The 115,343-nt window shown below is 48.3% G+C and carries 100 protein-coding genes, 2 tRNA genes, 4 pseudogenes and 1 other annotated feature (2 of these 107 cut by a window edge); of the genes and pseudogenes, 74 read left to right on the top strand and 32 right to left on the bottom strand.

Going from position 1 to position 115,343, the window contains the following annotated elements; translation table 11 throughout:
* From WN56_RS16945 to WN56_RS02545, 7 genes are all read left to right on the top strand, one after another.
* Window positions 1–1,072: the 3' portion of a hypothetical protein gene (locus WN56_RS16945; protein WP_046073471.1), read on the top strand. 104 nt of this gene lie to the left of the window's left edge; only the last 1,072 of its 1,176 coding nucleotides appear in the window; its start codon lies beyond the left edge, outside the window; the stop codon is at window positions 1,070–1,072.
* 384 nt (window positions 1,073–1,456) lie between these two features.
* Window positions 1,457–2,590, top strand: a complete 1,134-nt coding sequence (locus WN56_RS02570; protein ID WP_046073470.1) for a site-specific integrase — start codon at window positions 1,457–1,459, stop codon at window positions 2,588–2,590.
* A 7-nt stretch (window positions 2,591–2,597) separates the two neighbouring features.
* A complete protein-coding gene (locus WN56_RS02565; RefSeq protein WP_046073469.1) occupies window positions 2,598–4,250 on the top strand; it encodes a hypothetical protein in 1,653 nt (550 codons plus the stop codon).
* Window positions 4,247–6,055: a tyrosine-type recombinase/integrase gene (locus WN56_RS02560; protein ID WP_046073468.1), complete on the top strand. Its 1,809-nt coding sequence runs from the start codon at window positions 4,247–4,249 to the stop codon at window positions 6,053–6,055. The genes WN56_RS02565 and WN56_RS02560 overlap by 4 nt, the downstream gene beginning before the upstream one ends.
* Window positions 6,048–6,452 (top strand): hypothetical protein, encoded by a 405-nt coding sequence (locus tag WN56_RS02555; RefSeq protein ID WP_046073467.1) that lies wholly within the window; start codon window positions 6,048–6,050, stop codon window positions 6,450–6,452. The genes WN56_RS02560 and WN56_RS02555 overlap by 8 nt, the downstream gene beginning before the upstream one ends.
* A 139-nt stretch (window positions 6,453–6,591) precedes the next feature.
* Window positions 6,592–7,794 (top strand): enoyl-ACP reductase FabV, encoded by a 1,203-nt coding sequence (gene fabV / locus WN56_RS02550; protein ID WP_046073466.1) that lies wholly within the window; start codon window positions 6,592–6,594, stop codon window positions 7,792–7,794.
* Window positions 7,795–7,932: 138 nt separating this feature from the next.
* Window positions 7,933–8,023 (top strand) — tRNA-Ser (locus tag WN56_RS02545).
* A 195-nt stretch (window positions 8,024–8,218) separates the two neighbouring features.
* Here WN56_RS02545 and WN56_RS17150 read toward each other — a convergent pair.
* A pseudogene (locus tag WN56_RS17150) lies at window positions 8,219–8,717 on the bottom strand (phage integrase N-terminal SAM-like domain-containing protein).
* A 335-nt stretch (window positions 8,718–9,052) separates the two neighbouring features.
* On the opposite strand from WN56_RS17150, the gene WN56_RS02530 reads away from it, so the two are divergent.
* The 7 genes from WN56_RS02530 to WN56_RS02500 all read left to right on the top strand — a co-directional run bounded on the left by WN56_RS02530 (window position 9,053) and on the right by WN56_RS02500 (window position 13,843).
* Window positions 9,053–9,673: a LysE family translocator gene (locus tag WN56_RS02530; RefSeq protein WP_046073464.1), complete on the top strand. Its 621-nt coding sequence runs from the start codon at window positions 9,053–9,055 to the stop codon at window positions 9,671–9,673.
* Between the two features lie 81 nt (window positions 9,674–9,754).
* The gene (locus WN56_RS02525) at window positions 9,755–10,318 is read left to right on the top strand and encodes a hypothetical protein (RefSeq protein WP_046073463.1); all 564 of its coding nucleotides are present in this window, start codon (window positions 9,755–9,757) and stop codon (window positions 10,316–10,318) included.
* Entirely contained in the window at window positions 10,311–10,712 is a 402-nt protein-coding gene (locus tag WN56_RS02520; RefSeq protein WP_046073462.1) for a hypothetical protein, read from the top strand. Before WN56_RS02525 ends, WN56_RS02520 begins: the two co-directional genes overlap by 8 nt.
* A 73-nt stretch (window positions 10,713–10,785) precedes the next feature.
* Window positions 10,786–11,559 (top strand): hypothetical protein, encoded by a 774-nt coding sequence (locus WN56_RS02515; protein WP_046073461.1) that lies wholly within the window; start codon window positions 10,786–10,788, stop codon window positions 11,557–11,559.
* Between the two features lie 90 nt (window positions 11,560–11,649).
* A complete protein-coding gene (locus WN56_RS02510; protein ID WP_046073460.1) occupies window positions 11,650–12,024 on the top strand; it encodes a hypothetical protein in 375 nt (124 codons plus the stop codon).
* 146 nt (window positions 12,025–12,170) lie between these two features.
* Entirely contained in the window at window positions 12,171–13,100 is a 930-nt protein-coding gene (locus WN56_RS02505; RefSeq protein WP_156146652.1) for a DUF6602 domain-containing protein, read from the top strand.
* 134 nt (window positions 13,101–13,234) lie between these two features.
* A complete protein-coding gene (locus WN56_RS02500; RefSeq protein ID WP_046073458.1) occupies window positions 13,235–13,843 on the top strand; it encodes a hypothetical protein in 609 nt (202 codons plus the stop codon).
* A gap of 67 nt (window positions 13,844–13,910) precedes the next feature.
* On the opposite strand, the gene WN56_RS16850 is transcribed toward WN56_RS02500, so the two are convergent.
* On the bottom strand, window positions 13,911–14,051 hold the full coding sequence (locus WN56_RS16850) for a hypothetical protein (RefSeq protein WP_156146651.1): 141 nt from the start codon (window positions 14,049–14,051) through the stop codon (window positions 13,911–13,913).
* An 18-nt stretch (window positions 14,052–14,069) separates the two neighbouring features.
* Between WN56_RS16850 and WN56_RS16845 the strand changes: the two genes are divergently transcribed.
* The 16 genes from WN56_RS16845 (at window position 14,070) to WN56_RS02425 (ending at window position 23,718) form a co-directional block, all read left to right on the top strand.
* Entirely contained in the window at window positions 14,070–14,219 is a 150-nt protein-coding gene (locus tag WN56_RS16845; protein WP_156146650.1) for a hypothetical protein, read from the top strand.
* A gap of 147 nt (window positions 14,220–14,366) precedes the next feature.
* The gene (locus WN56_RS02495) at window positions 14,367–14,909 is read left to right on the top strand and encodes a super-infection exclusion protein B (RefSeq protein ID WP_046073457.1); all 543 of its coding nucleotides are present in this window, start codon (window positions 14,367–14,369) and stop codon (window positions 14,907–14,909) included.
* 242 nt (window positions 14,910–15,151) lie between these two features.
* The gene (locus WN56_RS02490; protein ID WP_197075726.1) at window positions 15,152–15,979 is read left to right on the top strand and encodes a hypothetical protein; all 828 of its coding nucleotides are present in this window, start codon (window positions 15,152–15,154) and stop codon (window positions 15,977–15,979) included.
* Between the two features lie 108 nt (window positions 15,980–16,087).
* Window positions 16,088–16,498 carry a hypothetical protein gene (locus WN56_RS02485; protein ID WP_046073456.1) on the top strand — a complete coding sequence of 137 codons (411 nt, stop codon included), beginning with the start codon at window positions 16,088–16,090 and terminating at the stop codon, window positions 16,496–16,498.
* A 99-nt stretch (window positions 16,499–16,597) separates the two neighbouring features.
* Window positions 16,598–18,043 (top strand): restriction endonuclease, encoded by a 1,446-nt coding sequence (locus tag WN56_RS02480; protein ID WP_046073455.1) that lies wholly within the window; start codon window positions 16,598–16,600, stop codon window positions 18,041–18,043.
* Between the two features lie 96 nt (window positions 18,044–18,139).
* The gene (locus WN56_RS02475) at window positions 18,140–18,709 is read left to right on the top strand and encodes a hypothetical protein (protein ID WP_046073454.1); all 570 of its coding nucleotides are present in this window, start codon (window positions 18,140–18,142) and stop codon (window positions 18,707–18,709) included.
* Window positions 18,710–18,780: 71 nt separating this feature from the next.
* Complete coding sequence (locus WN56_RS02470) at window positions 18,781–19,071, top strand: transposase (protein WP_046073453.1); 291 nt, start codon at window positions 18,781–18,783, stop codon at window positions 19,069–19,071.
* 134 nt (window positions 19,072–19,205) lie between these two features.
* Window positions 19,206–19,838 carry a type B chloramphenicol O-acetyltransferase gene (catB, locus tag WN56_RS02465; protein WP_046073452.1) on the top strand — a complete coding sequence of 211 codons (633 nt, stop codon included), beginning with the start codon at window positions 19,206–19,208 and terminating at the stop codon, window positions 19,836–19,838.
* Window positions 19,839–19,931: 93 nt separating this feature from the next.
* Window positions 19,932–20,279: a hypothetical protein gene (locus tag WN56_RS02460; RefSeq protein WP_046073451.1), complete on the top strand. Its 348-nt coding sequence runs from the start codon at window positions 19,932–19,934 to the stop codon at window positions 20,277–20,279.
* 369 nt (window positions 20,280–20,648) lie between these two features.
* Window positions 20,649–21,134 (top strand): hypothetical protein, encoded by a 486-nt coding sequence (locus WN56_RS02455; protein ID WP_046073450.1) that lies wholly within the window; start codon window positions 20,649–20,651, stop codon window positions 21,132–21,134.
* A gap of 115 nt (window positions 21,135–21,249) precedes the next feature.
* Window positions 21,250–21,588: a hypothetical protein gene (locus WN56_RS02450; RefSeq protein WP_197075725.1), complete on the top strand. Its 339-nt coding sequence runs from the start codon at window positions 21,250–21,252 to the stop codon at window positions 21,586–21,588.
* Between the two features lie 12 nt (window positions 21,589–21,600).
* On the top strand, window positions 21,601–22,098 hold the full coding sequence (locus tag WN56_RS02445) for an ASCH domain-containing protein (protein WP_046073449.1): 498 nt from the start codon (window positions 21,601–21,603) through the stop codon (window positions 22,096–22,098).
* Entirely contained in the window at window positions 22,095–22,490 is a 396-nt protein-coding gene (locus WN56_RS02440) for a GFA family protein (protein WP_046073448.1), read from the top strand. The genes WN56_RS02445 and WN56_RS02440 overlap by 4 nt, the downstream gene beginning before the upstream one ends.
* A 79-nt stretch (window positions 22,491–22,569) precedes the next feature.
* Window positions 22,570–23,052, top strand: a complete 483-nt coding sequence (locus WN56_RS02435) for a hypothetical protein (RefSeq protein ID WP_046073447.1) — start codon at window positions 22,570–22,572, stop codon at window positions 23,050–23,052.
* A gap of 149 nt (window positions 23,053–23,201) precedes the next feature.
* Window positions 23,202–23,462, top strand: coding sequence for a type II toxin-antitoxin system Phd/YefM family antitoxin (locus WN56_RS02430; RefSeq protein ID WP_046073446.1), 261 nt, complete (start codon window positions 23,202–23,204; stop codon window positions 23,460–23,462).
* Window positions 23,449–23,718 carry a Txe/YoeB family addiction module toxin gene (locus WN56_RS02425; protein ID WP_197075724.1) on the top strand — a complete coding sequence of 90 codons (270 nt, stop codon included), beginning with the start codon at window positions 23,449–23,451 and terminating at the stop codon, window positions 23,716–23,718. Before WN56_RS02430 ends, WN56_RS02425 begins: the two co-directional genes overlap by 14 nt.
* A gap of 71 nt (window positions 23,719–23,789) precedes the next feature.
* Here the strand turns inward: WN56_RS02425 and WN56_RS02420 are convergent, their stop codons facing one another.
* Together WN56_RS02420 and WN56_RS02415 are read right to left on the bottom strand one after the other, a co-directional pair.
* Window positions 23,790–24,554, bottom strand: a complete 765-nt coding sequence (locus tag WN56_RS02420) for a hypothetical protein (protein ID WP_046073445.1) — start codon at window positions 24,552–24,554, stop codon at window positions 23,790–23,792.
* Window positions 24,555–24,674: 120 nt separating this feature from the next.
* Window positions 24,675–26,150 (bottom strand): sensor domain-containing diguanylate cyclase, encoded by a 1,476-nt coding sequence (locus WN56_RS02415; RefSeq protein WP_052708002.1) that lies wholly within the window; start codon window positions 26,148–26,150, stop codon window positions 24,675–24,677.
* A gap of 504 nt (window positions 26,151–26,654) precedes the next feature.
* Between WN56_RS02415 and WN56_RS02410 the strand changes: the two genes are divergently transcribed.
* Entirely contained in the window at window positions 26,655–28,445 is a 1,791-nt protein-coding gene (locus tag WN56_RS02410; RefSeq protein WP_052708001.1) for a diguanylate cyclase, read from the top strand.
* 189 nt (window positions 28,446–28,634) lie between these two features.
* Here the strand turns inward: WN56_RS02410 and WN56_RS02405 are convergent, their stop codons facing one another.
* From WN56_RS02405 to WN56_RS02390, 4 genes are all read right to left on the bottom strand, one after another.
* The gene (locus WN56_RS02405; protein WP_052708000.1) at window positions 28,635–30,650 is read right to left on the bottom strand and encodes an FG-GAP repeat protein; all 2,016 of its coding nucleotides are present in this window, start codon (window positions 30,648–30,650) and stop codon (window positions 28,635–28,637) included.
* Between the two features lie 303 nt (window positions 30,651–30,953).
* Window positions 30,954–31,346 (bottom strand): acyl-CoA thioester hydrolase YciA, encoded by a 393-nt coding sequence (gene yciA, locus WN56_RS02400; protein WP_046073443.1) that lies wholly within the window; start codon window positions 31,344–31,346, stop codon window positions 30,954–30,956.
* A gap of 96 nt (window positions 31,347–31,442) precedes the next feature.
* A complete protein-coding gene (locus WN56_RS02395; protein ID WP_046073442.1) occupies window positions 31,443–31,985 on the bottom strand; it encodes a septation protein A in 543 nt (180 codons plus the stop codon).
* A gap of 144 nt (window positions 31,986–32,129) precedes the next feature.
* Window positions 32,130–33,473: a sodium-dependent transporter gene (locus tag WN56_RS02390; RefSeq protein WP_046073441.1), complete on the bottom strand. Its 1,344-nt coding sequence runs from the start codon at window positions 33,471–33,473 to the stop codon at window positions 32,130–32,132.
* A 517-nt stretch (window positions 33,474–33,990) separates the two neighbouring features.
* Here WN56_RS02390 and cls point away from each other — a divergent pair.
* From cls to WN56_RS02370, 4 genes are all read left to right on the top strand, one after another.
* Window positions 33,991–35,451 carry a cardiolipin synthase gene (gene cls / locus WN56_RS02385; RefSeq protein ID WP_046073440.1) on the top strand — a complete coding sequence of 487 codons (1,461 nt, stop codon included), beginning with the start codon at window positions 33,991–33,993 and terminating at the stop codon, window positions 35,449–35,451.
* A 194-nt stretch (window positions 35,452–35,645) separates the two neighbouring features.
* Complete coding sequence (locus WN56_RS02380; protein WP_046073439.1) at window positions 35,646–35,951, top strand: hypothetical protein; 306 nt, start codon at window positions 35,646–35,648, stop codon at window positions 35,949–35,951.
* A 321-nt stretch (window positions 35,952–36,272) separates the two neighbouring features.
* On the top strand, window positions 36,273–36,806 hold the full coding sequence (locus WN56_RS02375; RefSeq protein ID WP_052707999.1) for a molybdopterin-dependent oxidoreductase: 534 nt from the start codon (window positions 36,273–36,275) through the stop codon (window positions 36,804–36,806).
* Window positions 36,807–36,816: 10 nt separating this feature from the next.
* Entirely contained in the window at window positions 36,817–38,073 is a 1,257-nt protein-coding gene (locus WN56_RS02370) for a GGDEF domain-containing protein (protein ID WP_046073438.1), read from the top strand.
* Between the two features lie 76 nt (window positions 38,074–38,149).
* Here the strand turns inward: WN56_RS02370 and trpA are convergent, their stop codons facing one another.
* The 7 genes from trpA to aroF all read right to left on the bottom strand — a co-directional run bounded on the left by trpA (window position 38,150) and on the right by aroF (window position 45,963).
* Window positions 38,150–38,965: a tryptophan synthase subunit alpha gene (gene trpA, locus WN56_RS02365; protein WP_369795685.1), complete on the bottom strand. Its 816-nt coding sequence runs from the start codon at window positions 38,963–38,965 to the stop codon at window positions 38,150–38,152.
* Window positions 38,965–40,158 (bottom strand): tryptophan synthase subunit beta, encoded by a 1,194-nt coding sequence (gene trpB, locus WN56_RS02360; protein WP_046073436.1) that lies wholly within the window; start codon window positions 40,156–40,158, stop codon window positions 38,965–38,967. Before trpB ends, trpA begins: the two co-directional genes overlap by 1 nt.
* Before the next feature lie 109 nt (window positions 40,159–40,267).
* Window positions 40,268–41,656 carry a bifunctional indole-3-glycerol-phosphate synthase TrpC/phosphoribosylanthranilate isomerase TrpF gene (gene trpCF / locus WN56_RS02355; protein WP_046073435.1) on the bottom strand — a complete coding sequence of 463 codons (1,389 nt, stop codon included), beginning with the start codon at window positions 41,654–41,656 and terminating at the stop codon, window positions 40,268–40,270.
* Window positions 41,653–42,657 (bottom strand): anthranilate phosphoribosyltransferase, encoded by a 1,005-nt coding sequence (trpD, locus tag WN56_RS02350; RefSeq protein ID WP_046073434.1) that lies wholly within the window; start codon window positions 42,655–42,657, stop codon window positions 41,653–41,655. Before trpD ends, trpCF begins: the two co-directional genes overlap by 4 nt.
* 80 nt (window positions 42,658–42,737) lie before the next feature.
* Window positions 42,738–43,352, bottom strand: coding sequence for an aminodeoxychorismate/anthranilate synthase component II (locus tag WN56_RS02345; protein ID WP_046073433.1), 615 nt, complete (start codon window positions 43,350–43,352; stop codon window positions 42,738–42,740).
* Window positions 43,349–44,953, bottom strand: a complete 1,605-nt coding sequence (locus WN56_RS02340) for an anthranilate synthase component 1 (protein ID WP_046073432.1) — start codon at window positions 44,951–44,953, stop codon at window positions 43,349–43,351. The genes WN56_RS02345 and WN56_RS02340 overlap by 4 nt, the downstream gene beginning before the upstream one ends.
* Window positions 44,950–45,963, bottom strand: coding sequence for a 3-deoxy-7-phosphoheptulonate synthase (gene aroF / locus WN56_RS02335; protein ID WP_046073827.1), 1,014 nt, complete (start codon window positions 45,961–45,963; stop codon window positions 44,950–44,952). The genes WN56_RS02340 and aroF overlap by 4 nt, the downstream gene beginning before the upstream one ends.
* Window positions 45,964–46,046: 83 nt before the next feature.
* Window positions 46,047–46,141 (bottom strand) — a sequence feature (Trp leader region).
* Between the two features lie 416 nt (window positions 46,142–46,557).
* On the opposite strand from aroF, the gene WN56_RS02330 reads away from it, so the two are divergent.
* The 5 genes from WN56_RS02330 (at window position 46,558) to WN56_RS02310 (ending at window position 52,775) form a co-directional block, all read left to right on the top strand.
* Complete coding sequence (locus tag WN56_RS02330) at window positions 46,558–47,460, top strand: PHP domain-containing protein (protein ID WP_046073431.1); 903 nt, start codon at window positions 46,558–46,560, stop codon at window positions 47,458–47,460.
* A gap of 106 nt (window positions 47,461–47,566) precedes the next feature.
* The gene (locus tag WN56_RS02325; protein WP_046073430.1) at window positions 47,567–48,187 is read left to right on the top strand and encodes an L-threonylcarbamoyladenylate synthase; all 621 of its coding nucleotides are present in this window, start codon (window positions 47,567–47,569) and stop codon (window positions 48,185–48,187) included.
* Between the two features lie 307 nt (window positions 48,188–48,494).
* Complete coding sequence (gene rluB / locus WN56_RS02320) at window positions 48,495–49,472, top strand: 23S rRNA pseudouridine(2605) synthase RluB (protein WP_046073429.1); 978 nt, start codon at window positions 48,495–48,497, stop codon at window positions 49,470–49,472.
* Window positions 49,473–49,671: 199 nt separating this feature from the next.
* Window positions 49,672–50,571: an AraC family transcriptional regulator gene (locus WN56_RS02315; protein WP_046073428.1), complete on the top strand. Its 900-nt coding sequence runs from the start codon at window positions 49,672–49,674 to the stop codon at window positions 50,569–50,571.
* 77 nt (window positions 50,572–50,648) lie between these two features.
* Window positions 50,649–52,775 (top strand): TonB-dependent siderophore receptor, encoded by a 2,127-nt coding sequence (locus WN56_RS02310; RefSeq protein ID WP_231637388.1) that lies wholly within the window; start codon window positions 50,649–50,651, stop codon window positions 52,773–52,775.
* A gap of 45 nt (window positions 52,776–52,820) precedes the next feature.
* Here the strand turns inward: WN56_RS02310 and WN56_RS02305 are convergent, their stop codons facing one another.
* Complete coding sequence (locus tag WN56_RS02305; RefSeq protein ID WP_046073427.1) at window positions 52,821–53,564, bottom strand: YciK family oxidoreductase; 744 nt, start codon at window positions 53,562–53,564, stop codon at window positions 52,821–52,823.
* A 125-nt stretch (window positions 53,565–53,689) separates the two neighbouring features.
* On the opposite strand from WN56_RS02305, the gene sohB reads away from it, so the two are divergent.
* The 3 genes from sohB to WN56_RS02290 all read left to right on the top strand — a co-directional run bounded on the left by sohB (window position 53,690) and on the right by WN56_RS02290 (window position 58,827).
* The gene (sohB, locus tag WN56_RS02300; protein ID WP_046073426.1) at window positions 53,690–54,742 is read left to right on the top strand and encodes a protease SohB; all 1,053 of its coding nucleotides are present in this window, start codon (window positions 53,690–53,692) and stop codon (window positions 54,740–54,742) included.
* A 386-nt stretch (window positions 54,743–55,128) separates the two neighbouring features.
* Complete coding sequence (gene topA, locus WN56_RS02295; RefSeq protein WP_046073425.1) at window positions 55,129–57,759, top strand: type I DNA topoisomerase; 2,631 nt, start codon at window positions 55,129–55,131, stop codon at window positions 57,757–57,759.
* Between the two features lie 144 nt (window positions 57,760–57,903).
* A complete protein-coding gene (locus tag WN56_RS02290; protein ID WP_046073424.1) occupies window positions 57,904–58,827 on the top strand; it encodes a TIGR01212 family radical SAM protein in 924 nt (307 codons plus the stop codon).
* Here the strand turns inward: WN56_RS02290 and WN56_RS02285 are convergent.
* Window positions 58,814–61,942, bottom strand: a complete 3,129-nt coding sequence (locus WN56_RS02285) for an efflux RND transporter permease subunit (protein ID WP_046073423.1) — start codon at window positions 61,940–61,942, stop codon at window positions 58,814–58,816. The two genes, WN56_RS02290 and WN56_RS02285, sit on opposite strands and share 14 nt — an antisense overlap.
* A complete protein-coding gene (locus tag WN56_RS02280) occupies window positions 61,935–63,080 on the bottom strand; it encodes an efflux RND transporter periplasmic adaptor subunit (RefSeq protein ID WP_046073422.1) in 1,146 nt (381 codons plus the stop codon). The genes WN56_RS02285 and WN56_RS02280 overlap by 8 nt, the downstream gene beginning before the upstream one ends.
* Window positions 63,081–63,882: 802 nt before the next feature.
* Between WN56_RS02280 and WN56_RS02275 the strand changes: the two genes are divergently transcribed.
* Both WN56_RS02275 and WN56_RS02270 read left to right on the top strand, forming a co-directional pair.
* Window positions 63,883–64,896 (top strand): porin, encoded by a 1,014-nt coding sequence (locus tag WN56_RS02275; protein WP_046073421.1) that lies wholly within the window; start codon window positions 63,883–63,885, stop codon window positions 64,894–64,896.
* A gap of 76 nt (window positions 64,897–64,972) precedes the next feature.
* Window positions 64,973–65,791 (top strand): DUF2057 family protein, encoded by an 819-nt coding sequence (locus tag WN56_RS02270; RefSeq protein ID WP_046073420.1) that lies wholly within the window; start codon window positions 64,973–64,975, stop codon window positions 65,789–65,791.
* On the opposite strand, the gene WN56_RS02265 is transcribed toward WN56_RS02270, so the two are convergent.
* Window positions 65,788–67,212 carry a PLP-dependent aminotransferase family protein gene (locus WN56_RS02265; RefSeq protein WP_046073419.1) on the bottom strand — a complete coding sequence of 475 codons (1,425 nt, stop codon included), beginning with the start codon at window positions 67,210–67,212 and terminating at the stop codon, window positions 65,788–65,790. The genes WN56_RS02270 and WN56_RS02265 overlap by 4 nt on opposite strands.
* Before the next feature lie 150 nt (window positions 67,213–67,362).
* On the opposite strand from WN56_RS02265, the gene WN56_RS02260 reads away from it, so the two are divergent.
* The 12 genes and pseudogenes from WN56_RS02260 (at window position 67,363) to WN56_RS02210 (ending at window position 81,322) form a co-directional block, all read left to right on the top strand.
* The gene (locus WN56_RS02260) at window positions 67,363–68,727 is read left to right on the top strand and encodes a cytochrome ubiquinol oxidase subunit I (protein ID WP_046073418.1); all 1,365 of its coding nucleotides are present in this window, start codon (window positions 67,363–67,365) and stop codon (window positions 68,725–68,727) included.
* Between the two features lie 9 nt (window positions 68,728–68,736).
* Window positions 68,737–69,738, top strand: a complete 1,002-nt coding sequence (cydB, locus tag WN56_RS02255; RefSeq protein WP_046073417.1) for a cytochrome d ubiquinol oxidase subunit II — start codon at window positions 68,737–68,739, stop codon at window positions 69,736–69,738.
* Window positions 69,738–69,872, top strand: a complete 135-nt coding sequence (locus tag WN56_RS16700) for a DUF2474 domain-containing protein (RefSeq protein WP_077577943.1) — start codon at window positions 69,738–69,740, stop codon at window positions 69,870–69,872. Before cydB ends, WN56_RS16700 begins: the two co-directional genes overlap by 1 nt.
* 154 nt (window positions 69,873–70,026) lie before the next feature.
* Complete coding sequence (locus tag WN56_RS02250) at window positions 70,027–70,380, top strand: DUF805 domain-containing protein (RefSeq protein WP_046073416.1); 354 nt, start codon at window positions 70,027–70,029, stop codon at window positions 70,378–70,380.
* Window positions 70,381–70,502: 122 nt separating this feature from the next.
* Window positions 70,503–71,027: a GrpB family protein gene (locus tag WN56_RS02245; protein WP_046073415.1), complete on the top strand. Its 525-nt coding sequence runs from the start codon at window positions 70,503–70,505 to the stop codon at window positions 71,025–71,027.
* A gap of 172 nt (window positions 71,028–71,199) precedes the next feature.
* A pseudogene (locus WN56_RS02240) lies at window positions 71,200–72,404 on the top strand (EAL domain-containing protein).
* Window positions 72,401–77,185 (top strand): PAS domain S-box protein, encoded by a 4,785-nt coding sequence (locus tag WN56_RS02235; protein ID WP_046073414.1) that lies wholly within the window; start codon window positions 72,401–72,403, stop codon window positions 77,183–77,185. The pseudogene WN56_RS02240 and the gene WN56_RS02235 overlap by 4 nt, the downstream one beginning before the upstream one ends.
* A 16-nt stretch (window positions 77,186–77,201) precedes the next feature.
* Window positions 77,202–78,131 carry a GAF domain-containing protein gene (locus WN56_RS02230; protein ID WP_046073413.1) on the top strand — a complete coding sequence of 310 codons (930 nt, stop codon included), beginning with the start codon at window positions 77,202–77,204 and terminating at the stop codon, window positions 78,129–78,131.
* Window positions 78,132–78,284: 153 nt separating this feature from the next.
* Window positions 78,285–78,923, top strand: coding sequence for an HD domain-containing protein (locus WN56_RS02225; protein ID WP_197075723.1), 639 nt, complete (start codon window positions 78,285–78,287; stop codon window positions 78,921–78,923).
* 160 nt (window positions 78,924–79,083) lie between these two features.
* Window positions 79,084–79,170: transfer RNA gene (locus WN56_RS02220), tRNA-Leu, on the top strand.
* Window positions 79,171–79,379: 209 nt separating this feature from the next.
* Window positions 79,380–80,258: a LysR family transcriptional regulator gene (locus tag WN56_RS02215; protein WP_046073412.1), complete on the top strand. Its 879-nt coding sequence runs from the start codon at window positions 79,380–79,382 to the stop codon at window positions 80,256–80,258.
* 137 nt (window positions 80,259–80,395) lie between these two features.
* Window positions 80,396–81,322 (top strand): YeiH family protein, encoded by a 927-nt coding sequence (locus WN56_RS02210; RefSeq protein ID WP_046073411.1) that lies wholly within the window; start codon window positions 80,396–80,398, stop codon window positions 81,320–81,322.
* A 20-nt stretch (window positions 81,323–81,342) separates the two neighbouring features.
* Here WN56_RS02210 and WN56_RS16840 read toward each other — a convergent pair whose 3' ends face one another.
* Complete coding sequence (locus tag WN56_RS16840) at window positions 81,343–81,489, bottom strand: hypothetical protein (protein WP_156146649.1); 147 nt, start codon at window positions 81,487–81,489, stop codon at window positions 81,343–81,345.
* Window positions 81,490–81,758: 269 nt separating this feature from the next.
* On the opposite strand from WN56_RS16840, the pseudogene WN56_RS02205 reads away from it, so the two are divergent.
* The 4 genes and pseudogenes from WN56_RS02205 to WN56_RS02195 form a co-directional block, all read left to right on the top strand.
* Window positions 81,759–82,391, top strand: a pseudogene (locus WN56_RS02205) (cation transporter); the annotation flags it as partial.
* 324 nt (window positions 82,392–82,715) lie between these two features.
* Entirely contained in the window at window positions 82,716–83,162 is a 447-nt protein-coding gene (locus WN56_RS02200) for a GNAT family N-acetyltransferase (protein ID WP_046073410.1), read from the top strand.
* A 22-nt stretch (window positions 83,163–83,184) separates the two neighbouring features.
* Window positions 83,185–83,268 (top strand): annotated as a pseudogene (locus WN56_RS16835) (FAD-dependent oxidoreductase); the annotation flags it as partial.
* A 103-nt stretch (window positions 83,269–83,371) separates the two neighbouring features.
* Complete coding sequence (locus tag WN56_RS02195; protein WP_046073409.1) at window positions 83,372–84,391, top strand: S66 peptidase family protein; 1,020 nt, start codon at window positions 83,372–83,374, stop codon at window positions 84,389–84,391.
* A gap of 166 nt (window positions 84,392–84,557) precedes the next feature.
* Here the strand turns inward: WN56_RS02195 and WN56_RS02190 are convergent, their stop codons facing one another.
* Complete coding sequence (locus WN56_RS02190; protein ID WP_046073408.1) at window positions 84,558–86,171, bottom strand: ABC-F family ATP-binding cassette domain-containing protein; 1,614 nt, start codon at window positions 86,169–86,171, stop codon at window positions 84,558–84,560.
* A 248-nt stretch (window positions 86,172–86,419) separates the two neighbouring features.
* On the bottom strand, window positions 86,420–86,926 hold the full coding sequence (locus WN56_RS02185; RefSeq protein ID WP_052707996.1) for an SCP2 domain-containing protein: 507 nt from the start codon (window positions 86,924–86,926) through the stop codon (window positions 86,420–86,422).
* Between the two features lie 219 nt (window positions 86,927–87,145).
* On the opposite strand from WN56_RS02185, the gene WN56_RS02180 reads away from it, so the two are divergent.
* From WN56_RS02180 to WN56_RS02160, 5 genes are read left to right on the top strand one after another with little or no spacing between them, the layout of a single operon-like run.
* Window positions 87,146–88,141 (top strand): peptidase U32 family protein, encoded by a 996-nt coding sequence (locus tag WN56_RS02180; protein WP_046073407.1) that lies wholly within the window; start codon window positions 87,146–87,148, stop codon window positions 88,139–88,141.
* Between the two features lie 9 nt (window positions 88,142–88,150).
* Window positions 88,151–89,026, top strand: coding sequence for a U32 family peptidase (locus WN56_RS02175; protein ID WP_046073406.1), 876 nt, complete (start codon window positions 88,151–88,153; stop codon window positions 89,024–89,026).
* A 46-nt stretch (window positions 89,027–89,072) separates the two neighbouring features.
* Window positions 89,073–90,401, top strand: a complete 1,329-nt coding sequence (locus WN56_RS02170) for an anaerobic C4-dicarboxylate transporter (RefSeq protein WP_046073405.1) — start codon at window positions 89,073–89,075, stop codon at window positions 90,399–90,401.
* A 28-nt stretch (window positions 90,402–90,429) separates the two neighbouring features.
* Window positions 90,430–90,921, top strand: coding sequence for a GNAT family N-acetyltransferase (locus WN56_RS02165; protein WP_046073404.1), 492 nt, complete (start codon window positions 90,430–90,432; stop codon window positions 90,919–90,921).
* Window positions 90,918–91,316: a VOC family protein gene (locus WN56_RS02160; RefSeq protein WP_046073403.1), complete on the top strand. Its 399-nt coding sequence runs from the start codon at window positions 90,918–90,920 to the stop codon at window positions 91,314–91,316. Before WN56_RS02165 ends, WN56_RS02160 begins: the two co-directional genes overlap by 4 nt.
* Before the next feature lie 83 nt (window positions 91,317–91,399).
* On the opposite strand, the gene WN56_RS02155 is transcribed toward WN56_RS02160, so the two are convergent.
* Window positions 91,400–92,317: a hypothetical protein gene (locus WN56_RS02155; protein ID WP_046073402.1), complete on the bottom strand. Its 918-nt coding sequence runs from the start codon at window positions 92,315–92,317 to the stop codon at window positions 91,400–91,402.
* A 487-nt stretch (window positions 92,318–92,804) separates the two neighbouring features.
* Here WN56_RS02155 and katG point away from each other — a divergent pair, with 487 nt between their 5' ends.
* The 3 genes from katG (at window position 92,805) to yqfB (ending at window position 96,938) form a co-directional block, all read left to right on the top strand.
* The gene (gene katG, locus WN56_RS02150) at window positions 92,805–94,982 is read left to right on the top strand and encodes a catalase/peroxidase HPI (protein WP_046073401.1); all 2,178 of its coding nucleotides are present in this window, start codon (window positions 92,805–92,807) and stop codon (window positions 94,980–94,982) included.
* A 181-nt stretch (window positions 94,983–95,163) separates the two neighbouring features.
* The gene (dcuC, locus tag WN56_RS02145) at window positions 95,164–96,531 is read left to right on the top strand and encodes an anaerobic C4-dicarboxylate transporter DcuC (protein WP_046073400.1); all 1,368 of its coding nucleotides are present in this window, start codon (window positions 95,164–95,166) and stop codon (window positions 96,529–96,531) included.
* A 92-nt stretch (window positions 96,532–96,623) separates the two neighbouring features.
* Entirely contained in the window at window positions 96,624–96,938 is a 315-nt protein-coding gene (yqfB, locus tag WN56_RS02140; RefSeq protein WP_046073399.1) for a N(4)-acetylcytidine aminohydrolase, read from the top strand.
* Between the two features lie 89 nt (window positions 96,939–97,027).
* Here the strand turns inward: yqfB and WN56_RS02135 are convergent, their stop codons facing one another.
* The 3 genes from WN56_RS02135 to budA are packed head-to-tail and all read right to left on the bottom strand — an operon-like array spanning window position 97,028 to window position 100,312.
* Window positions 97,028–97,786, bottom strand: coding sequence for an SDR family NAD(P)-dependent oxidoreductase (locus tag WN56_RS02135; RefSeq protein WP_046073398.1), 759 nt, complete (start codon window positions 97,784–97,786; stop codon window positions 97,028–97,030).
* 25 nt (window positions 97,787–97,811) lie between these two features.
* Window positions 97,812–99,494, bottom strand: coding sequence for an acetolactate synthase AlsS (alsS, locus tag WN56_RS02130; protein ID WP_046073397.1), 1,683 nt, complete (start codon window positions 99,492–99,494; stop codon window positions 97,812–97,814).
* A 41-nt stretch (window positions 99,495–99,535) separates the two neighbouring features.
* A complete protein-coding gene (budA, locus tag WN56_RS02125; RefSeq protein ID WP_046073396.1) occupies window positions 99,536–100,312 on the bottom strand; it encodes an acetolactate decarboxylase in 777 nt (258 codons plus the stop codon).
* A gap of 194 nt (window positions 100,313–100,506) precedes the next feature.
* Here budA and WN56_RS02120 point away from each other — a divergent pair, with 194 nt between their 5' ends.
* Window positions 100,507–101,424 (top strand): LysR family transcriptional regulator, encoded by a 918-nt coding sequence (locus WN56_RS02120; protein WP_046073395.1) that lies wholly within the window; start codon window positions 100,507–100,509, stop codon window positions 101,422–101,424.
* Here WN56_RS02120 and WN56_RS02115 read toward each other — a convergent pair.
* Together WN56_RS02115 and WN56_RS02110 are read right to left on the bottom strand one after the other, a co-directional pair.
* A complete protein-coding gene (locus WN56_RS02115) occupies window positions 101,421–102,479 on the bottom strand; it encodes a hypothetical protein (RefSeq protein WP_046073394.1) in 1,059 nt (352 codons plus the stop codon). The two genes, WN56_RS02120 and WN56_RS02115, sit on opposite strands and share 4 nt — an antisense overlap.
* 124 nt (window positions 102,480–102,603) lie before the next feature.
* Window positions 102,604–103,653, bottom strand: coding sequence for a hypothetical protein (locus WN56_RS02110; protein ID WP_046073393.1), 1,050 nt, complete (start codon window positions 103,651–103,653; stop codon window positions 102,604–102,606).
* Window positions 103,654–103,984: 331 nt separating this feature from the next.
* Between WN56_RS02110 and WN56_RS02105 the strand changes: the two genes are divergently transcribed.
* From WN56_RS02105 to WN56_RS02095, 3 genes are all read left to right on the top strand, one after another.
* Window positions 103,985–104,764, top strand: a complete 780-nt coding sequence (locus tag WN56_RS02105) for a transcriptional regulator (RefSeq protein WP_046073392.1) — start codon at window positions 103,985–103,987, stop codon at window positions 104,762–104,764.
* A 309-nt stretch (window positions 104,765–105,073) separates the two neighbouring features.
* Window positions 105,074–106,561: an aerolysin family beta-barrel pore-forming toxin gene (locus tag WN56_RS02100; RefSeq protein ID WP_046073391.1), complete on the top strand. Its 1,488-nt coding sequence runs from the start codon at window positions 105,074–105,076 to the stop codon at window positions 106,559–106,561.
* Window positions 106,562–106,699: 138 nt separating this feature from the next.
* Window positions 106,700–107,671, top strand: a complete 972-nt coding sequence (locus WN56_RS02095) for an ABC transporter substrate-binding protein (protein ID WP_046073390.1) — start codon at window positions 106,700–106,702, stop codon at window positions 107,669–107,671.
* A 10-nt stretch (window positions 107,672–107,681) separates the two neighbouring features.
* Here the strand turns inward: WN56_RS02095 and WN56_RS02090 are convergent, their stop codons facing one another.
* The 4 genes from WN56_RS02090 to WN56_RS02075 all read right to left on the bottom strand — a co-directional run bounded on the left by WN56_RS02090 (window position 107,682) and on the right by WN56_RS02075 (window position 115,022).
* Window positions 107,682–108,236, bottom strand: coding sequence for a sugar O-acetyltransferase (locus tag WN56_RS02090; protein WP_046073389.1), 555 nt, complete (start codon window positions 108,234–108,236; stop codon window positions 107,682–107,684).
* A 203-nt stretch (window positions 108,237–108,439) separates the two neighbouring features.
* Entirely contained in the window at window positions 108,440–110,899 is a 2,460-nt protein-coding gene (locus WN56_RS02085) for a M9 family metallopeptidase (protein WP_046073388.1), read from the bottom strand.
* A 121-nt stretch (window positions 110,900–111,020) separates the two neighbouring features.
* A complete protein-coding gene (locus tag WN56_RS02080) occupies window positions 111,021–112,823 on the bottom strand; it encodes a Na/Pi cotransporter family protein (RefSeq protein ID WP_046073387.1) in 1,803 nt (600 codons plus the stop codon).
* A 192-nt stretch (window positions 112,824–113,015) separates the two neighbouring features.
* Window positions 113,016–115,022 (bottom strand): M4 family metallopeptidase, encoded by a 2,007-nt coding sequence (locus WN56_RS02075; RefSeq protein WP_046073386.1) that lies wholly within the window; start codon window positions 115,020–115,022, stop codon window positions 113,016–113,018.
* Between the two features lie 250 nt (window positions 115,023–115,272).
* On the opposite strand from WN56_RS02075, the gene WN56_RS02070 reads away from it, so the two are divergent.
* Window positions 115,273–115,343, top strand: partial view of a DUF2927 domain-containing protein gene (locus tag WN56_RS02070; RefSeq protein WP_158010008.1) — the 5' end (the start) only. It continues 724 nt past the right edge of the window; the window shows 71 of its 795 coding nt (coding positions 1–71); its start codon is at window positions 115,273–115,275; the stop codon falls past the right edge of the window.

The following is a 115,343-nucleotide window of genomic DNA, read 5'->3' as shown; positions in this document are numbered from 1 at the left end:
TAAGGCAGTCGAGTTTGAGGGACCTTTTACTAACGAGTATCCATTTGTCGATCTACACCTAGACTTTCCTGTTACTTTTGGTGAGTACAAAATGGGGCATACACCATTTTTAAAGGCTGTAGGTCGAATTGGTCATGAAAACTTTGGCATTCACAATGCCAGATTGAATGGCTTGAACATATTACATTCGAAAACTAAAGAATTAGAGCGTATTCTGCGTTTGTACTCAAAAAACGTGAATCTATTTGGACGGTTATGTGAAAAAGAGTTTGGAGAAACTCTCAGGTCTGAAAAGCCTCAAGATGTAAACTTAGCCCTATACCGCGTAATAGCGAAAGTGTTTGCTCCTTTTTCAATGCCATCCGAGAATGCAGAGTCTGTCGCTATTCATATGAAAGGTATTAAGGATGCATTATCTTCCGATGCTGAGGCATTTGATGCCTTTTTTGAAGAGGTTATAGGAACCGATTTTTTAAAGAATATACAGCATGATTGCTTAGAAATTTACCCGCAAATTTTGGCAGGCGAGTTAGCATTTAGACCTGCATTATTTCTGGACTTTGACACCGATTACGATAAAGAGTTGGTTGCTTTTAGGGTGTCTACAGATGACTTTCAAAAGTACAAAGATCTATACAAAGATATCTCTGAAATTCTGTCTCGTCAGCTCACTCTGGTCGCAGGAATTAACAACGTTATTTATCGTAAAGATCACAATAAGTTTAAAGATGTTGGCAAGGCAACGCCGAAGACGCTCAATCAATTTGCAGACCTACCGTATGGATTTAAAGTCACTCATTTAGACGAGTGTTGGTACAAAATTGGTGAAGGTGCAATTAATAACCAGCTCCGCAACTCAATTGCGCACGTCAAAGCGGAGTATGATGATACTTCTCAAGTTATTACTTACTACCCTAAGAAAGAAGGTATTAAGCAAGAGAAAGCGGAGTCAATTTACTTCATTGATTTTATGAGAAAAATACTCATCTCATACCGTGAAATGCATCGACTGCATCAGTTAATTAAGTGCATGTTTAACTATGAGTATTTGATGCGTAAAAAAGCTGCTTAACAAAAGCTCAAGGCTTTAACATACTTTTTCTAATCCAATAGAAACGTTCTAGAGCATCAGGGCTAAAACGTTTCTGTCCAGAAACGTGTTACGTCAGGGCAAGCGCGCGAGTAAATTATTTGTAAACGGAGATCACGCTCTTTGTTAACTCGCTAAGAGTTGAGCTGCATAAGTCCAGTTTATGCGGTCAAGGAACAAACAGGGGTAAAAGAACAGCAGCTTAAAACAACCATCCCGCGGTTAATGGGTTGTGAGAATTTACATTAATTCAACTCATGAGCTCGCCCTGCGTGTTACGTGCCCATGTGCGCATAAAAATCGTTTATTTTTGTAGCAAAGCATAATTTTATAATTATACTGTTTATATACAGCTACGGAGTGCTTATGCTTTGCATTAAATCCACATCTGATTTTGAGATAAAAAGCGTCAAATACCCTAACTTCCCTTTACTAACTTGGGAGACTGATAATTCAGATCTAGGGATTGAATCAGGAATGCTTTGCGTAGAGGCGATGCAGTTCTTGATATATGAATGCTTAAAACGAGGTCGAGTGAATAGTGAGAGTACTTGGTGGACGTATGGCAATCATTTAAGTCAATTCTTTACATTCTGTGAGCAGAACGGTTTGGATTGGCGAGACATTTCAGAAAGCAGTGAAGATGAAATGTTAGTCAGTGCCTATCGTGACCTTTGCGTTGGTGAGTTTGGTATGTCGGTAAATTCCACAAATCAACACTTACGAACGATAGTGCGCTTCTACTCTTACGGTGTAGGTAAGTGGTTTAGGTCATTACCTTACTCTCTAGAATCCGTTTCTGTGAATAAAGGCCAGCAGTTTCTAGCTCATACCGAAAGAAATGGTGGCAAGAAATACAGCTCTGATTTGATGATGAAAACTTTTGAGAAGAAAGCTCAGTTTTTGTCAGCTATTGAAGTGAGAGAGCTTTTATATGCGATTGAAAATCCAACCTTAAAACTAATGGTTCGCTTGTGTCTACAAACAGGCATTAGACGAAAAGAGCTGTTGTTGTTTCCCTTACACGTAATACGAAAACCCACTGGAAACAGAGCTTACTACGAGGTTAATATTTCACGAACCAAATGTGAGAAAGAGCGCAAGATACACATCCCAACACGACTGATGGAGGACTTGTGGCGTTATGTCAATGAGGCTCGTTTTCAGAAGCAGCAAGAGTCGGGAGTGGCATCAGATTGCTTGTTTTTAACGTCTGATGGTCAAGAGTGGACTTCTCAAGGATCTGCTTTTGGTAAGGCTCTCAAGTCGCTTAATTTACCCTTTCACGTATCACCACACATGCTAAGGCACACTTATGCAACGCACATGCTGAAAGGCATGTTAGAGCATAAAAGCAGTAAATTTGAACCTTTGATGTACTTACAAGCTCGACTTGGACATTCAAGCATCACAACCACGATGAAGTATTTGCACTTGGTTAATGATTTGGTCGATGACCTGTCGATTGAGTATCAGCAACAAATTGATGCGATTGCGTAGGTAAGGTATGGCTAGACAACGAAAAAATCTGACAGTTAACAAAAAAAAGCTCAAGAAAACGTCTGTAGTTGAACCAGCGATTGACGCGACTCAAAGCCAAAAGATTGTCCGACCAATCAACCCTGTTGTGAACTATCCAAATCTTGGCTCAAAAAGTGGTAATGGTCGCAACTTCGATTTCAGCCCTTACTACGGCAAGGGCTATGACGACATCACAAATCGAGCGTTCTACACCGCAAGAGCACTGTTGAAAAACACCGATGCTTTTACAGAGTCGACGCAACGAGATTATTTTAGGATAGGCTTTTCCTTTTTTGCTGGGTACCTAGCGTTATTTAGGCATTCAGCGAGTGAGGACTTAACACAAACGGATATTACGCCAGAGTTAATAGAGCAGTATTTACTACATCTTAAAGGATGTGGGTTAAAGTATGGTGCTCAAAAAGGATACTACACGCTTCTAAAATCATTGCTGACACGCATGAAAGAAAAGGGATATTGGTCGGTTGTTGGTAATATTAACTTAAACGCTAAGTTCTTTCCTAAGAACCCGTTTCCTAACTCAAACAAGCGTGCAAAGGGCGAGAAACCACTTACTTCCCATGAGAAAAGACAGGTAGTGGTTGCGTTAAAGCAAGCAATTAAGCCGTTTTATCAAAAGACCGAACCACTGACAGGTTATGAGTTAACACTGTGCTTATTGGCTGTGGCAATTCAGACAGGCATCAATACCTCACCACTTCTCAATATGACAACAGAGGCATTAAGTGACCATCCACTTAAAGATAATCGCAAGCTGTTGATCGTATTTAAGAAACGAGGCAATGCAACTCAATTGCACAATTTGCGTAAATCAGAAAAACTTCAGGTTGTGCAAGGGATAAAGCTCGATGTGGCTTATCTAATTGAGATCATTATTGAGCGCAATGCCCAATTCAGAGAGTTGACCAATACCGAATTAGTGTTTGTCTATGAAGCAACGAGGAGAGGCATTCGCATAAAGAAAGGCACTGCTACTTCTTTAGAAGAGGAGGTTTTGCGTAAGAACATCAATAAATTCATAATAGAATATGACTTAAAAGATGAAGATGGGCGCACCATGAATCTTAATTTAAGCCGCTTTCGCAAGACGTTCATCAATGGCATTTACGAGTTAAGTGGTGAGAGTTTGTTGGTTGCTGCACAGCAAGCTAAACACAGTGGAACAGGAACGCTTGACCACTATTTGCAAGCTCCTGAGCAATCAAAACGCAACTTAGGCTTAATGGGTGAGATACGAGTTAAAGAACTAACGTGCGCAGAGCCAAGCGTCCCAGTAGGGCATTGTAAAGACCCTAAGAATGGCGACAAAGCACCTAAGGATGGTACGTTCTGTAACGACTTTTTAGGCTGTTTTCGTTGCAAGAGCTTCGTTATCACAGGTGACGATTTGTATAAGCTCTATAGCTTTTATTGGGCGATTATTCGCAACCGTGATGAGTTCGGTCGCAAAGACTGGAAGCGTCATTTAAAAAGTGTTCTAAGAATTGTGGACGAAGAAGTTGCCCCTGAGTTTGCAAAGCTTGGTCAGTTGCAGCGTGTAGAGGCTGAAAAAAAACGAGCAAGAACCAACCCGCACCCATACTGGCAAAACCTCGATATGTTAAAGGTGACGCAATGAGTTCAGTGGAGTTAATACTAACGGAAACTGAGTTCTTAATTCAGCAATGCCCAGACCCAAGTGATAATACACTTGTTCAAGCCATTGACGGCTCTTTAACAGGCATCGTAACGTACATCAAACTCGACAATAGCGAGTATCAAACGCTTTCTCGGTACGAAAAAGATGTATGGAAACTTCCTGCTAATAAAGGCACTAAAGCAACTAGTGCGAGTCGCTTGAAGCTTAACTTTGCCACTATTTCCGATGCTCAAATGAAGCGCATGGCGAAATGGGTAATATGGAGCAAAATGAAAGAGGGCTTGGCGCTTGAAACTCTGCAAAGCATTTTGAGTAACTTGAAAAATTATTTTCAGTGGGTTTTAAGTACGGATACAACAGCGGCACACGGACTCAATGCTTTTACTTCTAATGCTTATGTGAAATTTGTAAATACTCTCACTTCAAAGCGAAGTGGTGAAATTAAGCCATTGGCAAAAGGGACTAAAATGGGAAGGTTTTCAGTATTAGAAGGCCTGTATCTTTATTGCGAGGCGTTTGATTTTGTAAAAGAGCATCCTTGGTCTGAATCAAGTGCTAGTGAACAGGCAGGATATCTTGGTGAAGCTCTAAAAGAATCAAGGGGTAAACCCAAAACGCCCGTCATTCCAGATGATGTGTTAATCCCACTGTGCCAGTTTACTAAATCATACCTAGACAGAGCTGATGAGATTCTGGCATCAGCAAAAACGAAAGAATCATTGCTGTTGCGAGATAGCTGTATCTTCTGGCTACTGCTTACCACTGGTATGCGTATCCATGAGGTGTTAGGAATTAAACGTGATGGGTATCGCTCTGAAACGAAAGATGACATCATTTATTACTACATCGAAACTGTATCTGAGAAAACACATACAGGGTTGGCTGAGTGGATTGCGCCAAAGCTTGCGACAAAAACGATTGATATTCTTGGTCGTTTGAGTGCGCCACTTCAAAAGAAACTTGAGAGTGATTTACTAGAAGCTCAAGCCAGCAATGACCATGTGGAAGCTAATCGACTTAAAGAAATGTCAGGTCATATTTGCCTATCGAACAGTAAAAAGAGAGATCAAATCAACCTGTTGTCAGGTAATACTATTACAGAACTGAGATTGCCAAACCTATGCAAACAGATAGGGAGTGATTGGAATCTATCAGCACACCAGTTTCGACGTACCTTTGCTAACTACGCAGTGCATTCAGAGTTAGGTGATTTGAGAGCATTGAAAGACCACTTTAAGCACTGGTCTATCACCATGACTGCTTTGTATGCCTTTAATGATGATTTGGATGCGGATCTATTTGAAGAACTGCTCCGAGAGAAGTATCTGATTGAGGAAGAAATCAAACAAGATTGGTTTGAGTTGGATACACCTATTACTGGTGGTGAGATGGCTCAAAAAATCATGCAAGTTCGTAAAGATGGTGAACTGATAAAGGCTTTTGGTTCTCATATTGCTATGGTAAAGGCATTCACTGCCTCGATACCGATTAGGTCTGTTGGGATTGGTTGGTGTACCAATGATGATGAATGTAAGTGTGGTAAGCCTGATAGTTGTGAAAGTGGCATTGTCGATAAGCGTCATGCGCCTTACTGGACAGGGATGCTCGTTCAACAAATGAAACTACTGCGATTGGGTATTAGTGATATTGGAGAGGCGGGTATAGAGAATGTCAGAAAAGGTGTGGAACGCTGTGAAAAGGTGCTAACTGCGTTAGGGTTCGATGTTGAAACTATGAAACAAGAGATTAACGAGAGAGAGCAAATCGAGGTGGAAAATGTCTAGTCAAAAAGAGAAAATAACCCACAAAGCGGTTCGACTTGCCATTGTTCGCATCGAAAAAGGTCGTCCAAATATTGTTTCTGATAAACGAAAAATGAGTGTCGCTGCCGTTGCCGAAGAAGCTGGCGTAAGTCGAGCGTTGATTCATCGTGATTGCTCTGACTTGTTAGAGCGCATCAAAGGCGGTGTAAATAAGGGCATCCGACAGCTGCGTGATGCTAAACAGACTGAACTAAATGAGTATAAAGAACGCAATCGAGAGTTGCGTTCTGAGTTGGCAGAGTTGAAAGCTATGTTAGCGAAAGTTCAATCACAAAATGCTACGTTAATACGTAAAAATATGGCTCTAAGTAATACCCATGCGGATAATAGCGATGTAACGCAACTTATTTATAGCTAATTATCTGAATTTAAAAGAAATAATTCCATATTAATATTGCTTTTGAAGTGGTCAAAAATCTTCAAAAGTGTAACTAAAAACAAAACCATGTAAAACAGTTGTTTATCTGTAGTTACATGCAACAAGGTATTCATAAGCTATGATCATCAAACCTAAAATTCGTGGATTTATCTGTACGACGACACATCCCGTTGGTTGTGAAGCTAACGTAAAAGAGCAAATTGACTACACCAAAGCGCAAGGCCCGATTGCCAATGCGCCTAAGCGTGTACTGGTTGTGGGTGCCTCCAGCGGCTATGGCTTGTCCTCACGCATTGCGGCAGCCTTTGGCGGCGGCGCCGCAACCATTGGCGTGTTCTTTGAAAAACCAGGCACCGAGAAAAAGCCTGGCACCGCAGGCTGGTACAACTCAGCCGCATTCGACAAGTTTGCCAAGCAAGAAGGCCTGTATTCAAAAAGCCTGAACGGCGATGCTTTCTCGCATGAAGCCAAGCAAAAAACCATTGATTTGATCAAACAAGATTTGGGGCAAATCGATATGGTTGTCTATTCACTGGCTTCGCCAGTGCGTAAGCTACCTGACAGTGGCGAGCTAGTGCGCTCGTCACTGAAACCTATCGGTGAGACCTACACCTCAACCGCCGTCGATACCAACAAAGACCAACTTATCGAAGCGAGCGTAGAGCCTGCCACCGAGCAAGAAATCCAAGATACCGTCACCGTGATGGGCGGCGAAGACTGGGAGCTTTGGATCAACGCCCTTAATGACGCCGGTGTCCTTGCTGAAGGCTGCAAAACTGTCGCTTACAGCTACATTGGTACAGAGCTTACCTGGCCAATCTACTGGGAAGGCGCGCTAGGTAAAGCGAAAATGGACTTAGACCGTGCTGCCAACGCGCTAAACCAAACACTTGCCGCCAAAGGTGGTAGCGCCAACGTGGCGGTACTCAAAAGCGTGGTCACCCAAGCCAGCTCAGCGATCCCGGTGATGCCGCTTTATATCGCCATGGTGTTCAAGAAAATGCGCGAAGAAGGCGTCCATGAGGGCTGCATGGAGCAAATCTATCGCATGTTTACTCAGCGCCTGTATCAAGCCGATGGCAGCGAGCCAGAGGTAGATAGCGAGCGTCGCTTGCGTTTAGACGACCTAGAGCTGCGCGAAGACATTCAGCAGCACTGTCGCGACCTGTGGCCACAGATCACCACAGAGAACCTCACTGAGCTGACCGACTACAACGAATACAAAGCCGAGTTCTTGAAGCTATTTGGCTTTGGCGTTGAAGGCGTCGACTACGACGCAGACGTGAGCCCGGTAGTGGAATTTGATGTCGAAAACATCTAAAACCGCCTAGCAAACACCCAAAAGAGGTCAGCCAAACGCTGGCCTCTTTTTTATTGGCTGAAAGCTAACCAAACGCACCCCAAATCATGGTTTTTGCTTTACAAGCCAACCCCAAACCAATAATATACGCCGCGTTCCGGAGAGATGGCTGAGTGGTTGAAAGCACCGGTCTTGAAAACCGGCAAGGGTTAATAGCCCTTCTAGGGTTCAAATCCCTATCTCTCCGCCACATACCGAAAAGCCGCTGCGTAGTCAGCGGCTTTTTTGCGTTTATACTCCCGCAAATATCTAAACTCTGACCCCGCCAACATTTTAGGCGATTCTGTCTAAACAGCTATTCTGCACTCTGGTACGCTAACCCTCGATATTTCTGCCTCTTACATGGCCTTTTGGACGCCGCTAACCAACGGCGGTAGCGTGGGTGTTAAAGCAAATCCATTGGGCTTGTCGTGCCCGCAAATTGTTGCCCGATCACATGGGTATAGATCTGCGTGGTAGAGAGATCGGTATGGCCCAATAAGGTTTGAATGGTGCGAATATCGTAACCCGCCAAAAGCATCTGTGTGGCAAAGCTATGGCGAAACGTATGACAGGTAACGTGCTTATGGGTGATGCCGGCCTTTTGCACCGCACGGTTTAAGGCTTTACGCAATCTTACCTAGCGGTTGGTTTAAAAACTGGTTGTATAGGAAGGCCAGTGCATTAAGGGCAACCTTTTGTGTGTTCGGTGAAATTTGTTGCCCATTGGCCAAATAAGACAGAAACGTTTTTACGTCCTCATCACTGAGGTCTGTCGGATGTTGCTTATGATGGAAAAGGATAAATCGGCGCACCCAGTATAGGTAACTCTTCTCAGTTTTGATCGCATAGCCTCGCCGCCTGATCTCGTGCTGAAGGCTTGCCATAAACGGGCTTTTGGTCATGATCCTTTCCCTCCATCTAAGACTGTTTATTCATACAGCTTATTGGTAGAGAAAGCCAAATAGTGTGCACGCTTTTTCGAGGCACATTCACATTATCGCCGAAAGAGAAAACTTTAGTTCAATATAATCAGACGGTTATAACTTCGCCTTTGAGGATAGTGTGAATGCATTGTCCGGGATAGGCGGCATGCACACTTTCGCAGACAAGGTGATTGCTTCAAGCGGTAAAAATGTGTTTAATTATAGGTAGTTAGTTAAAAAATGACGCGTATAACGGTTTTGACAAATCGAGCACGCGCACTAATACAATGTTAGTTCAAAAAGGAGAATCAATCGTGACCTTATCGACGATCCTTTTATTCATACCTGCGAGCTTTGCCCTGAACATGGCTCCTGGGCCAAATAATCTCCTTGCGATGGCGAACGCCAAACGATACGGCATCAAGGCAGCCTGTTGTGCTGGCATTGGTCGGCTTGTTGCTTTTGTCGGCATGATTACTCTTGCGGCTACAGGATTGGCAACAGTACTGTATACATCGGAGAAGTTATTTCTCGCCATAAAAATCCTTGGCGGTCTATATTTACTTTGGCTGGCTTTTCAGCTTTGGACAGCAGACCCTGGCGGTGCCGATGATGAGTCACCAGCGGGTAAAAACATGCTCCAATTGGCGAAACAAGAATTTCTTTTGGCAGCAGGTAACCCAAAGGCAATTTTGATTTTTACTGCCTTTCTTCCTCAATTCGTAGACCCTTCAGGTTCAATAGGGCTTCAGTTCTTGGTCTTGGGAGCTTTTTTTCTGATGCTTGAATGGATCGCGATAGGCTCCTACGCCTTCTTTGGTAAGGTTTTGCGTCATTGGTTTTCTCGTCCGGCAATGCGTCAATTGTTCAATAGGACCTGTTCAGGATTTCTTGGCAGTGCCGGGGTAGGGCTTCTTCTAGCTCGGCGTGAGTGAACTAACCAACCGCGTAAGGCGGACGTCCCTGACGGGCCGCCGCTTCGCTTAGCGTTAGCGGTAGGAAGTTAAGGAGAAAGCATGCAAATAAATACAACAATAGAGCTCAGCGATGAGGATCAGCAAGAACTGGCCCGAATTCTAGATTGCACGATAGATGATATTCCAGATGCCCTGTCATCGTATTCTTCGGCCGCGCTGAGGGAATACGTATCAATGTTTTTGGGGCAGAAGATATTTAGGCGTGGATCTGATATCAATGAATATCGACTATTTCTCCTCATAACAAATGTTTTTGAGAATAGGATTCCTGATGAGCAAGAAGTTTGTCGGCTTTTTCAGACTAGCGCTACAGAAAGTCGTGCTCTGATTCGAGCAGTGATGTCCAAGTTTCAATATCAATTGCGTGATGCCATAGATAATTCTATACGGAGAGCGCTCGAGTCTGCCCAACAAGAGGGTGATACTGGCCCATACGTAGTAACTATTAACAGCCAGAATGTTGTCGAAGAGCTCAACAGGGCACTCGCATCAATTGACGGAACACTTCAACAAATAAAGAAAAAACGAGGCAGTGTATCCACTTTTGAAATATCACCAGCAGCATACGCTCGGCTGACGGAACAGTTTATCAATAATGAATGAGCTTCTTACCGCAGCGAGTGTTTTACTTGCTATAACGGGTGTTCTGTATGCGCTTTGGCATGATGATATTGTCAGCGCAACATCTATGGTCATGCCGCCGCACAAAGAAAACCGTGGAGAGTTCAAAAAAACTCTTAAGTCAGTATTGTGGTCCCGTGCTATACCACTACTTCTGGCTACACTTTGCATAATGCTGGTCTATCTTCCGCCAAGCGTTGGTATTATTGCATCGTCTTTGCGGGGTTACTGCTCTCTTGGATTCGACAATTTCAAAAACTACGACCCGATTGCGACTTCGTTTGTCTTGGTAGAGGTTTTCACCTCAGTTTTGGCTGTTCAGAGTGTTGTATATGTTTGGAAACTGTTGTCCAAATTGCGAGCTAGCAAGCGCTAACAAGGTGCTGCTGCGGAAAATTTACTCGCTGGCGCTCCCAAATTTCCGCAGAGCGCGGCGTTAGAAGGCTATTATGGAAATACTCGAAATCATCAAAAGCGAATATCTTTCGATTGTTTTTGGCGGCTTAGCCGGCTTGGGTACAGCGTGGTTAACGCAGAGGGTTTTAAATAAGAGAGGTGTGTTTAGCTATTTCGTAAATCACAACAAGGTGGGAATGTCCGCAGCGGACGAGATCTTTGGGAATGTGTCGGTTACATGGAATGGTAACCCAGTTAACCACCTTTATTTATCAACCATCGAACTAAAAAATGAAAGTCTCAACGATTACGAAAACGTGGTTATTCGCACCTATACAGATGACACGACTCTCTTGACTGAGTCGACGCAAATCCTCGACACGCCGAATATCATCGAATGGACAGATCATTATAAAAACCAACTACACGTAACGGATGGCGAGGGTGCGACCGAACATCAGCGCAAAATACATGGAGGTCAGAGGGAGTACCTGATTCCGGTCTTCAACCGAGGGGAGGTGGTGAAGATCAGCTATCTAAATGCGGCAAATTCCGAGACGATGCCACATATTTGGTTGGCCGCTACCCTTAAAGGGGTCAAAGTAAAATTCCGGGTACCCAAGCCGCAAATATTTGGAGTTCCTCAGCCCCAAGCGTCAACAGTGGGAATTGGATTGGGACTTGTAGGGTTAGTGCCGCTGGTTCTGATAGTCGGAAATCCTTGGGTAGTTGGACTGATCGCAATCGTTTACGGAATTTGTGTGACGATTCCTGGGGCATATGGAGTAAAGATATACCGCGTTCTCAGAGAAACTATTGGGGGATAGCACTTCTAACAAATTACTGCACTCGGAAAAATTACACGCTACGCTCCTAATTTTCCGGTGAGCAAAGCGTTATGAAACAAGGAAGCTACATTGGCAGACGAGTACTATAGAAAGTCGGTAGAGGGCTTAGAAGTTGTTACTGAAGCAGGTAAAAAGCCGGAACCATTGATGGTGACAACGAACGGAGTGGATTATGAGCCACTAAAAGTCACGATCTTGGAAAAGTTCACTAGTGTTGTTGAGGCTACAAAAGAACTTGATAAGCGCGAAAAAACCGATATACAGGATTTTATTGAGTCTAACCAAGAACTAGTCAGCGACGGGATTGAACGCTGGTTGAATGAATCAGATTTAGTTGGAACCGCACATAGTTACTTGACTGAAATATTCCCCAATCTACCAGAGTTGGATCGGTTGTCAGAAGTCTTAGTTGAATTGCTAATTCAACTGTCAAAGTTGGTGTAACTGTTTCATAACAAAAAATTTAAGAGTGATTCAGCACGCTTGACATTTTTGGCTTTGGTCAAATTTAGTGATTAAGGTGGTCAATTTAAGCGCCGTGTTTGCGTGCTTCACACCTTAATTGGGCGTTATAACTACAGGATAGTTCAGTGGATAATAATATTTCGAGGTATTTTAGTACTCATAGCTATGAGCTTATGAGTAAAATGAAGCGGTTAGATTATTTAATTGGACGAGATCATTGGCTTTCTGTAGGTAATTATAAAGAAGAATTACTTAGAAATTTACTCAGAAATTTATTACCAAAAAAATATGAAGTTAGCACAGGTTTTATCTTATCGTTAGATCAAAACGGAAATGAGTTAAAATCTAAGCAGCAAGATATTATTATTTGGAATTCAAATGAGTTCTCAGCGATTTTTCGAGATGATGAGTTTGTCATTGTCCCGCCGGAAGCTTGTCAAGCAGTCATAGAAGTTAAAAGTACATTAACTAAAAACACTTTGAAAAAAGCAATGCTAGCTTCTGATGATTTATATAAATTCATGCAAACACCAAGTTTGTATCAATTTAAAATTGCAAAGTTTATTTTTTCCTTTGGTAGCGATTTGAAATTTCCTGATGGGTATTTTGATACTATTTGTGAATTTTATGACAACGATAAGGATGGGCAACTATCAGCTACCCAACGACAAGAATTTACAAAAGAGTTTTTTTCTCAAGAATCTAGCGGTAACTTTACTATCGATGGTATTTTTTCTCTCAATGATGGCTCAATATTGAGAGAGATTGCTCTAGGTTCAGATAAAAAGTTTATATTTATATTTAGATCATTTGATTTGATATCAAATGAGGTTAACCACGTATATACGTTTTTTGAGCATATCATTCATTCTGAAGTTAATTCTCCAAATAGTAAACATGGATTTTATTATTCAAAGCAACCAGGGCTATTTTCATTGATGAGTGAGCTGTCTTTAAAAACTCCAGAAGAAGGTGGTACTCTGGTATACCCTTATACTGATTCGATTCGATCAGTGAACATAAAAGATCTTTATAAAGGTAATCGCAGCGATTAGTAGTTATAACAAGACGCTCCAATGGAAGCATTACCTTCCGGCGTTTGCGGTATATAGTAATGAAATTGTTGAAAGTTCAGTGGGTGCTCCATTGAGCTTTGCGTTATATTTTCTGGTAAGCATATGGGAGTGAAATGTCTATAACATATACTCAGGCAGCTGTGGCTGCTTTTGCATTGGCTGGTGCAACCGCGACGGCTACATGGAATATACGGAATGACAGGCTAGAGGAACTTAACTCGATAGTGAACTCGTACGAGACAGCGGAATCTTGGAAAGTTCCTGAAACAATAAAAAAATTGGAAAAATCAGTTGACTACCTAAATAGCGAGCTAGGTCTCATAGCGGAAAACCAGAAGTATAAAAAAGAAATCGATGAATTAAAGGTCCAAGTTTCTGAGCTTTCTGAGCTCGTTTCTATGAAGAATAGCCAAATATCAGCGCTTGAAGGTGAGGCTGCTGAGCGGGAACATTTCATTAACGGATTGTTTTCATATACAGAAGAAGTTGTTTTAGAAAAGAACAATTCTGTTAAGTTATTTGGCGCTGAGATTGTTGTTGCCCTAAATGATGCTTCTAATATTTTAGGTAGCGCGGATGTTACGATTAACAATAGTAAACATCGGGTTGAAGTAGGGAGCATTATTCCGGTTTCTAGTGCCAATAAAAACTGTGATCTTATATTCAACGAATTTGAGGGATACAATAGTATTAAATTCAGCATTCTGTGCAAAAAAATATAACAATTGGCTGTTGTCGGATGTGCCTGCGCTAGCGCTCCAGCACACCGCAAAGCTGAAGCGTTAGGTTTTACGAATGTTCAGGTGCAGTCGTTGACTGGGCCTGGCGCATGTCCGCCAAGGTTGCTGCTTCCTCAAGACTGGCGGAAATAAAAAAAGCAGCAAAAGTCTGGACGATCCCGTCCTTGGCATTATGAAATACTGGGGTCATGTTAATAGAGGGGTGCCTATGGCAAAACCTGAATTAACGAGTTCAGCAAGCTTGCATCTGAAGTTAGGTGCATTCGGTGTTTTGTTTACAGCTCTAGCTGTTTCATTCACACCAATGGCTGCGTTCTCGCTTGCAATGGTGGCATCGGTTGTTCTAGCCAAGCTGTAAAGCTTAGGTGTGTATTCAGTTCGGCTGGCACACCGACCTTTATCAACATAACAAGGTGCTGTAGTCGATGCGCTGGGACCTCCGTTACGCTGCGCTTCACTACTGCCCCTAAGCACGGCGTTAGCTCTCCAAGGAGAAATACCGAGAATGGAAAAAATTACCAATCTAGCTGACTACTTCCGAAAGGTTCCAGCTGCTTTTTTAGTAGCTATAGTCACCGTTCTGGGGGTAATTCTATTTTTGCCGATGGATCTTGCTAAAAAACTAGCCATCAACGATTTTCGGGAAGAATTTAGGGTCTATATAGGCCCTGCTTTTCTTTTAACTACGTCTTTTTGTGTTGCACGAATTTATATGTTCTTTATGAATGGGTATAATCAAAGAAAGAGCATTAAAGCTAGAAAAGAGCAGCTGACTAAATTGACCCCAGAAGAGAAAGGGTATTTAGTGCCTTTTATTCGTGGGCAGAGTAATTCTGTTCATGTTGGTATGGATGATGGAGTCATGGCGGGGTTAAAAGCTAAAGGCATAACTTATTGCCCTACTAATATGGGTGATGTACTCACTGGCTTTGCGTTCAACCTACAGCCTTGGGCTCGCGAGTATCTCGAAGAAAATCCTCATTTACTAAATGGAGCTGCTGGTCAACCGCTTACACCTCAAGAAAAAATGGGGTTTGGTAGGTGGTAACAGCTAACAAGGCCATTAAATTCGTTCCGGCCACAAAAAGCGTGGCCTCCACCGGACTGCCTACGCGTTGCTTCGGCAGCCGTTTATAGCGGCGTTATATTCGAAGGAGTTGAGTTTTGTCGTTAGATGTAGCCTACAGCATTGAAGCGTAGGATTACCTAGACCCTGACAGGGCATATGATCTTTATTGGTCTGGAACTATTACCGACAAGAAGAAATTTATATGCCCCGGTAGTAGCTGCATGGCTCAGGTTACATGTGCGAACCTAGACGAAGACCTCCAAGACATGAAGGTCGTGCCCCACTACAGGATTTATGGAACGCACTCAAAAGACTGTGAGATTAACAACAACATTCCACTGAATCTCCACTATGAAGACGGTACCCCTGTAAAAGAGGAGCGTCTCAGTGTAGATCAGTCTATCGTTGACGTTTTTGAATTGGATCGTCCCGATTCCTATTATGATGAACCTAGAGAAAGCGACTCACCTAAGGCGTTGGGTGCCAATAAGCCAAAATATGTTAAGAAAACAAAGGATACGAAGCTTCGGGAAAATGGCAGTATTGGTACTGTATATTCGGTGCGCTCAGTAGTCAGCAGATATATGCGGTATAGGAAAGATGGATCTATAAAATTTAGACGATTAAATATTTCTGGCAAAGATGTTTACTATAGCAGTATATTTAAATGTATTTGGGAACAAGATTTGGATGATCTTCCCGGTTTTCCGGTAATTTATTACGGGTGGGCGTTCATCAACAGGTTGCCATCAGATCGCGGGTATCAAATCAAGTTTAAGAAGACATTAAAGCAAGGTGAGGATGAGTTGAAAACAACTGCGATGATCGCTGACGGCACGATAGAAAGGTATAAAATAAAGAAGCTAATGGCTACGAGACTTGAAAAAATACATCAAAAAGAAAAGCCTACAGCTTTAGTTTTTTTATATGCTCAGCCAGAAATTAATACCTCAAAGGCCGGGATAAAATATGCTAATTTCAACTTGAAAAATCTTGATATGATTGACATAAATTATGATTGCCCGCTTCCAACTGAATATAACAAATAGTTGCAGTTATTCCGGCCCTAGCGGGCCTCGGCCGGACAGTCTTGCCGCCGCTTCGCTCAGTCAAGGCTTCCGCTGAACCAAAGCTTTATATTCGAAGGAGTCGCTACCGTGGACGAAAATAGAATATCTTGGCTTTTATCTCGGCTCGAGTATTGTGCGCTGAACAACCAAAGGTGCGATATAACACTTTTTTCTTCCAAACCTAAGATTGACGTAAAGATAAGTCCGAGATTTTCGTATGCATTAATGTACGGAGGCGGAGCCAGGGCCTTGAAGCCACTGCTTGAGAAACTTGAACTTTCTGATGGTTCTCACATCAATGCGTTAGATATCTGGACAATAAACCCAATGCCGAGCGAAGGTCTGACCCAGGAGGATTTGAGCTCCGTTGACCTTGCTGAGGGAGATCAAGAGGTTCCCAATACCGGCAGAACAATGCGAGAAATTATTCGCGAGACATATAAGTGCAAGAACGAGGCGGAAACCGAGCACTACCTCCGCAGGTTCTTGGCATCTTAGGAAAAATATAACAATTCGCGTCACTCGGACGCACTAAAGTGCGCCGGTGCGCTCCGCGTTAGCTGCCCTAAGATTTTCGAAAATAAATAAGTAAGCGATATGTTAGATTTTAAAGAGCTGAGTCAATCAGGAAAAGAGTTTGAACTGTTAATTCGTGAACTCCTTTTCAACAAGAACTACCAAGTGTATTGGAGTGGTGTTGGGCCTGATGGTGGGCGTGATCTACTCTGTATCGAGGAAAAAGAAAGTTTTTTTGCTCCAGAGAAGAAAAAGTGGCTAATTCAGTGCAAACACAATGCACACAGTAACAAGTCAGTAGGAGTTTCAGATCTCGACGAAATAGTCGATTCTTGCGAGCAACATGAGGCAACTGGTTTTATCTTAGCATGTTCTACGCAACCATCATCTGGCGTTGTGAGTCGTTTAGAATCAATTACCAATAACCCTAGAAACAATATAACTGCGATTTACTGGGACTACGTATCGATTGAAAGGTTTCTAAATACTCCACAACTTTGGAGAATTGCACAAAAGTTTTTTCCGATCTCTTCCGAAAGTAAGACGTGGAGGGTATTCGCAACCGAAAAACCAAACCACTGGGTAGTCAACTATAAAGGGTATTATTTCAATTTGGCCAATCGAATTGGTTCATCGCATGAGTATTACTTTGAAAGTATCGAAGCTAGGATCGCAGATATTGAAGATATAGATTTACCCGAAGAACACTTTATAAGGCCAAGGGCTGTATATTATAACGACAAGAGCGGGTGTTATACGTGGTATATTGACTATATGTACCCAAACGGAAGCGACCCCGAACTAACTACAGCTGAACTAAAGCATATCTTAGGTGATGGCTATGCTTTAGAAGACGGAAAAATTTATACTTTTGATGTTAAGCGTAGGGCATATCTGTCTCATAGTGATCACTACGACCCAGATCACTATGACTATTATAATAATCATATGTATCAATACTTACATGGGTTTGAGAGAGAATCTGACTGGGAAGATTATCACGAAGCATTTTCTTCGAAAGATGCTTTGGATGAATTTTTCTCAGTTAAACGAGTAGAAGCATTTGATGAGTTATCAAATAAGATATCTAACATTGAGTTTATTCGTCTTGTAAGAAAAGAAAATGCATCAATGGAGTATCTGGACAAGTTTCATATGCAAAGAAACTGGTCTGAGCTAATCGAATCGTCGGAAATTGACTCTGATCGCTTTTTCTCTGTATGGTTTTTACTCAAAGTGTCAAATGAGGACGAGTTCCATAAACTAATGACTTATTTTCCGCAGGAGTTCAATTGTCATTTCAGAGTTACGAAGCCTTTCATATACATCCCATCAGACTCTGGTGATGGAAGTATGCTGTCTCGTGATAAAACTGTACTTTACGAAATCACGATCAGTCTAAATCCTATGATTATTAGCAATAAGTTTATTGCAAGGGCTGCTTTAAATCGATATTTGAACAAGCTTTCAAAATCAATCGACTTGTACACTCACTCCTCAAGGCAGCTAACAAAAACATCAAGGTGACGCATTACACTCGGCAGTTTTCGTAGGAAGCTCGGTGCACTTGGTCGATTAGTCGTGGCGCACCTTATGCCAGGCGTTAGCTAAAAAGGTAAAATTATGTCTCACATGTTTGATATCGCTGAACTTAGACAAAAAATATTCATTGTTCAAAATGTTATTCAAGCGAGTGAAGCTTTTGTAAAAGAGCACTGTATTGGCGTTAAAGAATATGAAGAATTATATGATCGTTCTTCATATTTGGTAATGGTCAAGTCTCTTGTTAGCAGCAGCCTCGTCGAAATCTCGATAAAACTAAGAAGTTTAGATGACTCAATGAATCGCAATCATCAAGGTTACTCTCTTGATCACTCTCCAAAAGATTTTGTTTTGGCAATCTGCGGTGATGAAGGCATTAGCTTTCGAGAATCTTGTAATAAAATAATTCACGCCGACGGTTTTTACCTAGATATTCAGTCGTCTTATCGTTGTCATGAAGATCTGCAATGGTGGGGTGGTGCTGTTCGTGTTCAAGGTGTGAAATATCCAAACCAAAAGAATGAAAATAAGTGGGAGTATCTAATCTCGTTATACTGTTGGTGTAATGAAGCGTTGCGTTTTATCAATAAGATAGAGCCAGAAGCAATTAAGATTCAAATACAGTCAGACGATGTGGCATATTTTAGCTAACAATGCATTCAAGCAGACCCTGGACTTGATCCGTTTTACTGGACACGCATCGACGACCTGAGGAGGTCAGTATGCCAGCCTATAAAACGGGTAAAAAGACAGCGCAATATTCACTAGACTTCAAACTGAAAGCGGTTGAATGGAGCTATGAAACGCATCGAACAGTGAAGTCGGTTGCAGAGGCGCTTGATATCCATCCATTCATGCTATCGAAATTGCGTAAAGCGTATCGAGATGGAGAGTTTGGTATGGTCAAGTCCCAAAAAAATAAAGTGAAGCCAGACAAGGTGAAGGATGAGTTATCGGCACTCAAGCGACGGATCACGGAGCTTGAAGAGAAAAATGGTGCTTGGCGAGATTAACGGCACAAAAGAATTGAGCCTACATGGTTACCTCCGTTATTAAAAGCCGCACCTAAGTGTGGCAGATTTTCAAGAGGGGAAATCTATGTCATTCGTTAGGCAATAATGTCATTCTGGATTGGATGTGTAATTAAATGAAAAATTATTTTGAGAGCCCGTTTAAGGGAAAACCTCTGATAGAACAAGTTAAGAACCCCAATATTAAGGTAGGCCGTTATAGCTATTATTCAGGCTATTATCATGGACACTCATTTGATGATTGCGCTCGCTTCCTCCTGCCTGATCGTGATGATGTTGATAAATTGATAATTGGAAGCTTTTGCTCTATCGGATCGGGAGCCTCCTTTATCATGGCTGGCAATCAAGGCCACCGATATGATTGGGTGACGTCATTCCCTTTTTTCTATATGAATGAGGAGCCGGCATTTTCGGAATCAGTTGATGCTTTCCAAAAGGCAGGTGATACCGTCATAGGGAGTGACGTGTGGATTGGGTCCGAGGCAATGATTATGCCCGGTGTAAAGGTTGGCCATGGAGCGGTAATTGGTAGTCGGGCTTTGGTTACCAAAGATGTAGAACCATACACAATTGTTGGTGGCAACCCCGCAAAAGCGATAAGGAAGCGCTTTTCAGAACAGGAAATTACAATGCTACTAGATATGAAGTGGTGGGATTGGCCGTTGGAGAAAATTAAAGAAGCAATGCCTCTTTTGTGCTCGTCCGACATTGAAGGCTTGTACCATTTTTCGCAACGCTCAGGTGCCTAACAAACGGCTGTTGCCATCCCTTCGGGGCTGGGACAGCCTTTCTACCGCTTCGCCGCCACAAATCAGCCCCAAATCTGGGAGTTATAAGTCTCTATGAAAATCGCGATATTTGTCTTAATCATTCTGCTGGTCGGAACCAATGCGTTTTGGTTTTACCAAGCGCTAGATTCTGGTATCACGGCAGCTTATCGGGATGACTCAATCGATAAGCTCCAGGAAACACAGGCGCAGCTTATGGCTGCCATACCCAAGCTGGCAGCTTCTCAGGAAAAGGCGGAAATTGTTGCTGCATTCGAGTCTGTCACAGACCAAGAGACTTATGAAAAAGAGGGCTGTACCTGGGTGGGCTGGGTAGGTCTGAAGTTTGGCGACGACGATAGACTATTGGCGGTTTCGCCATCTTGGTCATATCAGCAGGGAGTCCCTTGCTTTGATAACTAAACTGAGCCGTCTCTGTACTCAGCGTTAATTCCCCAGAGAAAGCAATTAATCCGTAGGGAATTTTTGTTTCTGGTGGAGCACACGCATCACTCGGCGATCAGGTGACTTAACAGGAATAAACCGGCTGTTTGGACGCTGAACAGCGTCACAAATGGCAGCGGCATCGTGTGTATCACTACAGGCTTCAATACCTATGCATATTGTAGGCATACTGGCTAACGCAGCCAATAATGTAGCGTATGAAAAAGAGTTATGGAGAATGACGTTTCCGTGGTCATCCACCGCGTGAAGAGAAAACAGTGTTTGGTGAGATGAACGCCAAATAAAAATTAAGCAGACTCAAAAAATATCATGACTCAAGGAGGAAACATGATAACACCAATCATTATTTTAGTGCTTTTATCTAGCCCGTTGGCCATTGCCTTCATTTATTCAAAATTGAATGGCACGTTTTTGAACGTGAACAAGTATGCATGTTGGGGGCTGGGAGTCGCTTTTATATTCTTTTTTATTGGACACCTTGTTAAAGCTGAGGGCATGGTAGAAATGCTGCCTACATGGGTGCCACTTCGTTTGGAGTTAGTTTATTTCACGGGGTTGATTGAGCTATTAATTGGCATCGCGCTTTTTGTTCCACGGTATCAGCCTCTCGCAGCAAAACTTGCTATTGTTGTGTTTATCGCTTTCTTTCCAGCGAATGTTTATGCCGCAGTCAATGGGATAGGCCTTGGTGGGCATCAATGGGGGCCGAGCTATCTTTTAATACGCGGCCCTCTACAGGTGATACTCATTGCTTGGGCCTATTTCTTGTGTATAAAAGATCACCATAAGCCTATTAGACACAGTCAGGCGTAAGGGTCACTCGGTTAACGCGGAGATGAGTGTGACATTAAAAGAAGAAGGCCGCTGAGATAATAGCGTCATCAGAAGTTTTGTTTATCTATACAAGTTGATATTGGAGTTAATCATCATGAATGACCGTTCACGCGCCTTACTTGCCATCTTTGCCTTGATGCTTTCTTGGTCATCGATGGCGCAGTCGCTGCCAGGAGGAGCGATCCAAGAAGGATCGCTGGCTAATCAAAAATTGATCCAAGATGCGATGGCAGGGGTGCTGGTTACGGTGGCATCTCAAGGCTGTGAGAAGCCAGAGGAATTTGTGCCTTATGTGCGGGAAATGCCGTCAGGCGAGGTAGGCACAAGGGTTTGGCGGGAGCTATGGATTGTCGAAGGCTGTGATGACACCTATCCAATAAAACTTCGCTTTCAGGAGGCGGGAGCTGGCGCTGCGAATTGGACGATTGAATAAACAAGGACGCTTATGAATACAGAACAGCAGGACTACTTAAACGCCTACCTTGCCACCTTAAGTGAAGCAGAACGTCAGGCGGTGCCTGAAACGATTGCCGAGTACTTTTGCGCGGATGAATACAATGCTAACGAATGCGCCCGTTTGATTGATCAAGGCATAAAACGCGCATCGTGTAGCTTAAAAGCATGCTACGAGATAGAAAACGAACCTTACCCGCAAGTGGGGCGTTTAACCGTGGTGCTTAACTGGGCGCAGCAGCCCGTTTGCATTATCAAGGTGACTGAAGTGAGCGAGTGCCCGTTTGATCAAGTAACCGCTGAGTTCGCCGCAGCGGAAGGAGAAGGCGATAAGAGTTATGCGTGGTGGCGACAGGCACATCTTGCGTTTTTTGAGCAAGAGGGGCAGGCACTCGGCGTACCGTTTACAACCCAATCCCCTTTGGTGTTAGAACGCTTTGAGAAAGTCTATCCGCTTGATCACCATGAAACTGAGCAGGTAAGCGCATGATAAAACAAGTCGGTCAAACGCCCATCCAACCTGAACACTTGGCCCGCTGTCACTGCGGAGCGGTTGTGTTAGCCCTCGCGTTACCCAATGGCATTGAAAACCCCAGACGCTGCGATTGCTCAATGTGTCGACGCCGCGGTGCGATTGTGGGCTCGGTCAAACTTGCACAATTGCGTGTCGTTTCTGGCAGTGAACAACTCAGTGTGTATTCCTTTAATACCCACACGGCTAAGCACTACTTCTGCTCACGCTGTGGCATTTACACTCATCACCAGCGTCGCTCCAATCCGAGTGAGTTTGGGTTCAATATTGCCTGCTTAGATGGCGTCAATCCGTTTGAGTTGGAGAATATTCCCGTGATGGATGGAGTTCATCATCCAGCGGATCGCTAGGATGTCGCGGATATCGTTTTGAGGAGTGGCCTCTCTTTAGTTTAGGTCATCAATATAGGATTAAGAGAATTACGTTAATATGAAAACGATAAATACGTGTGTTGTACTTTTTTTCTCTTCGTTGGTGTTATCTTCCAAGGCAGCATCTGAGCTGCCGATCAATAAGAGTAACGTAACGGGGCAGTGGATATGCTCATTTACTATGCAGGGAGATAAAGTTTATAAGGAAAAGTGGGCATTAAAAGATAACAAGGAATTCGTATTAAACGGGCGTGTTGAATATTTTCTTGGCGAGGAAAGTGCGCGCTTTTCATACAATGCTACGGGTGAGTGGGAGTTAATCAACGACACGATTAAGCTGGCTTACAATCCTTTTGAATTTCAGAGCAATGATAGCTTTAGCCAAGCCTATCTCTCAGAGATTGAAACCGTATACATTACTCCAGCATGGAATGGCACTCGGCGATTTCAGTACGACGTTGAGGCGTTATCCAAGTCGCGTATGCAAATCGGCGATGACTACGATAGTTGGCAATGTAAAAGAAACAAACGCGTGGGTTAAGCCAGTATTGTCCATCCAACCTGAACACTTGGCTCGCTGTCACTGTGGGACAGTTGTGCTCAGCGAATAGCTACTAGACATGTTCTTTAAGTTGTACATGTCTAGTTTGTTGCTCTATACTTCGGTGGTGTAAGAATAGGAGTGATCCGATGAAAATCATTTCGTTTACTGAAGCGAGAAATGGCCTCAAAACGGTATTAGATGGGGTGGTTGACGACGCTGATACCACTATCATCACCCGACGTGATGCAGAGGATGCGGTGGTGATGTCGCTTGATTACTACAACAGCCTTATGGAAACCGTCCATCTGTTGCGCTCGCCCGCAAATGCTGAGCACCTAAATCGCTCCATTACTCAGTACAAGATGGGGAAAGCGATGGAGCACGCGTTAGTCGATGACGATGAGTAGTCGCTTACTTTGCTGGACGGATGATGCGTGGCGTGACTACGTATGCTGGCAAAGTCAGGATAGAAAAACACTCAAGCGAATCAACAAGCTCATCATCGATGTAAAACGAACGCCATTCGAGGGGATAGGTAAGCCTGAGGCACTAAAAGAAAATCTGACAGGCTTCTGGTCGCGGCGTATTGATGACACCAATCGGCTGGTTTACGCCGTGGATGATACGTCTATTACGATCCTATCTTGCCGATATCACTATTAGTCACCTAGCGCCTGCGGTGCACAATGAAGGCGCGAGGCGTCATGCTCACCACCCTAAATAAAAATCACTCCTTATAACGCCTCTGGATAGTGCGTTTTCAGTAATTCTTCGACCACCGCCAGGTTCTGTCCAAGCTTTCTCAGTGCCAGCAAGCGTGTTTTGCTAAATTTAGCGTCTTTGGGCACCAAGCGCATGATGTAGGCAGCGCGTTTGCCTTGGTAGACATCCTCTGATTTATGGAAAAAAGCGTTACAGAATAGCAGCGCATCACCTGCATCCAACGCAGGCGTCACCTTACCTTTCTCCATGTAGTCATACTCTTGCTGAGTGATTTGAAACGGCGGGTGCTCGGGCACCGACGGGTCGGCAATGCGCACCAGTGAGTGCAATTGATTGGCTTCGCGGATCAGCGATAGGCGCACCGCCCCCTCTTCCATCACGATAGATAACTGCCCTGAGCCGGGTTCTTTCACTGGCGTCAGCGGGATCCATACCGTGAGCATATCTTCCGGCCGCTCCATAAAGCCAATCGAGTCAAAATCGGTATGGAAAGGAAAGCCTTGATCCTCGGGCGTTTTCTCCAAATATAAATCGGCCAAAATGCGATAGTCTGGTAGCAGTGCCTCAATGGTGTCGGCGATGTTGAGATCTGGGTCGCGGAATACCATGGGCCCATAAATCGCTTTTTTGTAAATGTCGGCATACCAAGTTTGCCCATTGGGCATGGCGTCGAGTTTGGCAGCGAGAGCCGTTTGTGTCTCTAGGCTCAGTACGCCAGGGACGACTTTGCCGTGATGAGGAGAGAGGTTGTCGAGAAAGTCCGGGCGAGCTGGCATAGAAGCTCCTTGAGGGGGATATAAAACCGAGTGTGTTAGCTGTAGTTTAGCAAATCACCGTCTTCACTGAATAACGGCGGTGGGCGAGATAAATGTACTGACCGAGAATGCCCTACAAGGTTAAGCGTAACTGACGACTCGGTTGCGTCCAGAGAGTTTGGCGTTGTATAAAGCGTCATCGGCATGCTGGTAGAGGTGCTTAGCATCGAGCTGGGCCGCGTCGAGCTCTGCACAGCCAATTGACACGGACACACGGATGGCCGGGGAGTAGTCGAGGATCGAATGTTGGTCATAAACGGCCTCGCAGAGCTGAGCGGCATAGTGTTGCGCCGCTTTTTGGTCGGTATTCGCCAACAGACAAGCGAACTCTTCCCCACCAATGCGATAAATGTTGCTGTGCAGAGGAAGATGCGTTTCGAGTAATGACGCGAAGGCTTCGAGGACGTGATCGCCAACGATATGGCCGTAGTTATCGTTGATGCGTTTAAAATGGTCGATATCAATAATAAGCAGGGATAGAGGCTGATGTCGGTACCGGGCTTGTTCGCCAAAGCGGGCAAGGTCACTGGCAAATTGACGGCGGTTGTATAGCTGTGTCAGCGGGTCAGTCGCAGCTTGACGCATTAATGCTTGTTCTTCCGCCTTACGCTGACTGATATCCCACATCACCCCAGCGACTACACCTTGAGGCTTATTTTTCGGATCATTATTGGTGGTGATTTCTACCCACGTATATTCACCATTATCACGTTTAACCTGTAAGTCCATTTTTAGCTCGTTGCCAGCGGGCGATAAAAAATGGCGCACCCGCGAGAAAAACGCTCGACGATACTGAGGATGAATGCGGCGTAGCCAGTGTCGGCTGGTGTAGGTACGGGAGTCACGAATACTGCTGGCAGCACTGTCACCGATGATCTCTGACGAGCACCAACAGATACCGCGTTGAACATCCACTTGCCAGGTGCTGCAGTGGGTATTGTCTTTAATGATTTCGATTTGCCGTTGTTTAGAAAACAGCTCGTTTTTAAGCACTGTACTGGCGATGAGATGTCCCGTGGCGCGCAGCAAGGTCACATCACTTTCTGACCAGCGTTGTTCACGCTCGCAATCATCAAACCCTAGTGTTCCCCACCATTTATTATCGACAATGATGGGGATGGTTAACATCGATAAAATGCGCTGTTGTGTTAAATAGCGTTTGAGCCAGGATGAGGGTAATTGATCAGTAATGACAGATTGATACTCGCCACGTTGTCGGCTTTCTATCAGCTCGCGGTACTCGGGGTGAGCGAGGCTAGAGCTAAAATGATTGAAGTGGGGGAGACGAATTTGCGCATACTTCTTCTCGTTGGCCCATTCAAAAACATAATCTTGCAAAATATCGCTGTCGCTGAGTGCTAATACTTGAAACACCCACACGCGACTCACTTGCGTGACAGCTCCAATTTCAGCGAGCAAGTGATTAATGTTGGCAAGCCTGTCGTCACCACTGACCAGCATGTCTGCGCCGCGTAGCACAGCCGACAGCAGGTCGACATTCAGCTCAGAGAGCTGGTGTCTATCAAGTTCAGGTTGGATCCCGGTTAGGATGGTCATGCGATAGTCCGTTATCTACAAAGTCACCACTTTGTTGAGCGTAGCAGGCGCGTGTATAAATAGTTAACACGGAACACATTAAATGTTCAGTGTTGTGGGTCACGTTTGCGTTTAGTCGCACTCGCTCTGTTAGTAAAAATAGACATAATCATCGCCGCAGTGGAATGAGTGCTGCGACAGTGTGAGTGGATAATGCTGTTTTGTGAGCACAGATACCTGCAGAAACTGTGCTAGTCTTGACAGCATCGACCCGTATAGTGTGAGAAAATGATAAATAGACCTTGGCCCAAAGGGTAGATTTGGTGATTGGGTTAGCCTATGATCATTCAATCCACGCAAGGGCGCGGTCAGGCATAGATATTGCGGGAAATTAAAAGTGGTTATTGTTGTGAGGCAAGTAATAACGTTTGCGACAAAACGATACTTAAATCACGGAATGAAAAATAACTAAATACTGTCGTATTATAATACAATACTTAATTTATTGGTAAAAAGATTGAACTGATGCTGGAAAATGTTTCAATTAACAAGAAATTACCTGCGGTGATGATTTTTTTTGCATTGATATCAATGATCGTGGCCGGCGTTGTTTCTTATATAAACATTAAAGTTAATGTTGAAGACATTATAAAAAACAATATGCTTTCTCTTTTGCAGTCGAGAAAATCTAGTTTGACTAATTATTTTTCCTCGCTAGAGGACGAAATGTTGTTTCATGGTCAGAGTCCTTTGGTGAGAGACGCGCTTGAAAAATTCTCACAATCTTTTGATGATATACCAAATAATCGAGAAAGATATCTAAAAAACATCTATATAAGGGATAACCCATTTTCATCAGGGCAGAGAGACCACTTCCTTTCACCAGACGATGGTAGTGTTTATAGCGAAAAACATCAGTATTACCATCCTATATTTTTAAACCTTGTTCGTTCAAACACCTACTATGACATGTTTTTGGTTGATACGGATGGTCACTTGGTGTACACGGTAAAAAAAGATGAAGACTATGCAACAAATCTAATCCATGGCCCATGGAAAGACTCTTCTCTTTCAAAACTTTTTAGTAAAATAAATAATGAAAGAAAGCCTGGTGAAGTATACTATTCAGATATTGATTTTTATGAGCCCAATAATAACATGCCCTCGAGTTTTATAGGGATCCCTGTTTTTGATAGAAATGTTAATTATATGGGCGCGTTAATCTTTCAGCTTCCTATTGAACCTATAAATAAAATCATGCAAGTGACGGCGGGAATGGGAGCCACTGGCGAATCCTATTTAGTCGGCTCTGATTTTTTAATGCGAAGTGACTCCAGGTTTTTAGAGCACAATAATATACTGAAGACTAGAGTGGACACTGTGCCATCAAGAGATGGTTTACAAGGTTCATCAGGAAAAGGGTTATTTACCGATTACCGAGGGCGACGTGTGTACTCCGCTTATGCACCTATCTCTTTCAAAGGCGTTGAGTGGGTGATGATTGCCGAAGTCGATCAAGATGAGGTGTTCCAGCCTGTATCGGAAATGAGTCAAATATTCCTGTTTACTAATCTTATCGTTTTTGTATTTGTTGTTTTTTCGGGGTATTTATTAGGTGTTAGTATTTCAAACCCGATTAGGACAATGACAAGTACAATGCTACGGCTAGCAAAAAATGACCTCTCGACTAACGTTTACATTAGTAAGCGTGAGGATGAGATTGGCCAAATGGCGAAAGCACTTGTTGTATTTAAAAATAATGCTGAGAAGCGAGAAGAGTTAAAGTCTCAGTTAGAACACTTGGCTAACCATGATAATTTGACAGGATTGGCCACTCGTGATTTCGCGATGAAAAAATTGGAGGTTATAACTCAAGCATCAAAAGAAAAAGGTAATTATGTTTCTGTAGTTTTTGTTGATCTAGATAATTTTAAAAAAGTAAATGATAGTTTTGGGCATCAAACAGGGGATCGACTTTTGTGCGACGTAGCTAAGACGTTAACGGAGTCAGTCCGACAAACTGATGTTGTGGCGAGGATTGGTGGAGATGAGTTTTTGCTTTTATTAGCCAACATGCCTGATTACAATGCTATTAAACTACTAGTCGATGAAGTGATGTCATCAGTAAGAGTGACGCTGTCTCACTCTGACAAGTTCAGCTTTGTCTCGTTAAGTGTTGGTGTTTCTATCTTTCCAAATGATGATAACAGTATAAACGGGCTGGTTGCGAAAGCTGACAAAGCGATGTATCGAGCCAAAAGCAATGGAAAGAATCATTACTGTTTTTGGAATGAGCAAGATGATATCGATGAATAGGACTAAAATATCGTCGATGCACATATTATGGTGGATACGCAGATCCCCCGTTTTTTAAATTCAAAGGCATTGTTCTTAACAAGATTGGTTGGCAATCACGTCATAGTGGAACGTAGCCTTAGGGTTACGTTCGCCGATATGAATATTCCATTGCCATCACGTCCACCCTCTACCCTAAGAGGGAAGTTATTAATATAAGTATACAGCGCCGCTGCTGCTCGCGCTGTTATTCTGTTGGTCACTATTGATTCCGGAAGACGCGCTGTCTTCTCTGCGAGAGCCAATCGCTAATACGTCTCCATTGGCGGATAGAGAAGCAACAAATCCGAATAAATCGCTTGCCTCAGTATTGGGTGGCTTGATGTAAGATTGTTGTACCCAGGTGATTCCATCTCGCTCAAACAGATAGACCGCGCCGCTATCTGCCGCCGACGTGTCGTTCTCATTACCGTTAATTCCAATCGTTGCACTTTTTTCACCAACGGCGGCTATCGCTAATACATCGCCATTTGAACTCATTGATTGGTACCAGCCAAAGACATTGTTTGCATCAGTATTAGATGCTTTTAAGTAAGCTTGTTGGCTCCATGTGGTACCACTTCTTACAAAAACGTAAGACGCTCCGCTAGAGGGTGCTGAGTTATCCATTTGCCCGTTGTTGATCACCGAGGAGCCACTACTCTCAAGTGGTGCGCCTATTGCCAAGGTGTTCCCATTTGCAGATAGTTCGACTGATGCCCCGAAAGAATCATTGGATTCGGTATTAGAAGCTTTGATATACGCTTCTTGGCTCCAGCTATTTCCATCGTGATTAAACACGTAAACCGCACCACTACCTGTGGCAGCATTATTACTTTCATCTCCGTTGATACCTGTTGCGTCACTGTCCTCATAACGGGCGCCAACTGCCAATGTATTGCCATTGTTGGAGAGTGCGATGCTGTAGCCAAATTGATCTGATGCGCCAGTATTCGACGCCTTTATATATGTGTCTTGTGACCATGTATTGCCACTATCGCGATTAAATATATAAACTGCACCGCTCCCACTGAAAGATGTGTCAGCTTGATTGCCATCGATACCTGTTGTATTGCTGCTTTCCTTGTAAGCACTGACAGCCAGTCGGTTTCCGTCAGCACTTAACGCAAGGCTCCAGCCAAATTCATCGTTTGAGTGGGTATTTGATGCTTTTAAATAGGCTTGTTGACTCCAAGTGTTATTATCGCGAGTGAATACATAGGCAGCACCACTGTTTGTACTCGATTCATCGTTTTGAGTACCGTTGACACCCGTTGCTGCACTATCTTCCCCTGGTGCGCCCACCACAAGAGTACTCCCATCTTCTGATAAACTGAGACTATGACCAAAAATATCATCAGTGTCAGTGTTTGAAGCTTTGATATACGCCTCTTGTTGCCAAGCGTGATTCACATACCTAAATATATACACAGCACCAGATGATTGTGTTGCGTTATTGGTTTGGTTGCCATTAATTCCTGTTGCATTACTACTTTCATTAATGGCACCAATTGCAAGCGTCTCTCCATCTTTTGATAGCTCAGCGAAATAACCAAACTCATCGCTAGCATCTGTGTTGGAGGCTTTAATATAACCAATAGCATCCTTTAGTTCGCTCTGGTTCACAGTATAGGTCGATGAGTCTGTGCAGCCTTTATCGTTGCACGCGGAGAGGATGTATTCAGCATTGGCGCTAGTGGGTAAAAACTTTTCAAGCTCGTAGGTTGTTACATTGTTAGAGATGGTCGCGATTTGGGTAAATCCTGAATTACCATCGGAATTTTCATAAAGCAGGTACTGGTTCTCATTCGAGAGATCATCCCAGTTGAAAGCAAATGTTTTGGTTTGTTGTGGCGTCATCGATAAGTGAGGCGCTTGAGGCACCGTAAGGCCAAACCTTGCAATCACGGAACAATCCGAATAAATAGGAGCTGTGATGTATATATCACCAGTTAGCTTTCCACCACACGTGCTGTCCACTTTATCCAGCTGATAGCCATCGAACGGTGTTAAGGTGAAACGCTGGCGCGTACCTTGACCAACGTCCAGAGAGGTTGAAGGCGCAATGGAACCACCACCGCTAGTGGAGGAAGTAATCGTAAAATTTGTGTCTCCAGTGTCATCATTGCAGCTCTTTAGTGCAAAGAGAGCAAGTACAACAACACCAAAGGTCCATCCTGGAGCCATACTTCGACTTCCCTGTATCTATCAGCCGGTGATCATCGTGACCACACGTCGTAACTCTACCTTACTCTTGTTTATAAAACATGTGCTATTGGGTTGCAATTGACTTAGGGCATTTATAAGTCGGCACGAACAGATAAGCTGCCGTTACTCACACATTTTCTTTCTAGCAGAAAAAAGCGAGAGAAGGCGAGTATTTTCTCCTTCTCACGCTTAGTTCAAAAATATCTAGCTTGGCTCAAAAATAGTGTGTTGGATTTGGTTTACTTCATTAACTGTAGTTTGGCGATTAAGTCTTGAGTGAGCCTAAACTTTACGAGGGCGGCCGTTTTCATCAATGGCGACATAATTAAAGGTCGCATGGCTCACTTTGCTGCGATCGCCTATCTCATCATGACTGACGGGCTTAACCCAGACCTCAAGCTCAATGGTAATCGAGGTATTACCGATACGTTGGCACGTGCCGTAGCAGCAAACCACATCGCCGACACTGACGGGCGATTTAAATGTAATGTCGTTGACAGAGACAGTGACAACGCGTCCACCAGAAATCTCTTTGGCGAGAATTGCGCCGGCTAAATCGAGCTGGGACATGATCCAACCACCAAAAATGTCCCCATTGGCGTTGGTATCGGCGGGCATGGCTAATGTACGAAGCAGCAGTTGGCCACGTGGGCAGTTGTTTTTATTGTCAGGCATGGTTCTCTTCACATCTTATCGCAAAGGGGGCATGCACCCCCTTTTTTATAGAACAGATAAGAATTGTGACCGCTAACACAGCATTTGGGCAAGTTTTTATTGGTCTGAGTTGCTCTCTTTGGGCATATGGCGATAGATATACACCCCAGTTGCAATCATAAACAGGAAGGTCAGGATTAAAGTGCCGAAAACCTTAAAGTTCACCCAGGTATCAAGCGGCATACTATAAGCAACATAAATGTTCACGCCGGCTAATAGGGAAAAGAACCCAGTCCAGGCCCAGTTAATGGTGCGCCACACGCGTTCTGGCAGTGTAATCTCTTTGCTGAGCATATTCTTAATCAAAGGCTTACCCATCGCCTCGGACACCGCCAAGCCAATGGCGAATAAGACATACACAATGGTGACTTTCCACTTGATGAAGTTGTCATCGTGAAAAAATAGCGTCATGCCGCCAAATATGGCGACCAGAACGGCGGTGATGATTTGCATCTTTTCAACGCGTTTATACAACGCCCAAACCAGCACAACTTGCACTAGGGTGGCGATGATCAGTGCACCGGTTGCCATATAAATATCGTAAAATTTGTATAAGGCAAAAAAGATAATTAAAGGGATAAAATCAATCAGTTGTTTCATAACGCCGCCGCGTAACTAGGTGTATTTAAGCTAAGTATGTACGCAGTGTACCCAAATGCGTAGAGAGGGGAAACGACAAGGCGGAGAGAGAAAAGATAACAAGGTAGGCGCCTTGGCAGGGGGGGGGCCAAGGCGCGTTGAAGATTAAATCCAATCCCAGCCGAACACCAGTAGCATCAGTATCGGGCAGATAACACGAACATAGCCTGGCCAGATTTTCCAAAACCAGGTTTCACCGAGCTCAGGGCTGCCTTGCACCAGTTCTTTCAAGATTTCATTGCGGTGCCATAGCCAGCCTGCAACCAAAGCAAACAGCAGGCCAAGGATAGGCTGTGCGTACTCGGTGGTGACGGTAACCACCAAGCCAAACAGATCGCCAAAGTTGTAAACAATCACCGCCGAGGCAATGGTGATAAGGCCGCCAATCCACCATACCGCTTTCTCTCGTGATTGACGGAATTCCTCAGTAGCACAGGCTACAGGTACTTCAAGCAATGAGATGGCTGAGGTGAGGGCGGCAATGACCATCAGCAAGAAGAAGGCAAAACCGACAAAGATGCCCGCTGTTCCCATGGTGTCGAACATGGCAGGGAGGACACTGAATACCAGTGTGTCACTGCTGAGAAGCGCGCCTGCATCGCTGTAGATAGCCACGCCATTGTGTTGGGCAACAAACATGGCAGGCATGATCAATAGCCCCGCAATAAAGGCGATGCCCGTATCCAGCAGTGCTACTTGTGCAGCGGTTTTAGGAATGTTGGCGGTTTTGGACAAATACGAGCCGTATACCATCATCACGCACACACCCAGAGAGAGTGAGAAAAACGCTTGCCCCATGGCACTCACGACCAGCCCCGGCGAGAGGTGCGACATATCTGGGATCAGGTACATCTTCAGCCCTTCCATCGCGCCAGGCTGAAATAAAATGTAAACCACCATGATCACGAACAGTAAAAAGAGGACGGGCATTAAACGTGAGGACCAGCGTTCGATCCCGTTAGCAATACCATTACGGACCACCAAAATCGTCGGCACCATAAAGCACAGCATTAATGCGAGGTTACGGGTCTCGCTAAATGACTCTAACCATGCTGCCGCATCGGTAAAGCCTATTAATGCAAGTAAGGGGGAGACCATATAGCCCACCAACCAACCGGCCACGATGGTGTAAAAGCTTAAAATGCCAGTCGCGCCGAGTAAGCCGACTAATCCAAGTAACCGACCAATCCATTTTTGTCCACCGGATACGGCTGACAGTGAGCGAACGGGGTTTGCATTGCCATAGCGTCCAATAGTGAGTTCTGCTATCAAAAGGGGATACGCTAGGACAAAGACCATCAGCAAATAAATAAACAGAAAAACGGCGCCGCCGTTTGAGGCTGTTTGCGTGGGGAAACCCCAAATGTTGCCGAGCCCAATCGCAGAGCCGGCTGCCGCCAAGATAAACCCTAATCGGGATGAAAATTGTGCGCGTTGTGTGTTTGCCATACCTACTCGATATCGTATTCGATAATTAATTGATTTTTATGGGCGCATACTCAGTTGCTCCCGTCAGGTGCTCGCTCATGGTGTAAACTAATAATTACACTATGAGACGAGTGGTTCCCTCTACAAAGACTCGTAAGTAAACCAGTTTATGCGTAGAATTTGAAGATCATGCCGTACGTAATGCCATCATATCGCCACATTTCCCCATATTCTCTCTCCGTGTGATTACTTAGTGTGCATCGATAAGGTGAATCCGCTGCCTATAGTGAGTATCACAGTGGCTTTCTCTATCGCAATTATTGATTTAACACATTATTAACATTGCTGCTTTGGGTCACGTTAAAATGCACCTTAAGGTGCACTTAACATTACTCTGGTGTGGCATTTATCACGATTTTTACGCCGCTTGTCTTTTTCTAAAGACAAATCATGGCTTGCACCGAGTGGCAAGCTAGGCAGAATAGAGAAAGCGAGAGAACACGCTTTCGTCAGTTATTATTAAGGTGTGCAATTAGGCATGGAAAAAGTCTACGAGATCGTAACCTTACTGTTGCTCCTGGTCTATTGGTTAACCATTGCTGGGGTGACAGTCCGAGTGGTATTCAAGCGCCGCGCGCTGGGTGTATCGATCGCTTGGTTAATGATCATTTATATCCTCCCGATCGTGGGGGTGATTGCCTACCTGCTATTTGGCGAGCTTAACCTTGGTAAGACGCGTGCAATGCGAGCAAAAGCGATGTTTGAGCCATATCGTCAATGGCTGCTCAGTTTGCAGGCGTGCCCTGCACATCGTCCTCAGCATATCAATGAACAATCTCACCATGTCAATCGACTCTGCCATGCCCGAATTGGTGTGCCGGAGCTCACCGGCAACCAGCTGGCGTTGCAAACAGAACCGGCCGATATTCTTAAGTCGATCGCGCTTGATATTCGCCAAGCGCAAAAAAGCGTCGATATGGTGTTTTATATTTGGCATCCCGGCGGCCATGCCGATGAAGTTGCGCAGGCGGCCTGCGATACCGCCAAACGTGGGATCCCCGTGCGTATTATGCTGGACTCTGCCGGCAGTAAAGTTTTTTTCCGCAGCAAATGGCCACATGCAATGCGTGAAGCCGGCGTTGAGCTGATTGAAGCTCTTGCCGTGAATCCATTTCGGATGTTCTTCCGTCGCCTTGATATTCGCCAGCACCGCAAGGTGGCGATCATTGATAACCATATTGCCTATACTGGCTCGATGAACATGGTGGATCCTCGCTTTTTCAAGCAGGACGCGGGGGTCGGGCAATGGGTGGATGTAATGGTGCGGGTCTCGGGCCCTACGGTACCCGTTCTAAGTAGCGTGTTTGCGTGGGATTGGGAGGTGGAAACTGGGCTACGCGACTTGCCGTCATCGCCAGAGTGTTTGCTGATTGAAGATCACCAACATGCCAATCACGCGGTGCAAGCTATCCCGTCTGGACCTGGCTTGCCAGAAGGGATGATTCAACAAGTGCTGACTCTGGCTATCCATCAAGCAGAGAAGAGCATTGTGATCACCACCCCGTACTTGGTGCCAAGTGAAGGTCTGATGGTGAGCTTACAAACGGCCGCGCAGCGTGGGGTGTCAGTCACTCTGATTATTCCCGAGAAAAATGACTCCTTGATGGTGGAGTGGGCGAGCCGCTCGTTTTTTGAGGATTTAATGTCAGCAGGGATAGAAATCTACCGCTTCGGTGGTGGGTTATTACATACCAAATCCGTGTTGGTCGATGAGCAGTACTGCCTCGTGGGTACGGTTAACCTTGATATGCGCAGTTTATGGCTGAATTTTGAACTCACGCTGACCGTCGACGATCCCGAGTTTTGTGCGAGTATTCATGCGCTACATCGACACTATTTGGCACAATCGACCCGCATTAGTGCGGACGCTTGGCAACAAAGACCGGTCTATCATAAGCCGATTGAGCAGTTCTTTTACATGTTTAGCCCGCTGTTGTAAGGGGGGCTGAGTCGCCGGGCGAATTCATTTACCGTATGCAGTATTATTGAATAAGTATTTGTTTTTGCATGGGGTGATGCAACAAGAATGTAACGATCTATGATCTTAAGCAATACAAAGCTGGATAGTCCTCCATCCCTTATGGCTAAGCACTATAATAGGGAGTGCCCCAAGTCGAGTGATAGGAGGCTAACATGTCTATCCATTCACGTAGTTATACCTTAAACACCACTCCCGCGCGTCAAGCGCATGTGCGGGTGATCCCCAATGGCAATGTGACGGTGCACATCGCCGACGAGGAAAGCCCTCATCTCGCTGAATTTGATGAAGTGACGTTTCAGCGCAAAGGAAAAATCACCCAGTTATTGGCTGAGCATATTGAGCCTGGCAAACACGATAATTGGGCGTTACCTTTGAACCATCGCGATGCCAACGAGCTCGCGACATTGATCGATCAAGCTCAAGAAGAGTTTGAGATATTAATGCGCGACCTGAGCTAACACCCTGACCCACCAGTGCGTTCACTGGTGGGTCTTTTTTATCTTCATGACGTGTGGTCTGATCGTATTGACTCCCCCTGTCTCAATTATGCGAATTATCAATAAACCCGCTTGTTAGCACTGTTCAATATGCATCCTTTTGAAGCACACTAGTCGCAAGTCCGCCACACACGTGGCGAGATGCTAACAGGTGGCTCATTCTGGGCACGCAATACGCTTGGTCAGGGTGTGTCTGGTACGCAACCTAAACCTGTTTTTGTTGAGTGGTAACGGTTGAGCGACAGCTGGTAAACACAACCGTAGAGACGTAAATGGTGAGCGATGAACATACAATCATGCCCAACCTATATAACGGTATTTTGCGCGTCGACGCGCGTACTCATTCCCTTCGTGGTGGTATTTGTCTCTGTGCTCGCATTAGACAGCGCACAAGCTTCACTTCGTCTTCCTGTATCTCTGACCCTCACGGTGGGCGATGCGGAGCGTATCACGTTTGATCGCCAACAATTAGATAGATTGCCCCACATCGATATCAGTACACACACGCCTTTTACCGCCGGGTTGCAAACCTTTCGAGGAGTCAAACTATCAACATTGCTTGAAGCCGCCAATGTCTCGCACTATCAAGCATTGACGCTTCATGCAATGAACCGCTATCAGGCACGTTTACCACGGGATGTGGTAACACGCTATCAGCCCATTATTGCGTTTGAGCGCAATGGTAAACCGATGACCATTCGAACATTAGGGCCACTTTGGTTGATTTACCCTTTGGATGATTACCCGCAACTGCAATCCGATCGCTACTACGAGACGATGGTTTGGCAGTTAACAGACATTGAGGTTGAGCCTTGAGGAGGCATGAATGATGAGAAGTAAGCAATTGAAGATCATGCCTGCTAAGCGCGTGATCTTGGTTGGCTGTATCGCCTTAATGGCAGTCGGCGTGGTGTTGACGACGCACAAGATAACCAGTTTATCGGATCGGTTAACCAGCAGCCAAAGCAAACTTGTATGGTACATGCTTAGCTTGTCCAAAGAGTACGATGCACTGATGACGTTGCTGGCACGCTATCAAGGCGGAAAGAGCAGTTTTGATAATGTGGCGGTGCAGCATGAGATCTTGTGGAGCCGCTTTCCTGTCGCGATCAATATGGCTCGCGAACACACCGCATCACAGCCCAATCCTAGGATGTTGCTTAACGCGATATATCGCGATCTTCAGGCGAGCGAAGCTAGCTTCTATGCCTTACGCTTTTCTACACACAATATTGGTGACGTGATGGCGCGCTATCGCCAACAGCGGCAACAGCTGGAAGACTACTTTGCGCAGACACTGTCGTTGCCAGGCAATGGTTATCGAGAACACACACGGCTTCTTAATCAACTTGGGCAGCTGACCACCATGATGACATTGGGGATGATGGCGGTTGGTGCGACGGTTCTGCTGCTTATCGCGCATGACGCGAAACGTTACTACAAACTCGCCCGAGAGGATCAACTGACTGGCCTGAATAATCGACATTGGCTGTTTGATGCCTTGAACCACCGCTTTGCGACCTCGACAGAAGGGGTGGCCATTTTAGTGATCGACTTAGACGGGTTTAAGGCGATAAACGATACGCATGGGCATGATGTGGGTGATGTGTTTTTGCGCACACTGGCAAAGCGCTTTGCTGATGAACTCCCTAGTCATGCCGTTATCGCGCGATTAGGTGGCGATGAATTTGCGGCGATAATTCCCTATCAAGAGGCAAATATGCCTGGTGAGATAGCGACGACCCTGGTCAATATTGCGCAGCGACAATCGGTATTGCTTGGCCACCGGTGCAAAGTGTCAGCCAGTATTGGCCTGGCATTCGGGCAAAATAACATCAGTGGTGAAAGGCTACTGAGGTATGCGGATACGGCGATGTATGCGGCAAAACACGGCGGTAAAAACCAATATCGTGTTTACCATGACGCGATGCAAGCATCTGACCACCGACTGCACAGTCGTGGCGCGCGTCGACCAGCGCTGGAGAGCGACGACAGCAATGAAACACAGACTGATCAGGGTGATGCATTTAAGGTTTCGCTCGCGACAATCCGCCAAATCAGTAAACCTAATGCGCGTGAATGACGCTATCGCGAGCGTTAATAGGTGGGTGACGTGAAATGGGCAGGCAATCCTGCCCATTGTGGTAACTGGCGCCGTTTTATTGTTGCGTCGCCGCTTTCATTTCATGGACAAACTGCGTGAGCGTATGGAGCATCGTAGGTACATCATGTTGATGGTGCTCGATGATCTTCACCACCGCCGAGCCAGAAATGGCGCCTGCCGCCCCGGCGCTAATTGCCGCTTTGACTTGCTCAGGGGTCGAGATGCCAAAGCCAAGCAGCGGGCGCGGTGCTTCATGATGATGCAAGGTGCCGAGTAAGTGTTCAACAGGCGTTCCCGCCTTGGCCTCTGCCCCCGTTACCCCCGCGCGCGACACCAGATAGGTATAGCCACGACCGAGCTCCGCCACCTTAGCTAAGGTTGCATCGTCTGCGTTGGGTGGCGCAATAAAAATCGGATCAATACCCTGTGCCAAGGCGTGATCACGAAATGGCGCAGATTCAGCAATTGGCACATCTGCCACGAGCACCGAATCGACACCCACTTCCGCGCAGCGAGTATAAAAAGCGTCAACACCACGGGCGTAGACGAGGTTAGCGTACATCAGCAGCCCAATCGGCACGTTAGGGTGTTTTTCGCGTATCGCTGCCAACATTTCAAAGCAGGTATCGGGGGTGGTGCCTGCCGATCTTGCTCTAATGGTTGCATCCTGAATGGTCGGGCCATCGGCCAATGGGTCAGAAAACGGCATGCCGAGCTCAAGCGCGTCGGCACCGCCCTCAACCAAGGCATCGACCACGGCGAGTGATTGTTCTGGATTTGGATCCCCCAAGGTGACAAAAGGAACAAAGGCACCTTGCTGTTTGGCATCCAGATTTGCGAACATCGCTTGATATCGAGTTGATGATGCCATCATGACAGCTCTCCTTTGCCTTCTAAAATGTCATATACAGTAAAGATATCTTTATCACCACGTCCGGACAGATTGACCACCAAAAGCTGCTCTTTTTCAGGATCAGCGGCAATCATTTTTTGGGCTTGAGCCAGTGCATGGGCAGATTCTAGCGCGGGAATAATACCTTCGTTGCGCGCAAGTGATTGAAACGCTTCTAAGGCTTCATCGTCGGTGACCGCCGGATATTCGGCGCGACCAATGGCGTTAAGGTGCGCATGCTGCGGCCCCACCGACGGGAAGTCCAATCCGGCTGAGACTGAATACGACTCTTCGACTTGGCCATATTCATCTTGCATCAATGGGGATTTCATACCGAAGAAAATACCGGGCTTGCCGTGCTTTAAAGGCGCGCCGTGTTGATCGGTATCGAGTCCTTTGCCCGCGGGCTCAACACCAATTAAACGCACGTCTTTGTCATCGATAAAGTCAGCAAACATGCCAATGGCGTTTGAGCCACCGCCCACACAGGCGATTACCGCATCCGGTAAGCGACCTTCTACCTGCTGAATTTGCGCACGGGTTTCCTCACCAATAATACGCTGAAATTCGCGCACAATGGTCGGGAAGGGGTGCGGGCCCGCTGCGGTACCGAGCAAATAGTGGGCGGTATCATAGTTGGCTGACCAGTCGCGCATCGCTTCGTTACATGCATCTTTTAACGTCGCAGAGCCCGCATGTACTGGGATCACAGTGGCACCCATCAGCTTCATTCGAAACACATTAGGACTTTGGCGCTCAACGTCTTTGGCGCCCATGTAGATGCGGCATTTCAGTCCCAGTAGCGCACACGCCAGCGCAGTCGCCACACCGTGTTGGCCGGCTCCGGTTTCGGCAATGATTTCTGATTTGCCCATACGCTGGGCAAGCATCGCTTGGCCCAGTACTTGGTTGGTTTTGTGCGCACCACCGTGCAGCAAGTCTTCACGCTTAAGATACAGCTTGGTGTTCGTCCCTTTGGTGAGGTTGCGGCAAAGCGTCAACGCGGTGGGTCGTCCGGCATACTCTTGCAGCAGGCGGATAAAATCGTCTTTAAAGTTCGGATCGTCTTGGGCATCAATAAACGCCTGTTCGAGCTGATCCAGCGCAGGCACCAGAATTTGGGGCACGTACTGACCACCAAATTCGCCAAAATACGGGTTAAGCTTGCTCATAATTATCCTTTTACGTCTTTAACTGGGGGCCGAGATACGTTGACTGTCTTGGCGACATCTATCCTCTCAGCCAAATCAATCATCTCGGCAAATCAACTATCTCGAAAAATCAATAGCGGCGAAGGGCGCGGAACGCCGCTTGTAACTTGTTGGCATCTTTCACCCCGGGCGCATGCTCGACGCCGGAGTTAAAATCCAGCCCAAGGCACCCTTGTTCAGCCGCTTTGGCCGCATTCTCGGGGGTGAGCCCGCCGGCAATCATGACTTTGTCTTTGGCGGTTTTAGGGATCAAGTGCCAATCAAAGGTTTTACCCGTGCCGCCAGATTGTTGGCCGACTCGGCTGTCGATAAGGTGGCGGTCAGCATTCACGCCATCTAAGGCCGGTGCGACATCAGAGACACCGTGCGCTTTCCAAATTTCACAGTGCTTAGGGAGCTTTTCGCGCAGTGCTTGTAGATACGCTGCGTCTTCATCACCATGCAGTTGCACCGCGTGAAGGCTAAGCTGTTGTGCGTACTCAGCCACGGTATCTAGCGCATGATTTTGGAACACGCCCACATAGCGCAGCGGCGCGCCTTGCTGTACGCGCTCGGCCACGGCGGATGTCACCGCGCGCGGGGAGTGCTCAACAAAAATAAGTCCGCCGTAGACAGCGCCAGCGTTATAGGCGGCGAGGGCATCATCAGCGGTGGTAAGCCCACAGACTTTATTTTCCCCCAAGATCACTTTACGTAGCGCAAGGGTCAGATCAGGTTCTGCCATTAATGCACTGCCAATTAAAAAGCCATCCGCGTGGTGGGCAAGATCGCGCACATGACGGTGGCTATGAATACCACTTTCTGAAATCACGATCGCTTTTTCGCCCACTTGTGGTGCTAAACGTTTGGTGCGATCGCGATCGATGCTTAAATCACGTAAATTCCGGTTGTTAATCCCAATCACCACCGCCCCTAAGGCATTGGCACGTGCGAGCTCGTCTTCGGTGCTCACTTCGGTAAGCACGCCCAGCTTTAGCGACTCGGCTAAATCGGCCAGCTCGCGGTATTCGGCGTCGTCGAGTACTGACAGCATCAATAAGATCGCATCGGCTTGATAATGACGCGCGAGGTAAACCTGATAAGGGTCGATAATAAAATCTTTGCAAAGCACAGGCGCATCGACTTGTGCGCGCACGATCGGCAAGAAGTCAAAACTGCCCTGAAAGTGGTCCTCGTCCGTCAGGACTGAAATGGCCGCGGCAAAGGGTCGGTAGGCACGGGCAATACTGGCCGGATCGAAGTCTTCTCGAATCAACCCTTTTGAAGGCGAGGCTTTTTTGCACTCCAAGATAAACTGTGACCCCGGCGCGGCAAGTGCAGCACGAAAATCGCGATCACTGGGCGTCAGTTGGTCGATAAAGCTATCCAGCGGCTGAGTGCGCTTGCGCGCGGCCACCCAGCGTTTTTTGTCATCGACAATGCGGCCTAAAATGGTGTCGTTGAGGGCTGAGGTGGTCATACTGCGCTCCTTTGTGCTAACGCTTGCATGATGGTGTAAGGCTTGCCCGACGCCATCACGTCCAAGGCCTGTTGTGTGTTTGCTTTCAAGTCTTCTTGTCCGAATAAGCGTAGCAAGAGTGCCACATTGACAGCCACCGCGGCTTGCTGGGCGTCTGTGCCTTTACCTTGCAAAATCGCGCTGATCATCGCGCGGTTCTGCTCCGGCGTGCCACCGGCAATGCTGTCCAGCGGGTATTCGGGTACACCAAAATCGCTGGGGGTTAGGGTGTAATGCTCAATTTGGGTCGGGGTGATTTCTGCCACCGTTGTGGGGCCGTGGATAGCTACTTCATCCAGACCGTCACCATGAACCACGGCCGCGCGCGTCATGTTGAGGTTTTGCATGGTTTGTGCAATTGGCGCAACTAAGGCTTGGTCGTACACGCCCATCAGCTCAATGCTAGGTTTCGCTGGGTTAATTAACGGCCCAAGCAGATTGAAGATGGTGCGCGTTTTCATCGCTTGGCGCACGGGCATCGCGTGTCGTACGCCGGTGTGGTATTGCGGGGCGAATAAAAAGCAAACGCCCAGATTATCCAAGGCCTCGCGGGCGTGGTCGGCAGGCATCGCCAGATCAATTCCAAAGGCGGCGAGTAAATCCGATGAGCCCGACTTGCTCGATACCCCGCGGTTGCCGTGTTTGGCGACTTTTACGCCACAGGCGGCGGCGACAAAGGCGGCCGTGGTTGAAATATTAATGGTGTTTGCACCATCGCCTCCCGTGCCGACGATGTCGGCAAACGGATAACTAGGGCGTGGGAAAGGCTCGGCGTTGTCGGTGAGTGCTTTTGCTGCGCCCGCGATTTCTTCAGGCGTTTCCCCTTTAATCTTCAATGCGGTTAACGCAGCCGCTAATCGTGCTGGCTCGAGTTCACCCTTAATGATCGCACTAAACAGCTGCTCGCTTTGCGCTTGGCTGAGTGACTGTTGTTGGTAGAGCGTCTCTAGTAGTTGATCCATCACTGTACTTAACCTCGGTATTTGTCTGTTCGAGCTCCGTGCTTATCTGGCACGTGTTGTTGTTAGCGCTGGTGTTATTGTTAGCACTGATAGTAGCCACTCGCCCAATCGATAGTGTGGGTGAGCAGAGCTGCGCCTTGTGCGGTCAAAATGGACTCTGGATGGAATTGATAACCGACCACGTAGTCGGTATTGCTCACCACCGCCATTACTTTTTGATCGTCGCCATCAAACACGGTGGCGATGACATCCAAGCTGGCAGGCACCTCAGTCGCCACCAGTGAGTGGTAACGGGCCACGGTGAGTGGGGATGCCAATGGGCCAAATACCGCATGCTGTTGGTGATGCATGGCCGAAGCCTTGCCGTGCATGATGGTGCCAGCACCGGCGACTGTGCCGCCGTAGGCTTCGACGATCGCTTGCTGACCTAGGCAAATCCCCAGCATTGGCACTTGGCCGCGCAGTTTTTCAATCAATGCGGGCATACAGCCAGCGTCAGCCGGCGCGCCAGGGCCGGGCGAGAGCACCAGCAGTGGTTGGGGCAGGGTTCGAATGTGGCGAGCAATCGCCTCAGCCTCTAAATGATTGCGGAACACCGTGACCGGGTAACCGAGTGCGCGAAATTGATCCACTAAGTTATAGGTAAAGGAGTCCATGTTATCGAGCAGGACGATGTCCATTGGCGGGGTACTCATGATTGGCCTCCTTGATGGGCGGTTTGAATCGCATGGATCACCGCTTGTGCTTTGCCGCGGGTTTCGTCCGCTTCGGCTTGAGGGTCAGAATCAAACACTACACCCGCGCCGGCTTGCACGGTGGCAACGCCGTTTTCAACGTAGGCAGAGCGGATCACAATACAGGTATCCATCTCACCCGAACCGGTAAAATAGCCCACGGCCCCGCCATAACTGCCGCGTCGGCACTGTTCGGTGTCACGGATGAGTTGCATCGCGCGAAGCTTGGGCGCACCGGTGAGCGTGCCCATATTCATACAGGCTTGGTATGCATGCAGCGCGTCTAGATCGGGTTTCAGCTGACCCACCACCCGAGAAACTAAATGCATCACGTGGCTGTAGCGGTCGACTTTGAGCAAGTCGGCGACATGGCGGCTGCCGGGCGTGCTAATTCGCGCCACATCGTTGCGGGCCAAATCGACCAGCATCATGTGCTCGGCGTTTTCTTTTTCATCATTGCGCAGCTCAAGCTCAATGCGGCTATCCAAGTCGTGATCAATGTCGCCTTGGGCGGTTTTCCCGCGTCGGCGCGTACCCGCGATGGGATAAATCTCAACCTGATTAGTCGCTTGAGTATATTTAAGGGCGCTTTCCGGTGAAGCGCCAAACAAGCTAAATTGACTATCGCGCAGATAAAACATATACGGGCTAGGGTTGCCACGCTTCAACGCTCGATAAGCATTGAGCGGCGAGGGACAGGCGAGGGTGAAGCGGCGCGATGGCACCACTTGAAACACATCTCCGGCAATGACGTGCTTTTTCAGTGCGTCAACTTGCTGACAAAAATCTGAATCGGAGACAGAAACCGCAACGCTGTGATCGGTGACCACGGGCGCTTCTGGAAGCGGCGCAGGCGATAAGCAGGCTTCTTTGATGCTTTGTAAACGACGCGATAAATCCACATAGTGGGCGCGGGCGTTATCACCCCCAAATAAGGTGCCTTGTAAGCGCGCTTGGCGGTGCTGGTGGTCAATTACCAGTAAGCTTTCCGCGACATAAAACAGGTAGTCGGGGCAGTGCTCGGTGCCGTCCACCGCCGGTAGCGTTTCAGTGCTGGCCACCAAATCATAGGCAAAAAGGCCACCGATAAAGAGCGCATCGTCAGGTTGATTATCCAACGCGATACTTTGTTTGATAACACGCAGGGCATCAAACACCGACGCTTGGCGCAGACGGGCGTCTTCATCCAATAGCGCGCCATTGTCGTTGGGATGGCGGAACGTCAACGTCAGGGCGGGAAAGTCTCCATCGTCGGCCTGCGCTACCTCACAGGCGAGGGCCTTAAGCGCTGCGCTCTGGGCGATGCTCTCCAGCAAATGGCTGCCATTATGGGTGAGCGCTTTTAAGGTCACGCGCTGCCCGCGGCATTCAATGCGCACGGCGGCATCGACCAGCATCAGGCTTTTAAGGTTGCGTTTGGAGTCAATCTCTGCCGACTCCAACAGCATGCTATAAGGCTTATCTTGGCACACGGCGGCATATAACTCAGTCGGGTCGGCGACATAAGGCACTGAGAGTTGGAGCGTATCAAGCTCGCCATGTTGGGGATCATGAGTGTTCACAGCTTTCTCCCTGCCGCTTGCACAAAGGGGGTGAGTTCTTGCATCAGCTGCGCGAACATATCGCCGGTTAATGCTTGGTGGCCGTCTGACAATGCTTCGCTTGGGTTTAGGTGGCTTTCCACAATGATGCCATCCGCGCCGACGGCCGCCGCGGCGCGTGATAGTGGCGTCACCAGCTCTCGCACGCCGGTCCCGTGGCTTGGGTCGACCAACACAGGCAAATGGCTGCGCTGCTTCATCAAGGCCACGGCATTCAAATCCAAGGTATTACGTGTGGCGGTTTCGTAAGTGCGAATACCGCGTTCACATAAAATCACATTGGGGTTACCTGCATCGACAATATATTCCGCCGCCAGCAAACATTCTTCGATAGTGGCGGAAAGCCCACGTTTTAACAAGACAGGTTTGCCCGTTTCGCCTACCGCTTTGAGCAAGCCATAGTTTTGCATGTTACGTGCGCCAATTTGCAAGCAATCAATGTACTCGCACACGGCGTCGACTTGGCTAATTTCCATTACTTCTGACACGGTTGGCATGCCAGTCAGGTCACTGGCTTGTTTGAGCAGCTTTAGCCCCTCAATCCCCATGCCTTGGAAATCATAAGGACTAGTGCGTGGTTTAAAGGCGCCGCCCCGTAATACACGTGCGCCATGGGTTTTAACGCGCTCCGCCACGGACAATAGCTGTTGTTCGGATTCCACCGAGCAGGGACCTGCCATGACCACGAAGTGTTGACCGCCAACAGGCACATTGCCGATATGCACCACGCTGTCATGCGGCTGTACATCACGGCTCACACGTTTGTACTTGGTTAAAATCGGTTTGACTTCCTCAACCAGCGGATTAGCCTCAAAATGGCATTGTTGCAGCACACGTTCATCACCCAGCGCGCCCAATACAATGCGTTCCACTCCCGGCATATAAAGCGGTTTTAAACCGCATTGCTCGATTTGATTGAGGAGGGCTTTGGCATCCTGCTCGGTGGCTTGGGGCTTAAGTACAATAATCATCAAATATCCTTTTAAACTATGGTTGCCGGTTACCGTGGCTGAATGCGTGGTGGCACGATAACGCGTGATGGCAAAACTGAGAGACAAAAACGCCCGCATCAGTGGCGGGCGTTGTGAATAGGATGGCTGTCTATACAGCGCGTCACACCGCCCGTGAGGAGCCGTGCCACCAAATAAGTGCAACAGAGGTCATGGATGTCGCCAATACACTCACGGCCTGTTCGGCAGTGGGTGCAGTGTGAATCGAATGTGATCTAGACGCGGCGTTGAAATACATGCTGCGAGACTCCGTTGTGACTGTTACCCTTAGCGCCATATCGCTCCCCAAGACAGAGAAACGGTGCGCGTTAACTTGTGTACTAGTAAACTGATATTTTGCTTCTGTGTCAACGGGGAAATCGAAAAGAATGCAGAAAAAGTGCGGAATAAGCACACGATAATAAAGAGCAAAGATATTCACCGTGCTCGCTAAGCGCTGATTAACTTGGCGCATTCGCATCGACTGAGCCCGCATGGCGCGTACTCAGCCTCAGGCTGATATGACACACACTGACAGTGCCAAGGCGCGAGCACATTAAGGAAACCCGATACACCATGATCATTGATTTACACAGCCATACCACTGCCTCAGACGGCCGCCTATCACCCAAAGATTTGGTGCAGCGCGCGGTCGAGCGTCGCGTGGGCGTGTTGGCGATTACCGACCACGACACCACCGCTGGGCTGGTGGAGGCGCAAGCAGAAATCGACCATCAAAATTTGCCCCTTACGCTGGTCAACGGCATTGAGGTTTCAACCTTGTGGCAGAACTTTGATATCCACATTGTAGGGTTAAATGTCGACCCCCAGCACCCGGCATTGACCGCATTGATTGCCGAACAAGCTGAGCGACGCCAACAACGTGCTGAGCTGATTGCTGAGCGGTTAGAGCGCTCGCACTACACAGGGGCGCTCGCAGGTGCGCGCGAACTGGCTGGCGATGCGCCGCTCACCCGTGCCCATTTTGCGCGCTGGTTGGTGGAGCAAGGTCACGCAAAAACCATGCAAGCCTGTTTTAAGCGCTTTTTAACCCGAGGGAACACCGGTTATGCGCCACCGAACTGGTGCTCGATTGCAGAGGCCGTTGAAGCGATCCATGAGGCTGGGGGACAAGCGGTGCTTGCTCATCCGGGGCGATACAAACTCAAAGCCAAGTGGCTGAAACGATTACTGGCTACGTTTTCTGACGCCAATGGCGATGCTATCGAAGTCGCTCTTCCTCAGCAGTCGCAACAAGAGCGGCGTTTGCTGGCCGATTACGCGCGCGATTATGGCTTGCTGGCCTCGCTGGGGTCGGATTTTCATTATCCTTCGCCGTGGACAGAGCTGGGCCGCAATTTATGGCTGCCGAAGGACAGTCAGCCGGTTTGGTGTGACTGGATGTGGTTAGAAGCGGCTGAACAAAAATGGCAATCAGTAAATCAACTAGATAGCGACAAGCCAGACGCGTTACAATAACGAAATACGTTATATTGATAGCGATAAGGATTATCCGGCGCGCAGACCATTCACGCTGGATTTGCGGTGCGCATCCCCACGGGGTCAAGCTACAGCAGGAGGAACCATGAGTCAGTTTTTTTATGTCCACCCAGAGAACCCGCAAGCGCGGCTGATCAAACAAGCGGTGGAAATTGTCCGAAACGGTGGAGTAATCATCTATCCGACCGATTCGGGCTATGCGCTTGGCTGTCAGCTTGAGAACAAACAAGCGTTAGAGCGTATTTGCCGTATTCGTGACCTCGATAAAGATCATAACTTCACCTTGTTGTGTCGCGATTTGTCTGAGTTATCACTGTACGCACGGGTCGATAACGTTGCATTTCGCTTGATTCGTAACAATACACCTGGCGCGTATACGTTTATTTTCAAAGCGACCAAAGAAGTGCCAAAACGGTTGATGAATCCAAAACGGAAAACCATAGGCATTCGCGTACCGGATAACCAAATCGCCCTGGATTTGCTCGAGGCGCTGGGTGAGCCGCTAATGTCGACCTCACTGATTTTACCGGGTAACGACTTTACCGAATCCGATCCCGAAGCAATTCGCGATCAGTTAGAGCACAGTGTGGATTTGATTATGCACGGTGGCGTATTAGGTGAGCACCCCACCACAGTGGTTGATTTCAGTGAAGGCATGCCTGAGGTTCGCCGTCACGGGAGTGGTGATCCCGCCCCGTTTGATTAATGTCTGACTGCGGGTGAACCAACGCACAGTGTCGCGCGTAATTACCCATGCAATGTTCTTGTTCTGATGTTGCGTCAACCTGTGGTTGACCTTCCATTCCCGCCCAGCCACCTTGCTGGGCGTTTTTTTGTCCAGGTGTTTTGCGATTGACTCAGCCACAACAGCTGATATGCCGTGAACGCGTGAAACTGTTTCTCTATCTCTACGCTTATTGGTATCATTAACGGCTGGCTAACTCATTATCGTTAGCTCTTATGCCAATCGTGACAGTGATGACGCCTGTGAAGGCGACAGTAAGGTAAAAAACATGAGCGAAAAATTACAGAAGGTGCTAGCGCGTGCTGGCGTAGGTTCACGCCGCGAAATGGAAGGATACATTCAAGCCGGCCGGGTGAGTGTTAATGGTGCCGTCGCCAAACTGGGTGACCGCCTTGATGATCCCAGTGCATTGGTGCGTGTTGATGGTCATGCGGTGCAGCTTAATGCGCCTTCTGAGTCTGTGTGTCGCGTTCTTGCATACAACAAGCCAGAGGGTGAACTGTGTACGCGAAGCGACCCAGAGGGGCGTCGTACGGTATTCGATCGCTTGCCCAAATTGAAAGATGCGCGCTGGGTAGCGGTTGGCCGTTTGGATGCCAATACCTCAGGCTTAATGCTGTTCACTACCGACGGTGAACTAGCGAATCGTTTGATGCACCCAAGCCGCCAAGTGCAACGTGAGTACATGGTGCGTGTGTTTGGTGACGTGAACGAAGATATGGTGAAAAACCTTGTTCACGGCGTAGAACTAGACGATGGCGTGGCGCGCTTTGAAGATGTCGTTTATGCGGGCGGCGAGGGGATGAATCACACTTTCTATGTGGTGATTACCGAAGGACGCAACCGTGAAGTGCGTCGTTTGTGGGAAACCCAAGGTGTGACCGTAAGCCGTTTGAAGCGTGTGCGTTACGGCGATATCTATCTTGAAAAAGATCTGCCGCGTGGTGGTTGGCGTGAGATGGATCTGAAAGAAGTGAATTATCTGCGCGAAATGGTAGAGATGAAGCCAGAGTCGCAAACGGTTATCACGCCAGATGATCAAAAGCGTAAAAAGTCGCGCCAGAAGATCCGTCGTGCAGTACGCCGTTACGAAGAGCGTATCGATAGCAATGATAAGCCGAAGAAAACACGTCAGGCTCGTCGGGGTAACGCACCTGCGGCAGGACCGAAAGGTGGAAGCCCGAAAAAGGGCAATCAGCGCTCGGGCGCGCCGCGTGGTAAAGGCAAACCAAGAACGCGTAAGTAATTCTGCGTGATGTTCGCTAAAGCCCGGCCATGTGCCGGGCTTTCTATTTCTGTGTGACGCTCTAACTCGTCGCGCTCACTATAACAGTTGCAGCCTTATTATCCGTCGTATCGGTTGGCCTCTTTCACTTCAGTTATGATAATGATTATTGTTTGTGTTATCTTGGAGTTTATTTACAATTTTGTCGATAAAGGATGTGATGACAACGGCATTAGCACCAGAGCAAACAGCACGCTTTGATCGTATCGAGCGGGTTCTAGACTTTATCCACGCAAACCTTGACCAACCGCTTTCTGTCAGTGAGTTGGCCGCTCACAGCTGCTGGTCTCGCTGGCAATTGCAGCGCGTGTTCTCGGAACAAACGGGCGTGAGTGTGGCGCATTATGTGCGTGAACTAAGACTTAGCTATGCCGCCAAACAGTTGCTCTCTCGGCCCGATAGAGTGATTGATATCGCGCTGTCGTTTGGGTTTACCTCAGAGGCGAATTTTTCCCGCGCATTTCGTCAGCAGTTCGGGGTGAGTCCTCGCACGTATCGCCAGCGGGGGGTGATGGATGGTATTCGAACACCACTGCATATTACGACACTGGCGACTCCCAATCCGTCTTGGCTGTCGGTGCACATTCAAACGCGATCATCGATCACGCTGGTGGGGCAGACGTCGCCTATATTAGGCTTGTTTGCACCTGAGCCCGATTTTACTGACGTGGTGCCTAAGCTGTGGCGTGATGCGCACGAGGCTGGGTTGATTGATGTTGGTCAGCCAAGCATTGGTGCGATTGATGTGGCCAGTGCTGATACACTTCAAACCCCGTTACCCTACCTCGCCGGTCAGCAGCGAGATGCGCCGTCAAGCCTACCTTTAGCCACGTGGACGGTGCCAGAGGCGACCTATGCTGTGATTACGCATTTGGGACCCGTGAGTGAACTGCCTAAGACCTTGCATACCTTTATCTATCATTGGTTGCCTGCCTCAGGGTACCGATGCACGGATGGTATCGAGCTTGAAGTCTATCCGCCTGGATATCAACCAGAAGCCGATGACGCGGTAATGACGTACTGGATCCCGCTGGATTGTCACCATCATGCACCAAAATGAACAGTATTCACCATGCACACCTTTAAAATGCGAATGATTCCGTTTTACGTTTAATTTGCATTAAGAGGAAAATCATCATGGATATGGGTTGTGCACGCGTGCAGCAGGTTGCCAGATGGCGACTGTCCCCGTTAGCGATGGCGGTTATGGGGAGCTTGATGCTGCCATCAGCTTATGCCGAGTCGCAACACGCCGAGATGGAAACCATACAAGTCTTAGGCGACACCTACCGCAATACGGCCACTAAAACAGTACTGGCACCAGAAGAAACGCCTCAAGCGGTCACTGTCATCGACCGAGAGGCCATCGAACAGCGTCAAGCCAGTTCATTGAGTGAAGTGGTGCGCTATACACCTGGTGTAAATACTGAGCTGCGGGGTGGGGCCGTCACGCGACTCGATCTCTTTAATATTCGTGGTTTTATCAACTATCAGAACTTTTTTGATGGTCTCGCGGTACCTTACAACACCTGGAATTTACAGCCACAAATCGATCCGATTGCGATTGAACAAGTGGAAGTGTTCAAAGGGCCGACGTCGGTGTTATACGGGAATATTCCACCGGGTGGGATGGTGAATATGATCGCCAAGACGCCTAAACAAGAAGCGGCGCACCGTGTGACGATGAGCACCGACTCTGATGCGCTGCGTGAAGTGTCTGTTGACAGTACTGGTGCGATTTCTGACACCCCATTGGCGTACCGGATGGTGGCGCTGGCACGACAAAAAGATGGCCAAGCGGGAGATTCAGAAGAAGAGCGTTATGTCGTCGCCCCATCGCTAGATTGGCGGGTGTCGCCAGATACGTTGGTGAACGTTAATCTTTATTACCAAGCGGATCCAGCGGCGGGCATTTATACCTCATTGCCGGCCAACGGCTCGGTATTGCATAGTGACCAAGGCAGCCTTTCTAGCGATAGCTTTTCCGGTGACAACAACTGGAATACTTATGATCGTGAGTTTCTGATGCTGGGTTACAAGGTGCAGCACCAGCTCTCATCAAACTGGTCGTTACTGCACTCGGCACGCTACACAGATGCTGATTTGCTGCAAAAAAACATGTATCACCGAAAAAGCGATGACGGCCGCCACTATCCGCGAAACGCTTACCTAACCGATGAGACAATGGCGGCTTGGGTGGTCGATACACAGCTTTCTGGTGATTTGAACTGGGGGTCGGCACAGCACTACACCTTGTTCGGTATTGATTATCAAGATATGTCTTCCGACGTTGACTATGACGATACTTTGGCGAATGTGGTGCCGGATATTGATATTTTCGATCCCGATAATAACCAGGTTAACCCCGACTCACTCAGTTTTGCTTACCAAGAAGACCATGATATTGAAGTGACACAGACTGGCCTCTATGCCCAAGATCAGATCTTGTGGAACCAATGGGTGTTGCTCGCTGGGGCACGTTACGACGAGTACGAGTTAAAAGATGACAAGCAAACCTTAAGTAGTGCCTCAGAGAAAAACATTCGTCACTATAATCTGGCATTCCGTGCCGGTGCGATGTACCAGTTTGACAACGGTATTTCCCCTTATCTGAGTTACTCAGAAAGCTTTGAACCAACCGATATGGATAATCGGGGTAATGTGTTTGACCCTTCCACGGGTAAACAATGGGAAACCGGCCTCAAGTACTTGTCACTAGACGGTAGCACTGGCGTCAACGTGGCGTTGTTCGAGCTTAAAAAGCAAGACGCGCTGGTGAATGATCCCAACGACTCATACGCGAAAATTCAAACCGGTGAAATCCGCTCTCGTGGAATAGAGGTTGAGTTTAATCATGCACTTAGTGTAGAGACGGATGTGGCCTTAACTTATGGCTATATTGATATGGAGATCACGGATGACCCTAACCTAGAGGGCAAGACCCCAGTTTGGGTGCCAGAGCAGACTGCCAGTGCGTGGCTGAATCACCAGGTCAGTGCGGGGACACGCGTGAGTTTAGGCGCACGGTATGTGGGTGAGTCACAGGGTAACGCCACCAATACCTTTACGGTGCCCGACTATACGGTGTTTGATACCGCGATTAGTTACGATCTTTCGCAAGCATCACCGTCGCTATCAGGCGCAAAATTGTCCCTATCTGCGACCAACTTGTTCGATAAAACCACTTACAGCTGTTTTGATGAATTGAACTGTTGGTATGGGGACGAACGCAACATCAAAGCCAAACTCAGCATCGATTTTTAAATCGGTTTGCTAAAACGAGCGCCCCCAGTCTTGGGGGCGCTGTGTTTAGCGCTTAGGTTGTGCATCAATGCATTGGCCGTGCTCGCCAATACCTTCTGGTGCCATCAAATACAGGTAAAGTGGCATAATATCGAGAGGCGTTTTGAGCGTGTCAGGGTCTTCTCCTGGGAAAGCGCTCGCGCGCATACTGGTGCGGGTACCGCCTGGGTTGATGGCGTTGACACGGACCTTGGTATCAGACATTTCATCCGCCAGCACTTGCATCATACCTTCGGTCGCGAACTTAGAAATAGCATAGCTGCCCCAATAAGCACGCCCTTGGTGGCCGACAGTCGATGTGGTAAACACTACGCGGGCATCGTCAGACTTTTTCAATAATGGCAGCAGAGCTTGCGTCATAAGCATGGTGGCTTTGACATTCACCTGCATCACATCGTCATGAGATTTTTCATCAATCTGATCGAACGGGCTCAGCACACCGAGCAAGCCAGCATTATGCAGTACGCCGTCTAAGCGCCCGAACTGTTGTTCAATGGTGTCTGCCATATCCAAATAATGCTGACGCGTGGCACCCAGCATATCCAATGGGATAATCGCTGGTTGTGGCGCGCCCAAAGCATCGATTTCATCGTATACTGCTTCAAGTTTTTTCACGGTGCGGCCGAGAAGGATGACGGTGGCGCCTTTCTCTGCATAGCTAAGTGCGGCTTGGCGGCCAATGCCAGCGCCCGCACCGGTCACCAAAATCACACGCCCGTCAAGCGCGTTTGAGCTTACTTGGTAGTCCACGATATAAATCCTTATTTATTGTTAAACGTAGATTATTGTAAGGTTGCGGGTAAGGTGTGACAACCAAGTGCGTGATGTACGGTTAACGGCATTGCCAACATAGCGACAAAAAAGAGGATACAACATTGGATTTCATTGCGGATTATGGGCTTTTTCTGGCAAAAGTCGTCACTTTCTTATTAGCGGCATTTGTATTGGTCGCTTTAGTGCGCGCCGCGAGCGACAAAGGGGGGCAAAAAGGTAGCCTAAAGCTCACTGACTTAACTGAGCGGTTTAAGCATTATCGTCAATCGCTAGAGCAGCACTTGTACAATGAATCTTCGTTAAAAGCGCGAGAGAAAGACGAGAAAAAAGCCAAGAAGAAAGAAGAAAAGGCGCAAAAAGCCGCAGCCAAAAAGCAAAATGAGCCATCGGCTCAACGGGATCCACAATTGTTTGTGATCCACTTTAAAGGCAGCATCGATGCCCGCGAAGTGGAGGCGTTGCGAGAAGAAGTCACGGCGATTTTGTCGGTAGCAACCGAACAGGACGAAGTCTTGGTCAACGTCGAGAGTGGCGGCGGTATGGTGCATGGCTACGGCCTAGCGGCGTCTCAGCTGGCACGCTTCCGTCAAGCAGGCGTGCCCTTAACCGTGGCGGTTGATAAAGTGGCCGCAAGCGGCGGGTATATGATGGCATGCGTCGCGGATAAGTTGATTGCAGCGCCGTTTGCGATCATTGGCTCGATTGGGGTGATTGCCCAGCTGCCCAACTTTAACAAATTGCTTAAGAAGAACGATATTGAATTTGAGCAGCTGACCGCCGGTGAATTTAAGCGCACGCTAACCATGTTTGGTGAAAACACTGACAAAGCGCGCGAGAAGTTCAAAACGGAACTGGAAGAAACCCATGGCCTGTTCAAGGCGTTTATCAGCGAATACCGCCCGTCTCTTAATGTCGATAAGGTTGCCACCGGTGAACACTGGTTTGGTAACCAAGCATTGAGTCTGGGATTGATTGATGAGGTCTGTACCAGCGACGAGTATTTGTTCCAGGCGGCGAATAACGAGCGAAAAGTGCTGTCGGTGTCTTACCATCAGCGTAAAAACATTGCTGAAAAGCTTGCTGGCGCATCCGCGGAGGTGGCAGATCGTGTGCTGCTAAAATGGATTAGTCGTGGTCAGCGTCCGTTGGTTTAACTCACTTCCCGAGTGCTGCCTGTTAGCGTTGGGCGATAAACAACGGAAGAAAATAGCGGTAACAGGCGCACGATAATGAGCGAAATAGCCATAATAATGTGAGCCAAGCCAAAGATTACCGCATCCATTTAGCTATTTTGCGTGCGGCAATGGTAATGATTAGCGCGTTTTTGCCGGAAACCGGCATGAAGAACAATCGGGATATTACCATCACAATTGCTTAACAATTGTGGAAGGGACGAGCAATCAGCGTGTTTTGCTGCGAATTTAGTTGATATTCGGCTAGACTCGCTCAATATTGTAAACAGATAGCGGCACTCCGGCATGGAAGTGCAACGCAACGAATTTTCGACAGTTTTAGCGCAAAGGGCGTCAATTAGGTCATTATGGGCAAATCTCTCGTCATCGTGGAGTCCCCAGCAAAGGCGAAAACGATCAATAAATATCTCGGCAAAGACTTCGTGGTGAAGTCGAGTGTCGGACATGTTCGTGACTTGCCAACTGGAGCGACGCAAGGCGGTAAAAAGGCCGCACCTGTGTCCACGAAAGGGCTCAGCGCCGAAGAAAAAGCGCGAATTAAAAAAGAAAAAGAACAGAAGGCGCTCATCAACAAGATGGGCGTTGATCCTTACAATGGCTGGCAAGCAAAATACCAAGTGTTGCCCGGTAAGGAAAAAGTCGTCGCCGAGCTTAAGTCACTGGCTGAGAAAGCCGACAACGTTTATCTCGCAACGGATTTGGACCGCGAAGGGGAGGCCATTGCTTGGCACCTGCGCGAACTCATCGGTGGTGATAACGACCGCTTCAAACGCGTGGTCTTTAATGAGATCACCAAAAATGCGATCACACAGGCGTTTGACGCACCGGGTGACGTCAATATCGACGGTGTCAACGCACAGCAAGCGCGGCGTTTCCTCGACCGTGTGGTGGGCTTTATGGTCTCGCCGTTGCTATGGAAAAAAGTGGCGCGAGGCTTGTCGGCCGGTCGTGTGCAGTCGGTCGCGGTAAAGCTGCTTGTTGAACGTGAGCATCAGATAAAAGCTTTTATTCCCGAAGAATTTTGGGATGTGCACGCCGACACGCTCACACCGAAAGAGCAGGCGTTGCGACTGCTCGTGGCGCAACAAAATGGCAAAGCCTTTAAGCCGAAAAATAAAGATGAGGCAATGGCGGCGGTGTCGGCGCTTGAGCACGCCAGCTTTGTGGTGCGTGATCGCGAAGATCGCCCCTCAACGAGTAAGCCCTCGGCGCCTTATATCACCTCAACATTGCAGCAGGCGGCAAGCACGCGTCTTGGCTTTGGGGTGAAGAAAACCATGATGTTGGCGCAACGCTTGTATGAAGCTGGCTATATCACTTACATGCGTACCGACTCGACTAACCTCAGCAAAGAAGCGGTCGAAGCGGCTCGTGGCCACATTGCCAGCGAATACGGTGAGAAGTACTTACCAGCGTCGGCGAACGTGTATGGTGCCAAAGCCAACGCTCAAGAGGCGCACGAAGCCATCCGGCCTTCTGATGTGGCTGTCAATGCCAGTGATTTGCAGGGGATGGACCCTGATGCGCATCGTCTGTACGACTTGATTTGGCGCCAGTTTGTGGCCTGCCAAATGGTACCGGCAAAATATGACTCGACGACCTTGACGGTCGACGCGAGCGATTACACCTTGAAAGCAAAAGGGCGCACACTGCGCTTTGACGGTTGGACTCGGGTACAGCGTCCTTCAGGTAAAAATGAAGACCAAACCTTGCCAGCGGTTGAGGTGGGTGAATCACTGACACTCGACAAGCTTGATCCGAAACAACACTTTACTAAGCCACCCGCCCGTTATACCGAAGCGGCCTTGGTCAAAGAGTTAGAAAAAGCGGGCATTGGTCGTCCATCGACGTACGCGTCTATTATTTCCACGATACAAGACCGCGGTTATGTGCGAGTTGAAAACCGTCGCTTCTATGCTGAGAAAATGGGCGAGATTGTCACTGATCGTCTCAACCAAAGCTTTGCCGATTTGATGGACTATGACTTTACCGCTCGTATGGAAGCGTCGCTCGATAAAATTGCCGAAGGTGAAGCCGACTGGAAAGCCGTGCTTGATGATTTCTTTGCGGATTTCACCGCTGAGTTAGGCCAAGCCGAGCAGGATGAAGACGAAGGTGGAATGAAGCCCAACAACATGGTGATGACAGATATCGACTGTCCAACCTGTGGGCGTAAAATGGGGATTCGTACCGCTTCGACTGGCGTGTTCCTCGGTTGTTCGGGCTACGCATTACCCCCGAAAGAGCGGTGTAAAACCACCATCAACTTGATGGACGAAGATGGTATTGTCAATGTGCTCGAAGAAGACGTTGAAACCGCTGATCTTCGGGCGATGAAGCGTTGTCCGATTTGTGAAACGGCAATGGACTCTTACCTCATTGATCAGCATCGCAAGTTGCACGTGTGTGGTAATAATCCGAGCTGTGAAGGCTATGTGGTTGAAAAAGGGGAGTTCAAACCCAAAGGCTACGATGGGCCTGTGGTAGAGTGCGACAAATGTGGTAGCGACATGGTGCTGAAAAATGGCCGTTTCGGTAAATACATGGGTTGCACCAACGAGGAATGTAAGAACACGCGTAAGATCCTCAAAAATGGGGACGTTGCGCCACCGAAAGAAGATCCGGTGCACTTCCCAGAGTTGCCATGTGAAAACTCGGATGCCTATTTCGTGTTACGTGATGGTGCCTCTGGCCTATTTATGGCCGCGAGTAATTTCCCCAAATCCCGCGAGACACGTGCGCCGCTGGTGGAGGAGCTTCATCGCTTCAAAGACCGCATTTCGGACAAGTTCAAATACCTTGCCGATGCGCCGCAGGAAGATCCCGATGGACGTCCTACTGTGGTTCGTTTTGCACGTAAAACCAAAGAGAATTACGTGCGTAGCGAGGAAGATGGCAAGCCAACGGGCTGGTCAGCCTTCTTTGTTGACGGTCAGTGGGAAGTCACTGATAAACGCAAGAAGAAAGCCAAAGCCTAATGGGCGTATCACGCCAATGATTTAAACCCGCCGCCAAGGCGGGTTTGTTGTTTTAGGGCAAGCACGCCTTTGCTTGATCCGCCCCAATATCTCTTCGATAACAGTTGTTAAAATCTCGCCTTTGTCTTTTTCCGTTGAGGCGTTATGGATCTGCATCAACTCGTTAATACACTAGGCCAAGATTTAAAACACCGTTATGGCGAACGTGTTCATAAGCTCACACTGCATGGTGGTTTTAGCTGTCCCAATCGTGATGGTACGCTCGGGCGGGGCGGTTGCACCTTTTGCAATGTCGCATCCTTTTCTGATGAAACCGCGCAGCACCAATCCGTTAGCCACCAGTTGCACCAGCGTGCGAAAGAGGTAGACCGAGCACGTCGTTATCTGGCGTATTTTCAAGCTTATACCAGTACTTATGACGAGGTTGCGCGGTTAAAGGCTTTGTACGAGCAAGCATTAGCGCGTGAAAACATGGTCGGGCTGTGTGTTGGTACACGGCCAGATTGTGTGCCCGGCCAGGTTTTGACGCTGTTGGCGGGTTATCGTCAACAAGGATTTGAAGTCTGGTTAGAGCTTGGTTTACAAACGGGTCATGACAAGACGTTGAAACGCATTAACCGTGGCCATGATGTGGCAGTGTACGAGCGAATCACTCAACAAGCCCGTGCACTGGGCATTAAAGTATGCACGCATTTGATTGTTGGTCTGCCCGGTGAGGGCATCACCGATCATCAAACAACGATTGACCGGGTCGTGAGCACAGGCACCGATGGGATTAAACTGCACCCGCTACATATTGTCGAGGGTAGCACCATGGCGAAAGCGTGGCGTGCAGGGCGTCAAGACGCGATTACGTTAGAAGACTACGTCGACAGCGCCAGCATGATGATCCAGCGAACGCCTCCTGAGGTGGTGTATCATCGCGTGTCTGCGAGTGCACGTCCACCGACGTTACTGGCCCCTTCATGGTGCGAGAATCGCTGGCTAGCGATGACCGCCATTGCTAACCAGCTGGACAAACACGGTGCACAAGGGGCTGCGCTCGGCACCTCTTTTATCGCGCGTTAGGCTCTGATTGTGACGAGGAAAGGCCGGGAGTGAGCCGGCGCAGCAGCTGTCCAATATCTTGCAGCATCAGATATAAACAAGGCACCAGAAACAGCGTTAGCAAGGTGGCAAACATCACCGCAAAGCCAAGTGCGACGGCCATTGGGATCACAAATCTTGCTTGCAGGCTGGTTTCAAACATGATGGGCAACACCCCCGCAAAGGTGGTGATAGACGTCAGTGTGATGGCCCGAAAGCGGGCACAGCCTGCGTCGATCACTGCTTTTTTGATCGCAACCCCCGCGTGACGCGCTCGATTAATATAGTCAGTCATCACCAGCGCATCGTTGACCACCACGCCTGCGGCGGCAATCAAACCAAAGGTCGACATCATACTTAAATCAATATCAAACCAATAATGTCCCCAAATAGCACCCGTTAAGCTAAAAGGGATCACCGACATGATAATCAGTGGTTGCGTATAGCTTTTTAAGGGCACGGCCAATAACGCATAGACCACAATCATCCCGGCAACAAAGAAAAGCTTTTGTTCATCTTGCTGTGCTTGTTGTTCTTCAATCGAACCACTGAGTTCACTAGTGACATCCGGATAATCGGCCAATACCTCTGGTATGACGGATTGTTGAATGGTTTCCACTACTTCATTGGGTTCGACTAACTCTTCATCAATCGCGCCATAGACATAAACCGTTCTAAATCCTGCTTCGCGGCGCAGGCTACTCACACCGGGTTGTTGCTCCAGTTTCACCACATCGCCCAACATGACTTGTTGACCGGCTGGGGTGGTGATCACGGCATAACGCAGTGATGAAAATGCTTCCCGCGTTAATTTGGGGTAACGCACCATGACTTTTATTTCTTCACCGTCACGGATTAGGCGTTGGGCTTCCCCGCCATAGAAACTTCCTCCTACCTGTTGAGCAATGGTGGTGAGATCCAGCCCCAGATCATGAGCCACGGGCGTGAGGGAAATGAGCACTTCCTGACTGCCTGAATCGATGGATGAGGACACATCGAAAAGACCCGCTTGCTGGTTAAGGCGCGACATTAAAGCACGTCCGGCTGCATTGAGTGTGTCGATGTTGGGCCCAAAGAGGAGAAAGCCAAACTCATCACCTTGTTCTCCACCATTCACGTCATCTTGAATGGTGAGTTTTTTAACTCCTGGGATCTCCGGCATCGCCTCACGCCAGCGCCGCGACAGTTCGAAGGTGGTAAAGGGGCGCAATGTATCATCGACTAAAGGGATCACCAGTTGTCCCGAGGTTCGCTCTTCATTAAATACGAGCGTGTCTTGCACCATGGCTTGGCCCGTCTCGGCTTCTGTGGCGTTATCGACGCGGTAGACCATGCCTTCAATGGCTTTGAGTGCGGCAATGGTTTGCTCACTCGAGGCGTTATTGTTCATCTCAAGGCGAATATTGGGAAAATCATGCGGGACTTTGGGCGTAGGCACCATACGCACGTGGCTGGCAACCACCAACGAAATACTGATAGCTAATAAGGCAACAAACAATGCGAAAGCCGACCAGCGCCAATGTACCGCGAAGGTGACGGCGCGGCGGTATGGTCCATTGACGAAGCGATGGAATTGCCGATTAAAACGCGAGCGGAAGCTATTTGATTTGGGCGTGGAAAAGTGGGTGTGCGCCAAGTGAGCGGGCAAAATAAGCTTCGACTCTACCAAGCTAAAGATGAGACACAAGATGACGATTGATGCGATGCCAAAGAAAAAGGCGCGTTCAGGGCCGCTCGACATGATAAAAGGTGCAAAAACGGCAATGGTGGTGAGCACGCCAAACGTGGCAGGGGTGGCAACACGCTGCGCCCCGGCGACAACGTTATTGACGCCGCCACCTTTGTGCTCCACTTCGGTATAAACACTTTCGCCGATAACGATCGCGTCATCGACGACAATCCCCAACACCATAATGAACGCAAACAGTGAAACGATGTTAATGCTGACTCCAATCACTGGCATTAGCATGACCGCGCCAAGAAAGCATACGGGCAAACCGATAAGCACCCAGAGGGCAAGTTTAAAGCGCAAAAACAATGTCAGCAGTAGCGCAACCAATACCGCCCCTTGTAATAAGTTTTTTAGCATCATATCAAGGCGGGCATTAAGGTAGTGTGTCATGTCGACCACCGATTTGAGTGCCAGCCCGGCGGGCAACGCTGCGTTTTTGTCTTGTATGTAGTCTTTGACGGCGTCGGCAACGGTCACCATATTTTCGCTAGCGGTTGCATTCACCGAGAGAAAAATTGCGTTCTGCCCCGAGTACTTAAAGTAACGCTCGCCTTCGGTAAACCCGTCTTTGATGGTGGCAATATCCTGCAGCAATAATCGACTGCCATTGGGGCCGATTTTAATTGGGATCTGGCGAAACTCATCACCGCGATAACGCTGGTTCTCGACGCGAATTGCAATCATACCGCTGTCGGTACGTACTTCACCGGCAGAGAAGTTGGCGGAATAGCGGGCAATGGCGTCACTCACCTGATTAAGCGTGAGGTTATACTTGCGCAGAATACGGGGGGCTACCTCGATGGCAATCTCGTAGGTAGGGGCACTGAGCTCCACCAAGGTGACGTCCTTGAGTTGGAGGAGTTCGTCTTCAATGTCCTGTGCCGCGCGTTTTAGCTCAGTGAGCGGCTTATTGCCTACCACTGCCATTTGAATGACGGTTTGGCGAAACTCCACTTGCGCGACATTAAGCGGTTCCATCGACGCGGGGAGATTAGAGAGGGCATCGACCTCTTGCTTTACGCGGTCCAGGACGAGATTGAGATCTTCCCCAACATCCACTTCGATTTCTACTTGACCAAATCCGCGCCGCGCGGTTGAAACCACCGATTCGATCCCGGTGACATCTTTAATGGCTTCCTCCACTTTAACTAAGATGCTCTCCTCTACCTCTTGGGGGGAGGCGCCGGGATAGTCAGCGGTAATATGAATATAGTTAATCTCGATGTTAGGGAACATCTGTCGCTGAATGAAAAAGTAACTGGCAACCCCCATGATGAGTACAAACACCATGATCAGGTTTGCAGCAACCGGATTGTGGGCAAAATAGGCAATGAGCCCACGCGTTGGCGTGTCAGCATTATTCATTTTCACCCTCCGGCGATACCTGCGATGCCACGCGAACCGTCATGCCAGGCTCGGGGAATTCAGGCAGCGTGGTAACCACTTGGTCATCATCGCTTAAGCCTTGGTCAGCGTAGATATACTGGCCTTCCGTTCTCACCACGCGCAGTGTACGCGGGGTGAGCTTTCCTGCTTGATCGACGACCCAAACTTGGCGATTGTTCATCAAGGATTGCGGAAGCTTAAAGACGTTCTCCAACGTTGCCCCTTTGAAAGTCGCCTCGATATAACTGCCAAAGGGTAGGGCAGGTTTAGCCGATTGGGTGCCGTAAGGATCATCAAGGCGCACCACAACTCGCATCATGCGGGTGCTTTGCTCCACGATGCCTAGATCGCGCACGAGCCGTGCTTGGCGTTGAGTCGGTTCGCTGCCGTTGCGGGTAAGCTGAACCTCGATCCCCGCTAATGGTGTAGGGAGAAAGAGTGTGTCGAAGCCAGCAATAGGCAAATGCACTTCCGCAGCCTCGATGCTATTAAGTACCCCCACCGGGCTTCCTGCGTTGATGTACTGCCCAACCCCGACGTCTCGCGACACGACGAGCGCATCGTAAGGGGCGGTCACTTGGCAGTTTTCTAAGTCGCGTTGTGCGCGCTTTAACGCCGCTTGTGCCGATTTTACGCGGGCTTTTGCACTGAGTACTTGTGGCTTGCGTAAGTAGAGATCGGTGACTTGTGAGGATGGAAGGCTTTTGGCCTGACGTTGTGCCACCGCCGCCTGGGCTTGTTCTTCTATCAAGGACGCTTTTGCACTGGCAAGGTCGGCTTCGGCGCTCAGTACCGCGGCTTGATAGTTATCAGGCTCAATTGAAAACAGCACATCACCACGTTTTACAATGCCGCCAGCAACGAAATTTGGATGCCATGCGACCACTTCACCGGACACTTGGGCAGAAAGCTGTGTGGTCTCTACAGGGGTGACTTCACCGTGCGCCCGTAAAACCACTTGATGTTGAGTTGGGTGAACAACGCGTGTCTCAACAATCGGTGGGGGCGGGGACGCAGCATTTTCTTGAGTAGCTGTCTCTGTTGCCGCGATGGCGGTATAGCCAAGATAGCCAAGACCGAGAATAACAAGAGGTAAAAACCAACGTAGTCCTTTCATTGATGCCGGGATCCTTTTTCGCCATGGCGTGGTGGTGTGTTGCGCTATGGGGGGCGCTTAACGCTTCATTGACTAATTTATCACGCGAATCTGTTGATTGAATGACAGGTCAACCTAACTTTTGATGCGCATCAGTTTTTCTATAACGGCGAGTACGGCTCAATATGCAACAGCGATCGTTGTGCGGTGATGCAAAAAGCCCTCAATCGCGAGACAAGGCTTTGTCGCGGGGGAATACCGATGACGAAAACATAGTTTAAGTCGTAGTTATTTTTCATAACAAAATTACATAACTCCTAAATTTCATGCGTTTTTTTGCCGTTTTTGACGATAAAAAAACCTTTTTTATGTAAAAAAAGACCTTTCCTTATCCATTTCCTTCTCGTTAATTTCGTAATAAAAATAAGTTGTATGGTTTTTGTCGTTTTTGACGTGATTTTCTATCCATGTTTTATGATATTCATTTCATATTATTTGCATGAAAGTACTTGCCTGTGGGTGCTGTGACTTTGGGGTTTTTATTTAAAGTATTGTTTTTAAAGGTTTTTGTTTTTTGGCGGATAAGATCTATGTCATAAAACGGTCAAAAACATGCTCTAGTTCATATTATTTGCATTAAAAATTAAGTCGTGATTGATATTTTTCTTTGCGTAATTAGTCTGAAGGTGTGGTTACACGAAATGTGTAAGCAGCGGGGGAAAGCTGAAATACGTTTCTCAGCTTTCAAATCGGTTTTGCACTCGATAAAACTTAATAAATCAACGAGGCAAAGCCCGTATCTTGCAGATAGCAGGAGTCTTTCATGAATAAGATTTTTAAGCGTTCGCTTATTAGTGCAGTGGTTGCATTAGGATCAACTGGCGCAATGGCCGCCGACCACGAAGGTGTGGTTGGTGTTTTAACTGACTACAATGTTGACCTTTATGGTGTTGCGGCTATTTCAGCCTTCAACCAAGAAGATGGTAACGGTTACGACTATGAAAATGAGTCTCGCGTCGGGGTTCGAGCCGGTAAGGCGTTTAATGACGACGTTTATATCTTCATGCAAATTGAGTCAGGGTATGTCGGTGAAGATGGAACAGGCGCGACATTGGGTAATCGTGATACTTTCATTGGTATGAAAGGAGACTGGGGCCAAGTGCGTTTTGGTCGTATGTTGACACCAATGTATGAAGTGGTCGATTGGCCCTATTCTAACCCAGGGTTAGGCCGCGTTTTTGACTGGGGGGCGGACACGAAGTCGCATTATGATCGTAAAGGCGATATTGCGCGTTATGACTCACCAGATTTCAGTGGCTTTAGTTTTGACGTGTCAGTGGGACGTGGCGATAAAGATGTCAAAGGCTCAAATCACTTTGGGGCCGCGGCACACTATACGTTAGCGGATGCATTTACCCTCCATGGTGGGTACGAATATAACTCTAATTATGAGGGTGACATTGATACCAAGGCGTATTTAGCTGGGGTTGAAATTCCACTTCCAGGTGGCTTTAAGGTGTCTGCCGCTTACAAATATAATGATGGCGTGTACAACACCGCGGGAGCTAACAAGGGGACTGAGGCAGAGCAAGATCAAATCTCAGTGGTTGGTGAGTACTGGAATGGTCCGTGGGGTTACCGCTTAGGTTATGCTGCAAATGGCGATTCTGATTTAGACAACAATGCCGATGTCGATGATAGTGATTCAGTGATTGCCGGCCAGCTAATGTACTCGAAGAATGGTTTCTTGCCTTATCTTCGTATTGGCCAGCACGATGCGGGCAATCTAGAGGACAAAAAAGCGTTTGCCCGTCTAGGTATCGAATATAACTTTTAACAGTAACACTTTGCCTTTCTATTCTTTTTTGCCGGCCAGGATGGCCGGTTTTTTTAACTTCCTGTAAGGGGGCTGTATGAAAGCAACTTTCCGTCTTGTGACCGCATCGAGTTGTCTACTTATTGTCGGTTGTACTAGCTTTGATTCGTCGAGTCAGTTTGATGATGTTGCGAGTTCAGTGAAAGAGCGTCGCCACTATGTGCAGGTGGTGACGAAATCGATCACGCCAGACATTCAGGTCTTGTCTGGGGCGAATGTCGTTAAAGCAAGTGCGAATTATGTGGCGAATTATCCCGTTGATAAGTCAGCAGGCCCCGACGTGGCTCCTTCCAAATTGATGACTGAAATCTCGTATTTTAAGAATTATCAAGAGTATGAAACCGTCACCATCAATGGTGAGACGCTGCCGCTTGAAAATACTCAAGTAACGTCAGAAACGTGCACGGAGCACTGTGTGACGACGCAATATGTATCATTTCCGTTCTCCCCAGACATTGCCAACAATTGGTCTGAACCACAGGTTACCTATACCTTCAATAGTGCTGGGGGCGGAAATCGGGTGCAATTGTCGATTCCCAACGCTTACTTTATGGCGGCCAATGATGAGGCGTCGCGTGTTTTAGGGCAACAAAGCCAGTCCGCTGTATCCGCGAGTCAGCCAATCTCAGTGAAAGACACAAAAGAGAAACCAGAAGAAATGGTGGACTACTGGTATCAGCAAGCGACTGACTCTGAACGCAGCGCTTTTGCGGATTGGGCGTTTGCGCATCGTGACGGAAGCGGTGTAGTGCCGACCACTCAAAGTCAGGCTTTGCAGATGATGGGTTATTGGTATCAGCAGGCGACCCCTACCTCGCGGAAAGCCATCCTTACTTGGTTACTCAACCAATCTTAGTGCCTTACCAAGGCTTGAATGTGCTGTGCAATCAAATCACATAAGGTGGCCAGCGCATTTTGGTGAGCATGATCGAGTGGGTAAGAGGCATTGAGTCGAAAGCAATGGGCAAACTGTGCGTGTGTCGTAAACATGTTCCCTGGTGCGATACTGATATGATGTTTGAGCGCAAGGTGGTATAGGGCAGTAGTATCACTGCCTTTGGGCAAGATTATCCATAAAAAGTATCCGCCTGGGCTGTTAACGACTTCCACAGCTTGGGGCAAGTGATCGACAAGGAACTGACACGTCGCTCGCTTTCGCTCGGCAAGCGTGTGGCGAAGCTGCTTTAAGTGATGTTCATAGTTTCGGTTATGCAGGTAGTGGGCTACAGCAAGTTGAATGGGGACGCTGGTGGTCACCGTGCTCATTAGCTGCAGCTTTTGTAGTTTCTGGGCTTGATCGCCAGCGGCTACCCAACCGAGGCGAAACGCATCGGCCAAGGTTTTTGAAAAAGACGAGCAGTGCAAAACATGGCCGCTGTTATCAAACGCTTTAATGGGCTTCGGTTTGTGTTCCCCATCATAGAGTTCGCTATAGACATCGTCCTCGATTAAGTACACCTGATAGCGCTTGACGAGTTCGGCAAGACGCGCCTTCTTTTCATCTGACAGTGAGTACCCCAACGGATTTTGATGATTGCTCATCAACCAGCAAGCGCGAATTGGGTGTGTTTGCAAGGCGCGTTCAAGTGCATCGATGTCAATCCCCTCTGTGGGATGTGTTCGGATTGCCATCGCTTTGAGTCCGCGATTTTCAAGGGCTTGCAACGCGCCGTAAAACGCGGGGCTTTCGACTGCGACCCAATCGCCAGATTGCGTGACCGCACGCAAGCTAAGATTTAACGCATCCAATCCGCCTGCTGTGATTACTATCTCATCGGGTGAGATTTGCATGCCCTGCGCTGCATAGCGTTGGGCAATCAGGTGTCTCAGTTGCGCATTACCCGGCGGGAGATTATCGACCACGCTATGAATCGACATAAAGCGCACGGCAGTGGTGAGCGATCGATTTACTTGATGGCGAGGGGCGAGCAGGGGATCGACATAGGCATGCCCATAGCTTGCCACGCCGGGAGAGCGACTGGCTTGCAAGACATCGAAAATATAGTCATTAATATCGACCGATTCAGCAGGATGGAGGGCTGTATCCGTTCGGTTTTGGCTAAGTGCGGCATGAGGAGCGACACGATAGCCTGAACGGGGCTGTGAAACTATCCACCCTTGGCTTTCTAGCTGTTGATAGGCTTGGAGCACTGTCATCATGCTCAGACCTGAATAGGCGGCCTGTTTTCTCAGCGAGGGAAGCTTTTCTCCCACGTGCCAAATGCCAGCTTGAATCTGCTGTTTAATCTGTTCACTAAGCTTCTGATATTTAGACACCTTTACCCCCTTCAGTCTATTGGGCCGCTCAGACTATAACACGGTAGTCAGTAGGCTGTTATAGGTTAATCTGAACCGTCTGTATATGGGCACATTAATAATGGGCTTCTACCATGCGCGTTGGTCTAATTACTAAAGTGGACTTCACGTATGTTTGGTCTTGATGCCTTTATGTTGGCCCGTATTCAATTCGCGTTTACGGTTTCTTTTCACATTATCTTTCCTGCGATTACGATCGGCCTTGCCTGCTACCTTGCGGTGCTTGAGGGGCTATGGCTTAAAACTCGCGAGCAGGAGTACAAAACCCTTTATCTTTTCTGGTCGAAAATTTTTGCGGTCAACTTTGGGATGGGCGTGGTGTCTGGGTTGGTGATGGCATACCAATTTGGCACCAACTGGAGTGGCTTTTCCGAGTTTGCGGGCAGTATCACTGGCCCCCTTCTGACTTATGAGGTACTCACCGCTTTCTTTTTAGAAGCCGGCTTTCTCGGCGTCATGCTGTTTGGTTGGCAACGTGTCGGTGATCGCTTGCACTTTTTCGCCACGTCTATGGTGGCGCTGGGGACGGTGATCTCTGCCTTCTGGATTTTAGCCTCCAACAGTTGGATGCACACCCCACAAGGGCATGAAGTGGTTAATGGTCAAGTGGTGCCTGTGGATTGGTTCGCGGTGGTCTTTAATCCCTCTTTCCCTTATCGCTTGGCGCATATGGTCGTCGCGGCGTTTTTATCCAGTGCCTTATTTGTTGGCGCGTCGGCGGCGTGGCACCTGCTTAAAGGGCTGCGCAGCCCAGCCGTGAAGCGGATGTTTTCGATGTCGATGTGGATGCTGTTATTCACCGCGCCTATTCAAGCGTTTATTGGTGACTTGCATGGCCTGAACACCTTGGAGTATCAACCTGCCAAAATAGCAGCGATGGAAGGGCATTGGGATAACAGCCATGGTGAGCCCACGCCGCTTATTTTATTTGGCTTACCGGATATGGAAGCGGAAACCACTCGCTACAAAGTAGAAATTCCCTATTTGGGGAGTCTGATCTTAAAACATAGTTTGACCGAGCAAATCCCAGCGCTAAACGAATTCCCTGCGGAAGACAGACCCAATTCGCCTGTGGTCTTCTGGGCGTTTCGTTTGATGGTGGGCTTAGGGTTATTGATGATCACACTTGGGCTAGTGGCGGCGTGGCAGCGTTATAAAGGTCGCCTTTATGAACATCAAGGGCTGCTCCGTTTTGCTTTCTATATGGGACCCGCAGGTTTGGTCGCGATTCTTGCTGGCTGGGTAACCACTGAGGTAGGGCGCCAGCCTTGGGTCGTACATGGCCTTTTACGCACCCAAGATGCGGTGTCTGCCCACGGCGATTTGCATATGAGTATTAGCTTGATCAGTTTCTTTGTGGTGTACGGCTTGGTCTTTGGGTTGGGGTACATCTATATGATCCATCAAATTAAACTAGGGCCGGATCAGCACGATGACACGCCGCATGAACCGTTAACTGTCTCTGGCCGTGTGTAAGGGGGAAACATGGATTTAGCAATGATTTGGTTTGGCATCATCGTGTTTGCCACCTTAATGTATATCGTGATGGACGGATTTGATTTAGGGATCGGTATTCTGATGCCGTTTGTCACTCAACGCGAAGAGCGCGACTTGATGGTTAACAGTGTCGCTCCAGTCTGGGATGGCAATGAAACCTGGTTAGTCCTTGGTGGGGCGGCACTATTTGGTGCTTTTCCTTTGGCGTATGCGGTGATTGTCGATGCGTTAACGATCCCTCTCACCCTAATGTTGGTAGCGCTTATTTTTCGCGGCGTGGCGTTTGAGTTCCGGTTCAAGGCGTTACCCGGCCATCATGGCTTTTGGGATACCGCTTTTATGGCGGGGTCGATTTTTGCCACCTTTTTCCAAGGGGTGACTGTAGGCGCGGTGATTGAAGGCTTTCCTGTCGAGGGACGCGCTTTTGCCGGCGGTGGACTCGATTGGTTGGCACCGTTTCCTATCTTCTGCGGGATAGGCTTGATCATTGCGTACGGTTTACTGGGTGCTACTTGGCTGATCATGAAAACCGAGCATGCGTTGCAAATGCGTATGTACCACCTTAGTCGTCGACTCGTCATGTTGATGGCGGTAAGTATCGCGATAGTCAGTGTTTGGACACCACTCGCCTATCCGGGGATTGCCGACCGTTGGTTTAGTTTGCCAAATTTGCTAATGCTCTCTCCGGTTCCTTTATTGACGGTTTTTTGTTTGCTACGCCTTTGGCGTACCCGTCCTGATCACGCTCATCACCGTCCATTTATCATGGCGTTGTGTGTCACTTTGCTCGGATTTATTGGCCTCGGCATCAGCATTTGGCCGCATATCATTCCACCCAAGATCACGATTTGGCAGGCTGCCTCACCACAACAAAGCTTGCAATTTATGCTGGTTGGCGCGGTGTTTATCATTCCAGTTATTTTGATGTACACCTATTGGAGCTACCGCGTCTTTAGTGGCAAGGTAAATCCGGATGAGGCGTACCACTAATGGCTGATATGACAAAACCTGCTTGGCAGCGCTGGCTCTGGTTAATCGTGATCTGGATAGCCAGTGTGGCGGCACTGGGGGTTATTTCTTGGCTATTTAAGCTTTTGATGCATGCCGCGGGTTTGCAAAGCTAGCTGCCGTTAACTTTCTATTACGTGGCGAATCAGTGATAAGCTTCTCAAGCTGATGATAAAGCGGTCGGATGTCTTATCACTGAAATAGTACTGACTCGATAGTCCGTTCTATGATACGTGCGAACACTTCTTTCAACTAAAAATAGGGTTACGTATGGAATGGTATTTAAAAGTGCTGCGCAATTATGTCACTTTTTCAGGGCGCGCCCATCGTCGAGAGTATTGGATGTTCTTTCTGGTTAACTTTTGCATCTCCTTGGCGCTAAACATTGTCGCTGAAGCGACGGGGCTGGTGTTGCTGAGCATTGTGTACTCATTGGCGGTACTACTGCCAACCTTAGCCGTTACATCAAGGCGCTTGCATGACACGGGACGTTCTGCATGGTGGCTGCTGATTTCATTCATTCCTATTATCGGGATGATTGCGCTGCTGGTGCTTTGTGCATTGGAAGGGGATCAAAATAACAATCAATACGGTTCTAACCCTAAGCTTGCGGAAGGCGTCTAGTAAGGTGGTGTGATTTGTTTGCATGGGAACTGCTGGTACGATAGCCAACTAACTTGAGTCAATGTGTCGCTCATGCCGACTCACTCGTGTTTACCAGCATTCTTTTTTACCTTAGGTGCCACATGATCACACTCGAGCCCTACCAATTAGTTGACGCCAGTTTCTCTCCTTGGCGTCCTATTTACTTAGACGTTGCCCAAGCCTTGTCTGACCATATCTCGACACCTCGTATTGAGGTACTGCATTTTGGTTCAACATCAGCCAAAGTCGGTGGCAAAGGGATCATTGATTTATCTATTCTTTATTTCTCAGGAGAGCGAGAAAACGCAATTACCCATCTTTACGCGCTAGGCTTTCAAGATCAGCACAGTAAGCAGCCGTTTCCCGAACACCGCCCTCGTAAAGACGCCTCCGTAACCTATCAAGGTGAGCGGTTTTTGATTCATGCTCACGTGATTGAAAAAGACAGTGATGAACATCATCGTCAAATTGCATACAAACAGTATTTGCTCGATAACCCTGATGTGCGCGCCGAGTACGAAGAAAAAAAGCGCAACATTTTAAAAGCAGGCGTTCACGAACAAGACAGCTACGTAAAACATAAAGCACCGTTCGTGAAAGCGGTTCTCAACGACATCGGCGAGTGAATATACGCTCAACGTCCTTCTCTTACCCTTTTTCACACGTCACTAGACTTTAGTCGTATAGGTCGATTGTCACTCAAGTGCACCCGTTATGGTTGGTCTATAGTACTAAAGTAGGCACGAGGTGGTAAACCTTGAGGCGTTTGCTTTTCTAAAGGGCGAAGAGGGGCCGTGAGTGAGTGACTTCCAACAGGGAATATTAGTTGTTGATGATCAGCAAGTGGTTCGGCACACACTGGCGCTATGTCTTCAAAACCTTGGTTTCACTAGAATTTATCAGGCCGAAAATGGGCGGGAAGCGAGAAAGATCCTGAGCTCACATTCGATCCGGTGCGTGTTCTGCGATCTCAATATGCCGGTCGAAGATGGGTTTGAGGTACTCAAGTTTTTGGATGCGCAAGCCTACCCAGGCGCCATAATATTAATGAGTGGCGAGGAGGAGGAAGTGCTGGCCTCAACCGCCAATTTGGCGCGCCTTTATCAACTGAATATCATCGAATGTGTCGCCAAACCGCTTTCATTTGCAACAGTCAAACGACTGCTGAGCGCCAGTGAGCGTGAACTAGACATAGAGGCTAACCACGCGCCGCACTCACTACCGCCGCTCACTGCCAAGTTACTCAAAGGATACATAGATAAAGGAGGGTTAAGCGCGTTTTTCCAGCCGCAAATTTCCTTGTCCTCTGGTCGCCTCAAGGGGTTTGAGGTCTTGGCTCGCCTATTTAAACCTGATGATAGCATGGTTTTTCCCGACCAGTTTATCCCCACCGCAGAAAAACATCTTGAGAGCATCACTGACCTCACCAAACGCGTCATTGAATGTGCTTACAGCGATATCAATCAGTATGGAAAAGATATCGGCAATTTATCATTTGCCTTCAATATATCCGCCAAAGTGTTGGAGGCGGCAAACTTTCCACAGTGGTTACAAGCAACAACCGCCCAATATCAATTGCGTCCAGAACAAGTGATCTGCGAGCTAACAGAGACGGCTTTTACCACTGATCAGGCGACCATTGATACCCAAATGCTGCGCTTAAAAATGATGAAGTTTAAATTGTCTATCGATGATTTTGGCACGGGTTACTCGTCCATTGCCCAACTGCATTCGATTCCTTTTGATGAGCTCAAGTTGACAAGCGCTTTGTGCTTGATTGTTTATCGAATACAAAATCTGCGGCTGTGGTTGAACAAAGTATTCAACTCGCAAAAGCAATCGGGGTAAACGTGGTGGCTGAGGGGATCGAGAATCAAGAGGTGTGTGACTTTGTTAAAGCACTGGGATGTGACATTGGGCAAGGCTACTTTTACGCCAAGCCAGAGCCACTGAGTGTATTTGATTGGCGTGCAGCCAGTATTCAGCGTGGGAATCGTGAATGAAGTTTTCTGTGAAGCTACCTATTATTTTGCTGATGCTGGGCGGTTTAATGCTGGCATCCGTTACTGTTGTCTCTTGGAAAGGCCGCGAACTGCTTCAAGAAAGCACATTAACTAACATAGAGCGAGAAGCAGCACTACTGATTCGATTGATTGAAAGGAATCTTTTTGAAAGGTATCACGATGCACGCGCGTTTCCTTTGTCTTTAGGAAGTATTGAATCAGATAGTCTGAGTAACCGCCAAGTAAATGACAATACGGTAAGAAACCTTAACGAGTTAATCGCTAATTACAAAGTCTACCGTCGCATTGCGATAGTAAGTATGGAGGGCGAATTACTGGCGATAAATAATCAAAATAAGCATGGTAAATCGCTCGCGCCTCTTGACCTTTCCAAAGCACAAATTATGAACAGTGTTTGGTTTAATGAGATCCTTAACGGCCAAACCCTCGCCCCCGAACAACCGAATAGTACGTATGTAACCGGGCCAGAGCGTTTTATTTTCGGATCCAATGCTTCCTCTTACGACATGATTTTTGCGTCTGTGATCCGTAATACCGCGAATCGGCCTGTCGGTATATGGGTCAATGTGGTCGATTTTTCTACGGTCGAATCCATTGTGGCCGAAAGCTACGACTTACTCGCCAAACGCGGGCTCGTTAGTGCGGAATTAACCCTCTTAGACCGCCAGGGCCGTATTATCGTTGATTATGATCCTGTAGGACAAAATGAATCAACGTATCAAAGGGACTTTCAAGTTCTGGGTAAATTAAACTTGGCGACGAATGGTGTCGAAGGGGCGAGATTAGCCGTCGCTGGATTAACGGGGTCAAACATCTCAACACACTATCGAAAACAAGTGGATCAGGTCACGGGGTTTGCTCATACCGAAGGTGCGTATGATTATCCAGGACTGGGTTGGTCAGCGATGATCCGCGTCGAAGTTGGAGAAGCGCTGCTTGCCCCCAATAATCTGTATAAAAATTCGTTTATCATGACTGCCACGCTGCTGTCGTTGATTGTACTGCTGGCCTTTTATGTATCACGACAAGTTTTCAAACCTTTAGGGCAGCTGAGTACCGCGGTGCGAAAATTGGCGCGGGGCGAGCATAACTTTTCCCTACCGCAGCGAGACCGAGGCGATGAAGTTGGGGTCATGGCCAGTGAACTGCTCAAACTGCGTGATATGGTGAGCGAGCGAGAAAGCTTAATCAGAGAAACGGAAGAGCAGCGCTTCCAGTTGGATATTCAAAGTCGCGCTATCGAAGCGACGGCAACAGGCATCATTGTCTCTGATGTTAGGCTTGCAGATTACCCCATTATTTATGCCAATAAAGCGTTTGAGACCTTAACAGGGTATAGCTCGAAAGAAGTGGTGGGCAAAAACTGTCGTTTTTTGCAGGCCGATGATCGTGATCAGCCAGAGTTTGATCGCCTCCGCTATGCCCTTAAAAATGCCTTATCTTGCTCCGTCGTCGTGCGCAATTATAAAAAAGACGGCACGCTTTTTTATAATAATCTACGCCTCGATCCCATCTTTGATGAAGTGGGCTCGTTAACCCATTATATTGGGATGCAGTCGGACATTACCGACCTCAAACAGGCAGAAGATGAGGCGAAACTTAAACTCGAACAAGAAATACAGCGCCGAACGCAAGACTTACAAGAATCCGAAGGGCGTTTGAGGACGGTGTTTGACACTGCACTTGATGGCATGGTGGTGATCGATACGCGAGGTAATATCCTTGAAGTTAACCGCTCATTGGAGCTTATATTTGGACGAATCCGTGAAGAGCTGGTGGGAGAAAATGTCTCTATTTTGATGCCAGATAAGTATAAAGCTGACCATGATGGATTTATAAGTCAGTATCAGTTAACAGGGAGTAAAAAGCTGATTGGCACACCACGAAAACTACAGGGTTTGCATAAATCCGGGCGTGAATTCCCCATTGAGGTATCCGTTGGCGAAACCTGGTTTGGCGATACCCAGGGGTTTGTCGGTGTGATTAAAGATATCACCGTAGAGGAGGACGTTAAGCAGCGAGAACAACGTCTTCAAGATGCGCTAAAAGAAAGAGAAGTCATCTATAGAACTGCTTTTGATCAGGCGGCAGTGGGTATATGTCGTGTTGACCTAGAGGGAAACTTTATTGAGGTCAATGACAGAATGAGTGAATTGCTCGGATATAACCAAGAAGCGCTGTTGCAATTAAGCTATCAAGACATCACTCATCCAGACCACTTATCAGCAAGTATCAAACACGTCACTCAACTTGCCTCGGGCGAGAACCGATCGTTTTCGATGGATAAACAATATATTAAGCAAGACGGAGAGGTGCTGTGGGCCACGGTATCGGTCGCGACAGTGCTCGATGAAAATGGTGCTACCAAGTACTTCATTGCTGCGCTGGAAGATATTAGTCAGCGCAAAGCGATAGAAGGCGAGCTGCTCTCAGCAAAAAGGGCGCGAGATGAGTTGCTTCGCGGTATGCAGCTAGCATCTGATGCAGGCGGGATTTGCAATTGGTCAATGGATGTTACCACGGGGGAGCTTAAGTGGGACGCTAACATGTATCGCCTATATGGGATTGCACCTGAAGCGCCAGTGAATTACGAGGTCTGGCAGGCATGCCTTCACCCCGATGACCGTCAACATGCGATCAAAGAAGTCGAAACAGCACTAAACGATAGCAATGTCTTTAATGCCGAGTTTCGCGTGATCCACCCTCAGACTCAGAGGGTCAGTTGGATTAAAGCCGCGGGCAATGTGGTGAAAGATGAGCAGTCGGGACGAGAAATGCTCTTTGGCATCAATTTAGACATTACACATGAGCGACAGACACAAGCCAAGCTAGAGAAAGAATCGGTCATGGCGAGAAAAGCCAACGAGGCAAAATCTCGCTTTTTAGCCACTATGAGCCATGAAATTAGAACGCCCATGAATGGTGTGATTGGAATGGTGGACTTATTAAAAGAAACGCCTCTGGAGCCAGAGCAATCCAAAATGGTGTCGACGATTCGAGATTCTTCGTTCTCTTTACTTGAAATAATCAACGATATTCTCGACTTTTCCAAAATCGAATCAGGACAGATGGAGCTCGATCCGACCGATGTTAACGTGCTCGACTTAATTGAGAAAACCTTAGACGCACTATGGATTAGTGCTGACCAAAAGGGCGTCGAGCTCTTTTTCTCACATGACTACGCTACCCCTGACTTTATCTTGGTTGACCCGGTGCGAGTACGCCAAATTCTTCTTAACTTACTGGGGAACGCCATTAAGTTCACCAGCAAAGAAAAAGAGGGAGGCCATGTCTTTGTCAAAACAGCATATTGTCATGACAGTCAGATGCTTACATTGAGCATCCAAGATACTGGCGTCGGCATGACGCACGAGCAGATGGATAAACTGTTCAAACCCTTTACACAAGCGGATAGTTCCACCACTCGGCGATATGGCGGAACGGGCCTAGGATTGAGTATTTCCAAGTCATTTGTCGATATGATGGGTGGCGATATTGCGGTTGAGAGTGAGTTTGGTAAAGGCAGTGAGTTTATAGTGCGAGTACCTGCGCCTAGCAGCGTCAAAACTCATGAAACCAGCCGGCGTTATCCGTTTTCCGCGTTTTCTTTCGTCGTATTTATCGACCATGAGCCGCTCAAAAATACCTGTTTAGCATTACTTGAAAGCTTATGTCCTGGCGAGATTCTGGATGCTAAGGCGACGGTGCCGGCCAACTGGAATCCGGATACTATGATTGCGGTGACAACAGATGCAAGTATTTTGCAAAGACATCAAGGTATGCGGTGCCTGTTGTTGGGGAATGATTTTGGTGGAAACGATGCTTATCGGCATCCAGGGCCGTATCGATTAAACCGGTACCCCCTTAAACCCAGTGAGTTTGTGCTCGGCGCTGCAGTGATGTGCGGGCTTGAAAGCCCGGATGTTGATTGGAATGAAGCGGTATATAGCAATGCCTTTGCCTATAGCAGTCAGTTAGATGCACAGGTGTGTGGCACCATTTTATGTGCAGAAGATCAGCCAACTAACCAGCTTGTCCTCGCTAAGCAGCTAAAACAGCTTGGTTATTCATTTGAAATGACATCAGACGGCAAAGAAGCACTTGAGAAATGGCATCAAGGGGAGTACGCGATGCTCTTAACAGACTGTCATATGCCTGAAATGGATGGTTTTGAATTAGCGGCTGAGATAAGGCGGCTAGAGGCAGAAGATAATCGCGAGCGTACCTTAATTATTGCCATCACCGCGAATGCACTTGTGGGAGAAGCGGATCACTGCCTGCAAGCGGGGATGGATGATTATATTTCCAAACCTGTTGAGCTTGAGACACTCAAGCGCGTGTTGGCATTACGTCTTAGAGGAAGAGCGTTAAGAGAGGGCGAGCCCACGCTGACTCAGACCAGCGAAGAAGCCTCTCATACCGAAGCACTCATCGATGACCGTCAGCTCGAGAAAGTCATTGGCAGCTCAGACCAAGAAATGAAGCGCGCTATACTGTCCATGTTTTGGGACGGCGTGTCGGCGGATGTCAATGCGCTTGAGCAGGCCATTGTCGGGGCCGACGATGAAAGAATAAGAGCCATTGCACATGGGGCAAAAGGTGCATCTGCATCAAGTGGGGCGATGCGTTTGAGCGAGTTATTCCGAGTTATCGAAAAAAGCAGTCACGATCTCGAACAAGTAAAAGCCGTGTTTACCGAAATAAGTGCAATGATGACCGCAATCGAAACCGATCTGCGGGAAGAAAAAATCATTCAATGAATGTAAGAGGCGCGATGTGTTACATATCAACACGCAAGATCAAATTCCTTTTGAGCACTTTGAAAAAGCGAGTCGCGATACACTCAAGTATTTGAATAAAAAGTTTGGCTACGGTACGTGGATGATGACCCGTAAGCATGAAGATCAATGGGTCATCTTACAGGTAGAAGGGAGCAAATACGGTATCGATGAATTGACCACACTCACGTGGAGCGATTCAATGTGCAGTCGTATGGTGCAGGGTGAAGGACCGCGCTGGGCGCCTGACGTTGACAGTGTCCCCGCGTATGTGAACGCGCCAATCTATCAAGCGGAGAATATTAAGTCGTATATTGGGATCCCTGTTTGCTATTCGGATGGTAACTTATTTGGCACCTTGTGCGCGATAGACACCGAACCGGTCGATCGCATCCCGCCTGACGGGTTGGAAACCATCGAGCTTGTCTCTAAATTACTTTCAACGCTATTACAGCTTGAGCTGCAAAACATCGACTTGTCGCGAAAACAAATGAGTTTTTTACCCTCACAATTAAAAGATCATGAAACCGGTTTTCTTAATCGATTAGGTTGGTCTTTATATTTAGAAAAAGAAGAAAGCAATATCCGTTCGGTGGGTACGCCCGTGCATGTGGTGGCTATTGATGTTTCTCAGAGCAACCAGTCAACGCATTTGAAAGATACCGCAATGACCACTCTGTTTGTGTCCATTCTCAAGGGTGTTTTACATGACGATGGCTATATCGCTCGATTAGGGGAAGATATCTACACCATGCTCTGTGCCAATAAAACCGAAGAGCAAATGGCGGTGATGGTTGAACGTCTTGCGAAAGAATTGAGTGAGGCTCAGATCCCTGTCGCCATTGGCTTCAAAAAACACGACTATGGTGATAACTTGGATGCAACTGTGATTGCTGCCATCAAAAGTGTCAGGCAATCATTAACATAGTGTGTTCATGCCAGTGCCGTTGGTCGAGCAGGAACACCCACTAGCACAGGAAACGTCATGTCACGTAAGCTAACACGCACTAAGCCTCGACCCTCCAAGCCTTGTATGGTGTGCCAATTTGTCAAAAGTGATATGAGCCGAGCAGTGCAGAGAGTGAAGCGGACCATTACGCGTACTGCCGTGCCATATGTTTCACCGGCACATTATACTGTCCCCGATAGCCAAGCCTGTCAGCAGGCGTTAGCACTGGTTAAACAATTTAGCCCTGAATTTTTAGTCAACCACTCCTTACGTAGCTACGCGTTTGGTCTGGCGATGAACCATAAAATAAAACAAGGTGTTGATAAAGAAGTCTTTTTTGTTGGCGCAATCTTACATGATATTGGCTTGACCGACTATGTTGCCCAACAAGACACCTTCGAAGTCGAAGGCGCCATTGCTGCACAAGCGTTTGCATTGGAACAAGGATTGTCGGCGGAGCAGGCCGATCTGATTCATGAAATGGTCGCATTGCATAATTCGGTAGGTGTAGCGCATCAATGCGATCCAGAAATCGCATTGCTGCACTTTGGTGCGGGAGCCGATGTGGCGGGGCTTTGGATCGAAGACATCCATAAAAAGACGCTGCATGAGGTGCTTGAGACCTATCACGATCAAGGGTGTCAGGCCGGAATGATTCAGCTTATCCAAGATCAGGTCACGCGCAAGCCGCATAGCTACATGTCGACCATGGTGGACTTAGGGTTCCTCAAAAAGGTGGCGAAACACCAATTTGCCCATAACCCGACATAAGCTGTTATATGCGACGTCAGGTTGTTGAGTCTGTCTGCTTTTCAACCATCTGAATCAAAAAGAATAAAAGGGCTATTGACCTCGGGTTAAATTTCATTAAAGTACACCCACGTTCGCAGCGCAGTCTGCGGACTATGGTGCTACCACGCATAACTGCGTTGCCCTGGTGGTGGAATTGGTAGACACAAGGGATTTAAAATCCCTCGGCGTTCGCGCTGTGCCGGTTCAAGTCCGGCCCGGGGCACCATAGCACTTTCGTTATCCCTATCTATCTTCTATCACAAATAAACGATTCTTATTTTGTCTAGCCTCAAGCACAGAGAGCTTAGCGTCTTCTGATATGCAATAAGTCGCTAATAATAATGCATAATCGCTGAACGTCAAAGAGCGCTGACAAGTGGTAATAGCGCTTTGTGTCTTTGCCGCGCTCCGGTAGGATAGCGTGAGGAGGGCGGCATGAATCTAACCCAAATTGATGCGTTTTGTGCAGTCGCAGAGACTGGCTCGGTGTCTGAAGCTGCACGTCAGCTGGATGTGAATCGTTCACGGTTGAGCATGGCGATTAAAGCGCTAGAACAATCACTCAACGCCGAATTGTTCGATCGCACCGGTAACCGTCTAACACTGTCGGAAATCGGCAAAGCTGTGTACAAAGATTTCGAGAGTATATCGGTCACCGCGGCCCGCATTCGTCGTACGTGCGAGCAAGCGAACGCGGGCTTTAATGCCGAAGTGTGGATCGCGCGTGATGATGCGATCCCCGATCAGCTTTGGCAGGACTGGGCGCATCAGCTCAATAAGCGCTTTACGGCGACGTCCTTCAACCTAGTCTTGGCCTCGAGCGGTGATTTGGCCAATTTGGTTGAAACCCAACAAGTCGACTTTGCGTTTGGAGTGGACTACGAGCGCATTGACGATCCGCGCATCAACTATCAGCCGTTGGGTAAAATTCGCATGATGTCGGTGTGCAACAGCGAGCACCCGTTGAGTCGACTGCGTCGGGTCAGTGATGATCAACTGCGTAATGCCATGCAAGCGGTAATGGTCTATCTCAATGAAAAAGACAATCCCGAGCTGCAGCCTTTCTCACGCCGTTATATTGGCTTTTCGAGCTTTGAATATATGCTCAATACCATCTTACAAGAAGAAGCGTGGGGCGTGTTGCCTGAGCCGCTGATCCGGCAATACTTACGAGAACAGCGCTTAGCGGTGATCAAACACACCTATGGCTTAACCCAAGAAGACTACTGCCTATTCACCGCCTCAGGGATGGCCGAGCATCCTGGGATCCAATGGCTGAGTGATAGCATTACCAATTACTTGTTTGATTTCTAAATGTGCGCCTCGATGATTGTTTTTCAATGCCTTGCAATACATATTAAGCAAAACTTAACCCAGGTTAAAAAGTTTAAGATTTTCTGAACAATCACTGAGCGCTACAATGCCGTCACTGAATTTCACCGAGCATCATTATGACCGCATACACGCGTTATCTTCCTTTTTCATTGGCTGTGTTAGCCTGTTTAACCCCTTGGGTGAGCTCGCCGATTGCATTGGTATTGGGTTTTTTGCTGACCTCCCTAGGCTGGGTGCCAAGTGCAATTCCGCTCACGAAAATCACCAAAAAGTTACTGGCTTATTCGATTGTGGGTCTGGGGTTTGGTATCCCGCTGCAAGAGGCGCTCGCCGTGACAGGCGATGGGATAGGGCTGATTATTGCCACCATTGCAGGCACGCTGATTTTTGGCACATTACTGGGCAAACTTATGGGGCTGGATAAAAAGACTGGTCACCTGATTGCCTCAGGCACTGCGATTTGTGGCGGCAGTGCAATCGCAGCTGTTTCGCCCGCTATCAATGCGGATGATAAACAAATTGGTCTCGCGTTAGGCACGGTGTTTGTGTTGAATTCATTGGCGCTGTTTGTGTTTCCCATGGTAGGACATGCACTGGGCTTAGATCAGCACACGTTTGGAACCTGGGCGGCGATCGCGATTCATGATACATCATCAGTGGTGGGTGCGGCGTCCGCTTATGGTGAGCAAGCACTAACCACTGCGACCACCCTCAAACTTGCGCGCGCATTATGGATTGTGCCTGTGGCGTTTGTTAGCGCACTCATGTTTCGCAGCCACGCTAAAAAAATCACGATTCCTTACTTTATCGTTTTTTATTGTCTAGCGATTGGTATCAGTGATGTTTTTGTCCAAGCGCAACCCATCTATGAGATGATTTTCGCCATCTCAAAGCAAGTATTAGTGGTGTGTTTATTCTTAATCGGCTGCAGTATTTCTGTCACCCAGCTACGCACGGCAGGCCCCAAACCCTTACTGTTTGGTGTCGCACTGTGGGTGGTTATCTCCTGTACATCGCTTGCTTGGCTGCTGCTAGCTGCCTAGTCTCCGTCGTTGCCTCAGGTTCACTCATGCGGCGTGTCCTGAGGCAAACGTAATACCGCGACCAACAGAAACGCACTGAGTGCCGCACCAAACTGCCACCATCCTGTGCTGGTCATCGCGAGGAAAAGCTGCAAGCTAATTGCCGCGATTAACACGCCTTTTCTCATCTTTTTAGTCCATAAAGAATCTAAATTTAGATTTAGTATGCGTAAAAGTTATATGCAAGCAAAATGCGATTTAGCGCTATCTCATAACTAAAATTTGTTTAGAACACTCACTGTCAGAAATATTGACAGTTATTTTTATGCATAAACTATTGAAATAAAACGACTTTAATTTTCCCTTAGCAGGGAGGTGAAAATGTCAGCAAGTTCGTGTTTGTAAAGCGGCGCAGTCGCACCAAGAATATGTGCGTGTTTTCTACTTTTGGTGTTTTATGTCTTCTCAAAACGTGATCAATGAAAAGTCAGTATTAGTGTTTTCGGCCCTTCTCGCATTGGGGTTTGCCATCGCCGGCCTTGCCGTTGGATGGATTGCTGGCTCTTTAGTGATTATGTTCGACGGTATCTACTCGTTGATTAGTCTAGTGTTAACTTTGTTGTCACTGGGCGCGTCGTGGTATGTCCACTCGCGTTACGCACGGCCGATCACACGTGCGCTGCTGACACCGCTCGTTGTCGCCATTAAAGGCGCCGTGATTTTGCTGCTGGTAAGTTATTCTCTGTATGAAGCAGTCTCGTCCTTAGTCGAGGGTGGGCGTGCGGTTAACCCTTCATTGGCGGTGCTGTTTGGTATTGTCAACGTAGTGGGTTGTGGTTACGGATGGTGGATGATTGCACGCAAAAACCAAGCAGGGCAAAGCCAGTTGGTGGAGGCGGAATCGCGCCAGTGGCAAATGGATACCTTGTTAAGTCTGGCGGTCACCTTAGGCTTTTTAGGTGCTTGGTTAGTGGCGCATTCACCTTGGTCGGATTATGCGGTTTATGCAGATCCTATGATGATGGTATTGATGTCGTTCTACTTCATCAAAGTACCATTTGTCATGGTGCGTAACGCGTTAAAAGAGCTCGCACCTGTTACAGTAAAGTGGTATCGCACCCGCTCATTGGCGTAATCAGAACACGACGCAACACGGACCTAGCCAAACGATTCTTCTATATCCTTGCAGGGGTCGGCATATACTGAGGCGGCGTTTAGCCGCCTTATTTATCGCACTTTATGCACTATAACTTTTTATGTTGGTGTTCATATCAACCCAGATACTGTGGGCGATTTCAACGTAGTGTGAAGAAATATATTTTGCTCTCTATGCTCGTCTGTTGAGGTGTTGGCAGCAGAACGTCGTGATGGCGCTTACACTGAAAAGTAACCATAGCGCTGCGGTAGAGAAAGAATGTTGCATATAGCGAAAGCGGAGTTAAATGATCTAGATGCCCTCACCGTGTTATTTGACCAATATCAGCGCTGGCTTGCGATTCGTCCGCCGCTCAGTCAAACAAGGGCGTATACTGAGCAGCGGTTGCGTGAGCAAGATACGTGTATACTGATCGCTTCTCGCCAATCATCCTTGGTGGGATTTATCCACCTAACGCCTTTATATTCGCTAGCGAGGGCACGCCGTGGCTTAATTATTAACGATTTGTACGTGCAGCCGGATTCACGGCGACAAGGTATCGCACGGGCATTAATCTCGCACGCTCTCAAGGAGGCTCGTGCCCGCCAAGCCGCTTGCTTATTGCTACAAACCCATCAAAGCAACCATGCCGCTCATCATCTTTTTGAATCTTTTGGTTTTATTTGCGACGTTAGCCAGTATTATTTTCTGGACGTGACCGATTAACGGGTGACGAAAGGAGTAGCGAATGGCGTACGATTTTGTGGTCGTTGGGGGCGGTATCGTCGGCGTAGCCACCGCTTGGCAGTTGCAACAGCAATATCCAAAAAAATGTCAGACTATCAGTACGCCTCACAGCGATTGATCGGCGAATATTGTGACTGTCTTGTCCAGATGATTTAATGGTGGGGAGATTAAATATCAAGGAAGACAATATGTTACTGCCACCTCCTCTTAAAAAAGGCGAGACAGTTGGCTTTTTCTCGCCATCATCTCCTGCCACCGTATTTGCGCCCCAACGGTTTGAACGCGCGGTGGACTATGTCAACGCACAAGGCTTTGATCTTAAGGCGGGGGCATTGACAGGGCAATCGGATCACTATCGCTCAGGCTCGATCAAGGCGCGTGCGGAAGAGCTCAACCAGCTGATCCGTGATCCGAATGTGCGCTGCATCATGTCGACGATTGGTGGAATGAACAGCAATGCTTTACTTCCCTACATCGATTACGCCGCCTTGGCTGATGATCCTAAGATTATCGTGGGTTATTCGGACCTCACTGCTTTACTGCTCGGTATCTATGCCAAAACGGGATTAATCACGTTTTATGGGCCAGCATTAGTGGCGTCTTTAGGGGAGTTTCCGCCACTGGTTGATGAAACCTTTGATGCGTTTCGAGCCGTAACAACTGAGAATGTAACGCTGCCGATGACCTATAAGATGCCTGCCCAATGGACGGATGTCATGATTGATTGGGGCGAACAGACAGAGGCAAAACCGACCTATGAGAATGCATGGCAATTTATGGGTAAAGGTCAGGTAAATGGGCGCATTATCGGTGGCAACCTCAATACGCTGAATGGGATCTGGGGAACGCCTTATATGCCAGCGATTGAAACAGACGATATTCTGCTGATTGAGGACTCTTTGCTTGATATTGCCACGGTTGAGCGCTCACTCGCACACCTAAAACTGGCTGGGGTGTTTGATACGGTAGGCGCGGTGTTACTTGGTAAACACGAGCTGTTTGATGACAAAGGAACGGGACGTTCAACCTATGACGTTCTTGAAGAAATACTCGATGGCCAGCCGCTCGCTGTGGTTGATGGTTTTGACAGTTGCCATACGCATCCGATGTTAACCATACCTTTGGGGGCTCAAGCCTGTATTGATTTTGATGCCCAGACGGTCTCACTCACGCAACCTTGGTTGGCGGGTGAGCACGCTGGGCAATGAGCTTGGATTAGTAAGCCACACCGATACGTTGGCGACGGTGGGCGCCACTTTCCCTATGTGAAGCAAGAGGAATTGATACCCTTGCTGACCGATTATCGCTTACCGCCCAGCGCACTGTGGGCGGTCTATTTATCGCTTAGTTATCAACAGCCTGTCGTGCGCCACTTTATTGATCACTTGGCAAGCTGCTGGCAGCATGATATCCAAGCTCCCATTGATGGGTCAGATGCAGCGCATCAATAAAGGCATCGTCATGGCTGACCAATATATAGGCACCTTGATAATGATTAAGCGCGTCGACCAGTGCGTGTTTGGCTGAGATGTCGAGATGATTGTCCGGCTCATCCAACAGTAATAGTGGCTGGGCGTGCTGGTGAGATACCGCTAACATCGCCACTTTCATCTTCTCGCCACCGCTTAAATTATCAATCGTTTGATAAACGCGGTCGCTACGTAACCCTAAGCTAGCAAGGCAGGTTCGAGCATCCGACTCTGACAAGTCGCTATGATGGCGCAAACAAGATAGCAGTGTTTGTTTGGGATCCAGTAGTGAGAAGTGTTGATCTAAATACACACAGTCACCGATAACGTCGATTGAGCCGCTAACAGGCGCGTGATGACCCATTAACGTTCGCAGTAACGTGGATTTTCCTACCCCATTTTGCCCTGTTAGTAGCCAATGCTCTCCCGCGTAGACAGACCAATCAAGTGGTTCAGGGTGTCCGAATGGCAACTGACACTGGGTGGCTTTTATAAGTCGTCGCCGTTTCATTGGCTCGGAGTGATGCATATACAACGTTGGGTTGTTTTCCGGAAGCTGCGTATCCAGCGCGTCGAGTTGCTTTTGGTAACGCTTAAGTTGCTGAGAAAATTGTGTTTTCGCTCGAGACTTAGCGTCTTGCGCACTTTCTTTTTGTCCATCCAGAATCGACTTTGCCTGACTGGATTTTTTACGTAATCGTTTACCTTTTGATTCGCGCTTCTGTGCCTTTTCAGCGCTTTGCTGCTGTTGACGTAATACCTGTTTGTGCTGTTTATTCAGGTGCGTTCGTTTCGCGATGAGTGCTTCCTGTTCTTGCCGTTGCGTGCGAACGAACTCGTCATAGTTGCCCGTGTATTTTGCGATACCTTGTGGTGTTAAAGCATAGATAGCTCGCATGTGGCGAAGTAGTTGTTGGTCGTGACTCACTGTGATCACTAACCCAGGATAGTTTTCGATCCAGCTTACGAGCTTATGTCGTGCAGCGCGATCTAGATGATTACTTGGTTCATCGAGTAATACGATATGCGCTTGAGAGTGAAAAACGCGATATAAACTCAGCAGCGTCAATTGACCACCGCTAAGCACATGCAAAGGCGCTGATAAAGCGGCATTAATACCCAACTGGGTCAGTGTTGCTTGATAGCGTTCAGCGATATCCCAGTCATCATTTACGCGCTCGTAATGCGTTGGGTCGATGCTTCCAGCTTGAATAGCCGCCAACGCACGAAGCTGTTCGGCAATGCCCAGTACTTCAGCCAATGTTTGTGTCTTTGGCGCGGTAATATGTTGCGATAGGTAAGCAATATCACCATCGCGTTGTACATGGCCTGAATAATGAATTCCTTGCGGAGATGGCAACGTTTGACCTGCCAATAAAGCGAGGAGTAGTGATTTGCCGGTGCCATTGTCACCCACAAGGCCAATGGGGCCGTGCTCAAAGGTGATAGAGACAGGCTCAAATAAGACTCGCCCATCGGGCAGTGTCACGCTCAGATCATGTGTAATAAGGTAAGGCATAAGGCCTCCTTTATGTAAAGCAACACAAAGGGGCGGCGGTATGTGCTACACAGAAAACCTGTGTAGAGACAGTTTGGCAATAGAGAAAACGTAAGCCCAGTGACCATGAATACCGACTAACCCCAAGATACCGAATATAAAAACGGTGTAATGAGTGTTAGTTGTTCATTGGCACAGACTCCGCTAAAGAAAGGAAATAAGACTATATAATAGGCGACTGGGCGTCTGCAACCCCAGCCGCTCGTGCACTACAACGCGAGTTTAGTGAGGTAGTGATGGCTTAACGTCAGTGAGCGTGCCAGGGGTTTGGGTAGGGTGTCGATTTCGAGGCTATCAAGTAAGTTTTTCACATGCAGTCCGAGTTCGGTATCACCGCTGATACTGAGTTGGCGCTGGAAAAACAGCGTATCCGGATCGCAATAGTGAGTCGCCATTTTCAAAAACGCTAACCAATCTCCCTCGATACTGGCGTCTTCTTCCCCCGATAAACGTACCAATAATTGGTTGTCTTCGTTCAGTGATACGAACCAATTGGCGTTGAGATCGCGCAAACCAATGCGAATAGTGCGGCCAGCAAGAAAATCGAACTCGTCCTCTGCCAGCGGCACCGCAAAAGCGGCATTCATGACCTTCGTTAGCACCTGAGCTTGCAGTCCTTGTGGTAATTGAGTGATCGCTTTTAGCCCCGGTGTAATCAGGTTTGGTTGGGGCATTGGAAGACTAAGGGGTTGTTGGGTGATTGGGTTAACGAGCATTTGGCTTTCCTTTGGTGCCAATGGTTGAATGCCACTAGAGTAGCGAGGTTGAATGCTACGCCATTGGATCCGAGTCAAAAATGAGAGGAGTTTTTGTGCCAACAGCGTCATTTATCGCGATTTTTGTCATCATGGAGAAGTGAGCTTGATACACATCAACCCCCCACATTGGCAACGCCCTTATCTTAGCCGGACAATCATAAAATGGAATGCAATGTTATGGAGCTCCTTTGTCCGGCGGGCAATATTCCGGCGGTTAAAAAAGCGATCGAACATGGCGCCGATGCGGTGTATGTCGGCTTAAAAGATGACACCAATGCGCGCCATTTTGCGGGGCTGAACTTTACCGACAGCAAATTGCAGCGTGCCAGTCAGTATGTACATGACCACGGCAAAGACTTGCACGTTGCCATTAATACCTTTGCCCATCCTGATGGTTGGCGTCGCTGGCAATATGCGATTGATAGCGCCGCCGGTAATGGTGCCGATGCGCTGATCCTTGCCGATATGGCCTGTTTAGATTACGCCGCCAGCACCTACCCCGATTTGGATATACACCTTTCTGTTCAAGCATCCGCCACTAACGCTGGGGCGATCCGCTTTTATCAGCAGCAATATGGCGTTAAGCGAGTGGTATTGCCGCGGGTGCTGTCTATTCATCAGGTTAAACAGCTAGCACGCGATACCGATGTCGACTTAGAGGTATTTGCCTTTGGCAGCTTGTGCATTATGGCCGAAGGGCGCTGCTATTTATCGTCTTATCTTACCGGCCAATCGCCCAATACCGTGGGCGCTTGCTCACCGGCGGCATTCGTGCGTTGGCAAGATACTGAGCAAGGGTTGGAGTCGCGCTTAAACGGGGTATTGATTGATCGGTACCAAGCCGATGAAAAAGCGGGTTATCCCACTCTCTGCAAAGGTCGTTTTTGTGTCGACGGTAACCGCTATCACGCACTGGAAGAACCCACCAGTTTGAACACCTTAAGTGTCCTGCCTGAGCTTTATCGCGCCGGGATCAAATCGGTCAAAATCGAAGGTCGTCAGCGCAGCCCTGCGTATGTGGAGCAAGTTGCACGGGTATGGCGTCAAGCGATTGATCGCTGTATCGCAAACCCCGAGGCGTTTGATATTGCGCCGGATTGGGCGCACTCGCTCGATAGTCTTTCTGAAGGGGTGCAAACCAGTTTAGGCGCTTACCATCGCAAGTGGCAATAAGGAATTATGATGCAATTTTCTCTCGGGCCGATCCTGTATTACTGGCCCAAGGCTGAGGTTGAAGCCTTTTATCAAGCAGCGGCTGACAGCCAAGCCGATGTGATTTATCTCGGTGAAACTGTCTGTGCCAAGCGGCGAGAGCTGAAAACCAAAGACTGGATCGGGCTTGCACGTGAGCTGGTCCAATCTGGTAAACAAGTGGTGCTCTCGACCATGGCGCTGATTGAAGCGCCCTCAGAGCTGACCATGCTAAAACGCTACTGTGACAATGATGATATTCGCATTGAAGCGAATGACGTGAGCGCGGTGCAGTTTTTAAGTGAGCGTCAGCAGCCCTTTGTGGTGGGGGCCGCCATCAATTGCTATAACCCACAAACACTGAAGCAATTTGTTGACCTTGGCATGACGCGCTGGGTGATGCCGGTGGAACTTTCGCGCGACTGGCTGGTGAATATGTTAAACGGCTGCGATGCACTGGGTATTCGCGACCGGCTTGAGGTGGAGGTGACTGGCTATGGTTACTTACCACTGGCTTATTCAGCACGCTGTTTTACCGCGCGCTCAGAAAACCGTGCCAAAGATGACTGCGAACTGTGCTGCCTCAACTATCCCAATGGGCGGTTAACGGAATCACAAGAGGGTCAGGCCGTATTTGTGCTAAACGGCATTCAAACCCAGTCCGGGCAGTGCACCAATCTCATTAACGATTTACCGTCGATGCAAGGGCTGGTGGACGTGGTGCGGTTAAGCCCACTGTCGCTTGACACCTTGCACTGGGTAGACAAATTCCGTGCTAACCAAGCAGGCAATAACCCGCAACCGCTCAACCACGATTGCAACGGCTATTGGCACCACTTGGCAGGCATGACACAAGTTCTAGGCTAAACGCATAACAAAAACAGCCTGCATAGTCGGGTAGAGAGGTGAGGGTATGTTGTATTTAGAGTTCTTGTTCTTACTGCTAATGCTGTATATCGGCTCCCGATACGGAGGCATTGGGCTGGGCGTGGTCTCAGGGATTGGCTTGGTCATTGAAGTGTTTATCTTCCAGATGCCGCCAACGTCACCGCCAGTGACCGTGATGCTGATTATTCTTGCGGTCGTCACCTGTGCCTCTATTTTGGAAGCGGCTGGTGGCCTTAAGTATATGCTGCAAGTGGCTGAGCGATTATTGCGTAAAAATCCAAAACGCGTCACCTTGATTGCGCCGTTTGTCACCTATGCCATGACCTTTATGCTTGGTACTGGTCACGCGGTGTATTCCATTATGCCGATTATCGGTGATGTCGCGCTGAAAAATGGTATTCGTCCGGAGCGCCCAATGGCGGCGGCGTCGGTTGCCTCTCAAATCGCGATTACAGCCTCGCCGATCTCTGCAGCCGTGGTCTATTACCTTGCCCAGCTTGCCGATATTCAACATGACATTACGTTAGTCTCGATTTTGTTGGTGACTATCCCCGCCACCTTGTTTGGTACCTTGCTGATGTCTCTGTACAGCTTGCGCCGTGGCAAAGAGCTGGATGACGATCCGGATTACCAAGCGCGCTTACAAGACCCCGAATGGCGTGAGCGAATCGAAAATACCACCGCGACGTCACTTGATGAGGTGTTACCTCGTTCGGCCCGCAATGCGGTATTGCTGTTTATTGGTGCCATCGTCACCATTGTGATTATCGCGATGTGGCCAGAGATCCGCACAGTGGCAGGGGAGAGTAAGGCCATCAGCATGTCGGTGGTTATTCAAATGATGATGCTCTGCTTTGGCGGGATCATCTTACTGGCGACCAAAACAGATCCGCGTAATGTGCCGAATGGCGTGGTGTTTAAATCTGGGATGGTGGCGGCCATTGCTATCTTCGGGATTGCTTGGATGTCAGACACTTACTTCCAATACGCGATGCCGCAATTTAAGTCGGGAATTGTGGAGATGGTCACTCAATATCCGTGGTCTTTTGCACTTGCCTTGTTTATCGTGTCAGTGGTTGTTAATTCGCAAGCCGCGACCGCACGGATGATGTTGCCGGTGGGTCTTGGGTTAGGGCTCGATCCTGCGCTGCTTATCGGTATTATGCCGGCCGTGTATGGGTACTTCTTTATTCCCAACTATCCTTCTGATATTGCGACCGTGAACTTCGATGCATCCGGCACCACCAAAATTGGTAAATGGTATTTCAACCATTCATTTATGGCGGTCGGCTTAATTGGCGTGGTGAGCGCTTGTGCGCTCGGTTATGTATTAGGGCAGATTTTTATCGCCTAATACACAAAAGGATTTAAAGGACACAAGGATGCAAGTGAGACGTGCCTCGGTTGAGGACTTGGATGCCATCTTCGCCCTGAATGTACAAATTGGTGACATGCACCATCAACATGCGCCGCATCTGTTTGCAACGCCTGGCCCAAGCGGTCGGGCGTTTTTGCAGCAAGCGCTGCAAGAAGCGGATAAGTACTTTTGGGTGGCAGAGCATCAAAACAAAGTGATTGGCTTTTTGTCGGCAAGGCTGGAGTCGTTTGAACACATCCCTCATCTGGTCGACGATCCCATGTGTCATGTGAATACCATTGTGGTTGACCGTGATGCGCGTGGAACCGGAGCGGGCAAAGCGTTAATGGCGGCCTGTACCCAATGGGCGAAAGACAATCATGCCACTGTGATTAAACTAGAAGTGATGACGTTTAATCAGGATGCGCAGGCGTTTTACCACGCGCTGGGGTTTACCCCAGACTCTATCACCATGATGCAAACATTGAATTGCGACCCTGAGGAGCCAGCACAATGATTGATAAAAACACCGTGATGCGGGTGGCACGACCCACCGACAATTTGGCCGACATTACCAACATGTATTGCGATGGGCTGGGGTTTGAGCTATTGGCGACGTTTTCTGGCCATAATGATTTTGATGGTGCCATTATTGGTCACCCACATCATAACTATCACCTTGAATTTACCCATCATCGCGGCACCCATGTCGGTCCAGCCCCGTCACAGGAAAACCTGTTGGTCTTTTACTTGTCGGATCACGCTGCATGGCAGACTGCGTGTCAACAAATTGAAGCCGCTGGGTTTAAACCTGTGCCGAGTTACAATAGCTACTGGGATAAAGACGGGCGTACCTTTGAAGATCTGGACGGTTATCGTGTGGTACTACAAAACCGTGAGTGGGCGTATTAAAAACGGCAAGCCAACAATCGACTTGCCGTGTTGCCTACAGATGGGCCAATACTCCCGCGTTGGATAAAGGGAGCAGAGTGTGATTACTTAATCGCGTCCGCTTCTTGTTTTTGACGTGCGCGATGTGCCGGACCAAAGCAGAACTGAATTTGATCCGCGCTCGGTGAAGCGGGTGTTGTGGTGCCATCCAGCCAGTCATCCCAGCTTTTCACAAATTTATCGGCGAGCTTCTCCGCCGCACTTTCATTCCACAGCCCACCTTTAAAGGTCAGTTCCATCACATTCACAGTGATCTCAGTTTTGTACTGATCTTTAGGCGCACCTTTACCTGAGCTGTGACTGCGCTCCATCATCATAAAGGTTTGCTGAATACCGACGACAATGTCCGTCCCAGTCGCGTTCATGGTGTTTTGGACAAACAAGGTTTTGGTGTTTTGGGTATTCACTCGGCTAGTACACGCCTTGGCAAGGTTCACAATACTGTTTTTAATCAGCGGAACATCTTGCTCAGTGATCCCGTCATAGAGGCCAACGACTTTATCAATCAGAGAGTTGTAGTTCTCTTCTTCGTAATGCACCGTGGTGCGCTCTGATTGGGTGACATTAAAAAAAGGCACTTTAAGAATGGAGCTCACAAACTCCTGAAACCCTTCGGCATTCTTGTCATTATCTGGGTCCAGCGGATTCCAGCCGGTGCGGCTTTGAGCTAAGCCTAAAATGCTCGATACCGCATTACCGGTAGACTCGGTGAGCAAGCGAACAATTTCACTGTGATTGCCAGCGCTAATGGCATCATCCAATTTCTTACCTTGCGCTGATTCCGTTTGCGCATTTTTACCGGCACCGATGGTATTCTGACCAGATACTGAGCTGTCGCCATCGCGTGGTACCGCAAAGAGCGCGCTGTGCTGCAGTTGCTGTTGGTTAGAGACCAAACTTTGGTGGCTATTCAACCAAGTATCAAATTGAGATGTCAGGTTTTGTGCATCTGAAGCGTTCATAATTGTGTTCCTAATTGCGACAATGTGAATCGTGATTGAATGAGCTTCAATCGCTTAGGGCAACAACAAAATTCTGCCTGCAAAACTAGGCTAGCTTGCTTTGTTTTATTTTCCATCAGTCGATGAAGACAATTCTCTGTGGGGGATGGAGTTTAATCGCTACACACTGAAATATAATGCCTTTTTCTTGACGTCGATTTGACGAAGTCATGCTGCCATTGTGTTTTGGTGGCCATACAAGGTGTTAGGAAAAGGAGTGTCTATTTATCAATGCATTAGCGGTGTGGCATTAAGCGTATGCTGACTGGTAACTCTGGTGTCAGCAATCACAGTAATTGGCAAAACAGATTAGCGCGGATGTCTCATGCCTATTAACGTTGTATTAGTCGGGACAATCAGACACTTCGCCTGATTGCCTATTAACGCAATACGCAAGCTGATTCGCTGTGAAGAAAGCTTGTCGAACAATAAGAGCAAGGAGAAAGCAATGTCTCAACAACGCTCAACGTCAGGTGGCCAGTGCCCTGTCATGCACGGCAGCAAAACCTCGGAAGCGATGGCACACAAAACCTGGTGGCCAAACGCGCTAAACCTCGACATTCTTCATCAACATGACAGTAAAACCTCCCCCTTTGATGATGATTTTGATTATCAGGCCGCGCTTAAAACCCTCGATATCGATGCATTAAAAAAGGATGTGAAAGCGTTACTGACCGAGAGTCAGTCTTGGTGGCCCGCCGACTGGGGACATTATGGCGGCTTGATGATCCGCATGGCATGGCACTCCGCGGGGAGCTATCGTATTGCCGACGGCCGCGGTGGCGGTGCGACCGGTAACCAGCGTTTTGCGCCTTTAAACTCATGGCCGGATAACGCCAATCTCGATAAAGCCCGCCGCCTGTTGTGGCCGATTAAGAAAAAATATGGCAACAAAATAAGCTGGGCAGATTTAATTTTGCTGGCGGGGACGATGGCGTATGAATCGATGGGCTTAAAACCCTATGGATTTGCATTTGGCCGCGAGGATATTTGGCACCCTGAGAAAGATACCTACTGGGGCGCAGAGAAAGAATGGCTGGCGCCAAGTGATGCTGAAAACAGCCGCTACTCTGGTGAACGCGATCTGGAAAACCCATTGGCAGCGGTGATGATGGGGCTGATTTATGTCAACCCAGAAGGGGTGGATGGCAATCCCGATCCGCTTAAAACCGCGCAAGACATGCGTGTCACCTTCGAGCGTATGGCGATGAACGATGAAGAAACGGTTGCACTCACCGCAGGTGGCCATACTGTTGGTAAGTGTCATGGCAATGGCGATGCGGAACAGCTCGGCCCCGAGCCGGAAGGTGCAGCGATTGAAGAGCAAGGCTTAGGGTGGAACAACCATCAAGCGCGTGGCATTGGTCGCGATACGGTCACCAGTGGCATTGAAGGGGCGTGGACCACCCATCCCACGCAATGGGATAACGGCTACTTTTATCTGTTGTTTAACTACGAGTGGGAATTGAAGAAAAGCCCAGCGGGTGCGTGGCAGTGGGAACCCATCGACATCAAAGAAGAAGATAAACCTGTCGATGTGGAAGACCCCTCTATTCGTCGTAATCCCATCATGACGGATGCTGATATGGCACTCAAAATGGACCCAACCTATCGCAGCATTGCGGAGCGTTTTTATCAACATCCCGAGCAGTTAGCGGATGCCTTTGCTAAATCCTGGTTCAAACTTACGCACCGCGACATGGGGCCTAAATCGCGTTACATCGGCCCAGATGTGCCAAGTGAAGACTTGATTTGGCAAGACCCTGTACCGGCAGGACGCACCGATTATGACGTCGCGTCGGTAAAAGCGGATATTGCCAACAGTGGCCTGACACTGGCAGAGAAAGTGACGACCGCATGGGATAGTGCGCGGACTTATCGGCAATCTGATAAACGAGGAGGGGCGAACGGCGCGCGGATCTGCCTAGCGCCGCAAAAAGATTGGCAAGGGAACGAGCCGGAGCGTTTGGCGAAGGTAGTCAACGTGCTGAGCAATATAGCCCAGAAGCATCAGATTAGTTTGGCCGACACCATCGTGCTGGCAGGCAATCAAGGCATCGAAGAAGCCGCAAAAGCGGCTGGCGTCCCCGTCGACGTTCCCTTTGCTCCTGGCCGTGGTGATGCCACGCTTGAGCAGACTGATGTGGCTTCGTTTGAGGTGCTAGAACCGGTTGCAGATGGATTCCGCAACTGGCTGAAAAAAGACTACACCGTTCAGCCTGAAGAGTTACTGCTCGACCGTGCCCAATTGATGGGACTCACGGCCCCTGAAATGACAGTATTGCTGGGTGGTATGCGCGTACTTGGGACCAATTATGGCGGTGCGCCGGAAGGTGTACTGACCGACCGAGTGGGGCAGCTAAGTCATGACTTTTTTGTCAACCTGACAGACATGGCGTATCAATGGCAACCCGTCGGCCGCAACCGCTATGAAATCATTGCGCGCGACTCTGGTGCGGTGAAGTGGACGGCAAGTCGCGTTGATTTAGTGTTCGGTTCAAACTCTATTTTACGCGCTTATGCTGAGTTTTACGCGCAAGATGACAACCAAGCCAAGTTCGTACACGATTTCGTGGCGGCGTGGGTGAAAGTGATGAACGCTGACCGCTTTGATCTTCACCACTAGCCGATGACTTAACCAAGACAAACTGTGATCGCCAAGCCGCCTTTTATTGAGAGGCGGCTTTTTATTTGTCTTAAATCAAGCTCGGGTTTGGTTCTTGTCGTGCTACAGGCAGGGGTTTAGTACAGTGAGCTGAGTAAATTCCATCCAATTCTTTTATCTTTATCATCTGGCGGAGTGAATTATGCTAGAACTGCTCATTGGGCTAGTGGTAACGGTGGCTGTGGGCTACTTCATTGTCAAAGGTTATCGTGCTGCAAGCACCTTGCTAACCGCAGGGATTTTATTACTGATTATCACTGGGTTAATCGGACACAGTGTGCTGCCGGCTAAATTAACGTCGACGGGCAACTTGTTTACCGACTCGCTTGAATACGTAAAATACATGCTGCAATACCGGGGTGGCGGCCTTGGGATGCAAATTATGTTGTTGTGTGGCTTTGCGGCCTATATGTCGCACATTGGCGCCAATAATGTGGTGGTGAAACAGTTCTCTAAGCCGCTATCGGTGATCAAGTCACCTTATGTGCTGCTCGTAGCGGCTTACATCGTGGCATGTTTGATGTCGCTGGCGGTCAGCTCTGCAACTGGGTTAGGTGTCCTTCTGATGGCGACCTTGTTCCCGATGATGACCGCGATGGGCATTTCTCGTCCTGCCGCCACCGCAGTGTGTGCATCTCCCGCTGCCATTATTTTGTCACCCACGTCGGGTGATGTGGTGATTGCGGCGGAAAAATCTGGGTTGCCTCTCCATGTGTTTGCGGTTGAAACCGTATTGCCGGTTTCTATTTGTGCAATCATTGTGATGGCTGCCGCGGCATATTTTTGGAACAAATACCTGGATAAAAAAGAAAACACGCCGATGGAGCGTGTGGATGTCTCTGAGATAGAAACCCACGCGCCTGCTTATTACGCAGTGTTACCGTTTTTACCCATTATTGGGGTGTTCCTGTTCAATGGGCAAACCATCAAGGGGCTGTATCTTGATATTTATACCATCGTGGTCTTGTCGATCTTCTTGGGGGCATTGGTGGACTTTGCGACCAAAAAATTTGATGGCAGAAGAACGCTAGAAGATCTCGATGCCTGTTATGAGGGCATGGCGGACGCCTTTAAAGGCGTCGTGATGCTGTTGGTGGCTGCTGGTGTATTCGCCCAAGGCTTGATGTCGATTGGTGCGATAGACAACTTATTGGGCTTGGCGGAAAGCGCCGGCGCCGGCGGCATCGCGCTGATGATGTTGCTAACCTTGCTCACTGTCGCGGCAGCAATTGCGACCGGCTCGGGTAATGCGCCTTTCTATGCGTTTGTTGAACTCGCGCCCTCGTTAGCCGCGAAGATGGGGCTTAACCCAGCGTTTTTGATTATCCCCATGTTGCAAGCGTCTAATTTAGGCCGTACGGTTTCGCCTGTGTCGGGAGTAATTGTGGCGACATCAGGGATGGCAAAACTCAGCCCGTTTGAGGTGGTTAAACGCACCTCGGTGCCGGTGCTTTGCGGGTTAATTACTGTGATTATTGGCACGCTTGTATTGGTGCCGATGATGGCGTAACGTCGCAAGGCATGGAAAGCCCGCGTGCAAGTGCGCGCGGGCTTTTTTAATTGTATCGCACATAGGCCACCACAGTTTTGGAAGAACACAACATGACTGCCCCGACCAAAATCACCTTTTTCTCCACCTTAACGCCCATGGTGGCCGCCGGTGTTAAAACCATCACCATTCGTGATGAATCCGAAAGTCACTATCAACCTGGTTCGCGTGTCGCGGTGCATCAGCTAGAAACCGATCATTATGTGTGTGACATTGTAATCGACAGCGTTGTGCCGTTAGCGTTCGAGGACATTAATGCCCGCCATGCGGAACAAGAGGGAATGTCGCTGACTGATCTGAAGGCGCTGATTTTGCAAATCTACCCAGAACGCCCTCCGTTGTTTGTGATTGATTTTCATCTGGCTTAACAGCTCGCGCGCTCGCAGCGCGTGGACTGACAGTGCGCCATGAAAAAAGCGCCCGATAACACGGACGCATCGCGACGCTTGGTGATTTCTCAGACGATTTTGGGTTGACCATCCGAGGCGGTGGCGCCGCCATCAACGGGGAGGTTAACACCGGAAATAAATGATGCATCGTCACTGACAAGAAATGCGACCGCAGACGCGACTTCTTCAGGCTCTGCCGGACGACCTAGTGCGATACGTTCATTGAACTTTTCCCGCACCGATTCAGGCCAGCCATTGGTCATGTTGGTCTTGACCAAGCTAGGACAGACGGCATTAATACGCACGCCTTGAAGGCCGTGATCGAGTGCCATGGCACGCGTTAGGTTCGCAACCGCCCCTTTTGCGGCACAGTAAAAAGCCGCGCCCCAATCACCGCCTAGGCCTGATACTGATGCCGTGTTTACCATTGAACCTTTGGTTTTAATTAACTCAGGCATGGCGTATTTGGCGCAAAAAACCACACCATCAATATCTACTCCTGATACTTTCTCCCAGTCAGCCAGAGTGCCGTCAATGACCGAACCAGGCGTATGCACCCCAGCGTTATTGATTAGTATATCTAGCTGTCCAAAGTGAGACACGACGTCTTGAATCATCGCTTCTACCGCTTTTGGATCTGACACATCGACAGAGAGCTTCAAGACGCGATCAGCATCGTACTTTGCTGCAGTGTCATTTAATGCCGCTTGGTTCCAGTCTGCAATGGCCACTTTGGCACCTTCTTGATAGAGGCGGTCGGTAATGGCTGCGCCAATGCCGTTGGCTGCGCCAGTAATCAATGCGACTTTTTGGTTAATACCTTTCATTGTGTTCTCCTTTTTATCTGATTGTTCAAGCAAATACTGGGTCCATACTGCCGGCCTCACGAGGGGCCATTAGCTTGTAGTTGTCACTGTAATCAACAGGAATTGCGATCACTGCGGGTCCTTCGGTGTCCATGGCTTGCTTCAATTGACTGGCAAGTTCTTCTTGGCGAGTGACCGCAAAGCCTTTGGCGCCAAACGCTTCGGCGTAGGCCTTAAAGTCAATCGGGCCAAATTTCACACCGGAAAAGCGCTGATATTTTTTGACCTCTTGCATCTCTACCATGTTGTAGGCGTTGTCCACCCAAATAATGTGTAGCAAGTTGCATTTGAGGCGCACAGCAGTTTCAAGCTCCATGCTTGATTGCATAAACCCACCGTCACCGGAAACGGACACCACTTTGCGATCGGGATTGAGCAAGCTAGCACCAATTCCCCAAGGAAGGGCGACGCCCATGGTTTGTTGACCGTTCGAGACCAACAATTGACGGGAACGGAAGCAGTTGAGGTAACGGGCAATCCAAATGTGGAAACTACCCATGTCCAAGCACAAGGTTGTGTCTGGGGTGATCACATCCTGCATCACTTTGATTAGGTGTAACGGATGCAAAGCAAACTCTTGGTGTGATTGGCTGTAGGCACGGATCGCTTGGCGTTGGTGAGCGACTTCTTCGAGCACATCGACGGTGGTAGATGGCATCAGCCAGTGATGATCGAGCTGCTCGGTGAGTGCTTTCAGGGTAGGCTCAATTTGGCCAACGAGCTCAACGCTGGGGCGATAGTAATGCTCGATTTCCGCAGGCTCGACATCAATATGCACGATGTCTGTGTGTTGGGTATTCCAAAGTTCAGGATCGTATTCAATCGGGCTAAAGCCAATGGTGATGATAAGGTCTGCATCTGCGAGCAATAGATCACCGGGCTGGTTGTTGAACAAACCCACCCGACCCGCAAAGCGCTGGTAGTAGCTGATATCAACAGTACCTGCGGCCTGATAGGTGCCGAGAACGGGTAATTGGGTACGGTTAAGCAGAGCACGAATAGCGGCGGCATTCTCGGGGCGACTGGCTTGTAAACCTAGGAGGAACACCGGATTTTTCGCTGCTTTGATTTTATTGGCTGCCTCGCTGATGGCTCGCGTATCTGCCATGCCGGGCTGCGCGGGGAAGGTCGGTGCGAGGATATCACTTTCAACGGGTTCGTTGAGAATGTCCATGGGCAGACTGACAAAGGCAGCGCCGGGGCGGCCGCTTTCTGCTGAGCGGAAGGCATTGGCAAGGATCTCAGACGCAGCAGTGCTGGCTTGAACCTCGGCGCTGTATTTGGTGACGGAGCGGAATACGCTCACTGTATCAAGGCTTTGGTGGGTTTGTTTTTGTTGATCGGCCCGTTTTACCGCACCCCCTAATGCGACCAAGGGATCGCCTTCTGAGGTTGCGGTTGCCAGACCGGTGACCAAGTTGGCACAGCCTGGGCCAGAGGTCACCATAGTCACACCCGCCTTACCGGTTAGACGGCCGACGACGCCCGCCATAAAGGCGCCATTCGCCTCGTGACGAATGGGGATCATCTTGATGTTGGTGTCTTCAACGGCGTCAAAGAGACGGTCGATTTTGGCGCCAGGAATACCAAAAATGTATTCTACACCTTGTTGTTCTAGGTGATTTGCGATCAGTTGTGCGCCATTGTCCCACTGTGTTTTTGTAGTCATGTTGGGCTCCTCGTGAGGTTGTCTCCCAATGGGAGGTGATATTATTTTTCTGCTTGTTCGATAGCGGCGTGTATGTTGTCCGAGGTTAAGTTCGCGTCGAGGAAGCTGGCATTGGTCGGAAGATCAATCACCAGTTTAGAGACCCGCCCAATTTGCAAGGTACCACAAGCCAATTCGTAGTCTTGGACATGGCCACCGCCTTGGCGTGTGTCAGTGATAAAGTGCTCGTGATAGCCAGCGACATTGATCCCTTGGGTATATTGTGGGCTGCGGAAGCCAGCAATCACGCCATTAACATGGTCAAAGCGAAACTCAGGTTGTGCAGCGATGGCCTCAAGCATAGGTTTGTACGGCGGAGTTTGTTTGGGCACAGTGCGAGTGCGCACATGCTCAAAGGCGCCATCGATACGAACCGCACAAAAAATGTTATCGCTTGGTACCAAGCTATCGATGACATCATGCAGCTCTTGGCGCGACATGGGGTGATCAAAAGATTGGCTGATCTCTGGCTTGAAGAAGGTCATGACCGCAAAGGGGGTCTTTTGGTCCGGGTCGGCATGACGCGCCGAGCCATCACCGCGCAGCTGAAATATGGTTTTATCAAAGGCGATGAGCTCACCGTCAAGTTGGTTGAATGTGCCGAGGCCGAAGTCGCCATGTTTGAGGAGATCGGCCATGGTGGTGTCGCCTTCATAGACGCCATCAATCAAGGCACTCATCAGGGAGGTTTGATAGATTTCGCCTTCACCCGTGTGTTGGTGATGTTCAACGTAGGCGGCCGCAATGTGCTCGGCACAGTGACAGGTTTGGGTGCTCATAAAGCGTCCTCGTTAACCGTGTTTAACGACCGTTCTGATAATCAAACGGTTCGTTGCGTGAAACCTATAGTTATGATGCGAGCTGACGTGAATAGCATCCAATACAAAAAAGGTTGGCTTTGATATCGAAAAGATATGGCACATAAAAAACGTGGTAAGATACTGAATATCAGAGACTTCTCAGAGGCAGGGTCATGGAGCTAAGGTATTTACGGTATTTTGTAACGGTGGCAGAGTGCCAACACTTCACCCGCGCAGCCGAAAAATTGGGCATTGCGCAACCACCACTGAGTCAACAAATTAAAAAGCTAGAGCAAGAGGTGGGCGTGCCTTTGTTTGAGCGTTTGTCGCGTGGGGTGGCGCTAACGCCGGCCGGTCAGGTGCTTTATGATGATGCGGTGAAAATCTTGGCGCAGTTGGATCACGCCGTGCAGCGGGTCAAACAAGTGGCGCGAGGAGAGCGGAATCAACTACGGCTTGGGTTTGCCAGCTCGACAGTGGTGAGCCAAGCCGTGTTAGAACTGGTTCGGCGATTACAGCAAGCCCATCCAGAGATTGATTTTCAACCAATAGAGCTGCCCATGCCTTCTTTGGTGGAAACCTTGCGCCAGCAGGATGTCGATCTCGCCTTTCTTCGCCTGCCGTGTTATGCCAGTGAACACGTGGCGCACACGCCGCTGTTTCCTGACCCGTTTAAGCTAGTGGTGCCTGCTAATCATACCTTTGCTAAGCAGCAAAGCGTGACGTTGTCACAATTAGGCGGTGACCCGATTATTCTGTTTCCGCGTGATATTGGCCCAGGGTTACATGATGCTTTGGTGGATGCCCTAAAAGGGGCAGGACTGGCGCCCTCGAATGCCTCGTTGGCACCGCAGTTACATTCGGCAACAGCGATGGTGTCAGCGGGGTTTGGGATTGCCCTAGTGCCTGAATCATTGACCACACAGCTGAGCGATCATGTCGCTGTCGTCGCGGTTGAAGATATGCCGTTAGTCAGCCACGTCGTACTCGCGTGGCAGCGCACCAATACCGCTCAGGGTGTACGTCGGTGTATTCATACTGCACGTGAACAAAGTGAACGGTTAGCGTCAGAGGCCTTCATGGGCGACTAAGATTGCTGAGCTGCACGTTGCAGAAATTCCAACTGCATTCGCTCTTGCTCACTCATTTGATAGGGCTCGTCGGATAACTGTCCGGTGTCAAAAACACCGAGTGAATAATGATCCTGTGGGCTGATGCCAAATTGTGCCCGCTCACCGGGATAGCCCGACATACGCTCAATCACCACGTCTTTCAGTTGCCATTCATCGTCATAGCCACGCATCGAGGCTCGAAAAGCGCGTAGCTCTAGCGTTTGCTCGCCCTCACTGAGGCGTGTCTTATTGGTTAATACCGCAACGGGTTGATCGTCAGCAGTAAATAGATTAGCACGTACCCGATAAATACCGTCTTTGTCGATATCCAAAACGAGCGGGATAACCATATCCGGCCCGCGGCCGAAAACTGGCTTCACCCCTTTCACTTCCGCAATGGGCTGATAAAGACGAAAGTCGGCGGTGAGCACATCGTCGCCCCCATCAAAACTGAGGGCTGCTTTAAGGCGAAGCTCGACAGGCCAATCGGCTTCGGGCTCAATGTTCCACTGTGTATCTGTGACATCGAGGTGGGTCAATTCCCGATTAGCCTGGACATCAATGACCGACAAAGTCGCGTGATTAAAAGAGGCAGGAGTGACCAGTGAGGCTTGGATATTTTCTGGATAAAAGTAGCGGTATTGGTTGAGCTTTAGTGCCGCTTTCACTGAGCCATCGAGAATTGGTATTGGGGTCGAGATATGTTGATTCCAGTGTAAATACGGGCTTTGTTTTGATGGAATGGGGATCGAGTAGTCGGGATGCTGGATTTGCTCTGCATAATCGGCGGCAATGTAGCTCAGTGTCGGCGCCATCGAGGTTTTCATCACATCGGGCTCGGCAGGTTGAGCTTGTGCTTTGTGGCGCGTGGTATCAGGAAGGGAGGAGGCGGCTTCACGCATATCCGGGGGGGAAGGTGTGTGGCCACGTTCGGTTGTCGTTTGATGTGTCAGCGTGTCTGATGCATCTAGCCATAAATACGCTGTCGTTCCCATTGATACGACCAAGGTTACTGCGAGCAGCAGTCTAGTCATAGTAATCCCTAATTAATGTGTTACAGCCACGGTAGCACAGGAAAGAAAAGCGAATAAATCCAACCTGCTGCCCTTATCTCGATGAAAGGGCAGCTTTGTTAATCACGTCACAGCCTGTCCGAAATCATTGTGGGAGAGCATGAACCAGCTCCGACAAGGTGTCACGGTCTGAATCACGGACATAACGGTACTTCTTACCAAACCAGCCATCTTCGTCAATGGTCTCGACAGCGATACGAGACTGATCGCCGAGCTTAAGCTCAGGATCGGTGGCTGTTACTTTGCCTTTATGCCAAGGATTAAAGATAGTCAGATGGCTATACTTATCGCCCATCAATAGCGGGTAGTGTGAGGGCATAAAGCGTCGAACCCCTTTGTGGACATAATCTAATTGGCCATCAAACTCAATGGCGGTTGAACAACTATCAAATGCATCGACATCGGCGGCACCACAGGCCGAGTGGGCGGCGACCACGCCATCGTCGCTGCCTGGTATAAAGGGTGATGTCGCCCCTAAGAAGTCAGAGCCATTGCCCACGAAACGAATACGCGGTACACGGTTATCAGGCCACATGGCGAGTTGGCGCGCGTTTGCCACTTTCAAGTCGTTCAGTACGCCGATATTGTCTTTGCTGGGGAGTTGTCCCATCCACAGTGACACGGCTTTTTTCATCGCATGATTTAGCCAACCACCACCTTCAGCAACATTCACCGCGATGTTGGCCAGTTCAACGCCGCCGCCTGCGCCTGCAAAGTCAAAGGTGCCGACAATGTTGAGTGGCTCGAGCCCTGCGTTATTCAGCCAGTTTGCTTGGTTGTCTAACAGGTAGCGTGCCACCAAGTCGCCGGTAGAGTGGGTCACTAAAATGCAGCCGGACAGACAGGTTTTTTGCTCGGAAAGCGTTTTTAATGCAGGCCATAGATAGTCTGATGCAATCTTTCCTTCGATCCGCTCGTGAGCGGGCCAATCGACACGGGCATCAGCATGCTGTAACCAGTAGTTTTGCCAGTAGTCTGAACCATCTACGGCTACTTGATCACGATCTGGTCGGCTTTGTAGTTGATCGGGTTGAAAGCCATGGATTAAAACGACTTTGTAGGGTCCTATGGCTGCAAAACTTGCAGCAGAGAACAATGCAGAGAGGATGAAGAGTGTTTTATAAATATATTTCATTATTGTTGCCAACCTGTTTTGAGTAAACACTCAGTATTTATAGCTGATTATAAACTCATTGCCATAGTAATAAATGGGTCAGCAAAAGAAAATTTAAACGAAAAAAAGAAGAAAGCACCCTATCCATACCCTTGTTTTGTATAGTAAATGACCGTATTTTGTGTGAGCAGACATCAGCTGAACCCAGTATTAACCATATATTGTAAGGGGTTAATATTTTTATGAATAAACGGGTTAATCACATCATTTCTTGAAATGTGATCTTGTTTCTAAATAAAACGATGTTTATCGCACTAAATAACTGATTGTTTTATTATTAAAAGAAAAAACTATGATTTATTTCGACAATGTCGCAAGGAAACTCCACAACGATCACAAGTCAACTCGAATTGGATTTCGCGAGACGCTTGTCCTTGAGTGCCTTCTGCAGCACGCACCGCAAGCCGTCAGTAAGCAGACGCTGATCTGTTATAGCTGGGGGAGTGAGTACATTGGTCAGACGTCGCTGGCTAAATCAGTCAGTGCTTTGCGGCGCGCCTTGATCGCAATAGGTGCAGACGCTTCATTGGTGGTCACGGTCCCTAAGTATGGCTACCGATTAACACAAGGCATGATCGCTCATCATACCGCTGAGCCCGCATGTAGAGAGGTGGATGACGTTACGCCATTACCTCAACCTTCCCTCCCTCAAACAGGGCGATCCTCACACCCTAAGCCATCAAGTCCGGCTCAGCGTAAAGTGTCTCTCTACCGGCAGTGTTTGTTGATTGCGATAACACTATTGCTGTGCGTGGCAACAAGCGTGTTTGTGGTTGGAAAAATGAATGGATGGCGGTGGAGTGATTGGGTTCAGCGAGGAGGGTTAAATCAAAAGCGTGTTGGGGCGCTTTACGTGTTTTACCCGCCCGGTAGTGAGCTCGGCTTTTCTATAGAGCAATTTTTAACTCATAGCCAGTGTAACTGCCTTGTTTATATTGAAAAAAAACACAAGTACTCCACCTTTCTTTTTGTTTCAAAGCAGACCCATCGGAGCACTTTTATTCGATACTCTCCGCTCAATATTATTCATGCGACACAAAAAATAGATGAATTTCTTCAGCAGGAAAAATAATACGCTAGATTCATAAGCAACAACTAAATTTATTCTCATGCCTAAACATGATGTTCTTGATAGGCCAAAAAAATAGAGCCTTAACTCTATTTTCATCGCCAGCTTCCTCCTTTCTATTATTGAATGAAAATCACATTGAATATTTGGTGTTTTTTTGAATGCCTAGCGGTAACTTTATGAAGTTTAGGAGGAATTAATTTCAACGCTTTTCATTATTTTTTATTGAACCGTTATGAAAGGGTAAGGGCTGCGACGACCATGACAGTCGCACTATGACTCTTATTTAAGGTTCAATAAGGAATACGTCAAATGGCTAATACAATACGTGTAACGGCGCTCACTGTGTCCAGCCTATCAGTACTGGTTTATGCTGGGCTCGCGCAGGCAAATATTTATCCTGATCAAATTGTGCTCGATAACTTAGGTGATGACCAATGTCGCGCGAATTACCGCCCCCTTACTGCCGATGAAGCAAGCACACATCGTCATTTTCTGATGGATCGCATGGGACAGTGGCAGATTTCCGGCCTAGCAGATGATTGGGCCATTATGGGCAGTGGATACAACGGTGAAATCAAGCAATACGGCCAGACGGCCGATACTTGGTGTTATCCAGAAAACGATGAGGGCGAAATTCCTCATTATGCTGCCAAGAGCATCCCTGAGGGCACAGAACTTGATATCCAGTATGCACTCGTGAATAACCGCAGTGAATTTGTTAAACCACTGAGCTATCTCGCACATTATCTCGGTTATGCATGGGTAGGCGGCAACCACAGTGACTATGTCGGTGAAGATATGGACGTCTGGCGCTCAGGTGATAAGTGGCATATTCGCGGTAATAATGACGGGGGCTGTGATGGCTATCGTTGTAGTGATAAGACCACTATCACGGTCGATAATTTTGCTTATACCCTCAATGATAGCGATTTTTGGCACGGTGATGTGGTCGAGTCTGATCGCCAGTTAGTTAAAACTGTTTCCGCGGTAGCACGGAATAATACCGATATTGATCAGCAGGTTGTGGTCGATCTTAAAGTCGATGAATCCACCAGTTGGGAAAAAACCAACACCTATGGCTTTTCACAAAAAGTGGAAACTGAAAACAGTTTTGATTGGCCGCTGGTGGGTGAGACCAAGTTAACCATTTCTTTTGAGGCAAACCAAAGTTTTGCCAGCAGCAATGGCGGCGCGAGCAGCGAGCAAGTGACCTTGCAAGCACGTCCTTTCGTTCCAGCACACTCAGAGATCCCCATCCGTGTTGAGTTATATCGCTCAAGCATTTCGTATCCTTATCGCTTCGGCGCAGACATCAGTTATGACGTTAACTTTAACGGTTTCTTGCGCTGGGGCGGCAATGCATGGCACTCCCATCCAGACAATCGTCCTACACATGACCATACCTTCACCATGGGCCGCAGTAGCCAGCCGTCTGCCGATATTGCCTATCAGTGGCATCATCGTTATATCCCAGGTGAAGTAAAATGGTGGGACTGGAGTTGGGCCATTGAGAAATACGGCCTACAGAGTATGCAATGGGCAACAGGCAAAAGCTTACGTCCTTTCTACTCCCACGTATCTGGCGATTTCTATGCAGAGTCACAATACGCGGGCACCATCGAAGTCGGACAAGCGAAGTCGCAAACCTCTCGTCAAACGCGCAGTAAGCGGTCTGCGACGCCCATGGCAAGTCATGATAGCGCAAATGGGGTGGAGCTCATTTCCAACTTTGATTCGGATGAGTTGGCCGCACTCGGATTTGAAAATGCTGAACTGACGATTAAACCCGCTCAGTAAGCCGAAAAAGCAGGCAATCAGCAAACGTGCCGCACCCAAGAGGTGCGGCTTTTTTTCATGTGGCGGGTGGGGGAACGTCTCACTTCAAAATCTTGTTCTACAGTTGTAGAAGGTTGAACTCGGCGTCAAGGAGCCATAATGAAACTCTATTTACAAATCCTGGCCTTCTATTTGATGAGCGTTGCACCCACTTGGGCTGCCGATGTACTGCTGGTTCAGAGTTATCATAAAGAATACGGCTGGGATGAAAGCTATATCCGTGGGCTTGAAAGTACGCTTGGCGATGATGTGACGCTACATACTTTTGAAATGGATACTAAGCGCTTACCCAGGTCTCAGTTTGACGCGCAAGCAGATAAAGCGTTGGCGCTTTATCAAAAGATTAGCCCCGAGGTCGTTGTTCTTGGAGATGATAATGCGTTGAGCCATATGCTGCCGAGACTGAGAAACGAAGATATCGATATAGTGTTTTTAGGTATTAACTCCAATCCACGTCGATTAATGGCGAAATACGCCGGTACGGCGCGAGTCACTGGTGTGTTGGAGCGTCCCTTGTTTGCTCGCAGTATGAAAGAGATGAGCGAATTATTAGGGAAAGATCAAATGAAGGTAAAAATCCTCTTTGATGCGGGCACCACGGCGACGATTGCAACCGATCACATCGCCAACCAATATGAAGATTTGAAACAACAGCTGGGTATCGATGTGACCATCGAAAATCACCGCTTGTTTTCGTCTTGGAAAAACTCAGTAGAGCAATCCGATGATTACGACGCGATTGTGGTTGGTTTATACCAAATTATCCGCAATGAGTCGGACAAAGTGGTTGATGCCAATAAAGTGCTCTCATGGACTAATGAAAACAGTGAGACACCTTTGTTTGGCTTTTGGGACTTTTCGGTCGGGAAAGGCCAAACTGCTGGCGGGGTCGTGCTATTTGGCGAATCCCAAGGTATACAAGCGGGCAAATACGTCAACCGCGTGTTGGCGGGTGAAGAAGCCTCGGAAATTTCGGTTATTCATGGCAAAAAAGGGAGAGCCATTTATAGCGCCACAGAATTTGAGCGCTGGGGGCTGACTCCTCCGACACATTGGCGAAATATCGACTAGTTTGTCTGTCTCACTTGCCATTGAGCGTTTTTATATAGTGAGCGGGTGTGCCACCGTAAAGACTGTCAGGTGGCACGTCTTGTTTCACCACGGCGTTTGCTGCAATGACACTGCGTGCGCCGATCGTCACGCCTTGGCAGATCACCACATTGCCGCCAATCCACACATCGTCTTCCACCACGATGGGTTTGCACCAGGTCTCCCACGATCGGCGGCTTTGATAATCGAGAGAGTGAGTGGGAGTGTAAAACTGGGTATTGGGGCCAATCAGCACATGGTCACCGATAGTGATCGGAGCGCCATCGAGCATAGTGACATTCATATTGATTAAGCTATTGCTGCCAACCCGAATGGTCTCACCAAATTCACAATGGAACGGCGGTTGGATCACCGAACCTTCGCCGATAGCACTTAATAACTCGCGCAGCAGTTGCTGCCTTGTCGTCGTCTCTATTGTTTGATTGAATGCCAGTAAGGTTCGTGTGGCATGGTCTCGCCTGATATCAATGGATCCATCACTGTCATCGAAGACAAGTCCTTGGCACATTTTTTCCCATTCGGTCATGGTTTCTCCTTATTATTCGTGAACAGTGATACAAGACCAGTCATGACGGCATTATCTCAGTTTGTGGGAGCGTGAAAACAGAAATCATTCCTTAAGCGTTTTTCCTCTTTCTATTATTTTCCTCCTCCTATGGAAATCGAACAAAAAAGCGCCACTCGGCAGTGGCGCTTGGTAGCATTTGTTTAGTGTTTAGTGCTTAGCGATCAGCGAAAGTAAACACGCACATCGGTTTGGCTTCGGCTTCCATCGCCCGTTAGCAGCAGGTGCAGACGTTGCTGATCACGTAAATCGACCTCGATATACTGGTTGCTGCCCGGCACGTCTGAAACGGCTTGATTTTGTGCTTGCGTTGGCCAGTAATCCTCGGCGGCGAATACGCTCAGATCGCCCGCGTCACCATCCGCCATGACCCACACTTGTGCTTTGGTTGCGCCTTCAGGCACATCGGCATACAGGTAACGACGTTGATAAACGCTGATGCTATTGGGACTCGCGACGTTAAGCTGAGCCGGGCGCAAGTCATCGGTGCCAGCCGGTGTTTCAGGCTGTGGCTCTGGCGTTGGCTCGGGATCGACTTGGCCTTCCGCATTTACCGCGACGGTGACATCGGTAAAGTCTCCACGTCCGGTGACACTTAAGGTATAGCGGCCTGGTTCTACATCATTAAGCGTCACGGTTTCATGACTGGTTTGGTTCCACTCGGTGGCATCAAAATCGTAATAGTGTGCTTGACGACCTTTCGCCACGTAGAGATCCGCGTTTCCTTGCCCCGCAATGCTAAATGTAAGCGCATTGGCAGGCTGGGCAATATCAATCTGATACAGGTGCTCACTGTACGCTTGCCCACTAATGGTGACCGTTTGTCCCAATGATAGCGTTGTTACCTCTGGCTGCTCTGGCTCTGGCTCTGGCTCTGGCTCTGGCTCGGGGTCAGGGTCTGGACGTGGTGGTTCACCGCCACCGGTATTATCCAAAGTGTTCAGCCACTGCGCAAAGGCCTGGTCATAACGATGGCCATAGTCTTTGACTAAATTTGCCCACTGCTCGAATTTCCCGGTACGCCCGGCTTCAAGCAAGGTTTCTACAGCCTCTGGATGCTGTTCAAACAAGAAGCGTACCGCCAAATAGCCCCAGCGATATACGCGGTTCACATCATGCTGGTAGGTGGTGGCAAAGACTTCACTGAGTGAATAGCCGCCTTCTTTGCCTAAGCGTATGGCGTCGGCATAGTTGTCGCCATGGGCCATATACTCCGCAAAGCCTTCAAGCCACCACACCGTGTGACCGTGGCGAAGTACGTCGTTGAAATCGCCGTACATATTAAAGCGGCCATCCAGATAGTGAACGTACTCGTGCTCAAGGTTCCAAATGGAAAGCGATTGGCCATTATCATTACGGTACGCGATAAAACGGGCTTGGTTATCTGGATCGGCAGGGTTACCTTCTAAGTATTGGCCGCCATTGTCCGTCGAGTTACCAAACAAAAATGAGGAATAGGTTTTGTAGTCGGACGGGTTATCAAATACCACGACTTCAACACTGTCGTTTAGATCATCGGCGACGGCCTGATAGCCTGAGTTCACGGTTTGATGGAAGGCGACTTCTTTTTGATGCAGGCTTTCGCATGCTTGTTGCGATTGGGCCTGTGTCATGCTTTGTGAGCGAATGATCGCCGGGCCTTCACATTGGTGGCGATAAGGTACCACTTTGGCTTCCAGTGTCGCTTTGGCGTCAGACAGACCTAATTCGGTCATTTTATCGGGGGCGTAAGCATCCACCATTTCTACCATGCCTACCCAAACCGCGTCGTTTTTGCCGCCCAGTGGGAAACGGGGTAACAGGTCGCGATAATGACTCATCACACGATCTCGCACGCTGGCTTGTGGCGCCATCAATAGCCGCCCCATTTCACGGACGGTATTCGACACCAATAGTGCACCGTGCTCGCTGTTGGACAGTTGTGGGTTATCCAACACGAATTGATAGAGACGGTCAATCAATGAGAGATCGGCAGCAAGCTCGTCATAAAAGGCCTGACGTGATTGGTGGCCTGCCATGGCACGGAAAAGGTTATTCAGTGCATCCGCGTAACGGCGTTCATGTAAGCGATCTTGCCTGAGGTTTTCAAGTAGTTGAATTTGTAGGTCCAAAGTTTGCGGTAAACGCTTGATGCTATCGGCCATCAGCGTTAAGCCATGCAAGGCATCGGTTTGGGCGCTACCTTTTGCCGTTGCGTAGGGTGAGCGCAAAAAAGTATTGATGGCATCCGCAAGGCGGTCGTCTAGTGCGTCCGAAAAGTCGGCGTTCGCTTTATCACTATAAAAGCGAACATAGTAGGCGGCGCGCACATACTCGGCTAAGTTAGCAATTTGGCGGGCTTGGCTGTCATCCCCTTGATAATTGGCAATGGTCTGCGCGAGGCGCTGCGTCACTTTGTTTACAAAGGTTTCTTGGTAGACGTTGTGATATCGAATAGACGTGGTGTCGTACCAGCTGGTAAAGCAACTGCGTTCAGCACTCATAATGGCTTGGAGCGGCATGTTACTGGCCGCTAAATCGGCAATGTCACATTGAGCATCAGCCCATGCACTGGTGCTACTAAAGGCAGCAAGCGCAATGAGTGCCGATAGAGTTTTGGGTCGGGAAGGAAATAGTGTATACATTTCAAGCTCCTAGATATGATTAGGCGGAGCCGTTATAACGATTTTCCCGACACTATTGGTTTAATCAGCCTAAAAATTAGGGCTTGGTTCCGTTTTCTTTTTAAAGTCTGCTAGTGACGTATCACTGCGGGTCTTTTTCTCGCAGGTGTAGTTTGGCGATCCGTTTCGTCACTGTATACACGCGCTTTAGCGATTCGGTCCACTCCATCTCGATACTAAAAAGTTGCAAGCGGTTGGTGTCATGCTCTACCAAGCGCTCGGCTTGATGGGCAAGCACTTTATCCAATAGCGCGTTAAGCGCACGTTTGGTATGCAGTACTTGTTTCGCGCGTTTATTATCACCACGTCGAATGGCATTCACGCTATCTAGCAGCGCATGTGTGACTTTTTCTTGAATATTATCAAGGATTTCACGCATTTCATCACTGATATCGATCTCAGCATGCAGTGATTTATCCATGATGGGCACCAAGGTGTCTTCAATCAGATCAGCAATGCTCTCAAGCTGATCGGTCATGCTAATTAGGGTGATCTGTCGGTCACTCTGTGCTTGCGTGAGAGGCTCTTTACGCAATCGACCGAGATAAAAAAGCACATGTCCGTGCAAAATATCGACTTGATGCTCAAGCTCATCGATTTTCTCTAACGCATGATTAGCCGCTTCTCGCTCTTGCTGGGAAGCTAATTTAGAAGTGAGAGGCGGGAGTGCATTCATCATATTGCAAACTCGGCGTCCGATGCGTCCAATCTCGAGCTGGGCTTGATCCATGGCAATATCGGGTGTCATCAGCAGTTCTTTGGAGAGATATTTCGGCGAAACAATCGGTTGTTCACTTGGTGCAGGCTTACGAGTTTTAGGGACAATCTTCTTTGCAAGCCAAACAAACCCGCCGATAAACGGCAACATGACAAGTGTATTGACGACGTTGAATAGGGTGTTGGCATTGGCAATTTGACGAGGAAGTTCAGCCCCTAAGCGTTCAACGCCCGTGAGATCAGGATGGCTCGGCGACAGTGCGACGCTCCAATCACTCAAAACACTGATCAATGGAAGCCATATCAACACCCCGATAATATTAAACAGAATATGCACACTGGCGGTTTGTTTGGCCTCCCGCGATTTACCGATAGCGGCGAGGAGGGCGGTCACACAGGTGCCGACGTTGGCGCCCATTGCGAGTGCGATCCCGCTTTCAAGCGAGATAAAGCCTTGCCCCGCAAGGACGATGACAATCCCGGTTGTCGCAGATGAAGACTGCACCAATGCGGTAAACAAGGCCGCAAGTAAAATGGCAAAAAAAGGATTGTGCATTTTCGCCATGGCATCAATAAATGGCTGATAATCGCGCAGAGGCGACATTGCCTCACTCATCACATTCATCCCTGTGAAGATCAACCCCAACCCGAATAGCATTTTACCGTATTGCTTGGTTTTATCGGCTTTGGCTGTAAATTCAATTAAAAAGCCGATAGCGACCATCAGATAGGCGGCTTGAGTGATTTTAAAGGCCACAATCTGAGCGGTAATGGTGGTCCCGATATTGGCCCCCATGATCACCCCAGTTGCTTGCGCGAGCGACATTAACCCTGCGGAAATGAAACCGATGAGCAATACGGTGGTGACAGAAGAGGATTGAATGGTGGCTGTGACTCCCGCGCCCGTTAAAACACCGGCGACACGGTTGGTGGTGAGTTTGGCGAGTAAGGATTTGAGTCGGCTTCCAGCGGCGTTTTTCAGCGCATTAGACATTTTTTCCATGCCATATAAGAACAGCGCTAAGCCACCGAGCAGCCCCATCAACATGGTGAGGGTGTGGAGCGAAGACGCGTCCGTGTTCGCTGCCCATGCAAGGGTGGGGAGTAGAAATAAGACGGTGGCCAAACAGCGCCATTGCCATGTATTACTCAACGCGGTTAGTCGCATTTATCGCCTCTACATTGCTAGATTATCACCAGTAATCATTAACATAGATGCAATAAAACCGTAATGCGAGCGGCGCGATGACGTTGCACGAAGCATTGACAGGAATAATCGCTAGGGGATCACACTCTTGGCGTAACGTGAGGAGGTGTTAACTCAAATAAAGCGGCCGAGAGAAAGTCGGCCGCAGAGAAGTTAGCCTTGGCAGCTGCCTTGATACTGCCAAACCCATTGGTTAGTGAACGGGTCTATGCCCCAGTTGTCTTGCGTGGCCTGGAATAGATGCCCTTGATACTGAACGGTGACGCCTGCTGGATAATAGTTGTATCCACCCCAAGTCGGCATATTGGTACAGCGGTTGGTATCTACCCCGCGATCGTCAAGGCGTGCTAACACGTTGGTCGCATAATCACGCGCCCCCACGACAGTGACGTACAGATCCATGCCCTGAATTTGGCTAAAGCCACAGTACTCTTCGTTGCCCGCATTCGTTGAGGCGCAGTCGTTATCATTGACGGTTGCAGGGCGACCTACCGCGGCATATAAATCTACTTCGCCGTGACCACGATAGGTTTGCAGCCAAACAGTGCCGCGAGGCGCATTGTGTACCACGAACTGGTAACCAGTGCCCGCGCGCCCTTGGATTTGCACGGGCTGATCGAGTGTCAGTGGCAAGATTTCTGGATCAGGTTGTGGCTCTGGGTCTGGCGTAGGGTTGCCTCCCGTTCCTTGGCAACCTTGGGTTTGAATGCCCACTTCTGCAAAGGCTTGGCTTACTGCTCCGGCTGGGTAGTTTAATGCTTTGGCCGCTTCGCAAATGCCTTCCGCGCCTTGCTGGAAGCTGGAGTTTGGGCGCCAATAAAGCTGGTTTGCTGTCGCAAATGCCTTAAAGGCCTTTTTGATATTCCATTGATCGCTGGTGGCGAGATGATAGAAAGCTTTGTTAAAGATGCCAGAGCTAAAGTGCACATCGATGCCAGAGTAATAGCGGTTCACATGACCAATTGAGCGTCCATCTTGGCTTGGGTTGATGAAATAACGCATAGCTTCGCTATGTTTCATCACGTCTTCACCCATTTTCCAGTTAAACTCACCAAATACGTACTGTCCCAGAGCCGCTGCGGCGACATCCGAGAAAGACTCATTCATCCCACCGGACATGCCTCGGTACTCAAGCCCTGAGTTTTGCTCGGTAAAACCATGGCTCACTTCGTGAGCAATGACATCCCAAGTGGTTAGGGGATACATGCTGCGATTACCGTCGCCAAAGGTCATTTGCCTGCCATCCCAAAAAGCATTGCCATAACCTTGGCCGTAGTGGACGCGCATGGTGAGCTTTTGTCGAATCGGACGTATACCGAGCCAGTCTTGGTACATATCAAATACTTTCTGGCCAAAAAACTGCGCATCATTCATCGGCGCATACGCACCGTTGACTTGACGGTAGGTGTTTTGTGGGCAATTGAACTGATGAACTTCTCCGCCCCATTCGCGGTTGTTCATGTTTAATGTCACCACATTCGGGCTATCCATTTGGCAGTCGCGGTTGACTTGAAAGCTACCTAGTTCGGTATTGGGACCAAAGTTAAATCGACCGCTCTTTTGGTTACCGCCGGGCCCTCCCGCTTCTAGGTGCGCGATGCCCTCCCAGCTATCGAGGATCTCGCCAGACTTAGCATCAACAATTTTCATCGGACGCGAAGGGTGACCGTTGTCGCTGGCAAGGTAGTCAACTTTGTAGACTAGGCGCGCTGTTTGTTGTTTATCCAGCCAGACCAAGAGTTCTGTGTTCGCATCGGCTTGGTGAAAATGCCGATTGCCTTGGCTTGTTTGACCTTGTGCAATTGCAATGGCCTGCTGCTGATTAATCATCGGTAGCGTACCACCGATATCTTGCTCGATATCAGTGACAACGTCACCTTTTACGCTGGGCGCGAAGCCGCGTGCGGTGGTGTTTTCGACCACCGAATAACCGTAAACGGGAACTCCATGATGCAGCTGCTGCTTGCGCACCAAGGCTTTATTACCCACTTGTAGGCGTGATTTTTCACGAAAGCTTAGTGCTGGCGATGATGCCGTCATTGCGCGTGACTGATCATGGTTTAATGCCGCGCTCAAATCTAAGCTTGAGGCATCGACCACATTGGCAGCCTGAGCAGGTATCGCTAATGGAAGGGTTAAAGCGAGTAGCGTTTTACGCATAGTTTCCTCTTCATACTACAACGAGTTAAAAATCGTTGGTTACTATCCATAGTGTGCGTCTAGCGGGGTTTTTTTAGCGGTGAGAATGAGGATTTGGTTCAAAAAATGTCTAGAAAAATGGAACTGATATTAGGTTTTTACGTTTTATGCACAAAATAAAAGACAGCGCTAGGGATTGTTAAAAAAATGATTCAAGCGTTGCACTTTCGCGACTATGCTAGCTAAGGGATTCGATATCGGGAGTAATACTGTGAGTCACTCATATTGGCGGCTTTTTCAGCGGATGGTGTTATTGGCCTTGTGCTTAATGGTGACGCCTGT

Origin of the sequence: Salinivibrio sp. KP-1, assembly GCF_000968645.1 — a bacterium.
GTDB classification, from domain to species: domain Bacteria; phylum Pseudomonadota; class Gammaproteobacteria; order Enterobacterales; family Vibrionaceae; genus Salinivibrio; species Salinivibrio siamensis.
Note: the sequence above shows the minus strand (reverse complement) of the source record. Positions and strands in the feature narration are given on the sequence as shown.

Bases quoted from the DNA above. Each gene is read 5' to 3' on its own strand.
- WN56_RS02325 (WP_046073430.1), top strand. From the start codon at position 47,567: ATGAGTCAGTTTTTTTATGTCCACCCAGAGAACCCGCAAGCGCGGCTG.
- WN56_RS02420 (WP_046073445.1), bottom strand. From the start codon at position 24,554: ATGCCAGCTCGCCCGGACTTTCTCGACAACCTCTCTCCTCATCACGGC.
- aroF (WP_046073827.1), bottom strand. From the start codon at position 45,963: ATGATTATTGTACTTAAGCCCCAAGCCACCGAGCAGGATGCCAAAGCC.
- WN56_RS02270 (WP_046073420.1), top strand. From the start codon at position 64,973: ATGAAAGCAACTTTCCGTCTTGTGACCGCATCGAGTTGTCTACTTATT.
- WN56_RS02455 (WP_046073450.1), top strand. From the start codon at position 20,649: ATGATAACACCAATCATTATTTTAGTGCTTTTATCTAGCCCGTTGGCC.
- WN56_RS02345 (WP_046073433.1), bottom strand. From the start codon at position 43,352: ATGAGTACCCCGCCAATGGACATCGTCCTGCTCGATAACATGGACTCC.
- WN56_RS02075 (WP_046073386.1), bottom strand. From the start codon at position 115,022: ATGCGTAAAACGCTACTCGCTTTAACCCTTCCATTAGCGATACCTGCT.
- trpD (WP_046073434.1), bottom strand. From the start codon at position 42,657: ATGGATCAACTACTAGAGACGCTCTACCAACAACAGTCACTCAGCCAA.
- WN56_RS02435 (WP_046073447.1), top strand. From the start codon at position 22,570: ATGAAAACGATAAATACGTGTGTTGTACTTTTTTTCTCTTCGTTGGTG.
- WN56_RS02380 (WP_046073439.1), top strand. From the start codon at position 35,646: ATGTCTATCCATTCACGTAGTTATACCTTAAACACCACTCCCGCGCGT.
- budA (WP_046073396.1), bottom strand. From the start codon at position 100,312: ATGAGCACCCAAACCTGTCACTGTGCCGAGCACATTGCGGCCGCCTAC.
- WN56_RS02280 (WP_046073422.1), bottom strand. From the start codon at position 63,080: ATGAAAGGACTACGTTGGTTTTTACCTCTTGTTATTCTCGGTCTTGGC.
- WN56_RS02495 (WP_046073457.1), top strand. From the start codon at position 14,367: ATGGAAAAAATTACCAATCTAGCTGACTACTTCCGAAAGGTTCCAGCT.
- WN56_RS16840 (WP_156146649.1), bottom strand. From the start codon at position 81,489: ATGAGAAAAGGCGTGTTAATCGCGGCAATTAGCTTGCAGCTTTTCCTC.
- WN56_RS02135 (WP_046073398.1), bottom strand. From the start codon at position 97,786: ATGAAAGGTATTAACCAAAAAGTCGCATTGATTACTGGCGCAGCCAAC.
- WN56_RS16845 (WP_156146650.1), top strand. From the start codon at position 14,070: ATGGCAAAACCTGAATTAACGAGTTCAGCAAGCTTGCATCTGAAGTTA.
- WN56_RS02080 (WP_046073387.1), bottom strand. From the start codon at position 112,823: ATGCGACTAACCGCGTTGAGTAATACATGGCAATGGCGCTGTTTGGCC.
- WN56_RS02175 (WP_046073406.1), top strand. From the start codon at position 88,151: ATGCAATTTTCTCTCGGGCCGATCCTGTATTACTGGCCCAAGGCTGAG.
- cls (WP_046073440.1), top strand. From the start codon at position 33,991: ATGGAAAAAGTCTACGAGATCGTAACCTTACTGTTGCTCCTGGTCTAT.
- WN56_RS02170 (WP_046073405.1), top strand. From the start codon at position 89,073: ATGTTGTATTTAGAGTTCTTGTTCTTACTGCTAATGCTGTATATCGGC.
- WN56_RS16850 (WP_156146651.1), bottom strand. From the start codon at position 14,051: ATGACCCCAGTATTTCATAATGCCAAGGACGGGATCGTCCAGACTTTT.
- WN56_RS02215 (WP_046073412.1), top strand. From the start codon at position 79,380: ATGAATCTAACCCAAATTGATGCGTTTTGTGCAGTCGCAGAGACTGGC.
- WN56_RS02430 (WP_046073446.1), top strand. From the start codon at position 23,202: ATGAAAATCATTTCGTTTACTGAAGCGAGAAATGGCCTCAAAACGGTA.
- WN56_RS02440 (WP_046073448.1), top strand. From the start codon at position 22,095: ATGATAAAACAAGTCGGTCAAACGCCCATCCAACCTGAACACTTGGCC.
- WN56_RS02260 (WP_046073418.1), top strand. From the start codon at position 67,363: ATGTTTGGTCTTGATGCCTTTATGTTGGCCCGTATTCAATTCGCGTTT.
- trpA (WP_369795685.1), bottom strand. From the start codon at position 38,965: ATGGCATCATCAACTCGATATCAAGCGATGTTCGCAAATCTGGATGCC.
- alsS (WP_046073397.1), bottom strand. From the start codon at position 99,494: ATGACTACAAAAACACAGTGGGACAATGGCGCACAACTGATCGCAAAT.
- WN56_RS02185 (WP_052707996.1), bottom strand. From the start codon at position 86,926: ATGCTCGTTAACCCAATCACCCAACAACCCCTTAGTCTTCCAATGCCC.
- WN56_RS02195 (WP_046073409.1), top strand. From the start codon at position 83,372: ATGTTACTGCCACCTCCTCTTAAAAAAGGCGAGACAGTTGGCTTTTTC.
- rluB (WP_046073429.1), top strand. From the start codon at position 48,495: ATGAGCGAAAAATTACAGAAGGTGCTAGCGCGTGCTGGCGTAGGTTCA.
- katG (WP_046073401.1), top strand. From the start codon at position 92,805: ATGTCTCAACAACGCTCAACGTCAGGTGGCCAGTGCCCTGTCATGCAC.
- WN56_RS02445 (WP_046073449.1), top strand. From the start codon at position 21,601: ATGAATACAGAACAGCAGGACTACTTAAACGCCTACCTTGCCACCTTA.
- WN56_RS02275 (WP_046073421.1), top strand. From the start codon at position 63,883: ATGAATAAGATTTTTAAGCGTTCGCTTATTAGTGCAGTGGTTGCATTA.
- WN56_RS02565 (WP_046073469.1), top strand. From the start codon at position 2,598: ATGGCTAGACAACGAAAAAATCTGACAGTTAACAAAAAAAAGCTCAAG.
- cydB (WP_046073417.1), top strand. From the start codon at position 68,737: ATGGATTTAGCAATGATTTGGTTTGGCATCATCGTGTTTGCCACCTTA.
- WN56_RS02180 (WP_046073407.1), top strand. From the start codon at position 87,146: ATGGAGCTCCTTTGTCCGGCGGGCAATATTCCGGCGGTTAAAAAAGCG.
- WN56_RS02415 (WP_052708002.1), bottom strand. From the start codon at position 26,150: ATGACCATCCTAACCGGGATCCAACCTGAACTTGATAGACACCAGCTC.
- WN56_RS02470 (WP_046073453.1), top strand. From the start codon at position 18,781: ATGCCAGCCTATAAAACGGGTAAAAAGACAGCGCAATATTCACTAGAC.
- WN56_RS02165 (WP_046073404.1), top strand. From the start codon at position 90,430: ATGCAAGTGAGACGTGCCTCGGTTGAGGACTTGGATGCCATCTTCGCC.
- WN56_RS02285 (WP_046073423.1), bottom strand. From the start codon at position 61,942: ATGAATAATGCTGACACGCCAACGCGTGGGCTCATTGCCTATTTTGCC.
- WN56_RS02480 (WP_046073455.1), top strand. From the start codon at position 16,598: ATGTTAGATTTTAAAGAGCTGAGTCAATCAGGAAAAGAGTTTGAACTG.
- WN56_RS02375 (WP_052707999.1), top strand. From the start codon at position 36,273: ATGAACATACAATCATGCCCAACCTATATAACGGTATTTTGCGCGTCG.
- WN56_RS02390 (WP_046073441.1), bottom strand. From the start codon at position 33,473: ATGGCAAACACACAACGCGCACAATTTTCATCCCGATTAGGGTTTATC.
- WN56_RS02245 (WP_046073415.1), top strand. From the start codon at position 70,503: ATGATCACACTCGAGCCCTACCAATTAGTTGACGCCAGTTTCTCTCCT.
- WN56_RS02085 (WP_046073388.1), bottom strand. From the start codon at position 110,899: ATGTATACACTATTTCCTTCCCGACCCAAAACTCTATCGGCACTCATT.
- WN56_RS02570 (WP_046073470.1), top strand. From the start codon at position 1,457: ATGCTTTGCATTAAATCCACATCTGATTTTGAGATAAAAAGCGTCAAA.
- WN56_RS02425 (WP_197075724.1), top strand. From the start codon at position 23,449: ATGACGATGAGTAGTCGCTTACTTTGCTGGACGGATGATGCGTGGCGT.
- WN56_RS02475 (WP_046073454.1), top strand. From the start codon at position 18,140: ATGTCTCACATGTTTGATATCGCTGAACTTAGACAAAAAATATTCATT.
- WN56_RS02560 (WP_046073468.1), top strand. From the start codon at position 4,247: ATGAGTTCAGTGGAGTTAATACTAACGGAAACTGAGTTCTTAATTCAG.
- WN56_RS02310 (WP_231637388.1), top strand. From the start codon at position 50,649: ATGGATATGGGTTGTGCACGCGTGCAGCAGGTTGCCAGATGGCGACTG.
- WN56_RS02450 (WP_197075725.1), top strand. From the start codon at position 21,250: ATGAATGACCGTTCACGCGCCTTACTTGCCATCTTTGCCTTGATGCTT.
- WN56_RS02250 (WP_046073416.1), top strand. From the start codon at position 70,027: ATGGAATGGTATTTAAAAGTGCTGCGCAATTATGTCACTTTTTCAGGG.
- WN56_RS02520 (WP_046073462.1), top strand. From the start codon at position 10,311: ATGAATGAGCTTCTTACCGCAGCGAGTGTTTTACTTGCTATAACGGGT.
- WN56_RS02120 (WP_046073395.1), top strand. From the start codon at position 100,507: ATGGAGCTAAGGTATTTACGGTATTTTGTAACGGTGGCAGAGTGCCAA.
- WN56_RS02460 (WP_046073451.1), top strand. From the start codon at position 19,932: ATGAAAATCGCGATATTTGTCTTAATCATTCTGCTGGTCGGAACCAAT.
- WN56_RS02395 (WP_046073442.1), bottom strand. From the start codon at position 31,985: ATGAAACAACTGATTGATTTTATCCCTTTAATTATCTTTTTTGCCTTA.
- WN56_RS02315 (WP_046073428.1), top strand. From the start codon at position 49,672: ATGACAACGGCATTAGCACCAGAGCAAACAGCACGCTTTGATCGTATC.
- catB (WP_046073452.1), top strand. From the start codon at position 19,206: ATGAAAAATTATTTTGAGAGCCCGTTTAAGGGAAAACCTCTGATAGAA.
- dcuC (WP_046073400.1), top strand. From the start codon at position 95,164: ATGCTAGAACTGCTCATTGGGCTAGTGGTAACGGTGGCTGTGGGCTAC.
- WN56_RS02290 (WP_046073424.1), top strand. From the start codon at position 57,904: ATGGATCTGCATCAACTCGTTAATACACTAGGCCAAGATTTAAAACAC.
- WN56_RS02200 (WP_046073410.1), top strand. From the start codon at position 82,716: ATGTTGCATATAGCGAAAGCGGAGTTAAATGATCTAGATGCCCTCACC.
- yqfB (WP_046073399.1), top strand. From the start codon at position 96,624: ATGACTGCCCCGACCAAAATCACCTTTTTCTCCACCTTAACGCCCATG.
- WN56_RS02525 (WP_046073463.1), top strand. From the start codon at position 9,755: ATGCAAATAAATACAACAATAGAGCTCAGCGATGAGGATCAGCAAGAA.
- WN56_RS02160 (WP_046073403.1), top strand. From the start codon at position 90,918: ATGATTGATAAAAACACCGTGATGCGGGTGGCACGACCCACCGACAAT.
- WN56_RS16700 (WP_077577943.1), top strand. From the start codon at position 69,738: ATGGCTGATATGACAAAACCTGCTTGGCAGCGCTGGCTCTGGTTAATC.
- WN56_RS02330 (WP_046073431.1), top strand. From the start codon at position 46,558: ATGATCATTGATTTACACAGCCATACCACTGCCTCAGACGGCCGCCTA.
- fabV (WP_046073466.1), top strand. From the start codon at position 6,592: ATGATCATCAAACCTAAAATTCGTGGATTTATCTGTACGACGACACAT.
- WN56_RS02500 (WP_046073458.1), top strand. From the start codon at position 13,235: ATGTCTATAACATATACTCAGGCAGCTGTGGCTGCTTTTGCATTGGCT.
- WN56_RS02235 (WP_046073414.1), top strand. From the start codon at position 72,401: ATGAAGTTTTCTGTGAAGCTACCTATTATTTTGCTGATGCTGGGCGGT.
- WN56_RS02515 (WP_046073461.1), top strand. From the start codon at position 10,786: ATGGAAATACTCGAAATCATCAAAAGCGAATATCTTTCGATTGTTTTT.
- yciA (WP_046073443.1), bottom strand. From the start codon at position 31,346: ATGCCTGACAATAAAAACAACTGCCCACGTGGCCAACTGCTGCTTCGT.
- WN56_RS02155 (WP_046073402.1), bottom strand. From the start codon at position 92,317: ATGAACGCTTCAGATGCACAAAACCTGACATCTCAATTTGATACTTGG.
- trpCF (WP_046073435.1), bottom strand. From the start codon at position 41,656: ATGACCACCTCAGCCCTCAACGACACCATTTTAGGCCGCATTGTCGAT.
- trpB (WP_046073436.1), bottom strand. From the start codon at position 40,158: ATGAGCAAGCTTAACCCGTATTTTGGCGAATTTGGTGGTCAGTACGTG.
- WN56_RS02410 (WP_052708001.1), top strand. From the start codon at position 26,655: ATGCTGGAAAATGTTTCAATTAACAAGAAATTACCTGCGGTGATGATT.
- WN56_RS02105 (WP_046073392.1), top strand. From the start codon at position 103,985: ATGATTTATTTCGACAATGTCGCAAGGAAACTCCACAACGATCACAAG.
- WN56_RS02110 (WP_046073393.1), bottom strand. From the start codon at position 103,653: ATGAAATATATTTATAAAACACTCTTCATCCTCTCTGCATTGTTCTCT.
- WN56_RS02190 (WP_046073408.1), bottom strand. From the start codon at position 86,171: ATGCCTTACCTTATTACACATGATCTGAGCGTGACACTGCCCGATGGG.
- WN56_RS02555 (WP_046073467.1), top strand. From the start codon at position 6,048: ATGTCTAGTCAAAAAGAGAAAATAACCCACAAAGCGGTTCGACTTGCC.
- topA (WP_046073425.1), top strand. From the start codon at position 55,129: ATGGGCAAATCTCTCGTCATCGTGGAGTCCCCAGCAAAGGCGAAAACG.
- WN56_RS02405 (WP_052708000.1), bottom strand. From the start codon at position 30,650: ATGGCTCCAGGATGGACCTTTGGTGTTGTTGTACTTGCTCTCTTTGCA.
- WN56_RS02115 (WP_046073394.1), bottom strand. From the start codon at position 102,479: ATGACTAGACTGCTGCTCGCAGTAACCTTGGTCGTATCAATGGGAACG.
- WN56_RS02100 (WP_046073391.1), top strand. From the start codon at position 105,074: ATGGCTAATACAATACGTGTAACGGCGCTCACTGTGTCCAGCCTATCA.
- WN56_RS02090 (WP_046073389.1), bottom strand. From the start codon at position 108,236: ATGACCGAATGGGAAAAAATGTGCCAAGGACTTGTCTTCGATGACAGT.
- WN56_RS02370 (WP_046073438.1), top strand. From the start codon at position 36,817: ATGATGAGAAGTAAGCAATTGAAGATCATGCCTGCTAAGCGCGTGATC.
- WN56_RS02095 (WP_046073390.1), top strand. From the start codon at position 106,700: ATGAAACTCTATTTACAAATCCTGGCCTTCTATTTGATGAGCGTTGCA.
- WN56_RS02490 (WP_197075726.1), top strand. From the start codon at position 15,152: ATGGCTCAGGTTACATGTGCGAACCTAGACGAAGACCTCCAAGACATG.
- WN56_RS02210 (WP_046073411.1), top strand. From the start codon at position 80,396: ATGACCGCATACACGCGTTATCTTCCTTTTTCATTGGCTGTGTTAGCC.